Source organism: Phormidium sp. FACHB-592 (assembly GCF_014695795.1).
Classification (GTDB): domain Bacteria; phylum Cyanobacteriota; class Cyanobacteriia; order Leptolyngbyales; family Leptolyngbyaceae; genus Stenomitos.
In genome coordinates this window covers 57,672-163,338 of the sequence record NZ_JACJOZ010000052.1, presented here as the reverse complement: position 1 = coordinate 163,338, position 105,667 = coordinate 57,672, and the positions used below count along the sequence as shown (strand labels likewise).

General features: G+C 50.1%; 94 protein-coding genes and 1 pseudogene (1 of these 95 running past the window's edge). 50 read left to right on the top strand and 45 right to left on the bottom strand.

Annotation, left to right across the window (positions count from 1 at the left end; genetic code table 11):
- The coding region (locus H6F86_RS14835; RefSeq protein WP_190449374.1) for an ATP-binding protein at positions 1-860 on the top strand (860 nt) is incomplete at its 5' end.
- A 161-nt stretch (positions 861-1,021) separates the two neighbouring features.
- Entirely contained in the window at positions 1,022-1,576 is a 555-nt protein-coding gene (locus H6F86_RS14830) for an RNA 2'-phosphotransferase (RefSeq protein WP_190449373.1), read from the top strand.
- Between the two features lie 50 nt (positions 1,577-1,626).
- On the opposite strand, the gene H6F86_RS14825 is transcribed toward H6F86_RS14830, so the two are convergent.
- Positions 1,627-2,043, bottom strand: coding sequence for a response regulator (locus tag H6F86_RS14825; protein ID WP_190449372.1), 417 nt, complete (start codon positions 2,041-2,043; stop codon positions 1,627-1,629).
- Between the two features lie 488 nt (positions 2,044-2,531).
- Positions 2,532-3,245, bottom strand: coding sequence for a Crp/Fnr family transcriptional regulator (locus H6F86_RS14820; RefSeq protein ID WP_190449371.1), 714 nt, complete (start codon positions 3,243-3,245; stop codon positions 2,532-2,534).
- Between the two features lie 545 nt (positions 3,246-3,790).
- On the opposite strand from H6F86_RS14820, the gene H6F86_RS14815 reads away from it, so the two are divergent.
- Positions 3,791-4,027 (top strand): hypothetical protein, encoded by a 237-nt coding sequence (locus tag H6F86_RS14815; protein WP_190449370.1) that lies wholly within the window; start codon positions 3,791-3,793, stop codon positions 4,025-4,027.
- Positions 4,028-4,161: 134 nt separating this feature from the next.
- Here H6F86_RS14815 and H6F86_RS14805 read toward each other — a convergent pair whose 3' ends face one another.
- From H6F86_RS14805 to H6F86_RS14785, 5 genes are all read right to left on the bottom strand, one after another.
- Positions 4,162-6,600 carry an acyl-CoA dehydrogenase gene (locus tag H6F86_RS14805; RefSeq protein ID WP_190449368.1) on the bottom strand — a complete coding sequence of 813 codons (2,439 nt, stop codon included), beginning with the start codon at positions 6,598-6,600 and terminating at the stop codon, positions 4,162-4,164.
- A gap of 118 nt (positions 6,601-6,718) precedes the next feature.
- On the bottom strand, positions 6,719-7,900 hold the full coding sequence (locus H6F86_RS14800) for an acetyl-CoA C-acyltransferase (RefSeq protein WP_190449367.1): 1,182 nt from the start codon (positions 7,898-7,900) through the stop codon (positions 6,719-6,721).
- A gap of 103 nt (positions 7,901-8,003) precedes the next feature.
- The gene (locus tag H6F86_RS14795; protein ID WP_190449366.1) at positions 8,004-10,346 is read right to left on the bottom strand and encodes a 3-hydroxyacyl-CoA dehydrogenase/enoyl-CoA hydratase family protein; all 2,343 of its coding nucleotides are present in this window, start codon (positions 10,344-10,346) and stop codon (positions 8,004-8,006) included.
- Between the two features lie 20 nt (positions 10,347-10,366).
- Positions 10,367-12,544, bottom strand: coding sequence for an AMP-binding protein (locus H6F86_RS14790; RefSeq protein WP_190449365.1), 2,178 nt, complete (start codon positions 12,542-12,544; stop codon positions 10,367-10,369).
- 932 nt (positions 12,545-13,476) lie between these two features.
- Positions 13,477-16,068 (bottom strand): cache domain-containing protein, encoded by a 2,592-nt coding sequence (locus H6F86_RS14785; RefSeq protein WP_190449364.1) that lies wholly within the window; start codon positions 16,066-16,068, stop codon positions 13,477-13,479.
- A gap of 266 nt (positions 16,069-16,334) precedes the next feature.
- Between H6F86_RS14785 and H6F86_RS14780 the strand changes: the two genes are divergently transcribed.
- From H6F86_RS14780 to H6F86_RS14750, 7 genes are all read left to right on the top strand, one after another.
- Positions 16,335-17,129: a pentapeptide repeat-containing protein gene (locus tag H6F86_RS14780; protein WP_190449363.1), complete on the top strand. Its 795-nt coding sequence runs from the start codon at positions 16,335-16,337 to the stop codon at positions 17,127-17,129.
- A gap of 388 nt (positions 17,130-17,517) precedes the next feature.
- A complete protein-coding gene (locus H6F86_RS14775; RefSeq protein ID WP_190449362.1) occupies positions 17,518-18,012 on the top strand; it encodes a hypothetical protein in 495 nt (164 codons plus the stop codon).
- 1,038 nt (positions 18,013-19,050) lie between these two features.
- Complete coding sequence (locus H6F86_RS14770; protein WP_190449361.1) at positions 19,051-19,410, top strand: hypothetical protein; 360 nt, start codon at positions 19,051-19,053, stop codon at positions 19,408-19,410.
- Positions 19,407-20,315 carry an SPFH domain-containing protein gene (locus tag H6F86_RS14765; protein ID WP_190449360.1) on the top strand — a complete coding sequence of 303 codons (909 nt, stop codon included), beginning with the start codon at positions 19,407-19,409 and terminating at the stop codon, positions 20,313-20,315. Before H6F86_RS14770 ends, H6F86_RS14765 begins: the two co-directional genes overlap by 4 nt.
- Positions 20,316-21,212: 897 nt before the next feature.
- Positions 21,213-21,950 carry a hypothetical protein gene (locus H6F86_RS14760; RefSeq protein ID WP_190449359.1) on the top strand — a complete coding sequence of 246 codons (738 nt, stop codon included), beginning with the start codon at positions 21,213-21,215 and terminating at the stop codon, positions 21,948-21,950.
- Between the two features lie 41 nt (positions 21,951-21,991).
- Positions 21,992-22,549, top strand: a complete 558-nt coding sequence (locus H6F86_RS14755) for a YtxH domain-containing protein (RefSeq protein ID WP_190449358.1) — start codon at positions 21,992-21,994, stop codon at positions 22,547-22,549.
- Positions 22,550-22,770: 221 nt separating this feature from the next.
- A complete protein-coding gene (locus tag H6F86_RS14750) occupies positions 22,771-23,538 on the top strand; it encodes a hypothetical protein (RefSeq protein WP_190449357.1) in 768 nt (255 codons plus the stop codon).
- Between the two features lie 323 nt (positions 23,539-23,861).
- Here the strand turns inward: H6F86_RS14750 and H6F86_RS14745 are convergent, their stop codons facing one another.
- Positions 23,862-24,668, bottom strand: a complete 807-nt coding sequence (locus tag H6F86_RS14745) for an SDR family oxidoreductase (protein WP_190449356.1) — start codon at positions 24,666-24,668, stop codon at positions 23,862-23,864.
- Positions 24,669-25,087: 419 nt separating this feature from the next.
- On the opposite strand from H6F86_RS14745, the gene H6F86_RS14740 reads away from it, so the two are divergent.
- A complete protein-coding gene (locus tag H6F86_RS14740; protein ID WP_190449355.1) occupies positions 25,088-28,720 on the top strand; it encodes an NB-ARC domain-containing protein in 3,633 nt (1,210 codons plus the stop codon).
- 44 nt (positions 28,721-28,764) lie between these two features.
- Here the strand turns inward: H6F86_RS14740 and H6F86_RS14735 are convergent, their stop codons facing one another.
- Together H6F86_RS14735 and H6F86_RS14730 are read right to left on the bottom strand one after the other, a co-directional pair.
- Positions 28,765-29,820 (bottom strand): transaldolase family protein, encoded by a 1,056-nt coding sequence (locus tag H6F86_RS14735; protein WP_190449354.1) that lies wholly within the window; start codon positions 29,818-29,820, stop codon positions 28,765-28,767.
- A 387-nt stretch (positions 29,821-30,207) separates the two neighbouring features.
- A complete protein-coding gene (locus H6F86_RS14730) occupies positions 30,208-31,356 on the bottom strand; it encodes a hypothetical protein (protein ID WP_190449353.1) in 1,149 nt (382 codons plus the stop codon).
- Positions 31,357-31,674: 318 nt separating this feature from the next.
- Between H6F86_RS14730 and H6F86_RS14725 the strand changes: the two genes are divergently transcribed.
- From H6F86_RS14725 to msrA, 4 genes are all read left to right on the top strand, one after another.
- The gene (locus tag H6F86_RS14725) at positions 31,675-32,865 is read left to right on the top strand and encodes a GUN4 domain-containing protein (protein WP_190449352.1); all 1,191 of its coding nucleotides are present in this window, start codon (positions 31,675-31,677) and stop codon (positions 32,863-32,865) included.
- 18 nt (positions 32,866-32,883) lie between these two features.
- Entirely contained in the window at positions 32,884-33,384 is a 501-nt protein-coding gene (locus H6F86_RS31550) for a hypothetical protein (RefSeq protein WP_199305288.1), read from the top strand.
- 98 nt (positions 33,385-33,482) lie between these two features.
- Positions 33,483-34,106, top strand: coding sequence for an NUDIX hydrolase (locus H6F86_RS14715; protein ID WP_190449351.1), 624 nt, complete (start codon positions 33,483-33,485; stop codon positions 34,104-34,106).
- A 101-nt stretch (positions 34,107-34,207) separates the two neighbouring features.
- On the top strand, positions 34,208-34,663 hold the full coding sequence (gene msrA, locus H6F86_RS14710) for a peptide-methionine (S)-S-oxide reductase MsrA (RefSeq protein ID WP_190449350.1): 456 nt from the start codon (positions 34,208-34,210) through the stop codon (positions 34,661-34,663).
- A 3-nt stretch (positions 34,664-34,666) separates the two neighbouring features.
- Here msrA and H6F86_RS14705 read toward each other — a convergent pair whose 3' ends face one another.
- Together H6F86_RS14705 and gntT are read right to left on the bottom strand one after the other, a co-directional pair.
- Positions 34,667-35,062, bottom strand: coding sequence for a hypothetical protein (locus tag H6F86_RS14705; protein ID WP_190449349.1), 396 nt, complete (start codon positions 35,060-35,062; stop codon positions 34,667-34,669).
- A gap of 98 nt (positions 35,063-35,160) precedes the next feature.
- Positions 35,161-36,510, bottom strand: coding sequence for a guanitoxin biosynthesis MATE family efflux transporter GntT (gene gntT, locus H6F86_RS14700; RefSeq protein ID WP_347240389.1), 1,350 nt, complete (start codon positions 36,508-36,510; stop codon positions 35,161-35,163).
- An 84-nt stretch (positions 36,511-36,594) separates the two neighbouring features.
- On the opposite strand from gntT, the gene H6F86_RS32260 reads away from it, so the two are divergent.
- Genes H6F86_RS32260 through H6F86_RS32255 form a run of 3 tightly spaced genes read left to right on the top strand, consistent with a single transcriptional unit; the run spans position 36,595 to position 37,088 of the window.
- A complete protein-coding gene (locus tag H6F86_RS32260; RefSeq protein ID WP_242033530.1) occupies positions 36,595-36,801 on the top strand; it encodes a hypothetical protein in 207 nt (68 codons plus the stop codon).
- Between the two features lie 6 nt (positions 36,802-36,807).
- On the top strand, positions 36,808-36,930 hold the full coding sequence (locus H6F86_RS32825) for a hypothetical protein (protein WP_277881670.1): 123 nt from the start codon (positions 36,808-36,810) through the stop codon (positions 36,928-36,930).
- Positions 36,931-36,938: 8 nt separating this feature from the next.
- Entirely contained in the window at positions 36,939-37,088 is a 150-nt protein-coding gene (locus H6F86_RS32255; RefSeq protein WP_242033529.1) for a hypothetical protein, read from the top strand.
- 115 nt (positions 37,089-37,203) lie between these two features.
- Here H6F86_RS32255 and H6F86_RS32250 read toward each other — a convergent pair whose 3' ends face one another.
- The 8 genes from H6F86_RS32250 to H6F86_RS14660 form a co-directional block, all read right to left on the bottom strand.
- The gene (locus H6F86_RS32250; protein ID WP_242033528.1) at positions 37,204-37,341 is read right to left on the bottom strand and encodes a hypothetical protein; all 138 of its coding nucleotides are present in this window, start codon (positions 37,339-37,341) and stop codon (positions 37,204-37,206) included.
- Positions 37,342-37,470: 129 nt separating this feature from the next.
- A complete protein-coding gene (locus tag H6F86_RS32245; protein ID WP_242033527.1) occupies positions 37,471-37,581 on the bottom strand; it encodes a nuclear transport factor 2 family protein in 111 nt (36 codons plus the stop codon).
- 166 nt (positions 37,582-37,747) lie between these two features.
- On the bottom strand, positions 37,748-38,842 hold the full coding sequence (gene lepB, locus H6F86_RS33150) for a signal peptidase I (RefSeq protein ID WP_190449348.1): 1,095 nt from the start codon (positions 38,840-38,842) through the stop codon (positions 37,748-37,750).
- 205 nt (positions 38,843-39,047) lie between these two features.
- Positions 39,048-39,428 (bottom strand): hypothetical protein, encoded by a 381-nt coding sequence (locus H6F86_RS14680; RefSeq protein WP_190449347.1) that lies wholly within the window; start codon positions 39,426-39,428, stop codon positions 39,048-39,050.
- Between the two features lie 290 nt (positions 39,429-39,718).
- Positions 39,719-39,973 carry a PIN domain-containing protein gene (locus H6F86_RS14675; protein WP_242033526.1) on the bottom strand — a complete coding sequence of 85 codons (255 nt, stop codon included), beginning with the start codon at positions 39,971-39,973 and terminating at the stop codon, positions 39,719-39,721.
- Positions 39,967-40,125: a hypothetical protein gene (locus H6F86_RS14670; RefSeq protein WP_242033525.1), complete on the bottom strand. Its 159-nt coding sequence runs from the start codon at positions 40,123-40,125 to the stop codon at positions 39,967-39,969. Before H6F86_RS14670 ends, H6F86_RS14675 begins: the two co-directional genes overlap by 7 nt.
- Before the next feature lie 257 nt (positions 40,126-40,382).
- Positions 40,383-40,769, bottom strand: a complete 387-nt coding sequence (locus H6F86_RS14665) for a type II toxin-antitoxin system death-on-curing family toxin (RefSeq protein ID WP_190449346.1) — start codon at positions 40,767-40,769, stop codon at positions 40,383-40,385.
- Entirely contained in the window at positions 40,766-40,963 is a 198-nt protein-coding gene (locus H6F86_RS14660; protein WP_190449345.1) for a DNA-binding protein, read from the bottom strand. The genes H6F86_RS14665 and H6F86_RS14660 overlap by 4 nt, the downstream gene beginning before the upstream one ends.
- 235 nt (positions 40,964-41,198) lie before the next feature.
- On the opposite strand from H6F86_RS14660, the gene H6F86_RS14655 reads away from it, so the two are divergent.
- Positions 41,199-41,417 carry a hypothetical protein gene (locus tag H6F86_RS14655; RefSeq protein WP_190449344.1) on the top strand — a complete coding sequence of 73 codons (219 nt, stop codon included), beginning with the start codon at positions 41,199-41,201 and terminating at the stop codon, positions 41,415-41,417.
- Positions 41,410-41,802 (top strand): aspartyl protease family protein, encoded by a 393-nt coding sequence (locus H6F86_RS14650; protein ID WP_190449343.1) that lies wholly within the window; start codon positions 41,410-41,412, stop codon positions 41,800-41,802. The genes H6F86_RS14655 and H6F86_RS14650 overlap by 8 nt, the downstream gene beginning before the upstream one ends.
- Before the next feature lie 189 nt (positions 41,803-41,991).
- Here H6F86_RS14650 and H6F86_RS14645 read toward each other — a convergent pair whose 3' ends face one another.
- Positions 41,992-42,498 carry a hypothetical protein gene (locus H6F86_RS14645; protein WP_190449342.1) on the bottom strand — a complete coding sequence of 169 codons (507 nt, stop codon included), beginning with the start codon at positions 42,496-42,498 and terminating at the stop codon, positions 41,992-41,994.
- Positions 42,499-42,927: 429 nt separating this feature from the next.
- Here H6F86_RS14645 and H6F86_RS14640 point away from each other — a divergent pair, with 429 nt between their 5' ends.
- On the top strand, positions 42,928-44,436 hold the full coding sequence (locus tag H6F86_RS14640; RefSeq protein ID WP_190449341.1) for a thioredoxin-like domain-containing protein: 1,509 nt from the start codon (positions 42,928-42,930) through the stop codon (positions 44,434-44,436).
- A gap of 205 nt (positions 44,437-44,641) precedes the next feature.
- Here the strand turns inward: H6F86_RS14640 and H6F86_RS14635 are convergent, their stop codons facing one another.
- Positions 44,642-44,809, bottom strand: coding sequence for a hypothetical protein (locus H6F86_RS14635; protein WP_190449340.1), 168 nt, complete (start codon positions 44,807-44,809; stop codon positions 44,642-44,644).
- Positions 44,810-44,978: 169 nt separating this feature from the next.
- Between H6F86_RS14635 and H6F86_RS14630 the strand changes: the two genes are divergently transcribed.
- The 5 genes from H6F86_RS14630 to H6F86_RS14610 all read left to right on the top strand — a co-directional run bounded on the left by H6F86_RS14630 (position 44,979) and on the right by H6F86_RS14610 (position 47,468).
- Complete coding sequence (locus H6F86_RS14630) at positions 44,979-45,404, top strand: hypothetical protein (RefSeq protein WP_190449339.1); 426 nt, start codon at positions 44,979-44,981, stop codon at positions 45,402-45,404.
- 192 nt (positions 45,405-45,596) lie between these two features.
- Entirely contained in the window at positions 45,597-46,127 is a 531-nt protein-coding gene (locus H6F86_RS14625; protein ID WP_190449338.1) for an NUDIX hydrolase, read from the top strand.
- Between the two features lie 133 nt (positions 46,128-46,260).
- A complete protein-coding gene (locus H6F86_RS14620; RefSeq protein WP_190449337.1) occupies positions 46,261-46,659 on the top strand; it encodes a hypothetical protein in 399 nt (132 codons plus the stop codon).
- A gap of 199 nt (positions 46,660-46,858) precedes the next feature.
- The gene (locus H6F86_RS14615; protein WP_190449336.1) at positions 46,859-47,086 is read left to right on the top strand and encodes a hypothetical protein; all 228 of its coding nucleotides are present in this window, start codon (positions 46,859-46,861) and stop codon (positions 47,084-47,086) included.
- Positions 47,070-47,468, top strand: coding sequence for a type II toxin-antitoxin system VapC family toxin (locus H6F86_RS14610; RefSeq protein WP_190449335.1), 399 nt, complete (start codon positions 47,070-47,072; stop codon positions 47,466-47,468). Before H6F86_RS14615 ends, H6F86_RS14610 begins: the two co-directional genes overlap by 17 nt.
- A gap of 238 nt (positions 47,469-47,706) precedes the next feature.
- Here the strand turns inward: H6F86_RS14610 and H6F86_RS14605 are convergent, their stop codons facing one another.
- The gene (locus H6F86_RS14605) at positions 47,707-48,768 is read right to left on the bottom strand and encodes a GUN4 domain-containing protein (RefSeq protein WP_190449334.1); all 1,062 of its coding nucleotides are present in this window, start codon (positions 48,766-48,768) and stop codon (positions 47,707-47,709) included.
- A 225-nt stretch (positions 48,769-48,993) separates the two neighbouring features.
- On the opposite strand from H6F86_RS14605, the gene H6F86_RS14600 reads away from it, so the two are divergent.
- A complete protein-coding gene (locus H6F86_RS14600; protein WP_347240380.1) occupies positions 48,994-49,254 on the top strand; it encodes a hypothetical protein in 261 nt (86 codons plus the stop codon).
- 34 nt (positions 49,255-49,288) lie between these two features.
- Positions 49,289-49,621, top strand: a pseudogene (locus H6F86_RS14595) (type II toxin-antitoxin system RelE/ParE family toxin); the annotation flags it as partial.
- Positions 49,622-49,626: 5 nt separating this feature from the next.
- Here the strand turns inward: H6F86_RS14595 and H6F86_RS14590 are convergent.
- Entirely contained in the window at positions 49,627-50,292 is a 666-nt protein-coding gene (locus H6F86_RS14590; RefSeq protein ID WP_190449333.1) for an SDR family oxidoreductase, read from the bottom strand.
- Between the two features lie 132 nt (positions 50,293-50,424).
- Between H6F86_RS14590 and H6F86_RS14585 the strand changes: the two genes are divergently transcribed.
- Entirely contained in the window at positions 50,425-50,934 is a 510-nt protein-coding gene (locus tag H6F86_RS14585; protein WP_190449332.1) for a nucleoside deaminase, read from the top strand.
- A gap of 25 nt (positions 50,935-50,959) precedes the next feature.
- Here the strand turns inward: H6F86_RS14585 and H6F86_RS14580 are convergent, their stop codons facing one another.
- From H6F86_RS14580 to H6F86_RS14570, 3 genes are all read right to left on the bottom strand, one after another.
- The gene (locus tag H6F86_RS14580) at positions 50,960-53,449 is read right to left on the bottom strand and encodes a prolyl oligopeptidase family serine peptidase (protein WP_190449331.1); all 2,490 of its coding nucleotides are present in this window, start codon (positions 53,447-53,449) and stop codon (positions 50,960-50,962) included.
- Between the two features lie 141 nt (positions 53,450-53,590).
- The gene (locus H6F86_RS14575) at positions 53,591-53,860 is read right to left on the bottom strand and encodes a hypothetical protein (RefSeq protein ID WP_190449330.1); all 270 of its coding nucleotides are present in this window, start codon (positions 53,858-53,860) and stop codon (positions 53,591-53,593) included.
- Positions 53,842-54,861: a ParM/StbA family protein gene (locus tag H6F86_RS14570; RefSeq protein ID WP_190449329.1), complete on the bottom strand. Its 1,020-nt coding sequence runs from the start codon at positions 54,859-54,861 to the stop codon at positions 53,842-53,844. Before H6F86_RS14570 ends, H6F86_RS14575 begins: the two co-directional genes overlap by 19 nt.
- A 343-nt stretch (positions 54,862-55,204) precedes the next feature.
- On the opposite strand from H6F86_RS14570, the gene leuS reads away from it, so the two are divergent.
- The gene (gene leuS, locus H6F86_RS14565; protein WP_190449328.1) at positions 55,205-57,817 is read left to right on the top strand and encodes a leucine--tRNA ligase; all 2,613 of its coding nucleotides are present in this window, start codon (positions 55,205-55,207) and stop codon (positions 57,815-57,817) included.
- Positions 57,818-57,899: 82 nt separating this feature from the next.
- Here leuS and H6F86_RS14560 read toward each other — a convergent pair whose 3' ends face one another.
- The 5 genes from H6F86_RS14560 to H6F86_RS14540 all read right to left on the bottom strand — a co-directional run bounded on the left by H6F86_RS14560 (position 57,900) and on the right by H6F86_RS14540 (position 66,790).
- Entirely contained in the window at positions 57,900-59,426 is a 1,527-nt protein-coding gene (locus H6F86_RS14560; RefSeq protein WP_190449327.1) for a family 10 glycosylhydrolase, read from the bottom strand.
- 277 nt (positions 59,427-59,703) lie between these two features.
- On the bottom strand, positions 59,704-60,054 hold the full coding sequence (locus H6F86_RS14555) for a BMC domain-containing protein (RefSeq protein ID WP_190449326.1): 351 nt from the start codon (positions 60,052-60,054) through the stop codon (positions 59,704-59,706).
- Between the two features lie 251 nt (positions 60,055-60,305).
- The gene (locus H6F86_RS33145; RefSeq protein ID WP_190449325.1) at positions 60,306-63,707 is read right to left on the bottom strand and encodes a DUF4912 domain-containing protein; all 3,402 of its coding nucleotides are present in this window, start codon (positions 63,705-63,707) and stop codon (positions 60,306-60,308) included.
- Between the two features lie 634 nt (positions 63,708-64,341).
- Positions 64,342-65,685 carry a DUF58 domain-containing protein gene (locus tag H6F86_RS14545; protein WP_190449324.1) on the bottom strand — a complete coding sequence of 448 codons (1,344 nt, stop codon included), beginning with the start codon at positions 65,683-65,685 and terminating at the stop codon, positions 64,342-64,344.
- Positions 65,686-65,815: 130 nt separating this feature from the next.
- Positions 65,816-66,790 (bottom strand): hypothetical protein, encoded by a 975-nt coding sequence (locus H6F86_RS14540; protein ID WP_190449323.1) that lies wholly within the window; start codon positions 66,788-66,790, stop codon positions 65,816-65,818.
- Here H6F86_RS14540 and H6F86_RS32820 point away from each other — a divergent pair.
- The 7 genes from H6F86_RS32820 to H6F86_RS14510 all read left to right on the top strand — a co-directional run bounded on the left by H6F86_RS32820 (position 66,789) and on the right by H6F86_RS14510 (position 73,890).
- Positions 66,789-66,920: a hypothetical protein gene (locus H6F86_RS32820; RefSeq protein WP_277881668.1), complete on the top strand. Its 132-nt coding sequence runs from the start codon at positions 66,789-66,791 to the stop codon at positions 66,918-66,920. The two genes, H6F86_RS14540 and H6F86_RS32820, sit on opposite strands and share 2 nt — an antisense overlap.
- Before the next feature lie 302 nt (positions 66,921-67,222).
- On the top strand, positions 67,223-67,876 hold the full coding sequence (gene phoU / locus H6F86_RS14535; RefSeq protein WP_190449322.1) for a phosphate signaling complex protein PhoU: 654 nt from the start codon (positions 67,223-67,225) through the stop codon (positions 67,874-67,876).
- A 329-nt stretch (positions 67,877-68,205) separates the two neighbouring features.
- Positions 68,206-69,597, top strand: coding sequence for a cobyrinate a,c-diamide synthase (locus H6F86_RS14530; protein WP_190449321.1), 1,392 nt, complete (start codon positions 68,206-68,208; stop codon positions 69,595-69,597).
- 71 nt (positions 69,598-69,668) lie between these two features.
- Positions 69,669-70,553, top strand: coding sequence for a hypothetical protein (locus H6F86_RS14525; protein WP_190449320.1), 885 nt, complete (start codon positions 69,669-69,671; stop codon positions 70,551-70,553).
- Positions 70,554-70,598: 45 nt separating this feature from the next.
- Complete coding sequence (recG, locus tag H6F86_RS14520) at positions 70,599-73,157, top strand: ATP-dependent DNA helicase RecG (RefSeq protein WP_347240374.1); 2,559 nt, start codon at positions 70,599-70,601, stop codon at positions 73,155-73,157.
- A complete protein-coding gene (locus H6F86_RS14515) occupies positions 73,154-73,489 on the top strand; it encodes a DUF6883 domain-containing protein (protein ID WP_347240372.1) in 336 nt (111 codons plus the stop codon). The genes recG and H6F86_RS14515 overlap by 4 nt, the downstream gene beginning before the upstream one ends.
- A 2-nt stretch (positions 73,490-73,491) precedes the next feature.
- The gene (locus tag H6F86_RS14510; RefSeq protein WP_190449318.1) at positions 73,492-73,890 is read left to right on the top strand and encodes a DUF2281 domain-containing protein; all 399 of its coding nucleotides are present in this window, start codon (positions 73,492-73,494) and stop codon (positions 73,888-73,890) included.
- 128 nt (positions 73,891-74,018) lie between these two features.
- Here H6F86_RS14510 and H6F86_RS14505 read toward each other — a convergent pair whose 3' ends face one another.
- From H6F86_RS14505 to H6F86_RS14495, 3 genes are all read right to left on the bottom strand, one after another.
- Entirely contained in the window at positions 74,019-74,312 is a 294-nt protein-coding gene (locus tag H6F86_RS14505; RefSeq protein WP_190449317.1) for an XdhC family protein, read from the bottom strand.
- Positions 74,313-74,498: 186 nt separating this feature from the next.
- Entirely contained in the window at positions 74,499-75,395 is an 897-nt protein-coding gene (locus H6F86_RS14500) for a DUF2806 domain-containing protein (RefSeq protein ID WP_190449316.1), read from the bottom strand.
- Positions 75,396-75,527: 132 nt separating this feature from the next.
- A complete protein-coding gene (locus tag H6F86_RS14495; RefSeq protein WP_242033524.1) occupies positions 75,528-76,622 on the bottom strand; it encodes a TIGR04168 family protein in 1,095 nt (364 codons plus the stop codon).
- A 157-nt stretch (positions 76,623-76,779) separates the two neighbouring features.
- Between H6F86_RS14495 and xdhA the strand changes: the two genes are divergently transcribed.
- From xdhA to H6F86_RS14480, 3 genes are all read left to right on the top strand, one after another.
- Entirely contained in the window at positions 76,780-78,207 is a 1,428-nt protein-coding gene (gene xdhA / locus H6F86_RS14490) for a xanthine dehydrogenase small subunit (protein WP_190449315.1), read from the top strand.
- Positions 78,204-80,546, top strand: a complete 2,343-nt coding sequence (gene xdhB / locus H6F86_RS14485; RefSeq protein ID WP_190449314.1) for a xanthine dehydrogenase molybdopterin binding subunit — start codon at positions 78,204-78,206, stop codon at positions 80,544-80,546. The genes xdhA and xdhB overlap by 4 nt, the downstream gene beginning before the upstream one ends.
- A gap of 351 nt (positions 80,547-80,897) precedes the next feature.
- Positions 80,898-81,614 carry a hypothetical protein gene (locus tag H6F86_RS14480; protein WP_206756045.1) on the top strand — a complete coding sequence of 239 codons (717 nt, stop codon included), beginning with the start codon at positions 80,898-80,900 and terminating at the stop codon, positions 81,612-81,614.
- A gap of 92 nt (positions 81,615-81,706) precedes the next feature.
- On the opposite strand, the gene H6F86_RS14475 is transcribed toward H6F86_RS14480, so the two are convergent.
- Entirely contained in the window at positions 81,707-83,005 is a 1,299-nt protein-coding gene (locus H6F86_RS14475; RefSeq protein WP_190449312.1) for a URC4/urg3 family protein, read from the bottom strand.
- A 297-nt stretch (positions 83,006-83,302) separates the two neighbouring features.
- On the opposite strand from H6F86_RS14475, the gene H6F86_RS14470 reads away from it, so the two are divergent.
- The 3 genes from H6F86_RS14470 to H6F86_RS14460 all read left to right on the top strand — a co-directional run bounded on the left by H6F86_RS14470 (position 83,303) and on the right by H6F86_RS14460 (position 86,377).
- Positions 83,303-83,647 carry a DUF760 domain-containing protein gene (locus tag H6F86_RS14470; protein ID WP_190449311.1) on the top strand — a complete coding sequence of 115 codons (345 nt, stop codon included), beginning with the start codon at positions 83,303-83,305 and terminating at the stop codon, positions 83,645-83,647.
- A complete protein-coding gene (mutY, locus tag H6F86_RS14465) occupies positions 83,644-84,807 on the top strand; it encodes an A/G-specific adenine glycosylase (RefSeq protein ID WP_347240367.1) in 1,164 nt (387 codons plus the stop codon). Before H6F86_RS14470 ends, mutY begins: the two co-directional genes overlap by 4 nt.
- A 268-nt stretch (positions 84,808-85,075) precedes the next feature.
- Positions 85,076-86,377, top strand: a complete 1,302-nt coding sequence (locus H6F86_RS14460) for a GTP cyclohydrolase II (RefSeq protein ID WP_190449310.1) — start codon at positions 85,076-85,078, stop codon at positions 86,375-86,377.
- 416 nt (positions 86,378-86,793) lie between these two features.
- Here the strand turns inward: H6F86_RS14460 and H6F86_RS14455 are convergent, their stop codons facing one another.
- The gene (locus H6F86_RS14455; protein WP_190449309.1) at positions 86,794-87,534 is read right to left on the bottom strand and encodes a glutathione peroxidase; all 741 of its coding nucleotides are present in this window, start codon (positions 87,532-87,534) and stop codon (positions 86,794-86,796) included.
- Positions 87,535-87,893: 359 nt separating this feature from the next.
- Here H6F86_RS14455 and uvrB point away from each other — a divergent pair, with 359 nt between their 5' ends.
- The gene (uvrB, locus tag H6F86_RS14450) at positions 87,894-89,948 is read left to right on the top strand and encodes an excinuclease ABC subunit UvrB (RefSeq protein ID WP_190449308.1); all 2,055 of its coding nucleotides are present in this window, start codon (positions 87,894-87,896) and stop codon (positions 89,946-89,948) included.
- 78 nt (positions 89,949-90,026) lie between these two features.
- Entirely contained in the window at positions 90,027-92,294 is a 2,268-nt protein-coding gene (locus H6F86_RS14445; RefSeq protein WP_190449307.1) for a GUN4 domain-containing protein, read from the top strand.
- Between the two features lie 286 nt (positions 92,295-92,580).
- Here the strand turns inward: H6F86_RS14445 and H6F86_RS14440 are convergent, their stop codons facing one another.
- Positions 92,581-93,330 (bottom strand): DUF561 domain-containing protein, encoded by a 750-nt coding sequence (locus tag H6F86_RS14440; RefSeq protein ID WP_190449306.1) that lies wholly within the window; start codon positions 93,328-93,330, stop codon positions 92,581-92,583.
- A 274-nt stretch (positions 93,331-93,604) separates the two neighbouring features.
- Here H6F86_RS14440 and H6F86_RS14435 point away from each other — a divergent pair, with 274 nt between their 5' ends.
- Positions 93,605-94,147, top strand: a complete 543-nt coding sequence (locus tag H6F86_RS14435; RefSeq protein WP_242033523.1) for a DUF2231 domain-containing protein — start codon at positions 93,605-93,607, stop codon at positions 94,145-94,147.
- Positions 94,148-94,528: 381 nt separating this feature from the next.
- Here the strand turns inward: H6F86_RS14435 and H6F86_RS14430 are convergent, their stop codons facing one another.
- From H6F86_RS14430 to crtO, 3 genes are all read right to left on the bottom strand, one after another.
- A complete protein-coding gene (locus H6F86_RS14430; protein ID WP_190449305.1) occupies positions 94,529-94,732 on the bottom strand; it encodes a DUF4177 domain-containing protein in 204 nt (67 codons plus the stop codon).
- A 184-nt stretch (positions 94,733-94,916) separates the two neighbouring features.
- The gene (locus H6F86_RS14425) at positions 94,917-96,050 is read right to left on the bottom strand and encodes a saccharopine dehydrogenase NADP-binding domain-containing protein (RefSeq protein ID WP_190449304.1); all 1,134 of its coding nucleotides are present in this window, start codon (positions 96,048-96,050) and stop codon (positions 94,917-94,919) included.
- A gap of 71 nt (positions 96,051-96,121) precedes the next feature.
- Positions 96,122-97,813, bottom strand: a complete 1,692-nt coding sequence (crtO, locus tag H6F86_RS14420) for a beta-carotene ketolase CrtO (RefSeq protein ID WP_190449303.1) — start codon at positions 97,811-97,813, stop codon at positions 96,122-96,124.
- A 359-nt stretch (positions 97,814-98,172) separates the two neighbouring features.
- Between crtO and hflX the strand changes: the two genes are divergently transcribed.
- Complete coding sequence (gene hflX / locus H6F86_RS14415; RefSeq protein ID WP_199305287.1) at positions 98,173-99,804, top strand: GTPase HflX; 1,632 nt, start codon at positions 98,173-98,175, stop codon at positions 99,802-99,804.
- A gap of 153 nt (positions 99,805-99,957) precedes the next feature.
- Here the strand turns inward: hflX and H6F86_RS14410 are convergent, their stop codons facing one another.
- Together H6F86_RS14410 and H6F86_RS14405 are read right to left on the bottom strand one after the other, a co-directional pair.
- Positions 99,958-100,536 (bottom strand): type 1 glutamine amidotransferase domain-containing protein, encoded by a 579-nt coding sequence (locus tag H6F86_RS14410; protein ID WP_190449302.1) that lies wholly within the window; start codon positions 100,534-100,536, stop codon positions 99,958-99,960.
- A 467-nt stretch (positions 100,537-101,003) separates the two neighbouring features.
- Positions 101,004-101,603 (bottom strand): tetratricopeptide repeat protein, encoded by a 600-nt coding sequence (locus H6F86_RS14405; protein ID WP_190449301.1) that lies wholly within the window; start codon positions 101,601-101,603, stop codon positions 101,004-101,006.
- Positions 101,604-101,717: 114 nt separating this feature from the next.
- Here H6F86_RS14405 and H6F86_RS14400 point away from each other — a divergent pair, with 114 nt between their 5' ends.
- From H6F86_RS14400 to H6F86_RS14390, 3 genes are all read left to right on the top strand, one after another.
- Positions 101,718-102,764, top strand: coding sequence for a glucokinase (locus H6F86_RS14400; protein WP_190449300.1), 1,047 nt, complete (start codon positions 101,718-101,720; stop codon positions 102,762-102,764).
- A 167-nt stretch (positions 102,765-102,931) separates the two neighbouring features.
- Positions 102,932-104,185, top strand: coding sequence for a cation:proton antiporter (locus H6F86_RS14395; protein WP_190449299.1), 1,254 nt, complete (start codon positions 102,932-102,934; stop codon positions 104,183-104,185).
- A gap of 237 nt (positions 104,186-104,422) precedes the next feature.
- Complete coding sequence (locus tag H6F86_RS14390; RefSeq protein ID WP_199305286.1) at positions 104,423-105,304, top strand: fasciclin domain-containing protein; 882 nt, start codon at positions 104,423-104,425, stop codon at positions 105,302-105,304.
- A 54-nt stretch (positions 105,305-105,358) separates the two neighbouring features.
- Here the strand turns inward: H6F86_RS14390 and H6F86_RS14385 are convergent, their stop codons facing one another.
- Both H6F86_RS14385 and H6F86_RS14380 read right to left on the bottom strand, forming a co-directional pair.
- A complete protein-coding gene (locus H6F86_RS14385; RefSeq protein WP_190449298.1) occupies positions 105,359-105,508 on the bottom strand; it encodes a hypothetical protein in 150 nt (49 codons plus the stop codon).
- Positions 105,505-105,667 carry the 3' portion of a PTPA-CTERM sorting domain-containing protein gene (locus tag H6F86_RS14380; protein ID WP_190449297.1) on the bottom strand. It continues 536 nt past the right edge of the window, so only the last 163 of its 699 coding nucleotides appear in the window; its start codon lies off the right edge, out of view — the gene reads right to left on this strand; its stop codon occupies positions 105,505-105,507. The genes H6F86_RS14385 and H6F86_RS14380 overlap by 4 nt, the downstream gene beginning before the upstream one ends.

The window sequence follows — 105,667 nt, the reverse complement described above, 5'->3', positions numbered from 1 at the left end:
AGATGTCCGCTTTAGGACAAATGGTGGCTGGAGTCGCACACGAAATTAATAACCCCGTCAATTTCATTCATGGCAATTTGAACCATGTCGAGGCGTACACACAGGAGCTAGTTGGTCTGCTGCAACGCTATCAGAGCGCTTACCCGCAGCCACCGCAGGAGTTGCAGGCGGCCGTGGAGGACGCTGACTTAGCGTTTTTGCTCACGGATCTGGTCAAAATGCTGCAATCGATGAAGGTGGGGACGGAGCGAATTCGCGAAATTGTGCTGTCGCTACGCAACTTCTCACGGTTGGATGAAGCGGAGTTTAAGGCGGTGGATATTCACGAGGGCATTGAGAATACGCTGGTGATTCTGCGGCACCGCTTCAAGGCACGGGCCGAACGACCCGAGATTCAGGTGGTGAAAGACTACGGTCCCTTACCGCTAGTGGAGTGTTATGCCGGACAGCTCAATCAAGTCTTTATGAACATTCTCAGTAATGCGATCGATGCGTTTGAGGAAGCGAATCAGGGGCAGTCCTTTGAAGCGATCGCGACCAAGCCCAATACGCTGTGGCTGCATACCGCCGTGACCGGTCGGGGCACAGTCCAAATCACCATCGCTGACAATGGTCCAGGCATTGCCGAAACGGTGCGTACCCGCTTGTTCAATCCGTTTTTTACCACGAAGGCAGTCGGCAAGGGCACGGGCTTGGGGCTCTCGATCAGTTATCAAATTATTACAGAGAAGCATGGGGGGCAGTTGTCTTGCCACTCCACACCCGGACAGGGAGCGAAGTTCATTATTGAGATTCCCATCCAGCAAGTCGCTCCAGTACGGAGTCAGGTGCGCTCTCTCGAAGCAGTGCTCTGTGAATGAAAGACCGCAAACAGCTGATTGGCAGGGGCTTTGGTGATAAGGGTTATGTCTCTCAGACGTTGGTAAAGCAGTGGCTAGAAAATTGAGAACGCGCCATACCCTACAAGTGGGTCAATAGGAGAAACGTAATTGAGACGAAGGGCTGACGGAGGTTATGGCAAATGGAACAAACACGCCTGGTCAAAATTAGTAAATATTTGAGCAAGCATCTGCGGCATACGCCAGAACGTCTTGGACTTACGCTTGCTCCTGGTGGCTGGGTCAACGTTGATGAGTTGCTGTCTGCTTGTGCAGCGCATCAGTTCTTCTTCGCTCGTGCGGAGTTAGAGGAAGTTGTTGCCGCTAGCGATAAGCAGCGGTTCTCCTTTGATGACACAAAAACTCGCATCCGAGCGAATCAGGGACATAGCGTTGATGTGGATTTGCAGCTAGAACCACAAACACCTCCAGATGTGTTGTATCACGGTACAGGTAAACCATCGGTGTCAGCCATTTTGCGATCGGGCTTACTCAAAATGTCACGACACCACGTACATTTGTCTAGAGAGATGGAAACAGCTCGCAAGGTCGGTATGCGGCATGGTCGTCCTATAATTTTGGCGATCGACACCACGGCAATGCACCAGGCAGGCTTTACTTTTTACTGCTCAGACAACGGTGTTTGGCTGGTCGATGAGGTTCCACCACAGTATCTAAAAGTACTGGACGCTGAGTAGAGAGTGTTGCGTAACGAACAAGGTCTGACAACGGCAACAGTTTAAAGCAGTTAAACCTTTGCCTGTGCGGTAAGACCCGCCATCGTTGCCATTAACTCGTCGATGTCTAATGGTTTGGCTAAGTGCCGACAAAATCCTGCCGTGAGGGCGTGTATTTGATCATGCTCAGTCGTGCAGACGGTCAAGGCGATCGTTGGCAGTTGCACCTGATACATTGCTTCCAAAACTTTTACCTGGCTTATGAGCGCGTAGCCATCTTCACCTGGCAGCAGCAGCTCGCTAATCAGGAGGTCGGGAAACGCTTGGTGCAGGCTGGCGATCGCCTCATGGACGCAGGTAGCGGTAGTTGTTTCAACCCCATAAAGCTCAAATAAGTTTGTCAGTAAGACTCGAGAATCGGCATGCCCATCAACGACCAGCACGCGTAAGCCTGACCTTAAGGAGGCAGCATCAAACATAGCAGTCATCGCAAGCAGAGAAGGATGTAAGGCAATAGATAGCCAACCAGAGCTGCTTGCTTTATCCTCGGAGCCAGAGGCAAGGCGTTTCGTCCTAGCAAACTAAGCTCCAGCATAAGGGTTATGGTGCTGGCATTCAGTACGGTCTCGTACGATGACGATCCTATCTGGATTGTGAGCAAGGATTCCAGTGGAATCCTTGCTCACAAAGCCCCTCAATCTCATACCAACTTAAACAGACCCTACGACAGAACATACCTCCAACCGATCCCCCTCAGTTCCCCTTGATAAGGTGGAGCTGAAGGCAGGGGGGTCGCCTCTGTCGCATTCACAAATCAAATTGGTATCACAACTGATTTAGGACTGCTATATAGAAGTAACGTAGGTGCATTTAGGGTTGGTAGTGCTGCAAGCGCTCAAACTGAGCCACATTTGTGCTCAAGGGAAGTGCTTGATGGTGCTTCCCTGACTAGCTTTGGCTACCAACGTGAGTGAGGTTACGGGAGTGCTCCAGGCTTTGTGCCAAGCAAGCGATTGTATTCCGCCTTGATCGCTTGAAAACACTCACAGGCTGAGCTTTCTAACCCTGTTGCCTGCAAGATGTGAATGTGCCCACGACGGTAACGCAGCAAACCGTGCTCTTGAAACCTGTGGGCGGCTAGCGTGATGCTTGAACGCGGTGCCCCTAACATGGTCGCCAGGAAGGACTGCGTGAGGATGACTTCATCCCCTGCTACGCGGTCATGCACTTCCAAAAGCCAGCGAGCTAAGCGCCGTTCGAGCGCATGGCGGCTGTTACAGGCAGTGTTTTGAGCCATTTGCGCAATTAAGGCTTGCGTATAACGCAGCAGCACCGCACGCACGGCAGGATAGCGATCAAAGGCAGCTAGTAAGACCCGTGCCTCGAGCTTGATGGCGCTGCCTGTGACCTGCACCATGTAGGCAGTTTGTGTCATTGCGCTACGCCCCATTACGGCGTTTAGACCAATCATTTCACGGCTGCCAACAATCCCTATAGCGGCGCTAGCACCATCACTCATGGTCAGTGTGATCGCCAGCACACAATCTAAAGGAAAGTAGAGCGCAGCGATGACGTCCCCTGGCTCGTGCAGACGATCGCCTTTTGACAACACGACTGTTTCCATCGCAGGAGCCAACTTAGTCACGATCGCTGGTGGCAAAGCACTCAGCAGGTGGTTGGTCAAAGTCATGCTCAACTACTTCTTGGTCTTGCTTGGTATTGTAGGACTAACTAAGCACCTTGTCTACGAGAGACCTTCTGCACAAAGCATCGAGGTCTATTAACTGAAATCAGGGCTACATGAGCAAGATGTGCCTTGCACACTAAAGCGCTGCTATACCAATTCCCTTTTGGCACGCTATAGCAACAGGATGAGGGATGCATAGAAGCCATTGCTTAAAGGATGTTTCAAGGTTTATGTCTGTCCTAACGTTTCCTCCGACTGCTACAACTCTCGAAAAGATAGGTTTCGCATTCAGAGAAACAAGTCTGAGCGTAATTTGTAGCAAACTGACAACTATGCAAACGCTTTGATGTCCGGGTTGGTTGATGGGCTATGAGTGTGCCGGGCAGTCGAGACCCGAATACTGCTGTAGACAGCTACGAAGATCCACTGGTACTGCTGAAACAATACAATGAAGCGACAGCATCGCCGACCAGTCACGGCTAGCGTTAATGCTCAATGATCGTTGGGCTACACGCTTGATGCCGCGCGGTAAAGCCAGGTGAAGAGCCTTGACAAGCTCGCCTCATAACGGTTCGGCTGGCTGTCCTGTTGCCGTTTTGGTGCCGCTTGCGATCGCCCTTACATTAGGATGCAACGCGTTTTTGACTCATGACAAGCTCAAGCAGGTGACGCATTTTTTAGACCACTCGATCGCACAACGCCCAACGAGCCTCAAAACGTCGCTCACGCATTTGATTAGAACAGTTAACGTAAGGCACAACGGAGAGAACCGATGGAACCACTAAATAGCATGGACATGGTGTTGGGAGGCTTGGCGATCGCCATTTTTGCGGGTGGACTGGTGATGCTGGTGTCGGGGGCGTGGTCAGCACGGGATAAGTAAGCACTCTAGCTCGTTCCCGTTGCAGTCTCCTCACAACTAAACCAACGTCATTGTGGCAGGAATGGGTTGTGTACCCGTCTGGTAGTCCTCTAGCGAAAAGGCATCAACCTGAATGGCGTCATTGCGGGCTGTCTCTGCTTCACGCACCAACTGTGTCTCCGCCTCGGTAATCACACCCGCACTCAAGGCAGCATCCAGCAATGTTTCTGGTTTCCCTGGAGGCAACTGCCCCGTATGACTAGCTGCTTTGATGGTTTTGAGGATTGCTTCGGCTTGCAGTGATAGGCGCAAGGCTTGCTCTAACCGTCCTAATGGCTCATCAGGATGAGATGGGATGTAGATGTTTGCCGTCAGACGATCGCGCGTTTCTCCAGGAGTCTGCAACAGGTGGGCAATTTCATGCCCCAGGTCATCGGAGGGTGGAAGACCGATCGGATTGAGCCGCCACCATGCCATCACCAATCCTCGAAAGATACCGCCCAGTATAGGAATGGACAGGTTGGCAAAAATGCCTTCAAAGGCTTGTTGCATCTGAGCAAAGGCATACTGCATTGACCAATGCACCAGGGGCAAGTCGGCTGGGTTGCGACCCTCTGCCTCAAAACGGCGTAACGTTGCTATGCCCAAATACAGCCAGGACAAACTATCGGCAAAGCGCCCAGCCAGCTTTTCGCGCCGCTTTAAAGAACCACCAAAGGCAAGCAGAACGAGATCAGTGAGAAAGGCAAACGTTGCCGATGCCCATGCCAGCTTACGGTAGTAGGTCGCCGTTGCGCCTCTTATAGGAGAACGAATCAATGCTCCATGCGAGAGGCTGAGCAGCAGGGTGCGAAACCCATTGCGTACCATAAAACCAAGGTGATTCCACAAAGCCTGATCAAACGCGATCGTGTCTCCATTGTTTAACGCTTGCACTTCTTGATAGACATAGGGATGGCACCGAATGGAGCCTTGCCCAAAAATCATTAACGTGCGGGTGAGAATGTTAGAGCCTTCCACCGTAATGGGAATGGGCATGGCGGTGTAAATATTCGCCAGCAGGTTTCGGGGTCCTCGGCAAATACCCGACCCACCCAAAACATCCATTCCATCATTCGTGATTTTGCGGGCGAGTTCCGTAAACTGGTATTTGGCGATCGCCGATACCACTGATGGCTTTTCTCCCTGATCCACTGCTCCAACGGTGTAAAGACGAGCCGCTTCCATCAGGTAGGTCAGCCCACCAATCCGGGCGAGCGGTTCTTCAATACCTTCAAAGCGACCGATGGAAAGCCCAAATTGTCGTCGTACGGTGGCATGAGCGCCAGTCACTCGCGTCACTAATTTAGCTACGCCTGTACAGGTCGCCGGAAAGCTAATGCCTCGACCCGCCGCCAGTGCCTGCATCAGCATTTTCCAACCCTGACCCGCTTGCTCAATACCACCAATAATTTGGTCGATCGCAATAATCACATCACGCCCTTCGATCGGCGAATTGTAGAAAGGAACGCCCATCGGGTCATGCCGTTTCCCTAAAATAACACCGGGGGTTTTGGCTGGCACCAGAGCGCAGGTGATGCCAACATTTTCAGTGTCACCCAGAAGATGGTCTGGATCGCGCAGTTTAAAGGCAAGTCCAATTAAAGTGGCGATCGCGCCGAGCGTAATGTAGCGTTTGCTGAAATTCAAGCGCAGGTACAGCTTGCCATCGTCGCCGCGAAACACCACTCCGTTTGATGTAATACTGGCTGCATCGGAGCCAGCGTTGGGTTCTGTAAGGGCAAAGCACGGAATTTCGTCGCCACTGGCTAAGCGCGGCAGGTAGTAAGCTTTCTGTTGCGGCGTGCCGTAGCTGAGCAAGAGCTTGGCAGGACCCAGAGAATTGGTCACGCCAACGGTGGCTGTATGGGTAAACGATCGTGACGCTAGTTTTACCATCACGGCACTGTATGTCAAGTTAGAAAAACCTAACCCGCCATACTCTTTGGGAATCATCATGCCAAAGAAGCGTTCTTGTTTCAGGTACGCCCAGACTTCTGGTGGCAGATCTTTGCGACGCTGAATGTCCCAATCCGTTGCCATGCGGCAGACTTGCTCAACGGGACCATCTAGAAATGCCTGTATTTCGGGCGTTACTTGAGGGTAGGGTTCCTGGAGTAACCGCTGAAAGTTTGGTGCACCTGAGAAAAACTCACCTTCAATCCAAACGGTGCCAGCGTCGATCGCGGCTTTTTCCGTAGCAGAAATGTTTGGTAGAAGATGGAGTGTTTGAATGCCCTTCATGATGGGTGCCGTCAGCAGGCGACGACGGAGCATTGGCACGTTTAACATCAATGCCAAAACAGCAAAGATACCCCATCCCCAAAGGGGGCTATGAAAAGCCATGAGGGTTGCTGCACCGTACAACGTCCACACCCAAAGTGGAACCCCCACATACCCCAACAGGAGCAGCAAGAAAAATAGACCTGGAATTGCGATCGCCAATGGTAGAGACATGATCGTTCACCAAACCAATAACGGATTTATGGTCAAAGAGGCAACTTTGCGTAGAGATGGGTTTTAACCAAAAATTGAGCCTTTAAACAATGTCATAGTCATTAAACCCACCCCTGCGTCAAACCATCAAATTCTCGAACACACCAGCAGCACCCATGCCACCGCCCACACACATGGTAACCAGTCCATAGCGAATGCCCCGTCGCTTCATCTCATGCAGTAACGTAGCGGTGAGCTTTGCGCCGGTCATACCCAGTGGATGCCCTAGGGCGATCGCGCCACCATTGACATTAGTGATGTCTTCGTTCAAACCCAGCTTACGAATGACAGCAAGGCTCTGTGCCGCAAAGGCTTCGTTCAGTTCAATCAACCCAATGTCATCAAGCGTTAAGCCGACCTGCTGCAACACTTTTGGTATAGCGGCTACAGGACCAATGCCCATAATTTCGGGTGGTACACCAGCGACAGCAAACCCCAGCAGTCGCCCCATTGGCTCTGCACCTAGTTCATCCACCATTCGCCGATTCATCATGACAGTCGCGGCGGCTCCATCCGACATTTGAGAAGCGTTACCCGCTGTCACGGAGCCTCTGCTGTGGAAAACGGCAGGCAGTTTGGCAAGGGCTTCTAGACTGGTATCAGAGCGAGGACCCTCATCAACCCGCAGTACCGTTTCAATGGTTTGGGGTTTGCCATCAACATAAAGCGTTTCCTTTACCGCGATCGGAATCACTTCCTCATTAAAGCGCCCGGCTTGAATTGCTGCCAGTGCACGTTGATGCGATCGCAATGCAAAAGCATCTTGATCGGCACGAGAAATGTGATATTGCTGCGATACATTCTCCGCGGTGATGCCCATCGTGCAATAGACCTGGGGCGTTTCTGCCAACAGCTCTGGGTTTGGAGCCATCCCATGTCCCCCCATGGGAATCAAGCTCATGGATTCCGCTCCTCCTGCCACCATCACTTCCGCCTGCCCTGTTTCAATCGCCTGTGCTGCTAGGGCGATCGCTTGCAGCCCAGACGCACAGAAACGATTAACCGTTGCTCCAGCAACGCTGTCGGGTAGCCCAGCACGTTGGGCAATAACTCGTCCAAGATTGAAACCCTGTTCAGCTTCAGGGAAGGCACAACCCACCACGATGTCATCAATCAAGCCAGATTCTAGCCCTTTGACGCGATCGATGGCACTTTTCACGGCGATCGCACCCATATCATCGGGGCGCATAGTGTGAAGTGCCCCACGAGGGGCTTTACCAACTGCCGTCCGAACACTGCTAACAATATATGCATCTTTCATGACGCTCTCCTAATGTGTGTTGGGTAGAAAGGGCAATGAGAAGTTCTAAGTTGGTTGAGTGGTCAGCTTTTAGCCTTCATCCTTTATCCCCCTCCCCCATTTCCTAATTCCGCAATGGTTTTTTGGTCTTCAACATATGAGCGATCCGCTCCTGGGTTTTGGGCTGGCTGAGAAGGGGCAAGAAGTGTTCTCGCTCCAGTTGCAGCAGGTAGTCTTCATGAACCAACGCAGGAGCTGTGAGGTCTCCACCCGTCATCACATAAGCCAACTCAGTGGCGAGGTAGCGATCGTAAGCACTGGCAAACCCACCTTGTTCAAACACGTACGCCATGTGTTCTAAGACCGCTCTGGCAGGACGACCGAGCACCATAATGGCGGTCTGTTCGGGGGGTGGAGTATAGCCCAGACGATCGAGGTGAAGCACTTCGGCTTTCGCTGCAAAAAGACGGCGATCGCCATTCATTAAAATCCGGGTATCGCACGGCAGATAGCCCATTTCCTGTGCTTCATAGGCACTCGAAGAAACTTTCGCTGTGGCGATCGTTTCAAACGCTGATTGCAAAAATGGCTGAATTTGGCTAGATGAAAGGCTCGCAGTTCGTTCAGACACACGCGCAACCGTTCGCATGATGCCACCGGCACCTGGAATCAGACCCACGCCCAATTCCACCAAACCAATGTAGGTTTCTGCGGCTGCAACCACGTGTGGACACGCCATCACCAATTCACAGCCTCCGCCCAGCGCTCGCCCTTGAATGGCTGCCACGATCGGTTTAGGTGCATAGCGGATGCGCTGCAAAATGGCTTGAAACTGGACAATGAGATCTGCGATCGCATCGAAATTACCAGACTGCGCCATCATGCCGATCTCGGCGAGATTAGCCCCACCTGAAAAATGAGCGCTATCGTTTCCAATCACCAGCCCTTTGAAAGGTTGAGTTTCCAGCAGATCCAGGACTTCGGCTAAGCCTTCAACCACCTTTAAGCTGAGCGTATTTCCTTTAGAGCGAAACTCATACAAAACCACACCATCGCCCAAATCCAATAGCGCCGCTTCTGAGTTTTGCCAGAGTGTATGGGTTGGATTCGCTTTGAGGGCAAGCAAATCGATTTCATCCGTTGGCATTTCCATCGGCACATAGTGTTGTCCAGGCTCATACACATGATGCTCATGCCAATAAAAGCTTGTGGCACCGTTGTGATGCATCGTTTCTACCCGTGAGGGTACGCTCATATCTGCCGCTTTCATGTCAGCCAGCACCGTCTCAAAGCCTAAAGCATCCCATAGCTCAAAGGGTCCCAGTTCCCAGCCAAAGCCCCAACGCATGGCGCGATCGATTGCCACCGGGCTATCGGCAATTTCAGGTAAGCGGTGCGCACTATAACTCAACAAGTCCAGGGTCATCTGGCGGAAGAGGGTTCCGGCGCGACCAGTGTCCTGGTACAGGGCACAAAGGCGTTCCTTCAAAGGCAATTTGCTCAACGCCTCGATCGCGCCCAAAGCCATAGGTTTTGCGGGTTCATATGCCAGCGTCTCAAGATTCAAGGAAAGCAGTTCACCCGACTGTTTTTTGTAAAAGCCCTGTCCTGACTTAGCGCCCAGGGTTCCGGTTGTCACCAATTTTTCCAGCACAGGGGGAACACGAAATAGCTCTCGGCTTTCATCATGAGGAATCGCCGGATACAGGTTTTTGATGACATACAACAAAGTATCCAGACCCACTAAGTCGGCAGTACGGAAGGTTGCAGATTTTGGGCGACCCACAAGTGTGCCAGTGAGCGTATCAATTTCCTCAATCGTGTAGCCCATCTCAGTCCAGGCTTTTAGCCCCAGCAGGATGGCATAGGTGCCAATCCGGTTGCTAATAAAGTTGGGCGTATCCTTGGCAACCACTACACCCTTACCCAGATGCAACTGTCCAAACCACCGCAGGCGTTCCAAAACTTGTGGATCAGTGTCCGCCGTGGGAATGAGTTCCAGCAACCTAAGATAGCGTGGTGGATTGAAAAAATGCGTACCTAAAAAGCGTTGTCGGAATGATTCTGAGCGTCCCTGAACGATCGCGTGAATCGGCAAACCACTCGTATTAGTGGATACGATTGTGTCTTCACGGACTACTGCTTCCAGTCGTTCCATCAACTGTTGCTTGACATCAAGCTTTTCCACTACTGCCTCAATGACCCAATCAACCGTCGCTAAGCGATCGAAGTGGTCATCAAAGTTACCTAGAATAACGCGATGGGCAACCTTGGCAGTAAAGAAAATGGGCGGTGAAAGTTTGAGCGCTTTCTTAAACGACGCTTCTACCAGAGCATTTTTGTCGCCCGCTTGAGCAGGAAGATCCAACAAATGGACGGTAAGACCCGCATTCGCAAGGTGAGCGGCAATTTGGGTTCCCATCACTCCGGCACCCAGGACAGCGGCGGTTCGGAACGGTTTAAACATGGTTCTAAAACCCCTTTTTGTTAGGTGGTTAATCGTGGATTTAACGATTGGGCAAAGGCAGGGCAATCCGATGTGGAAACAGAAACGATCGCCACGGCTGCGGTATCGCGCTCGTTGACTCGTCGTTCCAAATCATCTTGATAGAGGGCAGCTATGTCGGTGACGAACATGGCGATCGCATGCGCCCGATCAATGTTTCCGTTTGATGTGAGCAGCCCATTTTCCACAGAGACTGTGGCGTTGATGAGCCGAAACCGTTTCACAGTAGCCCAATACGGCAAATGACAATTAGCAGCATCAACGACGGCTCGATACAGTGCCAGAATGGCTGGATGCTGCAACAATGTTTCCAGCGACCCATCAATACCGTTTTCCAGGGCCTGCACATGCAACGCCTCTAGATTCGGTACAAGCAGCACGGCACAGAATTTTTGCTCAGAGCCAACGACGACCGCGTGTGCCACCAGTGAGGATCGTTTCAAGCGCTCCTCGATCGGCTGTGGCACAATATACTTGCCTGTTGAAAGCTTGAACAATGCCTTCTTGAGACCTGTAAGCTTGAGCATTCCTTCATCGGTAAAGGTGCCCAAGTCACCCGTATGGAACCAGCCTTCAGTGTCAATGGCTTCCTGTGTCATAGCAGAATTCTTGTAGTAGCCCTGCATGACATACGGACTACGCACCAAAATCTCACTATCATTTGCGATCGCCACTTCCACTCCAGCAATGGGAACACCCACTGTTCCGGCCCGATTCCACTGCCCACGATTGCAGCAAACGACAGCACTTGTTTGCGTCAAACCATAGCCTTGAAAGATCATCATGCCTGCGGCTGCAAAGGCATTGACAATCTCCGCGCTAAGGAACGCCCCGCCACAGATGAGATATTTCAGACGATCGCCAAAGGTTGCCCGCCACTGGGAGAGCACAAACCGGTCGGCAACCTTTAACAAAAGCGCATATAGCCCGGTCGGTGCCTGTCCTAATTCATAGCGTTGAGCTAGTTTCAGCGCCCCCTGGAGTAACAACTGATTGCATCGCACTGGTACCAATTGCAGTAAGGACAGAGTAAGACGAAGGTACGCTTTGAGCGAAACAAGGAGCGGAAAAAGTAACGATGTGGTTCTGTCGTTAATAATCCCTTCGCTGTAAGTTTGCTCCTTCACTATGATTTGTGGCGATCGGTAGCTTCTTTCTAAAATCTTGTCGTAAATCTTCTCCAGAAAGAGTGGCACAGTGACTAAAACAGTGGGTCGAACATCTTTGAGATGTTTAAATACGCGCTTTGGATTTGAGAAATAGATGCAATGACCATAGTGAATGTGCCCATAGAGCATGACTCTGGCAAGCACATGATTCAGGGGCAAAAATGAAAGCACAACTTCCTGTTCGCCACGCTTTAAGTTCTCAATGCCTGAAAATGACGCGATCGCGTTAGCAGAAAGGTTTTCGTGACTGAGCATTACGCCCTGTATCTGCCCCCTTTCATCTGGAATATAAATGATGGTGGCAAGGTCATGGGGCTTTAATGCCGCACGCAGTTGTTGTAGACGATCGACTGAAACGTTAGCCTGTCCTTGCTGTTTGACAGTTTCAAGTACCAGCACTTGAATACACTGGGGCACCGTTGCTAACGGTTGATCAGCATAAACCGAATGAGACACTAACGGAATTTCTAGACAAGCAGATTCAGGAATCGCACTGCCGCTTGCCAAAGCGCGATCGTCCGTCGTTGTACCGACTGATGACATCACACAAGTCAACTGCGCTGGCAGCCAGCCGGATGGTGCTTCAGCCACAATCACCGTCTGTAAATGAGGTGTCTTGCCAAGATAGGGCGCAATTTGCGTCAGCAGATCCACATTCGAGACAATGAGTGCTTTCGCTTCACTGTGCTGTAGAACAAAAATAATGTGTTCCAGTGTTTGGGTTAAATCAATGGGCACGTCAACTAAACTTGCTAAAAGACATGCCATATCAAGCAGGCAAAAATTGAGATCACTGTGCATTAAAAACGCAACGCGATCGCCCTTCTCTAGCCCCAAATCTAACAATCCCACTGCCACCGCTTCAGCAAGCGAGCGGAAAGCCTGATTTGCTAAAGGTTGCCAGCCTGTTTCTGTCCATTGATGGAATGCATGTTCATTCGGAGTGTTATTACACGCTTCATCCAATAAAGAGGACAGTGTTCGACCCAAAACGACCGCCCCCGAGTGCGGAGGCGCTGCGTAAATTCTTTCAACGCATGACATTTCTTTAAAGTACTAAAGTGTATTGATGTCAATTTCGTGGAGATTAATTACTCCTCCACGCAACGCACTGGGCACAAAGCCCTTGCTATGAAAGATCAATCTTTAAGACAAAAACCTTCTCTGCGCTGTTTCTTGCACTGAGGGATGCTCAAATCTTCCAGGGTAGCGAGCGATTAAAGAGACATTCATGTAGGGAGAGAATGAGCAAACGAACGCCTGACTCGCTTCAGTTACTCTAGAAGCTAGACATCCAATTAAAGTTAGATCAGTATGGGCAATGAACAGTTCAACCTCTAGATGAAGCGCTAAAAAGAAGGTTGATAACTCTTTAGGAACAGAAATTAAATCAGTTGGAATTTGTTAGAACCACAGCACTTCGGCAAAGCTCGCTGGGATAATGTCAAGTTGGCTTGCCAAAGGTTACGCTCCTATAGCCAAATAGCCGATGTGATTTAGTTTTCGCTCCTCAAAACGCCAAATTTTCAGAGTAAAACCTTACTAATTTTTTGTGCCTCCTTTAATAGGAACACTAGCCTCACACATTGCAAGTCAACAGTCTTCGGGAAATAACCACCCCTGCAAGTACTAGCTGAATACTATTAAGTGTAGCCAACTGAAAATTGAGTTTGTTGATTTTTATACAATTCTTGAACAAACCAGGTGCAGGTGAGGTGTTAGCCTGCCCTAGGAAACTTTAGCCTGTAAGCGTTGTGATCGCACTACGGCACAAGTTTGTAAGTAGCTGGGCGTAAATCTATAAGACGCATTGAGCGAAGTCGGAATGCTCTCAGTCTTGTGTGACGGCAGGTTGAGCGCAGTCGAAACTCGGTCTCTCAGTAATGCTTAATTTAGCCCTCCTACTTAGCTAACATTAAGAATTACAGCAAGGCACTTCGGAGGCTTACTTTAAAGGTTGTCCAACCATCTTCGCTGTTGACTGTGATTTCGCCCTCCAGTTGCTCAACCAGCTTCTTTACTAAAGCCAGCCCCAAACCAGTGCCACCTTGATTCCACAAATCCGAATTGGGTATGCGGTAAAACTTCTCAAAAATGTGGGAGATTTCTGCTTGGGGAATCTCTGCCTGGTTACGAACTTCAAATTGTGTGAGCAGCGAAGGAGGTTCATTAGAATAAGAGGCATCGAGGTCTTGGTGAAGCGTGAAGCAAATTTCGCCGTGAGACGGAGTATATTTGCAAGCATTGTTGAGTAGTTCTGCTAAAAGCCGTCCCAAGTTGTCAGGGCTGGAGTGGAGGATGTGTGTTGTTGGAGGCAGATTTAACGTGAAGGCTTGCTGACGAGCGTGCAGTCGCGATTGAAACGATTGGATGATGGGAGGCAGCCACTCCTGTAAATCAATGGGTTGTAGAGCGATTGATTGATCGCTGGCTTCCAAGCGCTGTAGGTCGAGTAGATCGTTAATCAGGTCAACTTCTCGCTTACACTCTGTTTCTAAAATGTTGAGATATTTCTGTTGCCGCTCTAAATCGGGTGCCAATCGCAGCATATAGATAGCTAATTTCATATTAGAAACGGGGGTTCGCAGTTCGTGAGACACCGTACTCAAGAAGTCATCTTTAAGACGATGTAATTTCTGCAATTCTTCAACTTGGCTTTGGGCTGCCTGGTACAGTCGTGCCTGACGCATGGCGATCGCACATTGATTTGTGACCTGTTGCACCAGGCGAATTTCCAGATCGCTATAAATATGATCGGCTTGCTGGAATAACCAAATATCTGCCAAAATGCTTTGTTCGTCAAAAATAGGGCAGGCGAGGATGCTGGCGCGGGAGCGACCAAAATTGGGAAACAACTGACACAATTGGAGATCCTGTCCTCGCATAAGGGATTGATGGATGCCAAAAGGATCAGTATCTAGCGGGATCCGCTGCCCTCGACTAGCAGCCCAAGTGGGTTTCGCATATTCGTAAGTGATGTTTAAAACATTTTGCTCCAGGTCATAAATAGCTGTTGAGCAACATTCCACCCTAAGTACGGCGGTTAATTCCTGCATAACAGTTTGCAAAATTTGCGACTCGTCCAGGGTGTCACGCACACGATCGGTAATGCGTTTGAGCGTTGCCTCAAAATCAAATGCTTGCTTCAGTTGCAGCGATCGCTCCTGTAACTCTGCTGTTCGCTGTTCGACCCGCACTTCAAGCTCCTCATTAGCAGTTTCCAAAGCGGCAAACGAGGCTTGCAACTGCATGGACATCTGGTTAAAGGCTTGAGTGAGGCTATCCAATTCCTCAATGTTTCTAGCCGTGATGGTTTGATTTAACTTGCCATGTGAAATTTCTTGAGCTGCTGCAATTACACGGGCAATGGGACGGGCAATACATTGGGATGTGAGGATACCCATCAAGGTGGAGACCACTAATGCCATCAAACATAGCAAAATTGTAGTTCGGGTATTCGCCTCAATGTGTTCCATAAAGTCGGCTTCTGGAACACCTACTACAATCAGCCAATCTAATCCATAGCGATCGCTAAATGGAGCGACCTGAATCAAGTATTGTTGCTGATTAATAGTGTAGGCAAGTTGCTGGCTAGCCCGGATATTATTGAAGTTGTCGAAATAATGTTCAAGGTATTGGGCAGTTTGTCGGGTGACTGGATCTCGGCTGGCGATCGCGGGTATCCGTTCCCTCCTTTCCTCTCCACCCGCCCGCCGTGAGCGAAACGGTTGCTCAGAGGTAGAACTCGCGATCAGGTTACCCGATCGATCCACAATGAAGGTTTGCCCCGAACGTCCAATCTTCAAGTTGCTGAGAAAGTTGCCTAGTTCTACTAGAGATAGGGTGGCATTGGTCACTCCTAACAACCGCCCCCTTTCGTCATAAACAGGGCGGGTCGCACTGATTGCCAACCCCAACGATGAGAAGTAGGGATAAACGTTAGTCCATGTTGGCTGTTTGGCTTGAACAGCTTCGACATACCAAGGGCGGGTACGTGGATCAAAGGTAGTGTTGACCTTAAGCAGGCGATCGCGGTTGCCCTGTTGGTCGATACTATAGGTATGATATTTGCCATTCGTAGATGAATCAATCACCCGAATGACCAGCGAGCCATCACGCATACGATCGATCGAGTGGATGGTTCCCTGTTCACTGCCAAAGGCGATCGGTTGTGTGGCATTAAAGACGTGCATTTGCTGCCAGAAATGTCGTTCCAGGCTCGCTGCATTCTGCAAATCTAACGTGCCAAATCGAGCGGCATTTGCATTGATTTGGGTCACAAGTTGGGGCTTTGCGACATAATCTGCCAGGTGTTGAGAGATGTGTGCTGTTACTTCATTGCGTAACTGTGATGCAACATCATTGACTGCCTTCTGACCATTGCGTAACGAGAAGAAAGTGGTTAACCCAACTGCAATCGAAATTTGCAGAATAAAGGGGATAATCAGGACAGCACGAAGCGGCACTCTAAGGCGAGGCTGTGATGCTGGAGGTAATGGTTCTTGCAGCCGCATTAATGCTCTTCAGCAGATTAAGCTGGGAAGTACAACTATTCCCTAGCGTACTTCTTAAAACATAGCCAGTGATTTTGTTTGAATAATTTCTCAAATAAAGAATAGAAGCTAATAAGCATGAGTAAACTCTAGAAAGACAAATATAGACTTGTGGTGTTGCCTCTTAATAAGTAACCTATAACCCCTTTTGCTGTACGACGATTCCTTTCCCCCATTCTTGACCACTGCCTTGTAGCATAAGGAAGAACCCCACTTGTCTCGATCGCATGAGTGACTTTGATCGTTACTATCGAGTGCTAGGACTAAAACCTGGAGCGTCCCTTGAGGCAGTCAATCAGGCTTATCGCCAGTTGGCGTTTCAGTGGCATCCTGATCGCCTGCCTAAAGACGATCTAACGCTACAAGCGGAAGCGCAAGAAAAGCTCAAAGCACTTAATCAGGCACGGGATCAGTTGCGTTCGCGCCCGCTTCACCGCCAAGCGCAGACTGACCGCGATGCCGACAGAAAAGCAGACCGAAGCTATGCCGATCGGAGACAGGCTCGTGCTTACTATCACCAGCCACCACGCCCAGAGCCATCGCAAACTCAATCTTCTTCTCAAGCTGCTCCACCGCGATCGTCTGCTAAACAGCCCTCCAATTTTGCGTCTTGGCAGCAGCCGTCGCCTCGACCTGCCTCAGCAAGCCGTCGGGCTACAACCGATTTAAGCGGTACTGATTGGCAAGGAGCCGATTTGCGAGAGAAAGATTTCTCTGGTCGCAACTTGAGTCAAGCCAATCTGAGCCACGCGAATCTCAGCGATGCTTTTTTGCATAAAGTTAATCTTTCCAATGCCAACTTAGCGAGTGCCAATTTATTTCGCGCCAATTTGCTGCAAGCTGATCTCCGCCATGCCAATCTTCAGGGTGCCAATTTAATTGGGGCTGACTTAAGTGGCGCTGATTTAAGCGGCGCTGACCTTCGAGGAGCCAAAGTTGGCTTTGCTGAGCGCATCATGGTCAAATTCACGGGTGCCATCCTTACGGGGATGATTATGCCAGATGGCAGCATTCACACTTAGGCTGCTTCAAACACCAAAACCTGGTCTTGTGAGGTGCTGCCATCTGGCTCAGCTTGCTAAAAACTGTATGAAGGGGATAACACCGTTCCTGACCATGAAGGAACACAGCACTAAAACCTTGATGAGGCAATAGTTCTTGGGAGTGGGACGGCGTAATGGCTGATGTGCAAAGCTTTGAGAACTTGTGCCAGGCGAGAGTAAGTTTAGAAGGGAAAGGCGATCGCCTGGTTAGCCGTGCTGATCAAAGGGCACTTTAGAACAAACAGAGCTATCGCCGACCTGTCACTGTTTGCCGTTGCTTGCGTTGTCATTAAGTGCAGCGTGTGTGGCAGCTTTGTCTGGGTATGTTAGGCAGACAGCCTTTTAATCAAAGTAGCACCAACAGCTTATGACAGGCATGATCGACAAGCTTTACGAAGAAACCTACAACGGGCGGTTGCTTGAAATTTATCGTTTTACGCAGTCGATGCCGGGTGTCGTAACTGCTTCTTCCATCACTGCCAGGGTAGATGGTTACGAATTGCCCAGCCAATTCGCCTGTTGCACTTATGAGCCTTTTAGCGAGTCTACGGCACGCGGCGGACTGCCCACTCTAGAATATGCGTCGGCACTCGCAGCCGCCAAAGCTTATTGTGATTACGAGGCGGAAACCCTGGCACAACGTGGCGACGAACAACTGGCGCTCCCGCTCACCTACCGCGAAGCGAAAACCTTGCTGCATGCCCTGGATGCTGCGCCGTGGCAAGAGCGCCTAGCGACGCGCGAAGTGCACGATCGTCTGGACGCTTTGCTGCAAGCACCAGCGGCTGTCAGAGAGACACATTCAACCAATTTAATCGCGCGTGCCCTTACGAAACTACGGCGCTTGGTGGGTGGCGAGTGACGTTATACGGAATTGTAGAAGGCAAGCTTTAGTAGCTATCGATCGATTCTAAGTCTTTGCTGCAAGCCACAATTAGCAAGGCTTATATGTACACTCATCGCCGAACCATTCGCTTGCATACCGACCGTCTTAAGATGATTAGTTGATTCCCAAAAACCACTATCTGTGGGTGAAGTGGGTCGTCAGGTTGTCGTACGCAGTGTAATCCCATACCTTACTTTTGAGATGAGAAAGACACTAATCATTCTTTTCATATCTTCTCTCCACTTCGTAGTTACCGTAGTTGTCTTTTTTATCTCATTTGGTATAAGTTGGACGCGTCTCGCTGGCGCTCCACCTAGCGTCCTCGAGATTATCATTAATGCCGCAACAGCAATTCTGCACTTTCCACTTGTCATGTTGTTAGCTCCCATTTTTTCAAACTGGGAATCTAGCTTACTAATACAGTTTTTGCAATTTGTCCCCAATAGCATTTTGTGGGGTATTGGCTTGTCTTTCTTAACTGCATTTATCAAAAAAAGAAGCCGAAACCGCTAAATAGCAAGCTAACAAGTGTATTGCAGTGGAATATTGCTTAGCTCTATGAATCTATTTGACGCTTACATTTTGGATGAGTATGCTTCTCGTGCTCCTTTAATCAGGAGAGCCTTATATGGGTAGCTAAGAATGGCTTTCCCCAGCAAAGGTGGTGGTAGCGAGAGTATTTGTGAGTTGGCAATCGCCCTAACGCCTGCCAACTGCACTTTATGAGCGCCAAAGCCACCATTCTGTTGGTGCGGACGGAGCAGCGGTTATTGGTAGATGTTCGAGGTTAGCTGCAACCACTAACTTTTATCATTAGACCTTCAGTGGTAACGCTTTAGATCCGTAAGTAGCGTGCAAATTGTCCTTCGTAGCATGCTGTGATAGCGCTACGATCGCGCCACATTCTCAAGAAACTGGGTGTTAACAGTCGTGCTCATGTCATCGCGATCGAATTTTAGGTTGTGCTGTTAAAGCGAACCGGAATAGACCTACCGAATCTTGTAGTTCACTCTTATGCAGAAAACACTCAAAACCTGGATCATAACCGGATTGATTGGTGGTAGTTGTTCAATCGCTTTGTTGTGGAATGCGCCACAGGTGATCAACTCCAACTACTGGTGGGTCGGCTTTCTGATGGACGGTGCCGCGATCGTCTTTCCCATTGCTTTTGGTGCCAGAGTTTTCACTCGGTTGCAGCGAGCTACGAAAGTCGCCATGCTAATCCGTCGTGAGACGAAGGTACGGGTTTCAAGCTGGGAATGCTTAGATGTGCCCCCAATGTCTAGGGATGAGTGCTTAGAGCGGTTGGAAGTGTTTAAGTCCGATCGCCAATTGTTTGAATCACCACTAAATGTTCTTAAAGAGGAAAAATGAAATTGAATCTCGGTAACGTTGCGATCGGTGGTCTAGCTTTGGCTGCTACCGTTGGGCTATCAGGCTGCAACGTGATTCTCGGTGAGTTGGTCGATCCTGGCTATGTTGCTTTACTGGTCGATAGCTACGGGCAAGAGAAGGGCATTGAGAACGCTCAAATCTTTGAAGGTGGGCGTGTCCGTTACAACACCGCTACACAACAGTTCTATGAATACCCAGTTTTCTTCCGTACTTACTCCTTTGCCAAAGAAGATGATAAGGATCAATCAGTCAATTTCTCGATCGGTGGTTCTTCGGTCAGCATGGACTTAGGCGTGACTTACCGCTTCCGTTACAGTCCCGTTAGCGACGATAAACCGAAGTACACTCGTCTACATGAGTTTTTTCGCTTGTACCGAGTCGCTCCAGATGAGTTTAATAATGGTGCCTTGCGGAATGCTTTGCGAGATTGTGCAAACGAAGCAGCCAGCGGTCTTGACCCTGTAAAATTAGCAAGCAGTGCGGCAACATTTGCAAAGCCTGTGCAGACGTGTCTCGCTAACAAGTTTCCACAGCTAGACATTAAAGAAATCTCTTTGCTCAATCCGCCACGACTGCCAGAAAACATTCAGGCTTCCATCAACCGTGCTTTTCAGTCGCAGCAGGACGCACAAACGGCAGTAGCTAACAAAGCGAAGGCAGAAGCAGAAGCAGGCGCTAACAAGGCGAAAGCGGAAGGTGAGGCTGGCGTAAAACGGGTGCAGGCTGATGCTGATGCTTACGCTAATGAAAAGTTGGCGAAGTCAGTCACACCTGCATTAATCCAATACGAACAACTACAAGTGGAGAAAGCCAGAGTTGAGAAGTGGAATGGTCAATACGCTCCCACTGTGCAAACTCCCAACGTGCAGTTAGGCAACAAGTAAAAGCAGGGCAGCGCAAACCAATCGTCAGCTAGCCAACTCAACCGCTATATTCTCTGATTACCATTGACGGGCAATTCTAGATTAGAAGCGGTTGTATCACTTCAATGTTGGAATAACTTTACCCATCCGTTGCCTCAATTAAATTAGACCTAGTAGGACTTTTAAGCGGTTCCATCTTTGGAACCGCTTAAAAGTCCTACTTTAATAGATGGAATTGATTAGAAACACGTTTGAGTGAAAAGTTGCTCATCGTCAATTGTTGCAACTTGGCTCACACATTATTCATACTAATACTTCTTTTTAGGCAGTCAATGGCTTTCAATAGTTTACGATCGCTGCCAAACAAACTGGAGTAATCCCTAAGTAACGCATGAACACTGTGACTACGGGATTGCGGGTAGAAAGGAGTCTTCCCATTCTTGTTAATGTCGTCTGGGATACACTCTAAGTATAACAATTAAAGTTTCATAGTCTGCTGAATAACTTGCTCTTTTACCCTTATTGTTCTCTCTACCATTTGCAAAACGGCACTATTACCTTATCAACTTAAACGTGAGCTACTTGATGATGGTTCTATCAGTAACTCAAAGAGCCATTGCTTAAAGCTTGTACGTAAGCCCTATTAAATAACGCCTGCCGATGTGCCTTTATAGTATGAAGCCAAGTATACTACCCAACTACATTTGAAGCTGCAACTTTAGGTATACTCTTGCCTTAAGGATCTACATCCACAGATAAGGTAAGTAGCTAGTTATAAGTGCTTATATAGCGGGTATGCCACGCTTTGCTTCAGGTTAGGCTGAAGGCATTTTTAGCCTGAAGAAAGTAAGTTTTGATACCGAATTGATTTGCTTTCAAAACAACTAGTGAACCATCTTATATACAGGGGAAGCAACGATGATCAGTAACCAGCAGCCTGAAATGCAGGGTAGCGAAAAAATGCAGGATAGTACAAGTTTTGTACCTGATAGTACCAGCTCATCCTATGCTCCTTCAAGTACGACTGTAGAATCTGCAACCGTAACACCGTCGAAAGAGCCTGTTATGCCCAACAGCAAAACTGAAACTAAATCAGCGGGAAAAGGCTTTAATCCTACCCTTGCTAGAGCATTAGTGGGAGGACTGATTGGTGCAACCTTAGGAACATTAGCGGGTGCTTTAGCCAGTAAGAAAACGTCTAATGGTGTTAACCATGCCGTTGAAGGTGTAGGTAATGCGGCTAAAACGGTAGGTTCAGGGCTGAATCTCGCTGCTAGAGGTGTAGGAGATGCAGCTAAGAGTATTGGCGAAGGCGTCGGCTATGCAGTAGTTGGTAGCAGTGTAGACACCGCAAAGGGCATTGCTGATGGCGTTAAGCAAGTAGGAACTGTTACTGCTGAGGTAGCGCAGAGCGGTACAAAGAGCATTAACCAAGCGATAAAAGGTATGGCGAATTCAGTAGAAGCTTCCAGTGAAGCAGCCAATCAATCAATTGTTGAGGCAGCAGAAACAACTAAAGCTGTGGCTGATGATATCGAAGCGTCTATCAACCACGGGCTAGATGAAATGCAGGTCGAAGCTGATATCTCGACTCAAACTGAGTTTAGTGATCAAACTGAATTTAGCCCAACCCAAGGATACATCTCCAGTATGTAAGTTAGCTATTCCAAGGAGAAAAGAACGATAAGGAGATTAGGATGGCAAGTAGTAGCAAGCAGCGTTCTACAGGAGATGAAACCGTCCTTGATGAGCCTGCAAGAATCCCTTACGCTGACCCAGATTCTGAGATAACAGACAATGGCTTTGCTAGGGTTGCGCTCGGGGTGCTTATAGGAGCCACTTTGGGTGGAATTGCAGGTGCTTTAACAAACAAAAGGGTAGTCGATCGCATCAACCGCACTGTAAAAGACGTTGGCAATACCGTTAAAACGACGGCTGTAAGTGTCAATGATACTGTTCAGGAGGTTGGGGATGCCGTTTACAGTGTTGCTACAAGTGTTAACGACACGGTGAAGGATGCTGGTGGCACAGTTAAGGAGACAGCCGAAGGTGTTAGTGGCACGGTGCAACATGCGCTAGGTGCTATTAAAAACACAAGCAAGGATGTTAACGGTACTGTGCAAGAGACATTGGAAGCAGTCAAGAAAGTCTCTGAAGATATAAACACCTCAGCGCAACCGAAGGTTGAAAAATCAAGTGGTGAAACGCTCTACAAGCTAGTTCCTATCAACTCAGCTGATGAAGTAAACCTCTAAAAACTTTGAGAAGCCTAGAGTAATTTAGATGCTTCACGAGTTTTATCAATGTACAAAGGGGGTTTCATAATTATGCTACCTATTAACATTATGTTAATAGGTAGTTTCTATGAGTAAGCTTTCGATTAACCCACCTGAAGCCCTTAGCTTTACTCAAGGCTAGATCTGATGCAGACACTTACTAACAACCAACTTAATACTAAAAGAAGCAAAGAATAATTATGCATTGGCTCCAAGGACTACTGAATAAAAACAGATCTGAGCCTCCGCAGGTCACAAATATTCCAGAAGAACAAAGCTCTACAACTGTGCAACAAGTCATTGTTGAAGAAACAGTTATGGCTGTAGCGCAATGGTTAATTACTTTACTTAATCGGAGTATGAAATCAAAGCCCACTTCTGACAGCAAATCTGAGGAGAGCCCACCTACGGATCGCATTGCTCCGATCGAGGATTTGTTATCAAAGTTTGGTAATTTGATTGAACAATTACATAAACGTGACCAGGAAACAATTGCCTTGCAAAACCGCTTGGCTGCGATCGAAGCATCATTGCAACAGAAGAGTAATTTAGAACAGATCAAGGAACTTAATCAGCTGGTTGCAGGGTTAGATAGCCGTCTAACTCGTATTGAATCCTTTGTAGAGTCTATTAATATTAATGCGATCGAAGCGCTTCTAAGCAAAGATACGAGCTTGGAGCAGCAAGCTAAGGAAACTAGCCAATTAATTGCCAATTTGGATAGCCGTTTAGTTCAAACGGAAACTTTGATAGCACCTGTCAATTTTTTGGTAGAGAAAAAAGAGCAAGACAACCGAACCTTGATTACTTTGAAGGAGCGCATCATTCAGCTAGAAGGTTTCATAGCTCGCTTTCGAGCTGTTCCCAGAATTGTGGAAGGGAACTACCGAGCCATTGCTTCATTACAAAATTACCTTGGTACTTCAAAGGCTCATGAAAATGGAAACTACAAAACTCCTCATCTTTAGAAAGGATGCTTCTCTTCCATTGGGTAGCCAGATGGTTCGTACTAAGAATCAAAAGAAGTTAGCTAGCGATACCTGAAGTAGCCATTTTGTGAACATTAAGCCCGATCGTGAAAGTTAAAAGCAGGCTTTTAATCTGGGATTGGTGTCAAAGACTGAGTATTAGCTCATAGCAGCAGTTTCAACCGTCTCGCTCGCGTTGATAACTTCATTAGTATGAGAAAGACAAGACACATAGCTCTTCAATCTCGGTCGTTTCGGTAGCGATGTGTCTTACCATAAAGTCTCAAGTTCAAGATTGAATGTGGCGATCGCAACTGCAAGGATTACTCCTGGATGGACGTTACAAGGCGATAGCGATTTGCGGGATGTACTTGGTTGAGATTGGGCAGCATGACCTGCCGAGCCGCGTCAAAGGTATTCCACTGCTCCGCATCGGGAAGTGATGGAATGGTAACAGTTTCGCGGCGATCGAAGCCAACTAGGGCGGCATCTACTAGATCATCCACTTCCATCACAGGCGGTAGCGCATTCAAATCCCAACCTGAGCGCTCCCAGATTTCCGTCCGCGTTGATGCTGGTAGAACAGCCTGAACATAAATTCCTTTCGGTCCAAGTTCAGAGTGGAGACCTTGGCTGAGGAAGAGGACGAAGGCTTTGGTTGCGCCATAGATAGTCAGACCAAATTCCGGTACTAACGCAACTGCCGAACTGATGTTGATAATCGCGCCATCGCCTGCTTCGACGAACCGTGGAGCAACGGCACTGGAGAGCCGCGTCAATGCTGTGATGTTGAGGCTAATGATTTTAGCTATTTCGTCCGGGCTTTGCTGGACGAAACTGCTGGCAACGCTGGCACCTGCATTGTTAATCAGGACACTGATGCGTGTATCAGTGCGTAGCCGCTCTTCTACCTGGGCAAGTTCACCCATTTCGGTAAGATCTGCCTGAAGGATGTCAACTGCTACCCCAGTTTCCTGGCGCACCCGGTTGGCTAGAGCTTCCATTCGAGTGCGATCGCGTGCTACCAGCACAAGATTGTAACCACGCTTTGCAAAGCGATCGGCATAAACGGCACCGATGCCACTGGATGCTCCAGTAATGAGTACAGTCTGATTGGTTAGGCTGTCCATGATTGCTCCTGAGTAATGTGTGTAAGGGTTTATAAGGTTTGAATGGCTTAGAAATACCTGGTTGTTCTAACCGTTTTGTCACAGGCAGCAAACGTTTGATACCTAGGTATTGGTTTTGGGGTCTCTTTGATCTCTGTTCGGTTGGTGAGCTTAATGCCTGCTTTGGTTACACTTCATTCTTCAGCGATCGCTTAATCCAGAACAGTCAAGTTCTTTGAGTTAAAACGCGATTTAATTGTTCTGCATTGAAGAGCAAGCAGTAGGAAGTGAGCCAGGAGCCGTTAAACCTGATATGCTTCAGATAAAATAAAATCATTTGCTGATTGGGCAATGCTACCAAAATCCGTTAAGCTTTGATTGAAGAAATGCTTGGTATTTGAGGAAAGACTTACTCTGTCCTTTGCACCCTTAGCTGCTTTATGGATTCCAACCTATCAAAATCTGGACGGGGTCGATCGACTGGACGAGTGCGGGGAGTCATCCTCTCGCCTCAGGGGTGGCAGAAGTTTCAAACGGCAAAACAGCAGGTAGAAGCGAACGAAACCTGGGGTAAACACTTGACGCAGGAAGAACTGAGCGATCGCACCGGACTTTCGCTCAATACCCTGACTCGATTGTTCAAGCGCGAACAGGGGGTCGATCGCCAGTCGTTGGAGTATCTCTTTAAGACCTTTGGGCTGGAGTTAACAAAGGCAGACTTTACATCCCCGGTTGCAGCCAATGAAGCATCGGAAATTCGTCAAATAAATCCCCAACAGGACTGGGACACTGCGGTGGATGCCTCAGTGTTTTATGGGCACGAGGCAGATCTGGCGCAACTATGGCAGTGGATTGTGTCTGAGCGCTGTCGTGTCGTTGGGCTATTGGGCATGGGCGGTATTGGCAAAAGTACGCTCGCGGTCAAAGCTGCACTTCAGATGCAAGCAGAGTTTGAAATCGTCGTGTGGCGATCGCTTGCCAATGCGCCGCCGCTAGATGAACTCCTGTCGAGCCTTTTGAGGTTTCTCATGCCGCTCTATGGGGAAGATCCCATCATTCCTACCACGCTCGATCAGCAGCTTTCCAAATTGATGCAATATCTGCGATCGCGTCGGTGTTTATTGCTTCTGGATAATGTTGAAACCATTCTGCACCGTGAGCAAGCAGGACAATGGCGATCGGGCTACGAAGGTTACGGACAGTGGCTCAGAACCATGGGCGAAACATCTCACCTCAGTTGTTTGCTGCTGACCAGCCGAGAAAAGCCACGCGAAATGGCGTTGCTGGAAGATGAACGTGTGGTGCGAACGACTGGGCAACGCGCTTGTGCTTCGCTGCTTTTAGGTGGATTATCACCTGATGACGGACGCGCCATTATGCGGCAAAAAGGAGCGTTTACAGGCTCAGAAACCGAATGGCAGACCTTGATCCATCACTACGGTGGTAATCCTCTAGCGTTGAAACTGGTAGCAGCTGCCACGCAGGATTTGTTTAACGGCAGTATTACAGAGGTGTTGCCCTATCTTAGTCAGGGCGTTGCTGTTTTTGAAGATATCTGCGATTTGCTCGATCGTCAGTTCAATCGCCTCTCTGAAGCTGAACAGAAAACACTGTGCTGGTTTGCGATTTTGCGAGAGCCAGTCTCGATCTCAGATATTCGAGCGAACGTGGTTGATTCTGTGGCTCAACAAAGTGTCCCTAATTTGATCAACTCACTACTGAGGCGATCGCTCATTGAAAAGACTGATGGCTTATTCTTCTTGCAACCTGTGGTGATGGAATATGTCACAGAGCGCTTTGTACAGAAACTTTGCATCGAGTTTGAGACGCAGCAACTTAGTGTTTGGCAAACCCATCCCTTATTGCGAGTTCAGGCAAAAGATTATATTCGAGAGATTCAGACGCGCTTAGTTGTACAACCGGTGATGGAACGATTGCTGTCTCGCTTTGGCAGTGTGGCAGCGATCGAGGCACAAGCTAGGCACTTATTGATACAACAGGGAAAAAAGTCAGGATACGTAGCAGGCAATTTGATTAATCTGCTGGTGCAATTCCAAGTGGATTTACGCGGTTCTGACTTTTCTAATCTTGTAGTGCAGCAAGCCGATTTCCGACAGGTCGATTTAACCGGGGTCAATTTTCAGAATGCTGACTTAGCGAATTCTCTCTTTTCAGAAACCCTCAATGTTGCGAGGTCGATCGACCTAAGTCCGGATGGCAAGACCATTGCCGTTGGTGATTCTAATGGCAACATCTATCTCTGGAACATTAGCACAGCCCAACTTCTAGAGACCTTTTCAGGACACAAAGGCTGGGTTTGGTCGGTGAGTTTTAGTCCTGATGGCAAAACGTTAGTCAGCAGCAGTAGCGATGGTTCCATGCGCTTGTGGGATAGCCAGAGTGGACGCTGCTTGCAGGTGCTGACAGACCATAAAGGCTGTGTTTGGTCAGTGAGTTTTAGTCCTGATGGTCAGCAATTCGCGAGTTGCAGCGATGACAAAACGGTGCGCATATGGAATTTGCAAGGGCAGTGTCTCCGTGTCTTGAAAGGACACACCCAAAGCGTTTACGCTGTCCACTTCGCTCCGGATCAGCAAACCTTAGCTAGTGGCAGTAGTGATACAACCATTCGGATCTGGGATGTGAGCGATGGAAACTGTCTGAGTATCCTACAGGGGCATACCAGCGGTGTGCGGTGTGTGCGATACAGCCCAGATAGTCAACGGCTTGTCAGTGGATGCCGAGATGGGTCGATTCGATTGTGGAGTGGTTATTTTGCTAGCGATCGATCGTCAAAGCCCGCTTTCAAGTTGTTGCAGGGACATGCCGATTTTGTTTGGAACATCGCCTTTAGCCCGGATGGTCGTTTCTTAGTGAGCGGTGGTCGCGATAGCACTCTGCGCGTTTGGAATGTGCAAGACGGGCAATCTGTTCATGTACTTGAGGGGCATACCCACGATGTTTATGGGCTTGCTATTAGTGCCGATAGTCAGTTGTTGGTCAGTACAGGAGAAGACCAAACGGTACGGCTGTGGCATTTACAGAGTGGACGAAACCTAAAAACGCTGCGTGGATACACAGGTGGGGTTCACTCTCTAAGCCTCAGTGCCGATGGTCAACTGCTTGCCAGTAGCGGTCAGAATGAAATGATTCAGGTGTGGCGTTTGCAGTTAGATCGCAATCTGTCGCAACTTCACCCACACAAAACGTGTCCCAGTCCGTCGCGCCGGATTTCATCATTCAGCAACGTCTGCTTTAGTCCAGATAATCAAACTCTTGCGATCAATCGACATGATAAGTCGATCGCTCTATGGAATATTCAAACTGGGAAACTCACTCGATGGTCAGCGCATAATGCATCCATTTGGGCAGTGTTATTTAGTCCAGGAGGACAAATTTTAGCCAGCAGTAGTTATGATTGCACCGTGCGGCTATGGGATGTGCAAACGCATCACTGTTTGCAGGTATTAAGCGGACATGAGAGCGCTATTCGCGCGATCGCGTTTGACCCTAGTGGTCAACGGTTGGCAAGTGGCAGTTTTGATTTCACCATTCGCTTATGGGATGTGCAAACTGGAGCCTGTTTAAAAGTTTTGCAGAAACACACGGGAGCCGTTTTCGCACTAACATTTGATCCCAGCGGTCAACACTTGGTAAGCGGCAGTCATGACCAAACCATTCGCTTGTGGGACGTACAAACTGGAACCTGTTTAAAGGTTTTGCACGGGCATACCGGAGCTGTGTGGACGGTTGCCATAAGTCCAGATGGTCAAACTTTAGCAAGTGGCGGCGTTGATCAAACCATTCGGCTGTGGAATCTGCAAACAGGTCACTGCCTTCATGTCCTAGATGCACATAGCGGTTGGGTTCACTCAATTATCTTTAGCGCTGATGGTCAAATCTTGTTTAGTGGGAGTGACGATCGCACCACAAAGCTCTGGGACGTGCAAACAGGACGCTGTATCAACACGTTGACGGTCGATCGTCTCTATGAGGGCATGAAGATTCCAGGCACAACCGGATTGACAGTGGCTCAAAAGTCTACCCTTAAAGCCTTAGGAGCAACTGACTAAAGGTTCGCCCTTGACGGGCATTCCGTACCATTGGATGCCCAGACTCAACGCTTTCTCTTGTGCTCGATCGCGTCTAATAACTGATGGAAGTCTTTGAACGATCGCGCTATGTCCTCATTCGCAAAGTCAACTTGCTCATCCAAAGAAATTTTAGTCTGCGGTTCGTTTGCCGGAATTTGTTTAGCTCGTTTATTGCCAGTCAAACTTGTGGGCAGCAGAGAAACCTCACGATACATTTCTAGCATTGATGGCGATAGCATTACCACTGTTCCAGGAGCTACTAGCGTCTGAAGATAATGCCATGCGGATGCAGGTGGAATCTCTGTGTAATCCCACACTAGACGCAGTGGCTTTGCCCCTTTGGGAAGCGATCGCCAGCGTGCACTTTGACCGAGCTTGTGATAGCGCTCGTACAGCAGATTGGCTTGCATCATACCGAAAGATGTTTCTGAGTGAGCGATCGATCCATTGATTGCTGCGTCCAAATGAACCATTGGAACACTGGCAAAACAAGCAACCTCACCGACCGCACCTCGCTGAATCAGTTTCTCTATCCCCTTAAGATAACGATCGAATATCTGTTCATACACGATTGGGGAAGACACTACCGTTGCATTAACATTGATGCGATCGCTAATTAATTGTTCAATTACTGGCAGCATGATTTGAGTCGCTGGGATTCTCAGCAACAAATTACTCCACCCAACCGACCGCCAAATTTCTTGCGCTGCGGCGATCGCTGTTTCGGGCTGAAGCAGCGCATTAGGTGGCAGATCCATTTGCACATAGCCACCGCGTCCCTGCGTCTGAGAATGAACTTGTTTCAGCAAATCAGCCGCTAATTGCAGATCTCGTACAATCAAATAGTCATAATTCGATCGTGCAGTCCGACTCATTCCTTGCTGCGCTAATGCCGTGAAATCGCGATCGTACTCCTGCCCTTGAATAGCAAGGTTCAAACTTTCAAAGTTCGATCGAACACCCGTTAAACCATCCTTTTCAATGTACTGTTGTAACTCACCACGGCTAATCCAGCCGCGCTCAAACCCATCGAGCCAAACTGTTTGTCCATCTTGACAGAGTAATTGCAACAGATTCATCGCTGACATCTTTTACGAACGATGTTCAAACGTTCACTAAACCAGTCTGCGAAACTGCTTCAATTTTCGCCACTCAAGATCTAGTAGTTAAGTGCCAACTTAAGCAAAGGGTTAGCTACACCTTGATCAATCTCTCTAAACTCCTATAGCGAAAGGATAAAGGATCAAGGATAAATAGAAGCCCTCACTCAAAGGAAGATTCAAGGTTTGTGTCTGTCTTAGCATTCTCTTTAACTGCTACATTTGGTCACACGTTCTGTAAAGCTTCTCAAGCCTGCCCGTTGTTTCATAGATTGCCAGAGTTCATCTTGGATGAGAGTTTGATCCCCTGTGCATCACTTGAGCCGTGGTATCCTCTCTGGCAACCAGTCCCTTAACTCCACACATTTAGCGGGGGTTGGTAATACGGTTCCAGGCTTGAATAATCTGTTGGAGTTTAGGAGGCGTTTGATCCTGAACTATATCGACATACTGTGTGCTCTGTGTTGCTCCAGAAGCCGTAAGGGCGATCGTAAAGTAATCTGCCCCTCCGATCGGTGCATAGTTAAAGCCTAGAAAGTCTGAAAATTCATTCTGCTGCAAGGTTGCGACAAACGCTTGCACTTCCTGAGAAGTGAGTTGGCGGATTAACGTTGGTGCTGCCGGGGTCTGTTGCCGCAGATCAATTCGCATCACTTTTCCATCTTTCATGAGCAATGTTTTGTAAGCTAGCCCTGCAATGCCGCCACTTGTCATTGATTGAAAGATGACATCTCCGGTGTTTGACCCGTCCGTGCTTGGGTCGGGCTGCAAAAAGGTTGGTACCAACGTTCCTTTGCCGCTCGTAGTGGGATTTTGTTTGATTAACGTTGCTGTTTGATTCAGGTGATACACTCCATACTGCTGGGGTGCCGTGACAATGACCTGCCATCCAGGAATTAAAATCATCGTACACCCTGTTGTTGGATCGGCTACACCCAGGCAACCATCCCAGCCGCGTGCTCGTGCGGCTGCAAGCTTAAGTTGGTTAACGGGAACGCCCATATCTTTAGCAGCGATCGCCAATACTTTTTGCTCGATCGCCCGGGGAAGAGAACTAGCGTTATTGGTGTTTTCCATCTGTAGATTGCGCCCCGTACGATCGGTGCGATAGAACCAGCGCTTAGCACCGTTGCTAACTTCGACTCGCCACCCACTAACCAGCGCTAGTCCACAAGTTGCTTCTGGTCGACCCAAGCCCAAACAGCTGTCTGGCCAGGTTTCTTGGCTAAACGACACGACACGTAGCGTTTTAATTGACATCTGAAAGTCACGTGCATGAGCCCGCAAAACGGCAGTTTTTACTGAACCTGGTAAGCGAACTGCTGGCGCTGGGCGGGGTGGTGCTGTCCCCTTTTGTGTTGGCACAGGCTTTAGTGTTGGCACTGGTGGGCTGGCTTCAGTCTGAATTGGCTTTGCATTAAGACTTTGCATTCCGATCGTAAGGAGACTCAAAAGGGCGATCGTTGCGACACCAGGTTTGAGCCATTGAGCCATTTTTTGTGACGTGCTTTTCATACAAGCTCCAAAGAAGAAATAGATCAATCGTTTTAAGCTTTTCTTACCGTAACCAGGTCGAAGGGCTAACTCATTTGCGGTTGCAGAAATGCGAACAAGCTTTCAGACGATGGATTTCTCAGAACGGTTTCAAATTTAGGAACACTTCCCTGGCAAACCCGGCAGTGACGCTACTATCGGTTTACAGTCGGTCAGCCAAAAACCTTTAAGGAATTGCCCGATCGCCCGTTGAATTTAAGCCTGTCTGCTGCAAGTCTGTTTACTGCAAGTCTTTCTGCTGAACCGTCTTGCGATCGTCACTTTGTTTAAGTCAGCCCCATGAAACGCACTCTTACTCTTAGCTTTCTAGCCTGTTTGGTGGTTGGTAGCGCTGCTTCCTTGCTCTTCTTGCCGACACAAACACAAGTAGATAAGGTGGTTGCTGCCAGTCCGTCAATCACTTCTAAGCCTGTACCTAAGCCCAGATCAATTCGCGATGTTTTCTACCTGAGCGATCGCTTTGGCTTTCGTATTGTGGTTCCTAATGGTTACACCATTGAACCCTTCGGAACCAAGTCAGCAACACCAGTTCCGTTAGACGTGGTGGAACTGTGGCAAAAAGCCGATTTTGCGAACCGCACGTCTTTGCCGGAAACGCCTCCTATCATTAGCATTGCCGTTTACAACAATGCTAAACGGTTGTCGCTTACCCAGTGGAAAGGCGAACTTAGCCGTAACGACGATCGCCCCCTTACTGTCGCTGGACAGGCTGCGATCGCCTATACATCCACCGGGCTTTACGAGTCTGATAATGTGCTCTTCAGCAGCCCAGATGGGCGGTATGTTTTTCGCTTAAAGGCAGGGTATGCCGATGCCAAAGCGCCAATCAGACAAACGTTCCAGGACGTTCTTGCCAGTTTTACCTTTGATGTCAGTCCTGATTCCACTGCCTCAAAATGGCGGATCAACTACAGCCGTTTGCAACGTCTTTTAGCAGCAAAAGATTGGCAAGCAGCCGATATTGAGACGCGCGCAATTCTTCAACGGTTAGCCGGACCAAAAGGCGATTTATTGTACAGCAGCAAAGAAGTCTTGCCTCGCTTGCCGTTAGCAGACCTAAAAACTATTGATACGCTCTGGTCAAACTCCAGTGGTGGGCGCTTTGGCTTTAGTGCTCAACAACGGCTCTGGCAACAAGTGGCAAAAGGCTCCAAGAATGCCAAAGTACAAACAGAACGCTTTGCTCAAAGAGTGGGATGGCGCAGAACCCAGCCCTTGCCTCAAAACAATCCTGTTGGTATGGAGATCAGCGGCACCCTATGGCGCTTAGACACGGAACTGAATTACACAGCAGCCGCACCACCGGGGCATTTCCCCTGGGCGGGTGTCTCATCTTACGTGTTGACTAATTTGCTAAACGAGCGATCGCAGGGCTGTGGTAGCTGCACGATTGATGCCATGTACCTGTCTAACGATCGCTATGAAACTTATTTGCCTGCGCTCTTTGCCCGCTTCAAAGCCATTAAATAACACCAGGAGCCGTATGGAATGAGGGTGTTCCGATTTAGAGACTACATTACCTGCTTAGCAGAGTTTGAGGACGCGATTTGGGTGCTGTGTCCTCGATGCGATCGTCCGGTGCTGTCTCGTTGCCGGGATGAGCGCCTTACCTGGCGTATTGCCTGCCCTCACTGTAGCTACACCCGCACAGCATCACGAGCCAGCGCCCAACAAAAACCTATGCCCTGGTGGACTGGAACCTGGTGGACGGAGTATCGCAAATACAACAGTGCTGTCGATCCTCTCTTTGGTTTGCCGCTGTGGTTGCAGGTGCCGTGCTGTGGAGAAGTTTTGTGGGTATACAACGAAGCGCATCTGCATTGGCTTGAAACGTATATCAGTGCCACCATCCGAGAACGTCAGGGGAGCAAAGGAAACCATCACAGCCTTGCAGTCCGGCTACCTCGCTGGATGAAGTTAGCAAGTCATCGTACCCAAAGCCTTAAGCAGCTTCAGTTTTTACGGCATAAATTGCGGGAAGGGCAATGATCAGGCACCCTAAAGGCAGGTACTTGTTTCAGTTAATAATATCTAACTAAAAATAATAGTTGGATGCCATCAAAGAACATCCTGTAGGGAGAGTAACAATGGCTATGAAGTGGCTGGAGTGGGCACAGAAACTACAGGCGATCGCGCAGACGGGGCTAGCCTATAGTGAAAATCCGTTTGACATCGATCGCTTCCAACAGGTGCAGCAAGTGGCGGCTGAAATGATGGCAACAAGCTCTCACCTTAAAGCAGCCGAGATTCTCGACCTCTTTAAACAAGAGACTGGCTATGCAACCCCTAAAGTCGATGTCCGGGGTGCCGTGTTTCAGAATGACAAAATTCTACTTGTCAAAGAACGGTTTGATGGTCTATGGACGCTACCAGGCGGTTATGTGGATGTGGGAGAACCACCAAGCCAAGCCGTTGAACGAGAAGTTTATGAAGAATCAGGTTATCAAACACGGGCTGTAAAGTTGATAGCACTGTACGATCGCGACCATCCGCGTCATCAGCATCCACCCTTTGAGTACCACGTCTACAAGCTGTTTTTTCTGTGCGAGTTGCTCAGTGGCTCACCCGTGAATAGCATTGAAACAGAAGACGCAACCTTTTTTGCAGAAGCCGAAATTCCAGCTTTATCAGTATCGCGTGTGGTGCCAAGTCAGATTACTCGCTTATTTGAGCATTATCGTCATCCAGACTGGCAAACTGATTTTGATTAATTGCCAGGAAGGTCAACTGAGCGCTGTACCATTTGCAACACTACCCTGCAACAATGTACAAACTCATGGTCAAAATTTAAGGTGCAACTGAGGATAGCAAGATGAAAGCAACGTTTGGAGCTGGATGTTTTTGGGGAGTCGAAGCGGCTTTTCAAGCAGTGAAGGGTGTTGTCTCCACTTCTGTAGGCTATATGGGCGGACACTTTGAAAACCCCAGCTATCTAGATGTGCTGTCTCGCATTACGGGTCACGCTGAAGTGTGTCAGGTAATTTATGATCCTGCCCTTGTCAGTTATGAGGACTTGCTCAACACGTTCTGGCGTATTCACGACCCAACCAGTTTGAACCGGCAGGGTGCAGACCGGGGAGAACAATATCGCTCCGTGATTTTCTACCACACACCGGAACAAGCAGACATTGCCAGACGTTCTAAAGAGCAACTAGAACGCTCTGGTAAGTACAACCAATCGATCGTCACGCTCATTCAACCAGCATCCAACTATTGGTTAGCAACGGAAGATCACCAACAGTATTTCGAGAAGAAACAGTGCCGTTAAACGCTACGAAGCTGTCTGCTCGGCTTTGTGCTCGTAATAGTTAGAGATATGCTCGTACACGTGGTCGGGAAACTTCAACTCCCGGTAAACGTTGCAGGTATCAGGATCGTCTGGGTTTGGGCAAATGGGAAAATCTTGCTGCTGCTGCCACTCCAGAATGCGATCGCGTTTCGGTGGGTTATAGTCTTTCCCCTCCACCTGCAACACCAACGCTTTTGCCTCAGCTTCACTGATATCTTTGTCTTTCTGCAACCACTCAATTAATTCCGCTTCTTCAAGAAAATGGTGAGCCACCATTGCAAACGTGAGCCGTCCATAGTGCCCAATATCGGTTCCCTTCTCTAGAGCATCTAATAGATGTGCCATCATCTCGCTCTTTCGTAATTCTTGCAGCGCCATTGAGACTACTCCTGGTCTTACAACATCGTTCTTTTCTGTTGTAGAATCCGGTGCAAAAACTGCCCTCCATCGAAAGGCTTGTTATAGTTCTAATGTACTTAATCAGCTTCAGTTGCTTCAGTTTTATAGTGGTGATGCAACCAGCGCCATCCCAGAGCTAACGCTCGCACTGCCATGAAGAGCGTAAGTGCTAACCAGAGCCAATGATTGTTGTGGCCATACCAGGCAACAATCGCGCTCGGCATGAATCCAAGCAGCACGGCTTGCAGTGTCGCCTGCCGCAAAATCCGTCCTTCGGTCAGCCCTAGAAAATAGCCATCGAACATATACGCAAGGGAGCCAAAACCCAGCACCGGAAGGAGCCAAACCACGTATTGCTTCAGGTAATGTAGCACCTGGATGTGAGAGGTAAGCCGCCCAAACAAGGGATCTGGGTAGCTGACGACCGCGATCGCAAACAGCACACCAATGCAGAGGCTCAACCCGCCCGCGATGAGCACCAGTTGTTTCAGTTGGCGCACGTTGCCTTGACCCCAAAAGAGTCCTGCTAGGCTTTCAGTGGCAAAGGCAATGCCATCAATAAAGTAGGCTGCCAGCGTTACCACCTGCATCAAAAGCGCGTTGGCAGTGAGAGGTACGGTGCCAAAGGCAGAGCCAAGATTGGTGAAAACGGCAAAGGTAGAGATGAGTGCAAAGGTGCGGATCAGGATGTCTCGGTTGAGCACCCAGACCGTAGTTAAAGCTGATGCATCCCATAGTTGCTGAGTATTGACCCGCATCTGTTTGGGCTGCACTTCCTGGATGAGCATGACTAGACCCACCAATAGCATGAGGTATTGACTCAGTGCCGTGGCGAGCCCGGCTCCAGCACTTGCCCAATCGAGGCGCACAATGAACCAATAATCCAGCGCGACATTCGCACCACTGTTAACGGCAGCGAGGATAAGGACACGATCGCTCTGAGACCGTCCGAGCAGCCACCCGATGATGACAAAGTTGATCAGCGTAGCAGGCGCACCCCAAATCAGAGTGTTGTAGAATGCCTCGCCTGCGGTGGCTACCTCGGTCGTGGCACTGAGCATGGCAAAGCCGATCTGTCGCAGGGGCATTTGCAGGATGACGATCGCCACACCCAATAGCAACGCCAAAATGCCATGCCGCAGACCAATTAAAAGCGCTTCTTCCTCATCGCCGCGCCCGATTGCCTGTGCTGTCATGCCTGTTGTACTCATCCGCAGAAAGCCAAATGTCCAGTACAGGTAGTTGAACACGACTGTTGCCAAGGCGACACCTGCGAGATACCGGATGTCAGACAGGTGCCCCAGAAAGGCGACACTCAGTAGCCCCGCGATCGGCACCATTACATTTGAGAGAATGTTAATGGCGGTCAGTTTGAGGAACTGCCGTAGAAACGTAGGTGGTTGGAGGGTGAACAAGGGCTGACGCACGCTAATGTTTTTAACGCTAATGTTTTTAAGTCCGCTTCTGTTTGTTTCGCCGTATGGTTCGTGTAAGAGCGCCCGCTTTAGATCATGCTGCCCTGGTTGAACTGCGATCGCTACATTCCTCCTGCCCATGATCTTGAAACTCTCCTCACTTATCCTCCCGATTCTCTGGGGTACATTGACGCAACCCAGATGAAGAAAACGGGGTTTGATCCTAACCTCCATGTTGGAATGATGGCAGCATCTGATGCCCACTATGTCGAGCTGCGGCTGAGCCAGACCCATGACCTCTAGCACGTTGTGGCAGGCTTTGACACCTCTGAGATTGGTGAAATTGGTTTACAGGCATTCCATTTGCCGCAGTTTCCCTATCCGCTGGCAACCAGGTTAGCCGCTAATAGTTTGATCGCCAGCACACTGTGAAGCTAGAAATGTTGCCTGAATTGCTGGCAGCGATCGCACAGGGCTTTCAAATGGGCAAAACTGCCAAATCACTCTTTGCCCAGAAGTGGGAGGAGGGTTGGGAAAAAAATCTGACGCAATGGCAGGCAGAGTTAAAGATTCAGCCAGTTCGAGCCTAGGCAGACGAGTGGCTGAATGGGCGAATTACAACATCACACCCAGCCTTCTACCTTCTCCTAGCCGCACAGTGGAACGAATATTGTGCTTTCAACTTCAAGCACCTTATCAGTAATTTCAAAGTTCAGATGATGGAAGTGGACAGACTTCCATCGCTTGAATCAAGCCATGCTCAATAGTAAAACGGTGACCAACGTGCTCATCAGCAAGCACGGCTCCGACTAGATCGCGCACGACCTGATGCACCTCGACCAAGACTTGCCCAGCGTTCTCTGGGTAAAAGGCAAGCGGTTCGACGTGTGGATTAATCTCACTCCACTGCTCTGTCCAGTAAGCGCGGACTGCCTCAGACCCACGGATAAAACCGCCTTTGAATGCCCTTGACTAAGCTACATCGGGAGTCATAAGGGCAAGGGCGGCATCAATGTCACGCGCGTTGAAGGCAGCATACGCTGTGCGTAGCAGTTCGCTTTCTGGTACAGGATGATTTGGCATATTACTTCAAGATATAAGGTCGCGCGCAAGCTGCCGAACGACTTGATTCAACGGCTATAAGTAAGATTGAAACGAAGCGTAGAATATCTCATTCATCTGCTGCAACTGAATTGTTTGACTGCTGACTATAACAGTTAGCTACCCTACTCGATTGAGCTTTAGCATTTCATTTTCCTACAAGTGAACCAGCGCGATCAAAAGGATAAAACCGCTGAGTTGCTTTTCCAATGATATTCTCGCGCGGCACGAAGCCCCAGTAATGGCTATCATAACTGTTGTTTCGGTTGTCACCTAGAACAAAGTAAGAGTTTGGCGGAATTATTGCTGGTCCCCATCTGTACTGAGGCTTATCGCTGATATAAGTTTCAGTCATTGGCTGGTCATTGATATATACTTGTCCGCCCTTGACTTGGACTTTATCACCGGGAAGCCCAATGATGCGTTTAATAAAGGCATCGTGAAAGTTCTGCTTCTGTAAAGTCTGTGTTGGCGAAAAGACAATGATTTCACCTCGTTTTGGTCGACGAAATCGATAAGCCAGCTTGTCAATTACGAGTCGATCGTTTATTTGCAAAGTTGGCAGCATCGCACCCGATGGAATGTATCGTGTTTCCGCTACAAACTGTCGAGTTGCAGCCGCTAAAATCGTACTAAGGACAACTGAAATACCAACAAATCCTGCAATAAACAGCATAATTGTTCGTTGCGATTGCTCTCGGCGCACAGGCGCAGCATTATAAACATGGTAAAGAACAATCAAAATTAATACAATCTGCAACAAATTTGCAATTAGAGCAATTACCGAATTCTTTGATACTGCTACAATAGCAATTGCGATGAAAGTAATAAAAAAAAGAATACCAGGTAACCACTGCTTAAGATAAGCATGTCCCAATCCAGGGATGAAACTAGACAAAAATACAGCTAACCAAGCGTCTTTACTTTGCTTCCGAGTTGACTCAAATCTCAGAGAATTTGCACTTCTTGCTGATTGATGAGCATCAAACAGGTTCCAAATTGGCAAAACTAGCAATGCTGCCGTCAAAACTGCAATTCCGATTAGAGGATTATTAGTAGAACCAAGGATGAGCCAACCTCCAATGCCAATCAAGAGAAGATGACTCAACAAAATGATATATCCCTTGAGCCGTTTACCAGCATAAATCTGCCCAATACCTGGCAAAAGTCGAGATAGATTAACAGCAAGCCATGGTTCTTTACGACTTGTTTCTTGAGCTGAATGCTGCTCAGATGGATACATAGACTGACACAACCTTAAAACTGAATTAATAGTAGAGGGAAGAGGTAGCTTTACCCAAATTTGACACCTTAATTTAATGAAGCAGGCGAACGCTGTCCAACACTCGCTGTAGAATCTTCTCGATCTCAACAGATAAACCCTTGACGATCGCTGTACAAGGGCATTGTGAGGCAGCAATTTTACAAAGATGATTCATCCATCAGAGTTATTGGAGATTAGCTTTTCTTTGACAGGAGAAGTAACGATTGAGCTCTTTACTACTGACCATATAAACGGCAATAGCAGCACTGAGAATAGCCATAACCAAACTTCCAACAATCAGGGCAGTGGGAAGCTTTGAACTCAGTGCAAGAACGATTGTGATCAGACTAACGACTAGTAAACTACAGATACTTACCAGAAGCCATTTTGCCCATTTCTTTCCCTGGATGACAAAGTACATCACGACAACGGTTAGTAAGATCCGACCGATCGCCCAGCGATCTTGCGCTGCAATGACTAAGGCAACATCCAGAATGCAGAGCAGCAGAAACATCGCGAGTAATTTGTTCCGAGCTTTCAATGCAGATTGATCGGGTTGAATCATGGGTCTATCAATGAGGCAGAGATATTAATACTTACTGTATGACACTTGCGCTCAACGAGACAGCCTCACGTTCCGGTTGAGCGGCTGCCAACAATCTCTGCATTCACAGCGGGAACTTTCGGCAGTTCGCTCCGACCGGGTTGTGATGCAGCGCTTTACTCACCACGCTGCTGTTTTCAGACTCTCCACTTCTTGAAAATGAGCATCGCGTGTTACCAAGATTAGAGCGTGTTGCAGTGCAAGGGCTGCAATCCAAATATCATTCTCAGGTAACGGACGACCTTTGAGCCTTAACTTGTTTTTGACCTCACGTATTGCTGTGCGGCTTCAGCATCACATACCAATGTTGTGCTGCCAGCAACTAATTCATCAACTCTTGCTAAGTTTGCTTCAACTCGTCCTGACTTTCTAGCTCCATAACACAGTTCACTAATGACAATGCTTGGAATGAAAACTTCACTGGCTTGAGCAAGATGGTCTTTGACGATCGCCTCGTCTGAAAAAAAGCGCAATAACGATGTTGGTATCGAGCAAGAACCTACCACTCATTAATATCTACCCGTGCACAATCTTGCTCGATCGCCTCACGCATTAACTGAAGGTCGTCAGAGGGAATTGAACCAGCGAAACGCAACAATTGCTGCCCTGGTGTACCTCGAACTTCCGCTTTTACCAGCGATCGAACGAATTCAAGCACCTGCCTTTACAAAGGCTGAGGCATGACTTTCAACTGTTCAACAACTTCGTCGATGATAGGAATATCCATATTGCCCTCCTTGTTACCATCCTACACCGCTTACCTGGAGAGGCAGTAGGAGAACAGGCTCTAATGCTGACCGAGGGTTACAAGGATTGCCTTTACCAGGGACTTCAGCCGCATAACGATCAAGATAAGCGGCGACAAATGAACTAGAACGGATCGAAAAGCTTTCAAATGGTTGCTTCGTCGGCTTGTTAGCTGGTGATTGTGTTCCTTTGCAACCATTCCACAAATGCCTGGCGCCCTAGCTCACCTGCTGCGATCGCCAACACCACATGCTCTTGTTCATCCACAGAGGCATTAATTTCCATTCCATTCAGGACAAGAAAAGTTTCCACCGCAGCATGACCTGTACGTTTGTTTCCATCTAAAAATGGATGGTTCATAATGATGGAAAACCCTAATGCTGCTGCTTTCTCTAGCAAGCTTGGGTACAGATCTTCTCCGCCAAACGTCATGCGGGGCTGAGCGATCGCTGACTCTAACAAACTCATATCTCGGATACCTGACGCTCCACCAGATTGCTCAAGAATTCTGCGATGCAGTTCTAGTATCTCTATTAGCGTCAGATAGCGGATCATGCCAAACGTCGATACAGTTCAGCATTCTTCATCAGCACATAATCGGCTGTATTAACAAAATCGCCTTTTTGCAGATTTAGCCAATCATCCAGGCTCGCCCTCAAGAGCACTTCAATCGCAATGCCATGTACTTCTGCTAAATCCTGTAGCTTTTGATATTGGCTGTCTGAAAGATCAATTGTGATGGAAGTCACAGCGATCGCTCTCCTAGTGTTTCTGAGTCAAGTTTAACACCCATTCCTAACCGATAACCTCGCCGTACTGTCCCAGCCCAAAAACGAAGCCAGCTAACGCTCCCGTTCACCCGCCGCCGTAACCTTTTGGATTCACCAACAAAATTAATACGATCGGTGTGCAACGGACTTGTTAGACCGTACCTCACAGATCGCTTATGATCAATATATTCTCGTAGGTTCGGAGGGTTCAACCATGTCTCTCGCTGAGTTGCTTTCTTTAGTTAACAATCTGAGTCAGACAGACAAATTATCACTCTTCAAACTCCTAGCCGCACAAATCCCAGATGCTGAACTACAAGTCATCTTTTCTGCATCAGAGTATCCAATTGGGTCGCCCTACGACGCAACGGAAGCTGCAAGCATCTTGATGCAGATGATTCAGGATGACCAAGAGACCTCTACTCATGCTTAGTACAGTTGAGTTTCCTTTTGCTGACGACGAAGCATTACCCACAATTCCCATCATTCTAAGTCATGCAGGCTTTTCTGTCTCCACAAATGCATTGTTAGATACGGGGTCTACGGTCAACCTCCTACCTTATGACGTTGGGCTGCAATTGGGTGCAATTTGGGAGGAGCAAACTGTCCGCTTGCCATTAGCTGGAAATCTTGCAACAGTTGAAGCACGAGGTTTGTTTGTGCATGTTCAAATCGGGAGTCTGGAACCAGTTCGCCTAGCCTTTGCTTGGGCAAAAGTCTCTCAGGTGCCCTTACTCCTTGGGCAAACAAACTTCTTTCGAGCATTTGATGTCTGTTTTCAGCGATCGCGACGCACAATCGAAATTACTCGCTTTTAATAAGCGTCGATGGCGATCGCACCATTTTGTAGGTTAAGTTTCGTACCCTCTACCCAACAATCCTCGATTCTTCATCGATCGCCTTTAACTTCTAACGATCGTGGTTACCGGACGCAAATAACCTTTGCAATTCAACCAACTGTAGTGGGCGTTCCGGTGCAGTGCGGTTGTTAGCCTGCGCTGGTGAAGCTACTTACCTATCCAAGCACCCACACCCGTTCCGATCAGCGCTGTAAGCGCAGGAATGACTACTGGCACCCACCACTGCTTTTGTCTTTCATGTTCAATAGCCCGTGTATGCAAAGAAATGGCAGCGTCAATAAGTGTCTCAATCTGTGATGTTTCTAGTGGTGCTCTAGTTAATTCACTCCTTTTCTGCGACGATAGACGATTTATTTCTTCTTGTGATAGAGAACGCTTTTCATTGGGATCGTAATTTGGATCTAATGCCCATCTCCATCGCAAAGATACCCACTTTTGATGACCTCCGTTGGTTTCTTTCACTCTGAAAAATTCAGGGTGTTCATCACATAGTTCCGCCCAATTAGAGGCACTGGTAGGCTTATCAAGCTTTTTATCCCACTCCGAAACTACAAGACTGGCAAACTTCGGATGTGCGCCCATCACTTGAATAGCTGCAATTATGTCAGCAAGCCGCCCTTCACTAGCTAGATATGGAGATAGTTGCCTTTTCATATCGAAATCTTAATCCAAAATTTCTTAATCTCCTGAAAGCAAGCGACTGTGTTTTATAAACAAGTTCATGTGATTTTGAACGCTTATCGACAGCTTTCAGGTTGCTACCCCACTGATAACCCAGTAGGCTAACTATTACTAGACTGAAAGTTTCCGCCTAAGATTCCAAACTGGGTAAATAGACAGAAGGATTCAGCATAACACTCAAACTTTAGCGCTTAGGTAGAATCCTTCCGTATAATACGCTCCTGAAGATGGATAGACAAAATCTTTCTGTCTATTCTGAGGTGTACTGTGGTGATGAGCAAGCGTGCTATTAAATACATGCGGTCAGTTTGAGGAACTGCTGTAGAGATGTGGGCGCTCGGAAGGTAAACAAGGGCTGACGCACGCTAATCTTTTTAAGTCCGCTTTTGTTTGTTTCGTCTTATGGTTCGTGTGAGAGCGCCAGCCTTAGATCAAGCCTTGCCCTGGTTGAACTGCGATCGCCCCCTGTCGCTCAAAGCGTTGCGTGGGCAAATGGTGCTCCTGGATTTTTGGACGTATGGCTGCATCAACTGCCTGCACGTAATACCTGATTTGCAATATCTAGAGCAGAAGTATGCAGGACATCTCACCATTATCAGCATCCACACGGCTAAATTTGACCATGAGCAAAATCTAGAGAGCATTCAGCAGGCAATTTGGCGCTATGGCGTGACCCATCCCGTTGTCGTGGATCGCGATCGCACTCTCTGGGAGCAGTATGCAGTGCGTGCCTATCCCACCTTCGTTTTAATTGACCCGCAGGGCTACATTGTGACGACGCTGGCGGGTGAGGGACGGCGACAAGCACTGGATGACCTGATTCAACGTTTGCTTGAGGAACATACGGGTAAGGGAACGCTCAGTGAGCCTTTTTTACAGGCAATCACGCAGTCTCAAGCTTTGCTGATCACACCGTTAGCTTTTCCTGGCAAGGTGTTGGCAGATGCTGCTAGCGGCACGCTTTTCATTGCTGATACGGGGCACCATCGGCTAGTGCTGACGACGCTGGATGGAACGCTCAAAGCCACGATCGGCACTGGAGCCGCAGGGTTGCAGGATGGTGATTGGGAAACGGTGCAATTCTCTGCACCGCAAGGCATGGCATGGGATGCTGCCAGACAAAGCCTCTACGTTGCCGACTCGGGTAACCATTTGCTGCGTCGGCTTGATGTGTTGCAAAAAGAGGTGAGTACGCTGGCGGGAACGGGCAGCCAGAGCCGCTTCATCTTTCCACACGGTGGCAAAGCGCTGGACGTTGCCTTAAATTCACCCTGGGATTTAACGTTGCTTGGCAATGAACTCTACATTGCGATGGCAGGTTCCCATCAAATCTGGGTAATGAGTTTGGAGCAGCACACGATCCAAACCTTCATGGGCACAGGCGCAGAAGGGTGTGTGGATGGTTCACCAGACATCGCTGCCTTTGCTCAGCCCTATGGCATGACAACGGATGGCAAGCAACTGTTTGTAGCCGACAGCGAAACCAGTGCGATTCGTGCCCTTACGTTAGAGGCAACTCCCATCGCTCAAACCGTGTGTGGGCAGGGTCAACTGTTTGTCTTTGGCGATCGCGATGGTGTTGGCTTTGATGCTCAGCTTCAGCACTGTTCTGGTGTTGCGTTTGCCAACGGGTCTCTCTGGCTTGCCGATACCTATAACCACAAGCTGAAGCAGGTTGACCCAGCGACTCGAACCTGTCGGACTGTTGCAGGTGGGGTGGCAGGCTTTGAAGATGGTATGGGAATAGCTGCCCGTTTCTCAGAACCATCTGGAGTCGCCTATGCCAACGATCGACTATATATTGCTGATACCAATAATCACGCCATTCGCTGTCTGCACTTAGCGTCTCTGGAAGTCACCACGCTGCTGCTGCCTCAGCTTTGCTCTCCCTACGTGTGCGCTCCTACTTGATCCATCAATGCCTCTGTAATACTCTCGCCTTGTTTTAATTTGACGTTCTCCCTTACCTAAAGGCATTCAGCCTGTTGAAGAACGCAACGGCACTGTTTGAGAACGCAAAAACGATCGTTAGGAACCCAGACATTGTGTTGAAGTACCTTAATGCAACTTTTGGGTACTCAAACACAGTTTTTGGGAACCTCAACACAACCTTTGCCTACTTCAACACAATATTTGAGTACTTAAACACGATCATTAGAAACTCCAACACGATTGTTGGGTACTCAAACACAATATGAGGAAACCTGAATGCGATCGTTGAATACTGCAACATGGCTTTTGGGCACTCAAACGCGATCGCTGCAAACGTTTTTGTAGTCCACAAGGCGTTTCATACCGTGTTGCGCCACTGCCCTGAGTAAAATTAACCAAAATTGAATGGTTTGGGCAGTAAAAGGCTCAAATTTTTGCTGATTTTTGCTCAGAGTGGTACAGCGAACGGCTGGTTAAAGTGTGAACGTAAACGTGCTTAATCATATTTGTAGGGGGTATCTATGACACGTCTGAAACGCGGCTCTAGTGTGCTGGAAAAAGGAATGCGTCGGCTGGCAGGGATGCGATCGATCCACGATCCGCTAGAGTTTGGTTCTGGGTTAAGTTTGGCAGAGTACGATGTCCGCCTTCAGGCGTTGCAAGGGCAATTGGCTAGCTACAACACGATGCTTTCGACGCTAGATGAAATGGCAGGGACGGTGAAGCGGATGGAGCAAGAGTTACGCACCTATTCGGAAAAGATGTTGATGGGTGTGGTAACGCGCTACGGCAAGGATAGTTTGCAGTATGTACAGGCAGGCGGCAAACTACGCAAGCGCACGACGCGTCAATCGACGATCGTAATGCCAACTGCAACAACGATTGCCCCTGCCGCAGTACCCAGCGTGGAAACAAACGGAAATGGAGCTAGAGCGACGGTGGGTTAGCTCTATTAGTGCTTGGCTTGAAACGCGCGATCGTCTATTCTCCTCACTTGTAACCTCTGGCTATAAAGGTGCAAAGAATTTAAGAAATGGGCGATCGTGCTAACTTTTTGCCAACCAACAGCGCGATCGCCTACCTGCTTAACTATGCTGTCATTGTGCAGAACGACGTACATAAAGCATAGGACTCAAGCAATGGCTACGGATCGGATTATCTTCCAAACGCAGTGGATAGCTGTAAAGGAAAGCCTCAGGGGGTTTCAATACCTGGAACGTAAGGGTAAAGACTCTGTTGCCGTCTTTTTGTTGAGAAAATGCAGTGTGAACTTGCAGCAGTATGAAGTTCTGATTCGGCAGCAGCATCTCTGTGTTGACAATCGAGAAGTGGATGGAATGCTAACTCTCTTTCCTTGCCCGATTACTGGAGCGCTGGAAGAGGGAGAGTCGCCAGAAGCCGCTGCGCTGCGAGAAACCTGTGAGGAGACGGGGTATCGCGTGCAAGTGCAATCATTCGGCAAGTACATCGTAGGTACTCAAGTAAATGAAATTTGTTATCTCTACTATGCCGATGTTACGGGCATAAAGCCTGATGCCGCACAACAGGATGGCACCTATTTAGAGTCGATCGGGCGAAATGAATGGCACCCATTTGAGTACTTGAAGGATTGTGACTACGTAGCCTGCCAAATTGGCTACTTTAAGCTCCAAGCGCAACTCTTCCAGTAGAATAAGTGAGCTTCGATGATGAAGCGGTGAGCGCCGATCGCAAATAATATCAGACAATATACCAACCCCAAACGCAGAAAACCGGGACTTCTGGATCAAGCAAAGCGAGATGTTGCAAAGCGCAATTACTCGCATGGCAAACAATTCATTAGAAATCAAAAAGGTTGGCTTAACGGTCTGGGCGGCGATCGCGGGCTTTGGATTTACCACGACCAATCGTTATTTATTTCTGCTGGCGTTTGTCGCGTTTGCCTTATTCGGTGTTTTAGATCTTTACTACTTGTACCTGGAGCGAAAGTTTCGCGCTAACTCTAATCGGCTCACTCGAATGATTAGTGGTTATGGCACCAATGACGATGATGCATGGATCGAAAAGGTGCAAGGTAATTTTCTCAAGCCAGATGGATCAACTAAATTTTTGGGGCAGCTTCCCAGCACGCTTAAGTCTTGGTCAAATTTGCCGTACTTGATTACGTTCTTGCTTACAATTTTGCTGCTGGTTGTGCCACTGCCAGCGTTGCCAACGAAGTAGTCGGCTGTAATCCCAAGCTTCTTGAGGTTTGAATAAGTGGGCATTGCTAATTGCGCTACCACCTGCACCATCAAAGTCGCATGAGGCGGTGCGATCGTTTAAGAGGATGCCCTAAGAAGTGTTGGGCAATGCCCACCCTATTTACTAATTGCTGGCTTTGAGGCAGTAGACTAACATTAGAACGCTTTTATCATCAAAGATGGAAACTATTCGTCAAGTAATTGAGGTCAAGGGCGATCGCAAGGTGGAAATTACCTTGCCGGATAGCATTCAGCCTGGTTTAGTTGAGATGGTCGTTGTAGTGCAGTCGATGCCGCAGCCTGATTTTGAAACAGTACCTCCATCAAGCAGTTTCTTTGGCTTCTTGCCTCAACGCATTGACCCACTTCAGTTTCAGCAACAGGTAAGAGATGAGTGGAACCAGTAGACGGTATCTACTTGACACCAACATCTTCATCTACTATTTCAACGGCGATCCAGTTGTTCAACCGCTTGTAGAAGACATTTTGACTGAAACTGCGACAGGGTTCTATTGTCCTGTGAGTTGGGTCGAACTGCTGTGCTACCCAGCATTAACAGAAGCAGAAGCAGAGCAAATGCGTGCGTTTTTGCGATCGCTGACCTGTGTTGCCCTTACAGAAAGCATCTTGAATCAAACCGCTCAAATTCGTCGAGCTTATCGAACTGCTCTACCCGATGCTCTCATTGCGGCGTGTGCTTTGGAAACGACCAGCACTCTAATCACACGCAACACCCAAGATTTTCAGCAAATTAACGGATTAAGTGTTGTTAATCCCTTCAATTCATAAGAACTTGAATAGTAGCAGTATCAACAACTTCTAATTGAGGATGTGAATATGGGGGAGCGATCAAAGGGGTTGATATTGTGGGCACTGTCCACCCTACCGCTACTATTACTGTAGGAGAGAAAACACTTGAGCCTTGGTTTGTACAGCCATGATTATTTTTGCAGCTTGGGGTATCAAGATGAAGAGAAGGTTGGAATGGTGTAAACGCTGTGGGCAGTACCCACCTTACTCACTGAATCTACTGGATATTGCAACGTATAATCTTCTGCATCAATAGTGAAAGATGACTGGGGACCCACCCAATAGCCTCATCCCCTGATTCAACTGTGTACCAAAAGTCAAGATAGGCAAACACAGGAAACTGTCCAAAGGGAGCTTCGTTATCAAAAACCAGATCTGGATAAAAAAGCCAAGTTTTTTGGTTTTTCCAGCCCACTTTTTTGCCAAACTTTTCCTCAACTCTTTCATCTATTCTATAGTCAGGTTTGCCTCCACATTCTAAATAGATTTTTTTCTGCACACTAAATCCAAATCTATGATTGCTATACTTAGTCCAAAGATTGTTAATTGTTTGTAAATCAGTACAGGGAAAGCACGTAATATCTTCTGTTTCTAATGCTCCTTTCTTATTCCCTGTAGCAACAAACATTGATTCTAAAGTTTCTAAATCAGCTTCTCCCCATCTCTGACCTTTTAATAGACTTTGTAATTTGCGGTAGTCAACCCCCCGCTCTGAACTTAGGTCATCCTGTACAAAAAATGCGTGTCTACTCTGCTCTTCTTCTTGGAATTGCTTTTCATGAATCGGCATTTGTTGCATCTGTCGTGCTGCCTGCTTTTGGTCTCTTAATTGATCAACTGTTTCTCGAATCCGTTGAGCCACGATCGCAAATGCCTCATCCCGGTCTTCCCATTTTGTAATCGGCGTGGCATGGGTTGGCAAAACATTCAATTTGCTGAAGGGCACATAGTCATGGTTCCAGTCGCAGAAACGCAGAATGATGGGAATCACTCGCGCTGTGCCTGCATCATGCCGTGCGATCGCCCGCTTCAGTTCGGTGCCGTAGCAGTATTTCGAGGCAATAAAGCTACGGCTGATCAGCAACAGAATGATGTCTGCTGTGTCGAGCTTATGCAGAATTGCTGGCTCCCACTCTGTTCCCGCTTCCAGTTCAAGGTCGTGCCAGGTTTCAATCCTCTTTGCTTCTCTCAACGCTGAAAGGTGATCTTCTAACGTATTTCGCATGTCCAGATCTTTGCGCGAATACGAGTAAAAGATTTTGATCGCTTCTTCTGACACTGACTTCTCCGGCAAGAGTTGAGTAGGCTTGCTGAGTCGATTATAGTCTTCCTCTACGGGTTAACGGAAACGTTATCAGTGGGCACTCATAGTAGGAAAGTAGGACGATCACCCTGCGTGACAATGCAAATTTGTTGCAGTCGATCGTTTCCTGCTCTCATCTCCTGCGCGAGAATGAATCTTAAAGCAAGAGCAAAAGAGAAGTGCGATCGAACAACATCTCCAATGGATCAACACCCTATGAAAGCGATCGAAACCACTGCCACCATTAATGATCTTGGACAGCTCACTCTGGATACTCCTCTCGACTTAGCCAAATCTCAGCGTGTTCGGGTCATCGTCCTCATCTCTGAAGACGACGAAATCGACCCAGACGATACTCCCAACGAAGTTATCCTTGAAGGTATCCGCCAGGGCTTACACGAGGCTTTCACCGGACAAACCATTCCTTTAGCTCAACTGTGGGATGGCATTGATGCCGACTGACCCAGCCTCTATCTAAACTGATTTCACCCTTCGTTTCAAACGCGACCTCCGCGACCTTGCTAAACGCTACCGCCAGGTTCGCTCAGATCTCCAACCCCTGATCGAGCAGCTTCAAATGGGTGAGCTTCCGGGCGATCGCATCGCGGGAGTGAACTACACCGTGTTCAAAGTCCGTCTCAAAAACAGCAATATCCAGAAAGGCAAAAGTGGTGGCTATCGTGTCATTTACTACATCAAAACTGTTGACAGAATTATTCTTGCAACGATCTACTCCAAGTCTGATCTCGCTGATGTTGATACTCAAGTGATTGAAGACGCGATCGCGCAATACAAGCAGCAAATTAACCCATCCGATCCTTCTTCATAATCGTCTTACCACGGCAACACCTCACCATTGGCGTGCCAAAACGTACCCGAATTCTCTAGCGTCAACTCGTCAATGCGTTGCAACAACTCTTTCACAGACGCTTCTGGTGTAATGCCCCCCGCCGTAAAATTCGTCATCTGCGTTTGCACCAACCCAGGATGCAGTATTGCCACAGCAATCCCACGCGGTTTCAGGTCGTGCGCTAGAGATTTACCTGCCATCGACAACGCCACCTTCGACATCCGGTAGCCGTAAGAACTACCAGAGGTATTGTCTGCGATCGACCCCATGCGGCTCGTCATCAGCACCAGCTTGGAGCCTGTATTGAGTAAGGGCAGGAGTGCCTGCGTCACCCGTAACGGACCCAGCGCATTCACTTCAAACTGTTCTCGAATGCTGTCAAAATCCAGGTCTTCCAACGTCACACGCTTGGCAATACCAGCGTTGTTAATCAACCCATCGATCGCAGTAGCACCCAAACGAGTACGTAAAGCTGCCACCGAAGCATCTGAAGCAATATCAATGCCCTCCTCAACCTGCACCCCAAGCTGCTTCAACTCCTCAGAGGCAGTGCGACAGACCGCAATCACAGTCTCTCCCCGTGCTTGCAGTTGGCGGCAGTATTCATAACCAATGCCCCGATTCGCACCCGTAACCAAATAAGTTGCCATCAGAATTTCACCTTCTGCTAAAGCGGAATGAATGGATCGCTGCTAACTCTCTTCTGAAGTCTAAAGACACTTGCTGTCTCAGTGTATGGTTGAAGCAAAGGAAACTAGTGTCATTCAACGAACGGAAGCGACATGATCGATCGCGCGTTACCGCCTAGCTGCGACCCAACGCCCGCACAAAGGCTAAAGCATTTACAGCGGGCGAATGAACTTGCTATTCGTGCCCGTGACTTTGGGCATCATCCGTTTGGCGCGCTGCTGGTAGCACCTGATCGCGAAACCGTGCTGCTAGAGCAAGGCAATGTCGATACAGTAAACCATGCGGAAGCTGTGCTCATCCGTACTGCATGGCTCAATTTTTCAGCAGACTATCTGTGGGGCTGTACGCTTTATACAACGGCTGAACCTTGTGCGATGTGTGCTGGCACGCAGTATTGGGCAAACATCGGTCGCCTTGTCTATGGCATTGCCGAAACGCGCTTGTTAGAGCTGACAGGCAACCATGAGCAAAACCCAACGTTGAACCTGCCCTGCCGCGAAGTGTTCGATCGTGGTCAAAAAGCAATCCAGGTTTGGGGTCCTATCCCAGAAGTAGAGGAGGCGATCGCCAGCGTTCACCGTGACTTTTGGGATCATCACTGACGTGTGCTCTCAGAGAGTGATTTCTCTATCCTTTCAGATAGCGATCGCACCACTCCACCATTTCCCAAAGTACGTGCCCGACGGCTTCGCGAGACTGGTAGCCGTGGTCTTCTAGCGGCAGCATAACCTGGCGTACGGTTGCACCCTGCCCTTTAAGCGCATCATAAAAACGTTCCGTTTGCAGGGGATAAGTGCCCGCGTTGCTATCCTCAGCACCGTGAATCAGCAACAGCGGTGCTGTAATCTTGCCCACGTGCGTGAAAGGCGAGAGGTGCATATAGGTGTCGGCGGCATCCCAAAAATGGCGCTGTTCGCCCTGAAAGCCAAAGGGTGTCAACGTGCGGTTGTAAGCGCCGCTGCGAGCGATGCCAGCGCGAAAAAAGTTGCTGTGTGCCAGCACGTTGGCAGTGGTAAACGCACCATAGGAGTGTCCCCCGATTGCTAGCCGCTCACGGTCTGCCACACCCCGATCGACAACGTAGGCGATCGCCGCTTCAATGCCCGCTAAAAGCTGCTCAACATACGTATCGTTTGGTTCCGCCTCACCTTCACCAATAATCGGCAGGCTGGGACTACTCAAAACCGCATAGCCTTGCGTCAGCAAAAATAAGACAGAGGTGCCGTGCGGTCGGCTAAAGGTGTGTTCCGCCGTTGTCACCTGACCCGCCAACTCTCGATCTTTAAATTCTTCAGGATAAATCCAGAAGATAGTGGGCAAGGCTCCATCCCGCGCTGGGTCGTAACCTGCGGGTAGATAGAGTTTGGCAGAAAGCTGCACGCCATCTGCCCGCTGATACCGGACCACTTCTTTGTGAACGCCTGCAAACTGCGGAGCACGATCGATCTCATGCGTCAGTTGCAGTGACTGCCCGTTCGATCGCGTGTGTAGGAAAAGGTTAGGCGGTTCTGTCTGAGATTGCCGCCGGGTGAGAAACTCTTGCGCCTCCTGATCCAGCAGTTGCACCACCGATTCAAAGTAAGGGGGTTGGCATTGCCAGAGGCGCTCGATCACACCTGTTGCAAGGTTTAGGCGATCGAGGAACGGATAGACTCCTGCTGGTGATGCGCCGCGACCGCTGAAATAAAGGCTGCTGCCATCGGCTGAAAACTGCAACACGTGCCACCCAAACGCGCCTGGTACGGTTAGGGGTGTACCCGGATCACTGTACTGGTCTTCGTAGCTGCGCTCGACCAATAGTTGTGGCGGACTCTCTGGCTGAGATGGATTTAGCCGCCAAAGTTTAGTCTGACGGGTATTGTGCCACCGTTCCCAGACCAGCGCTACATCGTCTCGCCCCCAGCACACTCGCCGAAACCGATACTGCGATCGCCAGAGTGCCGTTGGTGGGTCAGTAAAGGGTGCGTTTAGCTCCCATAGAACATCGCGCTCAGGCACCTCCTTATCTGGATCACCACCATCCAGTGCTTCCACCCAGTAGAGCGTGGAGGGGCGATCGCACCGCCAACTAATCCGTCGTCGTCCTTCAATGACCGCATCAAATTGGGTCGAGAGGCTGTCTGCTAACGGCAGATCTGCCACGTCATACACAACTTGCCCCACTGCATCCAACACCTGAACCCGCAGAGGAAAGTGCGAACTGGGTAGCTGATATGAAAACGGACGCTGCAACGTTTTCAGCAGAATGTAGTTGCCATCTGGTGATGGCATGGCTTCATCCAGTAGGCACGGCTCAAGCAACCGCACGTGCGTTCCGTCTAGCCGCACTCGCTCTAAGGTGGAAGCGACGTAGTACTCAAAAAGCGCCTCGTCATGAGTGTTTTGCAGCAGATTGGTGTAGGTACGGCTAGCAGTTTTACGCCCCAGATTCTCTTGAATAATTGGTCCTGTCGGCACAGCAGCTTTTACCGGAGGGGCACCACGATCGGCTGGAATAAACTTGCACAGCAGCGCTTCATTGGGCAGCCAGCGATACGGAACGCCATAGGTTGCATTGAGTACAGGAGCCGTCAGCCGACGCGGCATACCATCTGCCAACGCAAGCACCCATAGCTCCAACCCGTCGGCTTGCGTCAGCACAAACGCTAGCTGCTGACCATCTGGCGACCAGCGGAGATAGCTAATACGAGAGTCGTCGGGTAGCGCGATCGTGTTGCTAATGCCTGACCGCAATGTTCTTAGCCGCATCCCGCGATACGTACGGTGACGCGCTGGGGCATTGGTTTTAGGGTTGAGGCGAAAACCAGCCACCGCGACTACAGGTTCTGCCAGCTCGGCGATCGTTGGTAGAGATGCTTGGGTAAGCTCAACCAACCATTGCTTGTCGGGCGAAATAAGGATTTCTGGCGTTGATGGCGCATCCAGAATTTGGTTGATTGGCTCTGGTGGCGAAGCCCATTGTGGCACTGACTGTGGCACTACCTGAGGCGACAACCACTGCGGCGATCGCGCTTCGGTAGGTAAGTCTACTATTGCCTCTTCTGGTCGTCCTAGGGTGGATTGACCAACTAAAGGGGATTCATTGCCATCAGGCTTGGCATTTGGAGAAGCAACCATAAAATGTTCAGCAATAGTCCGCAACGGCGGCAAATACGCCTATCCTAGCGGTACTTGCTGGCAGTGCAACCCAAAGGCGGTTTGCATTTTAATTAAGGCGTTCAGCAAAAAGCGGTTGGCTAATGGCTGAACGCTCAAGCACTACAGCCCTAACAAATCATCCAGTTCGTTCAGTGCTTCGCAGCGATCGGGCGGTGTGCGATCGGGCATTGTGGTAAAGGCATTCGTCATAGGCATTGCGTCGTGAGTTGCCCATTGAGGCGTGCGTCCAGTGCCATCCAGATACTCATCCGCATACTTACGAAAGACGGCTTCTACAGCAGCGCGGGCATTCTTCAAGCCCCACTCTGAGGCAATGAGGCTGGCTTTTTCCAGCACGTCCTGACTCAGTCTTACTTTGTTGTCATACATAGCTGTGCTCCATTCACAACAGGAAATAAACCACGCACATTGGCAAACTGTGGGTCAGTCATCACCGCAAAGAGCTTGCGCCCTGCCAACCGCTCTGAAATCAGGTGAGAACTGCCACCTGTGACTAAAAACCGAGTAACCCGCGCCATATAAGGTGTGTATTGAGCCTTGATGGTCTGAAAGATGCCTTTAAACCAGGAGTCAAGGTGCTCTTCCAGCCAGGGTTGCCAGGTTAGCTCTGTGTCGGCGTAGATGTGCCCTGTACGAAAGCCATCCATGATCAGGCTGGGGTCAGCAGTCGTGCCAAGCGCATTGGTAAGACGGCGATCGAAGCTAATGGAAGTGGCTAACTCATAAGCACCACCGCGATCCATCACGTTCTCGTCAATGACATCGCCCTCAGCATCTACCAGGCGTGTTAGCCAGGTGCCGCCACCAATGTCTACGACGATCGTATAACCAGTATCAGGAATCAAACCTAAGCGCTGGGCATAGTGGTAAGCACCCATGCCTTCTCGCTCGACTTCAACACGCTCGACGAGTACCCGGTACTCCAGACCGTTACGCTTGAACTCATGCATACCCAGCAATTGTTGCCGAATCGCGTCTTCGTTTTTAGCGGGTTCGGGAGTTGAGGCATAAATATCAAGCGCAAATTCGGTATTGCCTTCCCAGGGTTCCATACAGGCATAGAGATGCAGCCGTGAAAGTTCGACTTTATTCTCAATAACTGTTTGCTGCTGGCGGCGGTATTTGTACGCCTGTGCGCCAAAGTGATACCGAGTGCCATCGGGTAGCTCAATCAACGGTGAGGCTTCGGTGTAGCGTACGGCATCCCGACCTTGAGGAAGCTGAAACCGAACGGAACGGATGGCTTTTGGATGCGCTTCCCCATCCCAAAACTTGAGGTCATAGTTGCCCGCATCCAGTGCAAGGATGCGGGTTTCAGTGGTCACAGCAGCGGGCTTCCTAATTTTTGTTTGTCGAGTGGCGGATGTCATGGGTTCCTCTCTATACTGAATCCGGAGCGGTGAGTCACGGTTTGTTCTCGTTTGTCCCCATTGGTATCTTTGTACTATACGGCAAGCGAAAGTGAATAGCAACCCCTGAGACGATCGCAATTTGCAGTTGCTCAAGCCAGCAATGCGAGAGAGGCTTGACGATCGTTTTTAGTCCCTATCCGTCATCTGCTGCCATTAATGCTCGACGATGGCATTGCCCCCTTTTTTGGCTAGATCACAGGCGAGAGCAAAACTGTGCCGCTACAACCGTCTAGCTCAAAAGATTTGGCAGTCAATCAAGTAGGGTAGAGTAAAGCAAAAGGACTGAGTAGGAGCCGTTTTCGTGGAGTCCCGTTATAATCCCGCTTCAATTGAGCAACAGTGGCAGCAAACCTGGGCAGAGCAGGGGGTAGACCTGACACCAGAAGACAGCAGCAAGCCAAAGTATTACGCGCTGTCGATGTTTCCCTATCCGTCCGGTAGCCTGCACATGGGGCACGTCCGCAACTACACGATTACGGATGTACTGGCGCGGGTGCGGCGGATGCAGGGTTATCGGGTGCTGCACCCAATGGGGTGGGATGCGTTTGGGCTACCCGCAGAGAACGCAGCGATCGATCGAGGCATCCATCCTGCTAAATGGACGGAACAAAACATCGCGCAGATGCGAACCGAACTGAAGCGTCTGGGGCTGTCGTACGACTGGAACCGCGAGGTGGCTACCTGTTTGCCTGCATATTACAAATGGACGCAGTGGATCTTTTTGCAATTTTTTCAGGCGGGCTTGGCGTACCAAAAAGAGTCGGCAGTGAACTGGGACCCGATCGATCAAACCGTCCTGGCAAACGAACAGGTGGACAACGACGGTAAATCGTGGCGATCGGGTGCTAAAGTCGAGCGCAAACTGCTGCGCCAGTGGTTCTTTAAGATCACTGATTACGCCGAGCAGCTTTTGAATGACCTGGATAAACTGCCAGGCTGGCCCGAGCGCGTCAAGCTGATGCAGGCAAACTGGATTGGCAAATCGACTGGAGCCTACCTGGAGTTTCCGATCGTCGCCTCAGACGAAAAAATTGCCGTTTTCACCACCCGCCCCGATACGGTGCATGGCGTGACTTACATCGTGCTGGCTCCAGAGCATCCGCTTACGCAAGTGGTGACAACACCTGCTCGCAAAGCCGCTGTGGAAGCGTTCGTCAAAGAAATTGCCAGCCAAAGTGAGCTAGAGCGTACGGCAGAAGACAAGCCCAAGCGCGGCATTCCCACCGGTGGCAAGGCGATCAATCCTTTTACCGGTGACGAAATTCCTATTTGGATTGCGGACTATGTGCTGTATGAGTACGGCACAGGTGCAGTGATGGGTGTACCCGCCCATGATGTGCGCGATTTTAAGTTTGCGAAAGAACAGGGGTTGGCGATTGTCCAGGTCATTGCGCCAGCAGGGGCGGTAGAAGGCAGGAGTCAGGAGTCAGAAGGCAGAGGGGTAGAGGCAGAAGGAACACCACTCACTCAGGCATATACTGAACCGGGAGTGCTGATCAATTCAGGGACATTTGATGGGTTGCCGTCTGTAGAGGCGAAAACCGCGATCGTTCATCATGCAGAACAAAACAGCTTTGGCAAGGCGCGAATTCAATATCGCCTGCGCGATTGGCTGATCTCACGGCAGCGGTATTGGGGTGCGCCGATTCCGATTATTCATTGTCCTAGCTGCGGAGCGGTTGCCGTTCCGGACGCTGATCTACCTGTGCAATTGCCGGAGAACATTGAGCTTTCGGGGCGTGGAGCCTCTCCCTTAGCAAAGCTAGAATCTTGGATTAACGTGCCCTGTCCTACCTGTGGCACGCCTGCCAAGCGCGAGACAGATACGATGGATACGTTCATTGATTCATCCTGGTACTTCCTGCGCTACCCCGATGCGACGGATGACCAGCAGGTTTTTGATCCGGCAAAAACGAACGACTGGATGCCAGTGGATCAATACGTGGGCGGTATTGAGCACGCTATTTTGCACTTGCTGTATTCGCGGTTCTTTACGAAGGTGCTGCGCGATCGGGGCTTGCTCAACTTCGACGAACCCTTTCAGCGCTTGCTGACGCAGGGCATGGTGCAGGGCAAAACCTACAAAAATCCCCGCACGGGCAAGTATGTCATTGCCACGGAGATTGCCGATCTAACCAATCCCACTGACCCCGAAACGGGCGATGCATTGGAGTTAGTCTACGAAAAGATGTCTAAATCTAAGTACAACGGCGTGGCTCCTGGTGATGTCATTGGCAAGTATGGAGCCGATACCGCACGGATGTTCATTCTGTTTAAAGCGCCGCCAGAGAAGGATCTGGAGTGGGATGAAGCGGATGTGGAAGGACAGTTCCGGTTTTTGAATCGCGTCTGGCGGTTAGTGACTGAGTTTGGAGAGCGGTCAGCAGCCAGCGGTCAGCAGTCAAATCCAAGCTCAGACCTGAGCAAAATTGAGAAGGAGTTGCGACGATCGATTCATACGGCGATCGCTGCCATTACCGATGATTTGGAAGGTGAGTATCAGTTCAACACAGCCGTTTCAGAGCTGATGAAGCTGAGTAATGCGTTGACAGAGGCAGCGTGCAAAGACTCCCCCGTTTACGCCGATGGCATACGTGCGTTGCTCATTCTGCTGGCTCCGTTTGCGCCACATATTGCCGAAGACCTGTGGCATGGGTTAGGCAATACCGACTCAATTCATACCCAGTCCTGGCTGACGGCTGATCCGGCAGCGCTCGTAGCGGATGAGATTACGCTGGTGATTCAGATCCTGGGCAAAACGCGAGGTATGCTGCAAGTGCCGTCGCAATCAAGCAAAGAGGATTTGGAACGATACGCACGCGAATCAGATGTTGCGCGTAAGTACATTGGCGAGAAGGAAATCAAAAAGGTGATTGTAGTGCCAGGAAAACTGGTTAATTTCGTGGTGGTATAAAAAGGGGGTTTTGAGTTTCGCCTTACGAGGAACTCAAAACCCCCTTTGGCTTGAGCTTAGGTCGAAAGCAAAACTTAAAATCTTACGGTTGGCAATATTTGCGATTGCGATCGGACCCTGGCTCTTGCCAGGAATACGCAAAATGGCTGACCCCTTTAACCTGGGGTGCCATCCTTTGGAGTGCCTGCATTTGTACTTCGAGCGGGGGGCGATTGCTAACCGATTGCTGCCAAACGCCAGCTAGGACAGGCTTGACTTTAGTGCCACGAGGAGCCGCTTGCAGCACTCGTTGGATCTGTGCCGTAATACACTTGGCACTGCCACAGTTCGCGTATGCCATTGGGTGCCATTCTAAGGAACCGGAAAAACGATCCCACGGTTGCAAACGAGAATCAAAGCCACTCCGTCCGACGCTGCTATTGCCATCAGAGAAGAACACAACTCCAGCCGGGATGCCTTGACGCTGCACAGGTGCAACGGCTGCACTGACAAAATCCAGCACTCCCTGAGAGGCATGGGCAACCGAGAGCTGCCAGAGATCCGCTTGCAAGCGCGCTACACGCCGAGCGAGCGGTAAGGACGCTGTGGTGCGCTTGGGGTCGAGACCTTGCCAGAGCGGTTCGCGCTCTTGAGGGTAAAGCTGATTGACTGCTTTTAAGTCGTCGCCTGTAATGTAACCCTGCTCTAAGAAGCGTCGAATCAACTCCATACCCCGGTAGTTTAAGGCGCGTTGAAATAACGTTTGCTGCGAGGCTTCACCATAAACCCATAAATCCTGTATTTTGCTGGCGACCGAGGCACTGCCATACCCACGGGGATAGCGGATGTAATCAAACAACACACCATCAGGTTTGCGCTGGACGATCGCCTGCACCATCTGAGCATAGTCTTGTCGCGCCTGAGGGCTATAGGGGTCAATAAAGGCTTCCTCTGGGTTGGTCAGACCGATATCAACGCTTAACCCAGCGACTGTGCTTGCTGTCAGGCTGGTTTGCCCCAGACCATTACGGGCAAGCGTCTGCTGTTTGTCTGGGCGGCTAACATAGCTGGCACCCATATTCATGCCAAACAGCCATGCGTATACTTTTAAGCCGCGAGCGCGCCCTTTGCGAATGATTTCTGCCAATAGATCTGCCTGCTGGGCTTTAGAGCCTCCCAGCACCGATGCCCAGGCTGTCGGATTGTCCGTTGTGGGCAGCAGTACCCTCCCGTTATAAAACGTCTCGACGTTGACCTGGGAATAGCCTCGATTCACAATTTGGTCTAGAACCGACTCTAAGGCTCCTGGCTTGGCATCGCAGGGATAGAGCCGTAACCAGATTGCCTGCGTTTGCAGTTGGGTCTGCTTGCGACACTTCTGTAACCTTTCTCCATGCTGTTTCACCAGGCTGGCATAGCGTTTTTGGGCATCCTGATTGCCGCCTCTAGCAGCAAGCCGCCGCAGCGCTTCTTTTTGGTCGATCGCGGCTTGCGATTGCTGGCAGTAAGGTGCTGCTTGCGCCTGCGCTTGGGGCGATAGTAACAAGGTACTTAGCAAGCTTGTGAGCAACGTGGCAACGATTAGCCGAACGGGCGGACGATCGCTAGCGGGTGGAAGGAAAAAGAACATAGACAGGACGGTTAAGACGTGACGGTTATAGCGTGTCTAGAGTGCAACAAAAAACAAAGAAAGCAACACTCAGGCGGCAATCTTGACAAAACAATTTGTTATAGCAGCTAAAAGCAGGGATGCAACACATCCTTTCCGGAATGCAACACATCCTTTTAAAGCAAGCAAGTTTCGCACGAATGTCTTTGAAATGAGGCAGCGCAAGCCGCTATTAAGCCTACCGAAGCGAAGAAAGCCAATTCTACTAGGGTGAAGGATTTTGCTTGTGCTCCCTCAACTAACTGACTAAGGGGGGCCGATCGCTGGGTACAGGATCCAGATAGCTAGCAAGTCTCGCATTGGGTCGCATTGACTTCAACACCGACTCTAAGTTCTCGCTGAGGCGAGCAATCACGTGAGAAGACAGGTAAAGCTGCTTGTCGCCAAGAATGGACTTTGCCGCTTCAACGCCAGCTTCAACTGCAACGGTTGCTTCAGAAATATCTCCCCGCACAATGACTGTATAGCGTGCACCGCTGACTTTCTCCATCCCTACCAGCGTTACATTCGCTGCCTTGCACATTGCATCGGCTGCTGCCAAGGCGGGCGGCAAACCCAACACTTCAACCATTCCAACCGCATTCGCCATTGTGCTCTCCAAACTCGCTTTCTAAACACTAATTCAGCACTGACGCAACATCGATCTCGATCTTCAGAACTCCTTAGAAGAGTTTTGCAGAATCCCCGCCTTTCTCTAAAGGAGGCGGAAAAACCTAGCTTTCAAACGCTCAGTGCGTCAGTTTTGATCATCCTTGACTGTTCCAGTAAAACACACAGACTAGAGCTTCTAATGAATCACTTCGATTGTTAAGGCAGCAGAGCGAAAGCTCTGAGGCGCTTTTAGAACAACTCATCCACAGCTTCATCTTTCGTGTTTGTCTTTCGATGGGGCGTTTGACGCTCAAACGTCATATGCACCGAGCGGGTCTGCTCACCATCCGCTGCAACAGCAATAATCGGGAAGTTGATCACACCGTCCTGGAAGGACAGATGGAACCGGAACGTGCCATCCGGTTCAAGTTGAATCGGACGACCGTCGATCGTCACGATGGCATCGGGTTCGGTCGCACCATAAACAATGAGTTCCGCATCCGCAACGAGCCAAAAGTTACGTGCCCGCAGTGGTATCGAAGCACCAAACCCAACGCCCGACATCCCGATACCGGACATCGTTAAGCCTGAGACGTTTGGAGCACCAGGAAACCCAGGAACACCAAAAGCACCCGGTACTGCACCCATACCGACACCTGACGGGAAGACATAAGAGCTAATTGCTTGTGATGGGATTTGCTGCCCCGATCCGGTAACGTGCTGCATGGAGCCGAAGAGGGAACCAGCAACCCGCAGTGCTTCGGTTGATTGCGCCATGCCAAAAATTTGCTCGTAAAGAGGTTTGTCTGAGGCGACGGTACGTTCACGTTGGGTCGGAGATAGTAGCTCCAGAAGTGTGTTGCCGCGCAGATCATCATCCCAACCGACAGAGATAAAGTGGTCTTCCAGCCATTCAGAAGGATAGACAGGCGGAATGCGAACCGGGTTCGATCGCGCCAGCAAAAGCCAACGCCCATCGCCTGTAAGGTAGCCGATTTCGGCAATGTAGTCGCGATCGCTCACTGGAATAGGTACATACCAGTCGCGCGCCATTTCTTCACAGTCGTACTGCTGCAAACTGTGTGCACTTTGATGGTTAAATTCCACACCAGTAACATCGTAGAGTCGCAAGGCAAACCGCTGTCCACCCTGTCGGCGTAGTTCTTCTTTCTGTTCGTTGGGTGCATCCCAATAGGCATAACCCCACTGCGGATCACGGGGCATTAAGACAATGCGGCTTTCACCGTAGCCATCTGGCAAATCGGGCAGACCTTCATCCACCGAAGCCAATGACTCGCTGCTGAGGTCAGATTGTCCGACATCATGTTTCGCTGCTTCGACGGTGACCTGTTCCTGGTTGTCCGGTACAGCCGCCAGTCCAGCCTCGATCGCTGCCCCTCCTGCCCCCACAGAGGCACCTGTTGCTACAGAGGGAATGCGAATCGCGTTAGAACGCGCCAACGATAGCCAGTAACGATCAGCCGTAACGTAGCCAATTTCTGCAACGTAATCACGATCGGGTTGAACGTCTGCCGTATAGGTCGATGCCGTCTCTGCAACCGAAAAATCCTGAAAATTTTGAGAGTGGCTCTGGCTTAGATTAAGGTCTGTGACATCGTACAGCCGCAGGGCAAGATTGCGACCACCCTGTTGCCGTAACTCGACTTTGTGATCATCAGGCGTTTGCCATCTTGCGTATGCTTTGTAATCAGGGCGTGCTGTAAGCGTGATTTGGCTTCTGGCAGCAGCCGTAGCAGGTATAGTTTGTGCCGTTACCCGTGTTTGGTTAGAACGTGCCAGCGCTAGCCAACGACGATCGCCCGTTAGATAGCCAATCTCTACCAGGTAATCGCGGTTTGGTCGCATGGGCGCTGTATAGTTCAGCGTCTCTTCAGCAATAGCAAATTCTTGAAAGCTTTGGGGACGTTTTGTCGTCAGGTCAACATCTGTGACATCGTACAGCCGTAGCCGCAAGTCACGCCCGCCTTGCTGCCGTAGCGCTGCTTTCTCCACCTCTAGGGCATCCCATTCGGCATAGGCTAGCGGGCTGTTAGCATCGGTTGCATTGCTTGCTGTCTGCTCAAGGGAGGTAAGGGTAATTTTGCTCTGAGCCATTGGCTCACCATTAGCTCCAGCAAGGGCTGCTGCTCCGGCTCCGGCTGCCAGTACGCCACCGGCTAAGATTGCTGCACCTGGAATATCTGCACCTGGAGTGTCTGAACTTGAAGTATCGCCACTAGTAGGCAAGTCAGCCGATACAGTGGTTTCTGAAGGTGTATCTGTCGAAGGAACGGCTCCAAGAGACGGGTCTGTAGTGGGTGGCTTAATGACTGTCGGAGGATCGATCGCAGCACTCTGGTCAATGGTTGCTTCGTCTGCCAGTCCTGTGGTTCCTGCTCCAGCGGCTAAATCGGCTCCACCAGCGATCGCAGCATCACCAGCAGACAGTCCGTTCGCTGGCGCTTCTGGAGGTAGAGTGCCTGTAGCAGGTAGCGAGGTGGGAAAATCAACAGTCGTTGGCGGCTCACCAGATGTAGTTTCGGTGCGACGACCTTTGAACCAGAACCACAGCAATGCGCCTACAAGTGGAATCAACAGTAGCCACCAAGGAAACCCACCGCCCGTTTCCGTTGTAGCCCCTGGCTGAGTGGCAGCTACCTCTGGCGCAGCCGTAGCGCTTGCTGCTGGGCTAGGATCTATGGGACTAGCGATTGCCGTTACGGAGGGGTTTACAGCGGCAGGACTTGCGGCTGTTGCGACTGTGCCCAGTGTTAGTGCCGTTTCAATAACTGATAGGTTCTCTGGTGCCGTGGCAACGGCAAGGAAAGAGGCGACGGCAGGACTGGGAGTCCCTTTGTAAACGTATGCCAATGGCTGTGAAAAGGGATAGCGTAGGTCAGCGGGAAAGGTGCCGTGCATCGGGATGATGCGAACATCCTTCCGGTCAAACACTTGATTAGCCATCGCATAGCCAATGCCATCGGTTCCTAATGCCTGAACCACTTCATCTGTGCTGTCTTGAGCAGTTTTCTGCGTCTTCGCGCCTGCTTTAAAGGGTGCTTTCTGAAAAACTGGGTAAGAACGAAATGCCTGTCGTGTGTCACTTAAAACAGGGCGATCGATAAACCGAATCACTCCTGGAGATCCCCCAAGCTCAGACCAATTCTTGATCTCACCTCGAAAGATCTTGGCGAACTTATCAAACGTAATCTCCCCTGTAAAGGGATTACCAGGACTAACAATGAGGGCAATCTTTTGCCGTGCGATCGGGGTGGCAACTAGCCCTTGCTCTTTCTCTTCTTCTGTCAACGGACGACCGATCGCTGCCAGGTCAACTTTGCCTTCTTGTAAGGCTTTGAGTGCTGCATCGCTGCCTTCCTCCGCCAACGTCACACTGCTGCCAGCATACTTTTCTTCATAAACTTTTTTGAGTGCCTGGTTGATCGTCGCCATGCTGCTGGAGCCATTAACCGTAACCGTCGTACCGCTAGGAGCCACATTGGGCGGTGAGAAGGACGGTGTAGGGGTCTGAGCAAAGGCTGGTTGCATCACCATCAGCCCCATCAGCGGCTCAAAAGCGGTAAGCATTGCGAGCAGGAATGCCAGACTTAGACCTGGAGTGTTATTTTTAGGCGACGTTCGTTGCGGCATTGGTAATAAAAGCTTTTGGAACACTCTAATAAAAAGTTCTTGATGAAAAGCAGCCTAAGGTTAAAAGCAGCCTGAACAGCCCTAACTGAGGTTAACTTTTGCAACGGTCGAGCCAATTATACCGCCCCAATGTCTGAGGTGAAGAGCAGCAAGGATACGAATTTTTATTAGAGGCAGCAATTCAACGCTGCTGCACTATGCCAACGAAGAGAGAACGTGTTGCTTGACAGCAGTAGAACGTAGCAGATGAGGATGCAAGCAATCCTAATAGCATGCAAAAGGAACAAGAGGCTAGATGGATGACGATCGCACCCTGCAATTGCAGTTTCGTTAAGAAATCCGGTTTCTGCACCTGTAGCGGTTGTCACCAGGGTTAAGACATTGGCATCAAAGGGTTGATGGGGTATTGTCTCTAGCCAGCAGTTCTACCCTTACACCCCGCCCTAGCTACTTTAACGATTGCTATGGCTAGAAGCTGCTCAAGCTTTACCAATTTTTCATTCTTTCTTGATGGGAAATTAGCCTAAGGCACAAAGGAATGGCTTAGAGTTGAATAGTCTCAAGGCAAGTTATCAGTACTTCTATACGTAAGCCCCTCCAGCTTTTAACGAAGTTGGAGGGTATTTTAATAGCTTTAAAGTTGACTACGGGCTTTGAGTTGGAGATAGCGATCGACCAGTTGGTCACTAACTTGATCGGCAGGCGCATCCAATACCAACACACCTTTTTGCTTAAGTTTTGCCAGCGCTAACTGACGTTGCGACAGCAGATCGAGCGCTACGGCACGAGCGTATGTGTCGGGAATTGCAGTGGTAAACGTATTTGCCTGGCGATCGACCTGAGGATCGCGCAGCGTCACGCAGAAGGGCAGATGACGTGGGGCAAGTCGTCCCATTGCTGCCAGCAGTTCCATGGAAGCCGTTGCATCAATGACTTCAGTAATGAGTACAACCAGCGCTCGACGGGTTTGGCGAGTAGCAACGGTTGTAACGGCATCCATATAGTCTGGCTCCAACAAAACGGGATGAATTGGGGTTAGCCGCTCAATTAGCTTGGGGAGTTGGGTTTGCCCTCGTTCCGGCGGCATCCAGAGGTGCATCTGGCGATCGAACACGCCGATGCCAACCCGATCGCCTCGATTCAACCCCGCTAGCGCCAGCGCTAGTGCTGCATTTAAACCCCAGTCAAACCGTTCCAAGCCTTTGACCTGAGCCGTCATCAGCCGTCCGCGATCGAGCAACACCAGCAGCGTTTGCTCTTGCTCTGGTTCCAGCACCCGTACCAACACGCGGCTGCGACGAGCCGTTGCCTTCCAATCAATTAAGCGAGGATCATCGCCTGACGCATACTCGCGTAGTTCTGAGAACTCGGTGCCGCTACCCTGACGACGGGCACGACGAATATTGCCACTGGTTTGCAGCGTCAGACGAATGGAGAGCGATCGCAGCCCAATCAAGTCAGGATACACCGCTACCGTTTCACTTTTGGGCAGTTTCCAGTCGTGCCACGCCAAGCCCCAGGTTCCCAACTGCCGCACCTGAATATCGCCCCAGGTATACGTGCCTCGCTTAGATGGTAGGACGCTATAAGTCAGATCCTCGCGGCTATGAGCAGGCAACGAGAGCGTCAGGGTATCGGTGCTGATAGAGCCTGTCTTCGCAGAGAATGCTTGTGGATAGAAATCTCGTATTTGCAGCGTAGCAGGCTGGTAGCCTGTCTTCACCGTTAGCTGCACAGGGTTCTCGCGTCCAATGGACAGACGATCGACATGATGGCGTTCCACGATCGCGCGGTTAGCGCTGACCCGTCGCGCATCCAGTACTGCCAGCAGCAACACACCCGCATCAAAGCCCAGCGTTAGCAGAATGGAAACACTCAAAAACTGTGGGTTGATGACATCAGACCCGATCGTGGCAACGCCCAACCCGATCGCGGTACCTAGCAGTAAGAGTTGATAGACGCGACGAGAGGGGATCATGAGTGAAGGGGTGGGAGGGTGAAGGGGTGAAGAGGTGGAAAGGTGAAAAAGAAACGGCGGCTGTGAAGCAGAGAGAGCTTTGCAGTGGAGCTTTTAGCCATCATCCTTTATCTTTTGCGGTCTCCTCCTCCTACGAACTGACTGTTGCTGAGGGTTGGGTATTGAGATACGTCAGAAAGTCTTCTAATTCGTCATCGGTCAGTTCGCTGCGGGTTTTCTTGCCATAGGTTTTTTGCAGGTATGTGCTGCCCTGGCGCTTGCTCCAGCCAATGCGATCGATCTCTACGCCAATCTGTGATATCAGAGAAGATAAGTCTCTTGACGCACTGCTAGATGTATCGCTCTCAGCCATTGGTGCTTTCTCTGCACTAGACTTGCGGGGCTTGCTTTTAGCGGCTAGCTCCTCGGCAACAGGACTAGAATCAGCGCTGGCACGATCATCGCTTGCTGCTTCCTCAACGATCGGCTCATCCTCCTCAAATGGCTCCTCGTCATATGGTGCCTTGTCATAAGGCTCCTCCTCATACGTTGCATCGTTGTAAGACGCATCATCAAGATCAGGGGGTGCATCAAATAGCTCTGGCTCCCTTTCCGCCATAGTCAAATCTGCGACGTATGGCTCAAAGGCGGGGAGCGGAGTGGTAGCACTGATCGCTGTCGGCTCGAAGGCTAAGGTCGAAAAGGACATGGGAGGGGCGATCGGCTCCACAGTTGCCAAGGGTGCAGCAGTGGAGGAATGGTTCAACGTTGTGCTATCAAACCGATCGACCAGTGGCGTTGTCTCCTGCGATGCACTCGTCAGTGGGTGTGTTGGCGTGCTGTAGCCAAACGATCCCGCGGGGACATTAGACAACGGGGTGTGAATGCCCAATAGTGCCAATACACGTAGCCGTGCTTGATCTTCCGCCTGTTCAACGGTTGTAGCGGTTGCCATGCTCGTTGCCAGCGTCATGCTGCCCAACTGCACCAGCGCCCGCACCACATAGCGATCGGCATCCATTTGCACTAACTCCGTCAGCAAACCACTGGTAGGATAGCGAACTTGCAGTTGAGTAAACAGCGAAGGTAAAGCAAGTGATTCAGACAAAGCAGGTAACTCAGACATGAATTTGGCAGAACTGGTGAAGGTAAGACGACACGATCAGGCTTTACACGATCGGGCACAAGTGAACCGGGCACAAGCTGATCGGGCACAAATCGATCAGGCACAAGTGAACCGAGTGCAAATTAGCTGACCACAAGTTAATCGGGCGTAACTAACGATGGTAAGCGACTTAAGGGCGACTGAACAGATTAACCCTTTCTCCAATCTTGTCGGTGGGTTACACATCCACCCCTTCACCCCGTTACTCCTTCACTCCCCCACCTCTTCACTCCCTCACCCCCTCCATCAGTCCAATGTTATCCGCAGACAGTCAGGATCGTTTATCTGAGGTAAGCTGATTGGCTATACTTGGACAGCAAGGACAGCAAGGCGATGACGAATCCTTCGCTATCAATCTGAGTTCGGTGCCTGCTCTGTTACGCGAGTACTTGATTGGAAACACCACGACTCATCCGCGCCCACTTTGACCGCCAGCTCAAACGCATCCAACGTGACGTTCTGCGTATGGGCGCGCTGGTGGAAAACTCTTTTTGGCTGGCGCGTCAGGCATTGTTCGATCGCGACTTAGATGCGCCAGGGAAAATTGCGCTTCAAGATAAGCAGATTGACAAACTCTACCGCCAGATTGAGCAAGACTGCGTTAGCCTCATTGCACTTCAGGCTCCTGTTGCCCAAGACCTGCGCCTCCTGAGCGCCATGATGCAACTCATCCGTGATCTGGAGCGCATTGGCGACTATGCCGAAGACCTAGGCGAAATTGCGATTCTTCTCTTTCCCTATCCGCCACCAAGCTATATGGGACGGGTACAAATGATGTGCGATCGCTGTCGGGCAATGCTGGCAATGAGCCTGGCGGCGCTGTCTGACCTTGATGCTGAATCAGGGTTGCAAATCAAAATCAAAGATGATGCGGTTGATCTCGATTACGAAACGCTTTACGACCTGCTGGCACATCAGCGTGATGTACCTGGCATTGTGGAACCGATCGTCCTAATGATCCTCGTGATCCGTCATATGGAGCGTATGGCAGACCACGCTACCAATATTGGCAAGCGCGTTGCTTATATCGTCACCGGACAGCGATAGTCACCTCAAACACGCGATCGCTTTGAAGTTGGCAGGGCAACTTGAACTACGCCCTAAAAGCAACCACTGATCCCAACTTTAAGCGGGTACATTTTCAACATGCAGACGTTGCGTCTGTAGTAAATACTGCCTTTACCTCTGTGCTAAGGGCACGTTGTCGCCACGTTCAACAAGGCTAAATGCCGTTGGTTTCTACTCTAGAGCAGTCAAAGAGAACGTTAGGGCAGATATCAAACCTTGAAACTTCCTTTGAGCAAAGGCTCTATTCATCCCTCATCCTTCATCCTTTTGCTATAGACTCTAACAACTAATACCTCATCACTATTGAGATGGCGCTAATTGTTGCTGGAGAACGTAGTGGCGTTGGTAAAACGACGGTCACATTGGCCTTGCTTTCTGCTTTAAAGCGGCGGAATGTGTCGGTGCAATCGTTTAAAGTTGGTCCTGACTACATCGACCCAATGTTTCATCGCTATGTGACGGGGCGTGCTTGCCGCAATCTTGATCCGATGCTGACTTCAGAAGCGTATGTGCAGCAATGTTTTGATCACCATGCTCAAACTGCTACTCATGCTCTTGTGGAAGGTGTGATGGGGCTTTTTGACGGTGCCGCAGGGCAAGAAGGGTTTGCGAGTACGGCTCACGTTGCCCGTTTGCTAGACTTGCCGATTCTGCTGGTGCTGAACTGTGGGGGGCTATCGCACTCGATCGCCGCGATCGTCCACGGCTACCGTTCCTTTGATCCTCGCCTTCAAGTTGCGGGCATTGTGCTGAATCGCGTTGGCAGCGATCGTCACCTGGAAATCCTCAAAGCTGCTTTGGAACCGCTCAACATACCGATTCTCGGAGTCCTGCGCCGTGAAGATGGTATTACGATTCCCGATCGTCATTTGGGACTTGTGCCCACAGCTGAACTAGAAAACCTGAATACTGTGGTTGAGCAGCTGGCACATCTGGGAGACACCTGTTTTGACTGGGCACAATTGATGCCGTTGTTGGAACAGCGGTCAGCGATCAGTGGTCAGCGGTTAGAACTTACTCCCCCTCTCCCCCCTTACTCCTCACTCCCCCCTCCTCCCCCCTCACCCCGCATCGCGATCGCCCATGACTCTGCCTTCAGCTTCTACTACGCCGATAACCTGGATTTGCTCAAGGCACTAGGAGCCGAGCTAGTGTTCTGGAGTCCTATGCGCGATCGCGTTTTACCAGACAACATTCAAGGACTTTACTTCGGTGGTGGTTTCCCTGAAGTGTTCGCCGAACAATTAGCTGAAAACGAGTCAGCTTGTGCGGCTGTACGATCCGCTATCCGAGACGGAATGCCAACCTACGCCGAATGTGGTGGGTTGATGTATTTATGCGAAAAAATCACCAATTTTGAGGGACAAGCGTTTCCAATGGTGGGAGTATTGCCGACAACAGCCATGATGGGCAAGCGTTTAACGCTGGGTTATCGAGACGCGATCGCCCTCCAAGACGGTTTGCTTCTAGACAAAGGCTCCACTATTCGAGGGCACGAATTCCATCGATCTCACCTCACTTTAGAATCGCACTCGCCCCTCTTCGCCCTACACTCTCCCCACTCCTCACTGCCCAATGAAGGCTGGCATTACCCTAATCTCCATGCCTCTTACCTCCATCTTCACTGGGGCGCAAGACCCGAAATCCCTCAGCGCTTTTTAGAACGCTGTGCCGCTAGTGCTGTGTTGTCTAGCGCTTGAATAACACTAAGGTTTAGCGACCCGCTATCCTGGGGTATAGTGGCTTGTCTAGGGCAAGGTTAAACGGGCATATGGTCGGATCGGTAGAGCGAATTGAACAGGAACTTGCAGCATTAGACAAAGCAACTGGTGCGATCGCAGATGAGTTCTACAATGCTTACTCAAGCTACCTTACGGTCTTGGGGCAGGCAGTGCGTCAGCAGTTGATTCTTGCCAGTTACCACGTTTGCACACAAGGCTATCCAGAATCGTTCTTAAAGTTGTCCTATAGTCAAAGACAGCAGTTGCAGCAGCGCTTGCGGACGCTCTCGCAGCAGGTGCAGGAAGAGGTCTTAGCCCAACTACACGTTCCTGTTGTCATTGATGATCCAGACGTAGAGCCAGTTGCCTCCTTGCCTGTTGTAGATGAGCTAACGGCTTTAGATTCATTGCCCTCTACGCCACCGCCTGCTCCGGTTGTAGCGCCTGTATCCTCCCCAACAGAACCACGATCGCTGACTCCGGTTGACCTGGCACGATGGCACGAAGAATTGGAACACGCGATCGTGGCTGAACTAAAAACAGCCTCCCACGCGGCAAATCGGCTGTTGCAACAAGCCAATATCCTCCCCCCAAAGCTGCCCGAACCCGTTTTGGAAGCCGCCGCAAAGGCAGATCTCTCAGACGCTAGAGCCGGAACGCCCAATCTGCTCAATTTATTAGTTGAAACGAGTGGCAAAACGGCTGAAAACGACGACGATGAATCTCCCAAACATTCGGTCATGCACATCGTTGCTATCTCTCTACGACTTGCCGAAATTGAGTTCGCTGCGCCAGCAGTGACGGCAGCCCGCAGCAAAATCCGTAGCCTCTTCGCTCAACTTAAGACTTTAGGGCGTGAGTATCGAAAAAAGCAGCGTGAACGATCGATTGCAGAAGCGCAAGCCGCATGGCGATCAACGTGGACAGAAGACTAGAGGAAGGGGGAGTCGGGACTTGGGAGTAGGGAGTAGAAAATGAGTATGAGTCACTCAGAACAAGAGCCAATGGCTCCCGAATCGCCAACACCCGCTACCCCTCACCCCTCCCTCCTCTCTCCTCACCCTGCACCCGACTGGATTCGCCTTCAAAAAGCGCTCTCTGTCGAAGCAGAACGTGGTTTCAATGATTTAGAAGGCAAACAGCATCGCTTTAGTGAGTTCATTAGCCTGACATTAAGCCAGTTGCCTGCTCTGTTGCCTGCGATCGACCAACATCGCTGGCAAGAACTGGGCAAACAATTCACCACCTACTCAGAACTATCCTTCTCCCAACGGCAGCATTTAGTCGCAGATACGCGACGGTTTTTGCATCATGTACGTCAAGTCTGTGAGGACGCAGGGAAAGGAGAGAAAGGAGAGGAGCGAGGCGTTGGGGCATCATCGACAGGGGCGGTGAAGGCTCCTAAAACGACTCCGTTGGTCGAGGCGGGTCGTGCTGCCACTCTTGATCAAGCGGTAACGTATCTATCCGGTATTGGACCGAAGAACGCCGAGAAATTAGCAAAACTGGGGCTGATCACGGTGCGGGATGTGCTTTTTTACTACCCGCGTGACCACCTCGACTATGCGCGTCAGGTCAACATTCGGGACTTAAAAGAAGGCGAAACGGTGACGCTGATGGGCACTGTGAAGCGCTGTACGTGCTTTTCTAGCCCACGCAATACCAAGCTGACAATTTTAGAACTGCTCGTTCGTGATCACACAGGGCAGATCAAGCTGGGTCGATTTTTTGCGGGTAGTCGCTATAGCAATCGCGGCTGGCAAGAGCAGCAGAAGCGGCTGTATCCACCGGGAGCCACGATCGCCGCCTCTGGGCTAGTCAAAAAAAGCAAATTTGGCATGACGCTAGATAACCCCGACATTGAGGTTTTGCAGCATTCTGGTGAGGCGATCGACTCCCTTACGGTGGGACGGGTCGTACCCATTTACCCATTGACGGAAGGCGTCGATGCCGCACTGGTTCGACGAGCGGTGATTGCAGCACTGCCGGCTGTGAAGCAACTTCAGGAAGCGTTGCCAGAAAACTTGCGAGAGCAGTACGGGTTGGTGGGCATTCAGGAGGCGATCGCCCACATCCACTTTCCGCCCGATGGTGCGGCTTTGGATAATGCACGTCGTCGTCTGGTGTTTGACGAATTCTTTTACCTGCAACTGGGCTTGCTCAAGCGTCGTCAGAGCCAACGTCAGATTCAGGCAAGCGCTGTCATGGCTCCCACAGGTCAATTGATCGATCAGTTCTACGAAAACCTGCCCTTTCAAATGACCAATGCCCAGGAGCGGGTGATTAACGACATTCTTAACGATTTGCAAAAGCCAACGCCCATGAATCGTCTGGTACAAGGCGATGTTGGCTCTGGAAAGACGGTTGTGGCAGTCGTTGCCCTACTGGCTGCGATTCAGTCGGGCTATCAAACGGCGATGATGGCTCCCACTGAAGTGCTGGCAGAACAACACTATCGCAAGCTAGTCGGCTGGTTTAACCTGCTGCACCTGCCTGTCGAGTTGCTGACAGGTTCCACAAAAGCTGCCAAGCGACGCGAAATTCACGCCCAGCTTCAAACAGGTGAATTGCCCTTATTGGTAGGCACGCACGCGCTGATTCAAGACACAGTGAACTTTCAGCGCTTGGGTTTGGTGGCGATCGACGAACAGCATCGTTTTGGCGTACAGCAACGGGCACGCCTCCAGCAAAAGGGCGAACATCCCCATGTGCTGACCATGACGGCAACTCCCATTCCCCGCACGCTGGCGCTCACCCTGCACGGCGACCTGGATGTGAGCCAAATTGACGAACTGCCGCCTGGACGCAAGGCAATTCAAACCACTGTGCTAGCAGGCAAAGAGCGGATGCAGGCGTATGACCTAATTCGTCGTGAGATTGCTCAGGGACGGCAGGTATATGTGGTGCTGCCGCTGGTGGAAGAGTCGGAAAAGCTGGATTTGAAGTCGGCGATCGATGAACATCACACACTGCAAGAAAGTGTCTTTCCCGAATTTACGGTGGGTTTGCTGCATGGGCGCATGACTTCTGCTGAAAAAGATGATGCCATCACCCGCTTCCGCGACAACGAAACGCAAATCCTTGTCTCTACAACGGTGGTAGAAGTGGGTGTCGATGTTCCCAATGCAACGGTAATGCTGATCGAACACGCCGATCGCTTTGGGCTTTCTCAACTGCACCAGCTACGGGGACGGGTGGGGCGTGGTGGCTCCCAGTCATTCTGTTTGCTGATGAGCAGCTCCAAAACCGAAACGGCACGCCAACGGCTGAAAGTGCTGGAACAATCGCAAGATGGCTTCTTTATCTCTGAGATGGATATGCGCTTTCGCGGTCCTGGTGAGGTGCTGGGCACTCGTCAATCTGGCTTACCCGACTTTGCGCTAGCAAGTTTGGTAGAGGATCAAGATGTGCTGGAACTGGCACGACAGGCAGCCGAAAAAGTAATGGCAAAAGACGAAACCCTGAGCCGCTGGACACTCATGCAGCAAGAGCTAGACTACCGCTATTGCCGCCTGATGGGAGGCGCAATTCTAACGTGATACCGACTCAGCTAGAATTTCCAATGCGAAAAGCCGAGTACCTTTTTAGCTATGCCACAGAAGCGGGCACTGGCGGTGACAAACAGAAGTTCTGGCGATCGATTATGAGGTTTGAGTCACCCGAAGAGATTCGAGCTGCAATTTTGGCAGCGGTGTCAGTAGACTTGTTGCAGTTTCAAGGACAGAATGAATATGGCGATCGCTATCAAATGACAATTACAATCAAAGACTCATCCGGTGTAGCGCGACGCATTCGTACAGGTTGGATTGTGCTCACTGGCGAAGATGTAGCAAGGTTCGTTACCGCCGTTCCAGAACGATTAGGGAGGTAGGGATGGCTCAGTTTCAACTCTTTGATTCCGTAAAGTTGACAGAAGCGATCACGCTGTCTGACGGAGAGCTTGCACCTGAAGGTACATCAGGTGCTATTGTTGAAGTACTAAAAGATGGCGAAGCCTACTTAGTAGAACTCTTTGGTGGCTGGGTGAAAAGTAATGAAGAGGGAAATTTCATTCCAGTGGCCTCAGACGAACCAGATGCATTTGTAGAAACGTTGGGCGTAGAACTGGTATATCCGCAACAGTTGCAGTTAGTAAAAGCAGCACAAGAAACTACAGGGATACGAGGACAATTAACCGCTGCTTTGAATGAGTTACCAGAAGATTTAATAGCAGAAGTCCGTGATTTCGCTGAATTTTTGCGACAGAAGCAGCAAAAGAAAGTTGTTTCGTGAATGGGCGATCGCATTCTCACCCTGCTAGCGTTCTAGCCAGACCTGCATAATGCCGCCGCAAATACCCTGCTTGACCTGCTCCAAATTGCCCGATAGATTAATATCGACCTGTTGCTTTTCGCCTGTCATTAACACTTGCTTGGCTTGCTCAACCACATGGGCTTTGCCTGCACCACCGCCGATCGTGCCAACAAGACCGTCATCAGCGCAAAGCTCATAATCGCGCCAACTTTTCTAGGAACCGAGTCTTTCACACTGACGACCGTTGCCAACGCAACAGCTCCCTGCTGAAGTACGGCGACAAGCTGCTGGTAGAAGCTGAACATGAGTCGTGTGATGTAGGGGCGACCAGCCGTATTGTACGAGATGGGCGATCGAGTTTTGGTATCGATTGTAGCCAGGGGCGTGAGAAACGCTTGCATACAAGGATTTCACTCAAACGTACGCACCAGATTAAACAACACGCTACCCGTCCAATTACTCATCTCACTTCTTGGCAGTTTAACCAAACCTACTCGTTCATCCAGTCTTACAAAGTCCAATGTGGTAAACGTACGTTTTTATATTCTGTGCCACTTTATCTAGCTATCTCAACTTACTGCATCACCTCAACTTGCTGCTCTTTCTCTCACTGAAATTGTCCTTGGATATGGAGACGAAACAATAAGTCCCTTTTTCTTCCAAATATCTAAAACATAATCAAGAAAATCCGGAACAGGTTCAGAGATGCAAATTTGAGCAAGCTCTTGACCAGCTTTCGTAAATATAACTCTACCTATTTCCAGCTGATTATTTTGATCAGTTGGAAAGTCAATAGTTATTGAAGATGCTTGACAGACAACACTAATTGTCTTTGAAAGCTCCGCGTAAGTATAGCTCGATCCTGCACCATGATTAAAGCTGATCAATCCAATATCATCTAAATGGTTTAAGGCATTGAAGTTAACTCCAGAATTAACATAGATTGGATCTCCCTCGTTATAAATTAATAGAAATATTTCATCCAATAAACAGCAAAATCCACATAAAGTGTTGAAAAGTAATGCGTCTGCTTTATCAAGCGAACTTAGCAAATCGATTGTACGTTTCGAATAACTTCCAGGATTATTAGCCTCTCCAGCTAACAATTTCGCCCAAATTTCTTGCATCTGTTCGTCTGAAATCAAACGACTCTTATCAAAAAAATTAGTAATCCAATCATCTTCAACATTATTAGGATTAGCATCCTCTTTAAGATAAGGTAGAGCTTTAGTCGCTATAGCCTCAATATTAGCTTGCTTCTTGGCTTCTTCAAAGACAAACCGCTGTAAAGCTCGCTGTTGTAATTCAGTTATCTCAATTTGAGCAACGGATTTTATCCTGTCAGCATCAGCTTCTGCGCGAGCAATTTGTCTTATATAATAGGGCTTGAAAAGCCCTCCAATCGCATCGGATATTTTCTCAATCAATACAACCGCAGGTTTTGAAACATCTCCAAGATTGATGAGAGAGTTACCATCACTCATAGTCACAAGAACTCAAGTTGAAGCTCAGTAGTACGTTTGCTCACCATACTATAGCAAGTCTGTCTAAACCCAGCAGCATTTGAGTGGTATTGGGATATTTAAACTGAGCCATACATACTTGGAAGAAGTAAGCTACAGGATTGCTTCCCGCCATTGATGAGGCTTACTAGAGAACGTTTCATCCTGATAAAGCAACGTTTCTGAAACCAACGTTAAATTCTGGTCAAGCCAAACGATCGAGGCTTGAGCCACAGAGCCACCTTGGAGCGATACCAGCGAGAAGTTACGCAGGCAGCTCGTTTCCGTCCTGACGATGCGAGGTACGCTGGCGGCATTGAGATAGGTCGTTCCGTTTGTCGTCACGAGCGGCACTCGTTGGTGCTGTTTAGTGTGACGTAGCTGGTGGTGCATGTGCCCAAAGGCAACCAGGGGAATCGTTTTGCCAAGCTTGCGAGTCACCTCGATCGCCTCGGCAAAGTCTGGATCGCCATGATCGCCACCAGGAGGGTGCCAATCTTTACCACAGGTATCTTCGGCACGATCGCCTAAACCTTTCGGTCCACAGTGCCCCAGAAAGATCACCGTATCGAAAGTACTGCTGCTGGCGGCTTGCACAATCCGTTCAGTGGATTCGGCAAAGCTGGTGATGCCATAGCGCGATCGGTAGAAGGCGTTCGTGTTCTTCCACTCTGACCCGCCCCAGCTAAAGGGACGGCTGCCCACTACGGTCAGGTTCAAGGCAGGAAAGTCGAGTTTGCCGTAGCCAACGTGCGCGTCTCCCAGCAAATCTAGCTGTTGCTGTACCCGGTCTTCTTGGGTGCGATCGTAGGGACATTTCCTGATGCCCCATTCGGTCGCGCTGTACCAGGCATCGTGGTTGCCCAAAACGGCAGCTTTGGGAAGCTCAAGTGCGGCGATCGACCGCACAACCTCAACAGATTCGTTACCAAAATCTCCTACAAACAGCACCAGATCGACACCTAGATGCTTGAGCGCGATCGCGTCGTCTTCATCCCAGCAATTATGGATATCGCCAATAACAGCAATTTTGATATCTGATGGTGCTGGTTGTGGCGATGGCTGCGCGATCGTCGACTGTTTCTCTGGTTGCGCGATCGACTGCATGGAACGATTGTTTGTTTGGTAATCGTTCGTTTGGTGATCGTTCGTTTGGTGATCGTTTGTCTGACGATCGTTCGTTTGGCGATCGTGTAGCGGCTGATTCATGCGTATCCCTTTTCCCGTCTCTTCCAGCATAATCAGGTTTGGAGGCGAACGGAATTGCAAGGGTTAATCACAACGTCTTTAAATTAACAGCAAAGTCTTTTAGTACCTGGCACAGTAGAACCATAGACGACGTTGAAGCCGCCGCAATAAGAGATGTATGTCAGACGTGAATCTGGATTTGACCATCAATGGCGCGAATGTCCGCCTTAAAGACATTTCTCCAACTGTGACGCTGCTGGAATATTTGCGCGCCAGTGGCAGAGTGGGAACAAAAGAAGGCTGTGGCGATGGCGATTGTGGCGCGTGTACGGTAGCGATCGTCGCTGAAGGTGCAGACGGCAAACCCCATTATCAGGCGATGAACAGTTGCTTGATTCCCTTAGCGTCTGTTGCAGGACGAGAGATTATTACGGTTGAAGGGGTAGCCAACGGTGAACTACATCCCGTTCAGGCGGCAATGGTGGAGACGTTGGGTTCCCAGTGTGGCTACTGCACGCCAGGATTCATCATGAGCCTGTTTGCAGCGTATTACGATCGCACCGTGGATGACCTTTCTGTAGAAGGCAATCTGTGTCGCTGCACGGGCTATCTCTCCATTCGTCGTGCGGCTGCGTTAGTGAACAATGCTGTGCCTGAAGATACGTTTGCAGAACAGCTGAGTCATGCCACTACTGCATTTACACCATTGGATTACAGTGGCAACGAGCAGCACTTCTACCGTCCCACCCAGTTAAGTGAAGTCCTGACCTTGCTCCAGCAGCAGCCAGACGCAACACTGGTCGCAGGTGGGACTGATCTGGGGTTGGAACTGAGCCATCACCGTCAGCACTTTCCCGTCATGGTGTCTCTCGAAGCAGTGGCAGAATTGAAGCGCGTTGAACAAACCCCAGAGACCGTTGTGATTGGTGCCGCTGTGCCTTTGAGCCATGTTGAAACCAATCTGCACGGCATTTTCCCCAGCTTAGATGAGATGCTGCACTGGTTTGCAGCGCGACAAATACGCAATCGGGCAACGCTGGGCGGCAATCTGGGCACCGCTTCCCCGATCGGCGATCTTCCCCCCGTTCTCCTCTCGTTAGATGCTGAGTTGACGATCGCCAGCGCTACCGGAACTCGCACAGTTCTCTTAGCTGATTTCTTCAAAGGCTACCGTCAAACGGAGCTCCAACGAGGAGAGGTAATCGTCTCGGTGAGCATTCCAAAGACGATCGCATCCGGAGCCGTTCGTCGTCTCAGCCAGTCGTACAAAATTGGGAAACGCGGTACGGATGATATCAGCATTGTTGCAGCGGCGTTTACGATCGATCTGGATGCTAGCGATCGCATTGTTCATGCACGGCTTGCTTATGGTGGCGTGGCGGCAACTCCTGTACGGGCGATCGCCATTGAAACGCTGCTGATTGGGCAACCCTGGACATTAGCAACAATCCAGCGGATCAAGCCCACTCTGAGAGCAACCTTTACGCCCCTAACGGATTTTCGCGGCAGTGCTGACTATCGCAAACAGCTAATCGCCAATCTCTTTGAGAAGTTTTTCGTAGAATTTAGCAACGTCAACGCTGACCTATTAAAGGTGACGAGATGAATGCAGTCGGTAAACCCTCGAAACACGAAAGCGCGGTTCACCATGTCAGCGGCAAAGCGGTGTATACCGACGATCAGCGCCAGCCTGTAGGAATGTTGTCTGTTTATCCCGTTGTTGCGCCCTATGCCCATGCACGGATTACGGGCATTGATATTTCTGCTGCAGCAACCGTGGAGGGTGTTGTCACTGTACTGACTGCCGCTGACGTACCGGGCAAAAACGATACAGGCGTAATTGTGCAGGATGAGGTGCTGTTTCCCACTGAAACAGTGAGCTATTACGGGCAGGCGATCGTCTGGGTAGTCGGTGAAACAGACGAAGCCGCTCGATTGGGAGCCGCAAAGGTTATTGTGACCTACGAAGCACTAGAACCACTGCTGAGTATCAAAGCGGCGATCGCTGCGGAGAGCTTTCACAACCAAGCACAGGTGGTCTGTCAGGGTGATGCGATCACCGCCCTTGCTGAAGCCGATCGCTGTCTTGAAGGCGAGATCGAAATGAACGGTCAGGATCACTTTTACCTGGAGACCCAAGCAAGTTGGGTGATTCCCGATGGTGAAGGACATTATCAGGTTTACGCCTCAACCCAGCATCCTGCTGAAACGCAGGTGATAGTGGCGCGGGTGTTAGGTGTAACCAGCAATCAGGTAACGGTCACCTGTTTACGTATGGGTGGCGGGTTTGGCGGGAAGGAATCGCAGGCAAATCCCTATGCGTCGGTGGCGGCGATCGCTGCCAAGAAAACGGGTCGTCCTGTCCGCGTGAAGCTGAAGCGGAGCCACGATATGACCTTAACAGGCAAGCGTCACGGCTTTTTAGGACAGTACAAGGTCGGCTTTACCAGTGAAGGCAAAATCACTGCGCTGGATGTCGTACTCTATGCCGATGGTGGTTGGAGTTTAGACCTATCCCCGCCTGTGCTGCTACGCGCCATGCTGCACGTAGACAACGCCTACTACATTCCCCACATCAAAGTGACAGGACGCATTGCTAAAACCAACAAGGTATCGAATACGGCATTCCGAGGGTTTGGTGGTCCCCAGGGCATGATTGTGATCGAAGAGGTGATCGATCGCCTTGCCCGTGCTCTCAACCTGCCACCCGATGTCGTACGCGAACGCAATTTTTATCATGGCACTGGTGAAACTAACACGACTCACTACGGACAAGAAATCTATGACAACCGCCTTGATCGCGTCTGGCAGGAAGCGAAGACCAACGCCAACTTTGGGTCACGGCAGGCGGCGATCGCTGACTTCAACCGTACCCATCCGTATAACAAACGTGGGTTAGCCATCACGCCTGTTAAGTTCGGCATCTCGTTCAACAAAACGCACTACAACCAGGCAGGTGCGCTCCTGCTCATCTACACCGACGGCAGCATTCAGCTCAATCATGGTGGCACCGAGATGGGGCAGGGGCTTCACACCAAAATGCTGCAAGTGGCAGCGAACGCGCTTGGTGTCGGTATGAACCGCTTTCGGATGATGCCCACCAGCACGGATAAAGTGCCCAATACCTCCGCAACGGCTGCCTCTAGTGGGTCAGATTTGAACGGGCAAGCAGTCAAAGATGCGTGCGAAACCATCAAAGCACGACTGTCTCCAGTCGCAGCGAGAATGCTAAACCTGGATGCAGCAGAAGATTTAGTGTTTGAAGACGACTGGATCTTTTGCAAAACCTATCCCAAAACTCGCATCCCCTTTTTAGACGTGGTGAGACAGGCATACGACGATCGCATCAGTCTTTCTGCCACGGGCTATTACCGCACACCGCACATCTACTGGGATGAAGCAACAGGTAAGGGAAGACCCTTCTACTATTTTGCCTATGGTGCAGCGGTCAGCGAAGTTGAGGTGGATGGCTTTACAGGCACCTTTAAGCTACGGCAAGTCGATGTGGTACATGATGTAGGCGAATCGTTGAATCCCCTGGTCGATCGCGGACAAATTGAAGGCGCGTTTGTGCAGGGGATGGGCTGGCTGACGATGGAAGAGTTGGTGTGGGATGATCAAGGACGACTTCGCACCGATGCACCCAGCACGTACAAGATTCCCACTATTTGCGAAATCCCTGAACACTTCAGCGTTCATCTACTGACACGAGCCGCGCAGGATGGCGTGATCTACGGCAGCAAGGCAGTAGGCGAACCGCCCTTCATGCTGGCAATGTCGGTACGAGAGGCAATTCGGGAAGCCGTAGCGGCATTTGGCAATGCTTCAGCAGTTTTCCTTGCGGCTCCCGCAACACCAGAGGCAACATTATGGGCGATCGAACAGGTGCGATCGTCCTCCACTCAGCCTGCCGCCGCTCCAAATCCCCAGCTTTCAACCATCTAGCTACTAAAGAGTACACCTGACTTTGGCTCTCCAACCTTTGCTTTTGCGAAGCTGTTGGTCATTTGTCGTGACAACCGTGTATCTGCATAGAAATGTACTTCTCTGATGCATACAGAGAAAAATAGGGCAGTCTTAGCTTAAGCAAATCGGTAAGCACGCTTAACGCACAAGGAAAGACACTTTACTTGGGTTGCCAACCATGTGTCAGAAGCTTTGCGGTGCAAGTGAGTCAGTGTTTGCAGCGATCAGTCTTGGTTTGGTTCCTGTTGGCTGTCTGGCTGCGTCCTGGCTTACCCCTGCTCTATCTTCTCTTAACTTCCCCCTCGGTCTACTATGGTTACCAGCACCAAAATGAACCTTGTTCGCTGTCCTGCGATCGTCGGTTTGCTCTTCCTCCTGTCTGCTTGCAATACCAGCCCATCACCGACAGCAACGCTTACGCCAGCACCCGTAGCCTCTGCTCAACCCCAACCAAAGCCAAGTGTAGCCAGCACGCCTGTTGTAACTGCCAACGCTGATCCGTTCCCGAAAGCGGATGATAAAGCCATCAGTGCAGCCAATCTCGCTCGCAATGCTTCTACTGTTGAAGACTGGGCTTTGGTCAGCGGCAAACTTCAGCAGGCGATCGCCCTCATGAAAACCGTACCTGCTGGCAGCCCAAAACGCGCGATCGCCCAAAAGAAATTAGCCCTTTACCAGCAGCAGTTGAAAACGGCTCAACAGCAAGGGAAAAAGTTAGCAACAAATAATACTGCTGAGAAAGCGAGGGCGTCGCAGCAGAGTCAGCCTGCTGCCGCTGTGGTTACAACGGCGGCTCCAGTAATTACGGGTATCGGTAGTTTAAACTCAGAAAACTATAGCCGCATTGAGTTTGGTATGAGTCCTGATGAGGTGCGATCGCTGTTGGGTACACCCACACGTGAACAAGGACAAGCACCAACCTTTTCCCTAACTTGGGAAAGTGCAGACAAAAAGACAACGGTTGGCATTAGCTTCTATAAGAATAGAGTCGCAGGGAAAAGCTGCGTCACCTCTAGTTCGACCATGAAGTGCGTCACTAAAACGTAGATAACATGAGTTCGAGTTAGGTCTATTCGTCGAACTTACGCCAAGACAATAGCTGTCAGCGTTTAGCAATAAACGCTAGTAAAGATGAAGCTTTAAAAAACAGTGCCGTCACTCTCGATCTGGATCGGTGGGCTGCCGTTGGGTCGTAAGGTGGCAGCAATACGTCGTCCAGCAGTCCAGGTGCCGCCTTGCAAAATCTTGACTAACGGTAGGTCAGTTGCAGACAGATTGAGTGTCTGCCGGATGGTCTCTGCAAGGCGATCGAGCAAAATGACTGTCAGCGCACGCCACTCGATGATCGCCTCTGAACCGGGTAAATGCGTCTGTTGTAAGACGATCGGATCTTTGATTTGCAGCAAGCCCAAGTCTACACATAAGCCACCATTGCGATATTCTGGCAAGCCTGTGAGTGCATCTAGCCCAGTAATGGTCAACCCAAGCTCTTGAAGGGGTTCCAATAGGGAGTAGGTGAGCCATTGAGAGAGCTTGTGGAAGGGAACAAGGGTAGAAAGTGGAGAGTGGGGATCCGGGAGTTGGGAGTCGGGAGTGGGGGCTAGAGCGGAGTGAACCCAAACATCACCTAGATTCACCTCTGCCAGCGTGATTCGTCCCGCCCAGATAGCGCCAAAGCCTTCTAAAACAGCACTCAGGACGGTACTTGCCTCTAGTTGTCCCTTGTGAATCTGTCCAGTATGGGCGCGATCGCCAGCATGAGCACGATCGCACAGATAGGCAACGAGTTCTCCAGGACGTGCAGGCTGAGAACCAAACAACGTGGGCTGCTGCTGGATGACGGTTCCCAGGCGTTGCAGCAATGCCAACCGTCCTGATAGCCCGACAAGGGGATTGTCCTGGCTTACCTGAAAGGCTTGACTCAAAGCTTCCTCAGTCAGGTTTTGCAGCCCGATCGCGTCTGCCTGCAACGGCAGTTGCGGATCACTTGAAAAAATGCCCTGAAAAAACGCGTGCAAACTGGCGATCGCCAAACCTTCCGATCGTCGCCAAACCGTCCCTGTGCCTGGTTCCGTATACTGCCAGCGATCGCCTGCGCCCGCATCAAGCAACACGCTGACGATCGCCAGATCAAATTTTGCCTTCGCTTTTGCCAACGGTGCTAGAGCGTCCAGAGCAGTGAGGCGATCCTGATTACCGACTTCAAAATGTCGCCAACGGCTGTGAAACGGAATATTCAGGTCGGGGTAGCTCTCGCGAGTCACCTGAAGCACATAATCAGCTACTTTCTCAAGCTGGCTCAGGTCGCAACGAAAGTATTGCAGCTTGTCAGCACACGCCAGATCGAATAGTTGCCCACACCGCTCCCGAATAGCAGTAGGAGAACGAAGGTAAGCGATCGTAGCAGCATCCTCCGGGCTAAGTGGTTTAGCAGTCATGATCAATTCCTCCGATTCCCCTTGATGATTTTTTGCAACCTTCACCTACTGCCATCTCCACAGTGTCGTGCTGCTACGCTGGAACTAAGAGAGACTACTGGAGTCATCTTTAACCATGTACATTGGTTGTTCTACCCTCTCTCTTCTTCACCCCTTTAAAGCTCGCTTAAGTTTAATGCACTTGCCTACCCACGTGCGTTCATTACCCAACACCAGGTTCGGTTCTACACACTGCAACTTTGCATGGAGCATTGATACATTTATTTATACAAGCCGACAGTAGATCGAGGTTTATCAGTGAATAACACATCTAATCGATTGCCAGAATTTTTGGGCGGTGAGTCTGAGTCAGCCAACCAGTTTCTGAACTATGTGCAGTCGTTAAGCCCAGAAACGATCGCCCGCCTTTCTCGTCCCGCTTCCTCTGATGTCTTTCATGTGATGGAACGGAACATCATTGGGCTTTTGGGCGCACTGCCACCAGAAGGCTTTGACGTTACAGTGACAACGAGTCGTGAAGACTTGGGTCGTTTGCTTGCATCTGCCATGATGAGTGGCTATTTTCTCCATAACGCCGAGCAGCGGATGGCGTTTGAGACTTCCCTTGTTGCAACGGAAACTGATGCTGCCATTACAGAGTGACACGCACGAAGTTGATCGCCTCTCATCAATTAAACCAGGATATATCAGGCTCGACGGATGATTACGATCGTCTGTCGAGTGCTGCAATTATTAGCTTACGGCAGGCACTTCTGACTTGGTATAGGCAGTCTGGGCGTACGTTGCCGTGGCGACAGACTCGTGATCCCTACGCCATTTGGGTGTCAGAGATCATGCTTCAGCAAACGCAGGTCAAGACAGTGCTGCCCTATTACGAGCGTTGGCTCACGCTTTTTTCAACCGTGCAGGCGTTGGCGATCGCAGAGCAACAGCAGGTGCTTAAAGCCTGGGAAGGATTGGGTTACTACGCCCGCGCCCGTAACCTGCATCGTGCCGCTCAGGCGGTTGTGCTGAAGCATAATGGCGTTTTCCCTAGTGATTTTGCCACCGTCATGCAGTTGCCTGGCATTGGGCGTACGACTGCTGGTGGCATTTTGAGTGCAGCGTTCAATCAGCCGATCGCCATTCTGGACGGTAATGTGAAACGGGTGCTGGCGCGACTCCTGGCATTACCCGTTCCACCAAAGCGGGCGATCACGCAACTCTGGCATTGTTCCGAAGCGCTGATTGATCCGACTTTTCCCCGTGACTTCAACCAGGCAATCATGGACTTGGGCGCAACGGTTTGTACACCGCAGCAGCCATTGTGTGCAAACTGTCCGTGGAAGGAGCACTGTCGGGCTTACAATCAAGGCATTCAAGCGGAACTGCCTATGTCTGAAACGCGTGTGCCCATACCGCACAAAGTGATTGGTGTTGCGGTGATCTGGAATGATCAGGGACAAATTCTAATCGATCGTCGTCGCCAGGAAGGTTTGCTTGGTGGCTTATGGGAATTTCCGGGTGGTAAAGTTGAACCAGGTGAAACCATTGAAGCCTGCATCCAGCGTGAGATTCGCGAGGAATTAGGGATTGAAATAGCCGTGGGCGATCGCCTGATCGTTGTTGATCACGCTTACAGCCATTTTCGAGTGACGCTGAATGTCCACCATTGCCGCCATGTCAGTGGTAAGCCACAGGCGATCGAGTGTGACGAAGTGCGTTGGGTAGCGCTAGCAGAGCTTGACCAATATCCCTTCCCCAAGGCAAACCTCCAAATTATTGAGGCACTGAGGAAGGGGAGTGCAAAGGATGAAGGCTAACGGCTTAAAGATAGCGTTTCACCGTTTAACCTCTAGCCTTTAACTTTTCTACCCGCTTCTGCCGCCTAGGGTACTCTCTCAGGAAGGTCCTGTTGGTAGAATCAGAGGCTCTACTCGTTATAAAGATTACATTCCAAACAGGTGTAGTTGTTTGGTTTTGGGCTTTATACCAGTAGTGTTAAATGACGCGATCGGTAGACTCCAAGCGTAATGGACTGCTAGATGTGCGTCAGTGTTGCTTCTACTCCATTTCCTTACTGGGTGCCCTATGTCGAGCGAAAAAGCAGCGTCAAGTGAAAAAGCAGGGTCAAGCGAAAAAAACGGCTCTCAAGCAAAGCATATTGTACTGACTTCCCATCCTGCCAGTTTTGGTCCTAAACCGATCGCGATTCGATGGGGTGAAGCCAATCCCCTGGTACGTGGAGCCATTGTCGGCACCCTGACAAATTTAGCCCAGCGTAACGTCATTGGCAGCCACTCTGGAGCGTATGGCATTTATCGAGCGCTGGCAGTGGCTAGCGGGCGATTGCAATCTGACCATCGAGCAGACCTGACCAATACAGCTCCAGCAGCCCTCCTGGGACCGCATCCCGCTTGGGCTGACCCAGAGAAGATTGTGGCGCTTGACCCGTTTGGTGCGTTAGTTGGAGAAGTCTACAAGCCGCTATACGAGCAGGGCTATGACATTCGTCCGACGATCGCCATTACCAAAGCACACATTAATATGCCTGAGCTTCAGGAAGCGGCAGCAAAGGGTCGCCTCAAAGTCGATGGCACCATCATGAAAGCGAATGGTGATCTGGTCGTGACGAAGGCAGCGATCGAACCTGTCTGGTATCTGCCAGGCTTAGCAAAACGACTGGGTGTAGGAGAAGCAGTTCTGCGACGAGCGCTTTTTGAGCAGACAGGTGGGATGTTTCCTGAGTTGGTGACACGCCCCGATTTGCGCGTTTTTCTACCGCCGATCGGGGGGATGACTGTTTATATCGTTGGCGATGTGGCGGCAATTGCTGATCCCAATCGTCAGCTTGCAGTTCGCATCCATGACGAGTGCAACGGATCGGATGTCTTTGGGTCAGATATTTGCACCTGTCGCCCCTATTTAGTCCATGGCATTGAAGCGTGTGTACAAACCGCACAAGCAGGTGGCGCAGGCGTTATTGTCTATTTCCGCAAAGAAGGTCGAGCGTTAGGCGAGGTAACTAAGTTCTTAGTCTATAACGCTCGTAAACGTCAGGAAGGCGGCGATCGCGCCGATGCCTACTTTGCCCGTACAGAGTGCGTTGCAGGCGTTCAGGATATGCGCTTTCAGGAACTCATGCCCGATGTGCTGCATTGGCTTGGCATTACCCGGATCGATCGCCTGATTTCTATGAGCAACATGAAGTACAACGCCATTACCCAATCTGGGATTACAGTCGTCGAGCGCGTCCCGATTCCAGATGACTTGATTCCTGCAGATGCCCAGGTTGAAATGGAAGCAAAGAAAGCTGCTGGCTACTATACCGATGGTGAGGTGCCAACAGAGGCGATTCTAGCCGCAGTCAAAGGTCGTAGTTTGAGCGATTAGTCTGTTGCTGGAAAGCTATCTAATCTAGCCAGAATCTAGTTAAAAGTAACTTGCCTTGATTCTAACGAGACACGTTTCAAGGCGATCGACTCTGTAACAGGTGAAGAGAACGTTAGGACAGACCTAAACCTTGAAACGTCCTTTGAGCAAGGGCTTACTTTTAGTTGGTGATTAAGGGTGGACTTGGGCGAAACGTGATCAACTGTACAATTGCTTCAGAGCAAAACCTACCTTCACAGGCAGCGACCACGATCGACATTGGTATTAATTAGCATAAGCAACACGATTGCTCCTCTGGCAAGGAGCCTCTCGCTGAAAAGCTGGCACGAGCGCTTTTGATCGTCAGCACTGACTATGCCAAATACTGACGATCGCGGTGAGGCGTGAATGCTCTACAGGCGTGAATGCTCTACACGCTATACAGCTGCCGTTGCAAAGTACGCTTCTAGTGCTTCTGAGCCACCAACGAGCCTGCCATCAATAAAGACTTGGGGCACGGTCGTTGCACCTGCCACTGCCAGGAGCGATCGCACTGTGTAATCCTTACCTAGCACCATTTCTTCGTAGGGCAGTTTATGCTCTTGCAGCATTGCCTTGGCTTTAGCGCAGAACGGACAACCGACTTTGGTAAAGATAGAGACGCATTTGGGTTTAGCCGCTTCGGGATTGATGTAGCGCAGCATCGTGTCAGCATCCGACACCTTGAAGGGGTCGCCGGGTTCCTCTGGTTCGATGAACATCTTGTCGATCACGCCATCTTTAACCAGCATGGAATAGCGCCACGAGCGCTTACCAAAACCCAGGTCAGTCTTATCGACCAGTAGCCCCATACCATCGGTGAACTCACCATTGCCATCGGGAATCAGCTTGATATGAGCGGCATCCTGGTCTTTTGCCCATTCATTCATGACAAACGTATCGTTTACAGACATACAGATAATGTCATCAACGCCATTGTCTTTAAATGTTTGCGCCAAGTTGTTGTAGCCCGGCAAATGTGTAGAAGAACAGGTCGGCGTAAATGCGCCTGGCAAGGAAAAAACGATGACATTTTTCCCAGCAAACAGTTCATCAGTCGTTACATTAACCCACTCATCGTTCTGACGAGTCCGAAACGTAACATTAGGAACTTTTTGTCCTTCTCGGTTTGGCAACATAAGTTTAGCTCTCTAGATTTGACGCTTGAATGATACTTGAAGTTTGGCGCTTAGAATTTAACGCTGAGAGTTAGGCGCTTAGACGTGAGGAAAGACTGAGAGGAGGCATTGATCGCTGACTCAGAGAATGCGGTCATCCTCATGGTCAAGCCTCTGCCCCTTGCTGCCACCTTACGAAAACATTACACCTTTCTACACAACTTACGACTGCTATGCAGGCAATCAGCAAGCCGTAGTCGTTATGATTATGATACGACACATGCTGCAACATTGTGGCGTTAAGTACCGTCAACTCAGGCAAAAATCCGTCATCATGGAAGAGAATTTGCCCCTATCTTGAGTGGATAGCAGCGACCTGTATGGCACAATTTCAGATTCAAGCGCCCTTTGAACCCGCTGGCGACCAACCCCGCGCGATCGCTGGTTTGATTACCAGCATTGAGGCAGGCAACCACTATCAGACGCTGCTGGGCGCAACAGGTACAGGAAAAACACACACGATCGCCCGTGTCATCAATGAGCTAGGCAGACCAGCGCTTGTGCTGGCACATAACAAAACGTTGGCAGCCCAGCTTTGCAACGAGTTGCGCGAATTTTTCCCAAACAATGCGGTTGAATATTTCATCAGCTATTACGACTATTACCAGCCTGAGGCATACATTCCTGTAACGGATACCTACATCGAAAAAACAGCGTCAATCAACGAAGAGATTGATATGCTGCGGCACTCCGCTACGCGATCGCTGTTTGAGCGGCGGGATGTCATTGTGGTCGCTTCTATTAGCTGCATTTATGGCTTGGGAATTCCGTCTGAATACCTGAAAGCCTCGATTCCTTTGCGTGTGGGCACTGAAATGAATCCACGCCAGATCATTCGCGATTTGGTGTCGGTACAGTATACCCGTAATGATTTAGACCTCGGTCGGGGTAAGTTCCGCGTCAAAGGCGACGTGCTGGAAATCGGTCCGGCTTACGAAGACCGCATTATCCGCGTTGAGTTCTTTGGCGACGAAATTGATGCGATTCGCTACATTGATCCGGTAACAGGTGCCACGATGCAAAGCATGGATGGGGTCAACATCTACCCTGCCCGTCACTTTGTTACACCCGAAGAGCGGTTGCAAGTTGCATGCGAGGCGATCGAGCAAGAACTCAAAGCCCGTTTAATCGAACTGGAAAGAGACGGTAAACTGCTGGAAGCACAGCGACTAGAGCAACGCACTCGCTACGATCTAGAAGTGCTGCGCGAAGTGGGCTTCTGCAACGGCGTAGAAAACTACTCGCGTCATCTGGCAGGGCGTGAAGCAGGTTCCCCGTCTGAATGTCTGCTTGACTACTTTCCTAAAGACTGGCTGTTGGTAATTGACGAGTCGCACGTCTCGATTCCTCAATTGCGCGGGATGTACAACGGTGACCAGGCGCGCAAAAAAGTGCTGATTGACCACGGCTTCCGGTTGCCTAGTGCAGCAGATAACCGACCCCTCAAAGCTGAGGAGTTTTGGAGCAAGGTGAACCAATGCGTTTTTGTTTCTGCGACTCCTGGCGAATGGGAACTAGACCAGTCAGGCGGCAAGTTTGAGAGCGAAACGGAAGCAGGCAAAAAAGGCTACATTCAGGGTACAGGGAATGTTGTGGAGCAGGTCATTCGTCCTACAGGTGTGCTTGATCCTGAAATCTTCGTTCGCCCTACAACAGGTCAGGTGGATGATCTGCTGCACGAAATTCAAGAGCGCATCCCACTACAAGAACGAGTGCTCGTCACAACGCTAACGAAGCGGATGGCGGAGGATTTGACCGAATATTTTCAGGAACGCGGCGTGAGGGTGCGCTATCTGCATTCTGAGATTAATTCGATCGAGCGGATTGAGATCCTGCAAGACCTCCGTAATGGCGAGTTTGATGTGCTGATTGGGGTCAACTTGCTGCGAGAAGGCTTGGATCTTCCTGAAGTCTCGCTGGTAGCCATTTTGGACGCAGACAAAGAAGGGTTTTTGCGGGCAGAGCGATCGCTCATCCAGACGATCGGACGGGCAGCTCGTCACGTGGAAGGTAAAGCGATCCTTTACGGCGATAATCTGACCGATAGCATGGCAAAAGCTATCAGCGAAACGGAGCGTCGTCGCGCAATTCAAAACGCCTACAACAAAGAACATGGCATCACGCCTGCCTCCATTATCAAACGCACCAACAACTCGATTCTGACTTTTCTGGATGTGTCTCGTCGCCTCAATGCCCAAGAGCTAGAGCAAGTCTACGAACACTCGCAGGATTTACCCCTTGAAAACATCCCCGACTTGATCGCACAACTCGAAACGCAGATGAAAGAAGCAGCGAAAAAGATGGAGTTTGAAGAAGCAGCGAAGTATCGCGATCGCATTAAACACCTCCGCGATAAACTCCTCGGTCGGCATTGACGGTTGCTGATCGGCTAACACAGCGTCAACAGTCCTTTTCTAGGTTAGAAAGGAAAGACTGATCGCTGATGCAAACTGATGCCGGAAGAACCATCTAAGCAACCGTCCATTCCTGACCAACTGGCAGAATTGGCAGTCAAGGTACTCAAACCCGGTGGTGTGGGGGTTGGTAGCGCTTATGGACTCTGGCTACTCTTTATTGAACACAAAGCGGCTGAAGCGATCGCCTCTGCTGTGATTGGGATGTGTCTGTCCTATGGTGGAAACCTGTGGGGAGAAATTCACAAGGGCAACGAGCGGCGCTTCAAAGCGACAGGAGCCGCGATCGATGGCACGATCGACCACACCATTGAACAACTCTTTGCCAAGGCAACCCGCGCTGAAGATGCCTATTTGCTTTGTCAGGCGCTCGATTGCCGCGACTATAAACCAGAAGGCATGGGTGCCCGCGATCGCATCTCTATTCCCCAGCTACAAGAAATCTTTGTACCCCTGGAGTTAGATTCCAGCGCCATTGCACCAGGGTTGCAGCCACGCGATCGGCGAACGATAGAACCCTTTCAAGAGCTTGACATTTGGGCGTTTCTGAGGGAGTCGAAACGGCAACCTGCCTATCGGCAACTGGCGATCGTTGCCTGGGGTGGTTTTGGCAAAACGACCTTGCTCAAGCACCTTGCTTTTATTTATGGGACAAAGCAGCACCGTCAGTTTAAGGTGCCATTTCTCATTCCAGTGTTGCTCCCGTTACGCAGCTATCGATCGCTCTTCGCGCAAGAGAAACCGCCCGATTTGCCTGCACTGGTCATGCAGCACCATATTACTCAGTTAGCAGAGCTAAACCCACGGCTCAAAAAGCTCCCCGCCAAATGGTTTGAGGACGTGCTGACCAACGGCGATGCCCTGGTTATGATGGATGGGTTTGATGAGATCCCCGAAAGCGAACGCCCTGCCTTGGGTCGGTGGATTACAGCGCAAATGAGACGGTTCGATCGCTCGGTGTTTATTCTTACGTCGCGTCCCACTGCTTACAAAGATGACTTTGCAGAACCGCTGCGAACCAAACTCTGGGTGCGACCGCTGAAGCCTAGTCAGCAAGAAGCCTTTGTGCGCCAGTGGTATCGGTGTCAGGAACAGCTCGATCGTGGCGGACGCAATACTCCAGAGGTGCAGCGCGAAGCAACCCGCAACGCCGATAATTTGCTCAACCAGATCCACAATCCCGATCGTCCTGAACTCGCAGACTTAGCCAAAAACCCGCTGCTGCTGAACCTGTTAGCCACCTACCACCGCAGCGATCCGGGTGTTGAGTTACCGCGCCAACGAGCAGAACTGTATCAAGATATTTGCACACTGCAACTCCGCAAGCGACCTGCCGCCCGTGGTATTGAACTCTCGTTGTCCTGGGAAGACCGTCAAAAAGTGCTGCAAGCCGTCGCCCTCAAGATGATGCAGCGAACCCTTAAGCTCATTCCAGAAGCGGAGTTGGTGCAGTTGGTGGCTCAAGCGCTTCAGATGCAAGGAAAGTCTGTGGCACCAGAGGCATTGCTCAAGCAAATCATTGATGTAAGTGAATTGATTGTAAGACAGGGTTTGGAAGGCTGTGAGTTTGCCCACCTGAGTTTTCAGGAGTTTCTCGCGGCAAAGCAGATCAAAGACTTGCAGCAGGAAGGTTTACTCTACCCCTGTCTACACGCCGCCAGTATTATTAGCGATGACCGATCATGGTGGCGACAAACCATTTTGCTCTATGCCGCTCAGACCAACCCCACGCGCCTGATTCAGGAAGCCATTCGTCAAGGGGCAACCGACCTTGCCTATGCATGCTGGCAAGAGACGCAGCGCACCCTCGATCCTGCCATCGAAGCGTCACTTCAGGCACTCAAACCCGCCCTTCAGACCTCGCGCTATGCCACCTTAGAAGACCTGCTGAAGACCCAGCAATGGCGTGAAGCAGACGAAGAAACCTATTGGCTGATGCTTACCACAGTGGGTAAAGAAGAGGGGCAATGGTTTGATCTTGAAGACCTCGAAAACTTTCCCTGTGAAGACTTACGAACCTTAGATCAACTCTGGGTGAAGTACAGCCACGGTAAATGGGGCTTTAGCATCCAGAGACGCATCTGGCAGGAATACGATAGCCCAATGTTTGACGATGACAGTCGGGTAGAAGATTGGATAATGTTTTGCGAATGTGTCGGTTGGAGTAAAAGCGGCGACTGGTTATATCACTCTGACTTAACTTTTGACTTAAAGGAATCTCAAAAGGGAGAACTTCCAGGATGGTTTGAGTCGCCACAACAGGGAGGCGGAGTTCTCTTGTCTCGCATACGCGCTTGTGGGCTGTAGCACACAGTAGTTCTAGAGCTTTTTTAAGGTTTGTAAACGTTCGATTTTTACATGATTGATCGTCCTTTCAGCGTTTCAGGTAACGGTGGCTCAAACTTAAGGCTGGCAATTCTAGGACGAGGCACTTAATCGGCTCCATGCCCTACTAACGTACCAGGAGTTTTCTATTGCTTTGGTGTGTTGGGCTTCTCTGCCTCAACCAAACCTGCGTGATCGCTCTATGTCTCTGTCTATCATTCCAAATTGGAGTGATAGACAGGAAGTTTCATGTCGCAAATCGATCTCTCTAAACGTACAGAGGTTTCCGGCTGACTGTTGCTAACGCTTCAACCAAACTACGCACAGCCGCAATCATGGCGACTTCGCTATTGAGTTGGTTGATGGCAGAGCCAACGCCAATGCCGGATGCACCAGCCGCGATCGCTAGTGGAGCCGTCACATTTGACAATCCAGACGCGCACAACACAGGCACATTGACAGCGCGGGAGATTTCGTAGGCAGCCGCTAGAGTGGGAGCCGCTTTTTCGATCAGTCCCAGGGTGCCAGCATGGATAGGTTGGCTGCTGGTGCCGCCTTCAGTTTGGATGATGTCGGCTCCGGCTTGGACTAAGGCTTCTGCTAGCTGTACCTGCTTGTCGAGCGTCAGAATGTGAGGCACAGTGACAGAGAGGGTAATGGTTGGCAGCAGTGTACGAGTCGCACGAGTTAGCGCCAGAACTTCATCAGCTTCAAAGCGACGACCTTGCGCATAGAAGCTGTCAAAGTTACCGATTTCAATCAGATCGGCTCCGGCATCGACCGCAATCACAAATTTCTCTGGTTCCACAGCCGAGACGCAAACAGGCAAATGGGTTAGTTGTTTAGCTAACCGCACCAGATTTGGATCGGCAGCAATGTCTACAAACGTTGCACCACCGCGATCGGCAGCGTTGACCGTTGCAGCCACACGATCGGCATCAAAGTTGTGCAGACCGCTAATAATTTTTAGCGCGTGTCCATTATCTAGAGCATTCTGTAGCGTGGGAAGAATCGTCATGGTGTTTCTAGTGAAATTCGTACCGTCCATTCTGCCACTCAATGCCAAGAGATTCTAGAGGGGCATACAGTCTGCATGGAGTATCTCTACAGATAAGCGTTCGTTTAGCTAAAAATAGCAGTATAGAAAAGTCGCTACAGCTACTTTCAGATCAGCTTAAGCAAACCGCTAGTTCAGTAAGGGTTTGTACTTTTTGATGCCCATTTGTAGGGTGATTCACTCTATGGGAAGAGTAAGCATCGGCTCTGGTATTGCTACTTTTGACAGTAATGTCATGGAGTTAACAACTGGTCGTATGACTCAAACACCAAATATTCCACCAGTGATTGAGAGTGATGAGCGTGAGTACCGCGATAGCGGTGTTCCTAGCACTGTAGCGATCGCGGGTCATCCGTTGCATCCGTTGCTTGTGACGTTTCCGATCGCCTTTTTAACGGGTGTTTTGGGTACAGATGTAGGCTACTGGCTGACGGGTGATGTTTTTTGGGCGCGTGCCTCATTCTGGCTGCTTGGTGCAGGTATTGTCTCGGGGCTTGTAGCAGCAGCAACGGGGATGATGGATTTCGTAAAGATCGATCGTGTACGCGAACACCAGGCTGGATGGGTACACATGGTAGGCAACGTTGCCGCTTTGAGCTTATCGTTGGTTAGCTTTATCCTAAGATGGGGCAATCAAACCGGAGCCGTACTGCCAACGGGGTTAATTTTGTCGCTGTTTGTGGCAACACTCATTGGCATTACGGGTTGGTATGGTGCCGAGCTAGTCTACCGTCACAAGGTTGCGGTAATTGGCTATGGTCCCAAGCATAGACCTTAAGAATAGTAGCAGCCTGAGGTAAATCGCTGTTAAGCCTCGGCTTGTCAGCAGATCCCTTAATCCCCCTCGACCTCTTAAAAGGAGGGACTTCAAACCTTGGTTTGTTGCCCCGTTTTTTAGGAGTTAAGGGGGATTGCCTTTAAAGGCATTTCACGGTTTCAGTCTTTCTGTATAGCAATTCAAATCAGCGGCGACGGGAAGGCTTAAATTCAGCACCAGCGCGTTCGACGACCGTCTGCCTGCATTGAAGTGGTTAGACTGTGCCTGTGAACTAAAACTAGAGCGCCTTCAAAGTCTTGGCAATTGCACTCTCCCCCAATAACCTTTGCACTCAATCGCTCACTGCAACCGCTGATAGCTTGCGGGCGATCGCACCACTAGCTACCGAATAACCTCCCGCTTGAGTACTGCCACAAAATCCCACAGTTCACCGTCAGCACCAGTACCAGGAAGAATTGACACTAACTCCCAGCCTCTCGCTCCAGCTTCATTCAATACCGCCTCAAGTTCTCTTTCGTCAATCTTGCCTGCATCAAATGTTCCTTGAGTAAAGAACTTAATTGTTTTATATTCCCACTCACACATAGTCTTCTCTAAAGAGTTTCAAGGTTACCCTAAGAATTTCCTTTACCCATTTTCTCACTACGCAACCTAAGCTTGGAGGCGATCGCCCCAGTCCAAAGCTCTGAAAACTCAGCCCCTCTGCTTTTAATATCCTAAGCTTTGTGCAACAACTCTATAAATTGACGCTCAAAATCAACGTTTAAATTCAAGCTGTCATCTGTAGAGACTGTTTAATTTCAACGCTACGGCTGTGCATTGCCTGTGTAAAGAGAGCAGTTGGTAATGCTTCCTCGATCGCCCAAACCCCTGGTTTATCGAGTTTGCCTGACAGCAACATTTGGGTCACGCTACCCGTACCAGCACCAGCAGCGATCGCTGTATTTTCGTGCACCAGCGTGGCGTAGCTTTTGGCAGAGTTGCCGTCTTTCTGTCCACTGACTTCCACCCGAATGGCAACACCGATACCGCTGAAGCGATCAGTCACATCCGTCATAAAATGGCTCACATGCGACAAAAACTCGATTACAGCACGGGTTTGCAAGAGCCGCGGATGCCACCAGCGCGCCACGCTCCAGGTAAGAAAATTGTAGAAATCGGGCACAGTGCCAAATTTGGTAATGACTGTTTTGACAGGAAAGGCGCTAGGAATGGTGAATGCCTCTGGCACATCAAACCAATACACGCCAAGACGACCATAAGGGGCAGGAAACTCCACCACTTCGCGATCGCTATAAGGCTTCACAGCCTGCCACTGACCATTCAACCAGGCTTGAAACGGACGCTGCAAGCCCAAAAACGTCGTTCGCATCACCGTTACACCCGCGCCGCCTGATCCAGCCACTACATAGCTGAGATGCACAGTATCAGCGGTATCCAATTGCTCAATGCTCTGCCGCACCATGCTGTTGGAAATACCAGGAAAGATGCCTGTATTGACGATCGCCGTGACTCCTGCTGCTTCTGCTGCCTCTCGATAGGCGATCGCCTTGCGGGTAAAGGACGGATGGTCGCTCACATCCACATAGTTCACGCCTTCGTTGATGCACGTTTCGAGTACCCGTCCATCACGATAGTGAAAGGGTCCTGCACAGTGAATCACGACATTGCGACTGTCGCCACTGTCGGTCTGCAAACCGCGAATCACGGCTGTTAGCTTGTCCCGATCCTCTAAATCCAATTCGATAAATTTAACGTGCGAACCCAAATCAGGAATCTGCTTGGAATGCTGGTGACTCCGACCTGTAATCGTAATTTCAGCATCGGTATGAGCAGCGAGGTCAGCAGCAACATGGCTACCCACTCGTCCCCGTCCACCTAAGATTAAAACTCGCTTTGACATCACTAAACTTTAAAAAGGATCATTGCCTAAATCGATGACTTCTTTAAGAAGCCGCAGAGCGATTAATGGCACTAATTGGGGCGAAAAACGGATTGTACAGTTGATTTAATTGACTCTCTCGCATCGCGTAGGGTTTGCACAAAAGGCTGCTGCGTTTGCAAGAACACACGAGCACAGTTGCGTCCTGGCATTCCTGAAATCGAGCCACCGGGATGGGTTCCAGCTCCAGTGAGAAACAGTCCATCGATCGGCGTTTTATAGTTGGCAATTTCCGGCAGCGGACGGAAAAAGATCATTTGATCGAGGGTCATGTCGATATGGTAGTAGTTACCATTAACACTACCCAACCGTTCGCCTAATTCAGCGGGGCTTTCGACCCGACGACCGATCGTAGCTGTTTTCACATTCGGTGCATAATCCGCCAGCTTATCAATGACGCGATCAGCAACCTTATTCTTCAGTTCGTCTGTCCAGCCTGTGCCATGCTGCCCAGTACCTTCGAGTCCCGCAATTTTGTAAGGCGCAAAAAACTCAATCCAAACCGTATGTTTGCCATCAGGAGCCATTGATGGGTCAAGTACCGTTGGCTGCACTAAGTAGAACGATGGATCAGCATCAGGAATGTTGCCGATCGCCGGCTCAGTGTGCGCGATTTCGACGTGTCGCACAGAATCCGCAATTAGCACCGAGCCGATGAGGTAGTCATCCCGATGGTTGTGATGCTCAAACCGCAGTGGTTCATCCATTGCCAGGTCAATTTTGAGAATGGTTTCGTTATTGTTGACAATGCGCCGCTGTAACCGCTCCCGCAGCTCAGGATCCGCTGCATCCAGATCAGCAGGGTCAACCATGTGAACCATCAGCCGTTGCGCGTCGATGTTAGAAATTACCCCTTTGGTCGCACGATATTCGTTACCGTTCGCCACGCGTACGCCTACAGCTTTGCCATCGTCTACCAAAATTTTAGCGACGTGCTGCTCTGTCAGAATGTCGCCGCCCAAATCCTTAATTAACCGTACTAACGAATCCACCAGCGCACCCGTGCCGCCCTTTGGTCTTGCCATGCCAGGGTTATGCCGCATTGCCATCATGATGGAGCCAATACTCAGCATTTTTTGCGATGGTGGGGCACCGAGTTCAGCCGAGAGGCGAGCAAGGGGCGCTTTGACAAACTCTGAGTCAAACCATTCATTGAGAATATCCTCGGCGCTGGTCAGCATGGTGCGAATGAAATCCAGCGTTTTGTCCGTCGAACCAATCACCGCGAACAAATCCTTAATCTTGGCAATGTCGTAGTTGCCTGCAATATCAATTAGAGACTTGGGCGGTGCATTGAACATCGGAATCATTGCCCCGATCGCCCGCTGCCAATAGTTTACAAACTCAGCATATTTCCTTGCATCCCGCGGGCTGAACTGCTCAATTTCGGCACAGGTTTTCTCGACCGATCGGTGCCCCAGAAAATACTTGCCATCAGGATGGGGACAAAAAGCGACTGGATCGCAGAAGAGATATTCCAGCCCGTACTTGGTTAACTCCAGTTCTTCCACGACGGGACCAAGATGAATGAATTCGTGGTCGATCGCGCACAGATTAAATTTAAAGTCAGGCAACTCTGGAATCACTGCTTCGGTTGTTGCGGCTCCACCCGGTACCGATCGCTTCTCCAGCAACAGTACTTTATAGCCCGCTTTCAGCAAATACGCAGCACAGACCAGCCCATTGTGCCCTGCACCAATCACAATTACATCGTATTCCTGCATCCAAACGACTCCAGAGTTTTTACAGTCATAAACTAGGGTAGCGGACTAGATAGTTGGCTTCATCAATCCAAATGTCGATTTCTAAAGTCGAAGCTGGGGAGTCGAATCCGTGCTTACAAGAACGAAGTTTGTTCCACAGACTCTATTGATGAATAGTTTGGACAATCTACAGCGCGGCTTTTGTCGCTGCCGGTTCAACCACTCAGCAACTTAAATAGCTATAAACTATAGGGTCGTTCGATGTAACGTTCTTACGGTTCCACAATTGACTAAAATAAAGTAGTTGCGTTTGGCTAGTTGCCTCTATCGAAACGGTTTATGGAAATCTCCAGGGTCTAAAGACCAGTCAAGTTAAGCAGTTGCAACGGTTGTACCATCAGCGGTTACCGGGCGATCGCATTACTACACCTGAGTTTGCTCAACGGTTAGCAGCGGTCAGCACCGAGTTGAATCAACCTGTCTGTGCGTATGTCAATCGGCGTGGTCAGGTCATGCGCGTTGGGGTTGGCACACCGCGACAAACGCAGATTCCCGCACTGGAACTGCCCCGTTATGGTGCCGAGCGGCTTTGCGGTATCCGCTGCCTTTCGACTCAGTTGAAGTTTGAGCCGCCGAGTGATTCTGCCCTCACAGCGATGGCAATGCAGCGGTTGGATGCGCTAGTGACGCTAACACTAACAGGCGGCGGCTTTGAGCGTCGTGGTGGTGGTGCAACGGGCTACGTTAAGGAAGCCTATTTGTCGCATCTTGTCCCTCATCCTGAAACAGCCTGGACAGTTTCGCCACCGCTCAGCCTGGATCTACTGACCAATCAAGACTTTCTCAATCTCGTTGAAGGGCTTGAAGAAGAATTCCGGCGAGATTATACGGCGCGACAGGTTGATCGTGACCATGATCAGGTGCTGCTCGTCGGGTTGATCACTGACAATCGAGCCACGCAGCGCTTTAAAGATGGGCTGACAGAGCTAGAGCGGTTGGTGCAAACAGCCGGTGGCACAGTGCTGCAGACGTTGAAGCAAAAGCGATCGCATCCTCACCATCAAACGGTTGTTGGTGAAGGAAAGGTACAAGAAATTGCGCTAGCAGCACAGTCGGTTGGCGCAAATTTGGTTGTGTTTGATCGCGATCTTTCCCCAGCTCAAGTGCGGAATTTGGAAACCCAGATTGGTATTCGGGTGGTCGATCGCACCGAAGTTATTCTGGATATTTTTGCCCAACGAGCGCGATCGGGTGCTGGGAAGCTTCAGGTCGAACTTGCCCAACTGGAATATATGCTGCCGCGCCTTACGGGACGAGGGCAAGCAATGTCTCGACTGGGTGGTGGTATTGGCACACGAGGACCAGGGGAAACCAAGCTAGAAACGGAGCGACGAGCGATCCAACGGCGGATCACTCGTTTGCAACAGGAAGTTGACCAGCTACAGGCGCACCGGGCACGGATGAGACAACGGCGACAACATGAGGAAGTGCCCTCAGTAGCAGTAGTAGGCTACACAAATGCGGGTAAATCTACCTTGCTGAACGTGCTGACCAACGCCGAGGTGTATGCTGCTGACCAACTGTTTGCAACGCTAGACCCGACCACACGACGGCTGGTAGTAACCGATACTACGACTGAGGAATCGCTTGCCCTTCTTCTTACCGATACAGTAGGGTTTATCCACGATCTGCCGCCCTCTTTGCTGGATGCCTTTCGCGCCACGCTAGAGGAAGTGACTGAAGCAGACGCCCTGTTGCATGTCGTCGATCTATCGCATCCGGCATGGCAAAGCCAGATTCGCGCAGTGATGAAGATTTTGTCAGAGATGCCGATCGCACCGGGTCCGGCATTGGTGGCGTTCAATAAGATCGATCAGGTGGACGGTGACACTTTGGAGCTGGCACGAGAAGAGTACCCTCAGGCAATCTTCATTTCAGCCAGTGAACGTCTGGGTTTAGAAACCCTGCGCCGAAAGCTGGCTCAATTGGTGCACTACGCAGTTTCGTCTTAGCAGCAACAAGCAAGATCTTCGTTAGCTATGAAGCTATTTGTGGATAATAGCGGGGTTTGTGGAGTGGAGGATATGGGATGTAGGCAAGAGCTAGACCCTGTATCCTAGACAGCCCCGCTATAAGCTACTGATGTTTAAGAAGGACCAACTTCACTAACTGACGCTTGCAAGCGGTTGGTCTTCCTGAAGACCGGTTGCAAAGGCTTCGACGATCGCGCGGTTAAACGCTGGAATGTCGTGCGGTCGACGGCTTGTGATCAGCCCATTATCAACAACAACCTCTTGATCAACCCACTGAGCGCCTGCATTTTTTAGATCTGTTTTCAGTGATGGCCAAGATGTTACTTTGCGTCCTTTCACCACATCTGCTTCAATGAGCGTCCAGGGTGCGTGGCAGATGGCAGCAACAGGCTTACTCGCTGCAAAGAAAGCCTGAATAAACTGAACCGCTTTTTCGTTCATGCGGAGTTGGTCTGGATTCGCAACGCCACCTGGCAACAACAGAGCATCATAGTCATCTGGGTTTGCGCTGTCCAGCGTCACATCCACAGGGAAGTTGTCGCCCTTATCGTAATGTTGCCAACCCTGAACCGCGTCGCTGTTCGGGGAAACAATATGGGTTTGTGCCCCTGCTTCATCCAGTGCTTGTTTAGGCTCGGTCAATTCTGCTTGCTCGAACCCATCTGCTACAAGAATGGCTACTTTCTTTTGGCTCAGTGTTTGAGTCGCCATATTAATGCTCCTTCAGAATGCTTTTACGCTTGCTCTCCTCTTTAACGATGCCGTTCCATATAACAAGACTTAAGGGCGATCGCGAGAGCAGCTAATGCTTAATCCTCTGTAGCCTAGACAATCCATACGGCTGCTATCTCTGTTAGAAGAGCGATTGTGTAGCGGTTCAAGGTCTAACTGTAGAAAGACAAGCTACCTTGTTTTATACAGTTTCTATCCCCTACGCCACTTTCATCACCGTCTTGCTAACGTGAGGACGTTATTACGCAAGGGCGATCGAACTCTGCTGGCAGATGACAGATACCACATTCTTCACCCAAAAAGTTAGATTCATCTTTCATTGCACTCCAGGTAACGTTGCTTTACCCTTCATGCCTTGGTTAAGCAGTGAGCATACAAAACGCATCGGACGATCGCTGTAACGAGTGTGGGAAGCTGTACGTTACTAATCGATCGAAACCAGCACCTTATACAGGCTGAAGCTGCTTGATGTAGTCCTGAGCTTTTTGATAAAAGACAGTGTTGCCTTCCTGCTTAAAGAGAGCGGCAGCCTGCTGAAAATCTATAAGCGCCCCTGGTCGATCGCCTGTATTGGCACGAAGCAAACCACGGCTGTAGCGCACAGCAGCATTGTTTGGCTTAAGTGCAATGACTTGCGTATAGTCAGCTAATGCCGCACGCACATTACCCGTGCTGGCATAGACAGTGCCCCGGTTGTAGTATGCCGTTGCATAGTCACGCTTCAACCGCACTGCCTGACTAAAATCTGCGATCGCCGCATCCAAGTCACCGTTTTGCACTCTACTGGTACCACGTTGATTAAACTCCTTAGCCGTCTTAGGATCAGGTAACGCCGCTGATGATGTCGGTTGAGGCGATGCCAGTTGAGGTTTAACAGCCGACGGTAGACCCGTAGGGCGGGCATTTGCAGCAGAGGATAACGCGACCAACAGCGCTAACGCGATCGCGGTGCTGCCAGAGGTTTTCGTTGGCGATCGCAGAAAGTGACTGGTCAAGATGTCGAAAGTAGACCACTGAAGGCGTAGTACTGGCAGTCTTAAAAGCATGACTTAAGTTAGAGGGATTAACCCTTGAAGATCGTAGGTTTACAGGTATCTTAGACAGGTATTTTGCAAACAAAGTTGACGAAACGACGTTGCATCAGAGCGTGGAGTAAGCACATGACCGTATTACTAGCTGGCGATATTGGCGGGACAAAAACAATTCTGCGCCTGGTTGAGACAGTGCCATCGACATCAGGGGTAACGCTTAAACCACTGCATGAGCAACGCTATCCTAGCGCCAGCTTTCCTGATTTGGTGCCAATGGTGCGACAGTTTTTTGCAGAGGCAGAGCAAGCGTCAAGCATCCTTGCTGCGCCACAAAAGGCGTGTTTTGCGATCGCGGGTCCTGTTGTAGACAATACCTCTCAGCTCACTAATCTATGCTGGACGCTTTCAGCACAGCGCTTGAGCCAGGAGTTAAACATTCCTCAGACATCGCTTATTAACGATTTTGCAGCCGTTGGTTATGGGGTTGTGGGTTTAGAGAGTGACGACTTGCTGACCTTGCAAGCAGGCAAACCTAACCCGCAAGCGCCGATCGGCGTGATTGGAGCAGGAACGGGCTTAGGACAGGGCTTTTTAATCCATCAGGAGGGTGACTACCGCGTTTATAGCACCGAGGGCGGACATTCTGACTTTGCACCGCGATCAGAAATGGAATTTCAGCTTTCGCGCTATTTACTTGAGAAACATCACATTCAGCGCATCTCAGTCGAGCGTGTGGTCTCTGGACAGGGCATCGTCTCGATCTATCAGTTTTTGCGCGATCGTCAAGTAGCAGCAGAAGCACCCGAAGTAGGCGCGATCGTCCAAACCTGGGAACGCGAGATCGGACGTGAGAAAAGCGTTGACCCTGCTGCTGCGATCGCTCAGGCTGCCTTAGAAAAGCGCGATCGACTTTCAGAGCAAACGATGCAAATATTTGTAGATGCCTATGGTGCTGAAGCTGGCAACTTGGCACTAAAACTGCTGCCCTATGGCGGACTTTATATTGCGGGTGGCATTGCACCCAAGATTTTGCCGCTTATGCAAGAAGGCAACTTTCTTAACTCTCTCATCGATAAGGGACGGATGCTGCCGTTGCTAGAAATGGTGCCTGTTCATGTAGTGCTCAATCCCCAGGTCGGGCTGTTAGGAGCCGCTCTTTATGCCTCGAAGCTCTAAGGAAGTGGTCAGCAGTCAGGCATCAGCGGTCAGCTTTGGTAGTCCTTTAGCCTTCATCACTCATCCCTCATCCCAGCCGCAAAATCCCCCCGAGGTTGAGGTACAGTCATGCCACTGCTGCGTACAGTGAGTAGGCACGGTTACCTAGTTCTTGTGGCACAAATTTTGTGGATATTTACATTCTTGACTTATTAGTCATTGGGTTGCTATTGCTGCTCATCACGTTAGGGTCAGGATGGATTGCTCGTTTGCCGGTCTCCTACGCCTTGATCTATTTAGTGGTTGGCATTGTACTTAGCCCCTATGGGTTTAATTTGGTGCAACTGCGACCAGATGCCAAGTTTCTAGAGCGGCTGACAGAGTTTGCAGTGCTGATTTCTCTGTTTGGCTGTGGTTTGAAGATGAACCGTCCACTAACGGCGTGGGCGTGGAACTCTACCATTCGGCTGATCGGCTTTTTGATGCCGCTTTCCATCTTTGCGATCGCAGCGATCGCCCATTGGGTTTTGCAGCTCGACTGGGGGCCTGCTGTCCTTCTTGGGGGGATTCTCGCACCTACTGATCCAGTGCTTGCTTCAGAAGTGCAGCTTGATAATCCGTCCGATCGTGATGAGTTACGCTTTGGCTTAACTTCCGAGGGTGGTTTGAATGACGCGCTGGCGTTTCCGTTCGTTTATTTTGGGCTGCACTGGTTGGAAAACGACAACTGGCAAACGTGGTTTGGGAAGTGGGTTGCAGTGGATGTCCTTTGGGCAATAACTGTTGGCATTGTCATGGGCATTGTTGTTGCTAGAGCCGTACAGTGGCTTGATCACCGCCTGCAAGCGCACCGACAAGCTGATGAACTCCTTGAAGACTTTCTGTCTCTTGCAGCCATTTTGATTACCTATGCCCTGACCGAGCTAGCCAATGGCTATGGCTTTGCGGCTGTGTTTGTGGCGGGTGTAGTGATGCAACGTCGCATTCCTGAGCGCGATAAATCTCTGTCTCAACTGCGCTTTATTGAGCGTGTGGAAAAACTGGTTGAAATCGCCGCGATTCTGCTTTTAGGTGCTCTCTTGCGTGTTGAGCCGCTGGTACGCTTTGCTGGACCTGCACTTCTAGTTTCCGTGCTTCTTCTATTCCTCATTCGTCCACTAGGTGGTTGGTTAAGCATGATTGGGTCACCCGTACCCAGTGCAACCCGCTGGTTATTCGGCTGGTTTGGCATTCGTGGCGTTGGCTCTCTCTACTATCTGACCTATGCCTTTGGGCATGGGCTTGAGGGTGACACAGGAGAATTAATTGCCTGGATTACATTCACTACAATCGTGCTTTCAGTAGTGGTACATGGCATAACTGCAACGCCACTAATGCGCTGGTATGAGCACAATATTGAGATCAAGCCTAGAAGTAAGCAGGAGCTTAAAAAACCTTCCTAACTAAGGAGAAGAATCCAAAACACCCTAAGGCAAGGGTTACAGCGGTTAGCTTTCAAGTTGAACTAGCATGACCTATAGCTAAAAAATAGTGTTGTGTAGCTATGCAATGAATTTTATAGCGCTTGTGCAATAGCTTGCTTCCGCATATATCAGAATCTACCGGAAGGTAGAGCGTTTGTTTTTGCAACATCGGTACATTGAACCTTTGTTCATATTTGTTAACGGTAAAGAAAGAAGATGCAAAAACGCTATCGTTTAACGATGTCTCAAACGCTGTCTATTCTGGCAGGCGTTGCTGGTTTAGGAGTTGCAGTTGTGGCTCCTACGATCGCCCAGACGCAGACAACTCCTGGTGCAGGGACCGCGCCTGCTGGGGTGACGCAACCATCACCAACACCAACAGCGCCAGGACAAACAGTACCCGGACAAACATCACCAGGGCAACCATCACTAGGGCAGCCATCGCCAGCACCAACAGTACCCGGGCAAACAGTACCGGGACAGCCATCACCAACACCAACAGCGCCAGGACAACCATCACCAGGGCAACCATCGCCCAGACCAACGCCCACTGGCACTCGGCCTGGCAGCCCTAGCCAAGTGCCTGCTGGAACAACGCAGCCCACTCCCCGGCAGTCGCCTGCAAGTGGAAACCCTGCACCGCGATCGACACGCAACCTCACGCTTTCTACACTATTGCAACAAGGGGCGAAGGCAGGTTCCTTTAAAACGCTGGCTAGAGCAGTAGAAGCGGCTGGACTAACACAGACTGTCCAACAGGGGGGTAACTTTACTGTGTTTGCTCCTACAGATGCAGCGTTTACAGCTCTACCTGCGGGCACGCTTGCAAAGCTGTTGAAACCAGAGAACAAGGCACTTTTGAGACAAGTATTGGCATACCATGTTGTTCCTGGCACAGTCCCGTCTAGCGCTTTGAAGACTGGCTTAGTGAAAACGCTGGGTGGCGGTCTAGCTGTGCGCGTAGATGGAGATAAAGTGGTTGTTAACAATGCCAGCGTCATTCAAGCCGACATTGCCGCTTCTAATGGGGTTGTTCACGCTATCAACCGCGTTTTAATCTCATCAGCTACAAAGCAACGCCTGACGACGCTTAAATAGTACGAGATCCAACGAACGAGCCTTATCTATAACCAATGTATTGAGGTAGAGTCATCACAGGGCAGAAGTTAAGTTTTTGCCCTTATGTGTGTTGACTTGAGCTTGCCAAACGCCCAGACCATCTTTCTGACTGATAGACCGCAGGAGTTCAGGGAAGACGATCGCACTTCCCTGGAACGAATGACTTAGCCAACGATCAGTCATTTACCGCTACGATCCTTTGCTGCCAATTGCCGTTTTCGCCAAATGCCCATGCCTAGACCAATTAATCCTGGCAGTAAGGCAGGGGTTGGTACAGATTTAGAGTTGCCTTCAATAGCAAACGAGAGTTCGGCAGTATTGACATCAACAAACCATTGATCA

Bases quoted from the DNA above. Each gene is read 5' to 3' on its own strand.
- H6F86_RS31550 (WP_199305288.1), top strand. From the start codon at position 32,884: ATGAGGGTGTTCCGATTTAGAGACTACATTACCTGCTTAGCAGAGTTT.
- H6F86_RS14545 (WP_190449324.1), bottom strand. From the start codon at position 65,685: ATGATCCCCTCTCGTCGCGTCTATCAACTCTTACTGCTAGGTACCGCG.
- H6F86_RS14740 (WP_190449355.1), top strand. From the start codon at position 25,088: ATGGATTCCAACCTATCAAAATCTGGACGGGGTCGATCGACTGGACGA.
- H6F86_RS14510 (WP_190449318.1), top strand. From the start codon at position 73,492: ATGGCTCAGTTTCAACTCTTTGATTCCGTAAAGTTGACAGAAGCGATC.
- H6F86_RS14780 (WP_190449363.1), top strand. From the start codon at position 16,335: ATGAGTGACTTTGATCGTTACTATCGAGTGCTAGGACTAAAACCTGGA.
- H6F86_RS14785 (WP_190449364.1), bottom strand. From the start codon at position 16,068: ATGCGGCTGCAAGAACCATTACCTCCAGCATCACAGCCTCGCCTTAGA.
- H6F86_RS14655 (WP_190449344.1), top strand. From the start codon at position 41,199: ATGTCTCTCGCTGAGTTGCTTTCTTTAGTTAACAATCTGAGTCAGACA.
- H6F86_RS14645 (WP_190449342.1), bottom strand. From the start codon at position 42,498: ATGAAAAGGCAACTATCTCCATATCTAGCTAGTGAAGGGCGGCTTGCT.
- H6F86_RS14760 (WP_190449359.1), top strand. From the start codon at position 21,213: ATGATCAGTAACCAGCAGCCTGAAATGCAGGGTAGCGAAAAAATGCAG.
- H6F86_RS32255 (WP_242033529.1), top strand. From the start codon at position 36,939: ATGTTGCCTGAATTGCTGGCAGCGATCGCACAGGGCTTTCAAATGGGC.
- msrA (WP_190449350.1), top strand. From the start codon at position 34,208: ATGAAAGCAACGTTTGGAGCTGGATGTTTTTGGGGAGTCGAAGCGGCT.
- H6F86_RS14630 (WP_190449339.1), top strand. From the start codon at position 44,979: ATGACACGTCTGAAACGCGGCTCTAGTGTGCTGGAAAAAGGAATGCGT.
- H6F86_RS14610 (WP_190449335.1), top strand. From the start codon at position 47,070: ATGAGTGGAACCAGTAGACGGTATCTACTTGACACCAACATCTTCATC.
- H6F86_RS14735 (WP_190449354.1), bottom strand. From the start codon at position 29,820: ATGAATCTGTTGCAATTACTCTGTCAAGATGGACAAACAGTTTGGCTC.
- H6F86_RS14480 (WP_206756045.1), top strand. From the start codon at position 80,898: ATGAACCTTGTTCGCTGTCCTGCGATCGTCGGTTTGCTCTTCCTCCTG.
- H6F86_RS14475 (WP_190449312.1), bottom strand. From the start codon at position 83,005: ATGACTGCTAAACCACTTAGCCCGGAGGATGCTGCTACGATCGCTTAC.
- H6F86_RS14705 (WP_190449349.1), bottom strand. From the start codon at position 35,062: ATGGCGCTGCAAGAATTACGAAAGAGCGAGATGATGGCACATCTATTA.
- H6F86_RS14755 (WP_190449358.1), top strand. From the start codon at position 21,992: ATGGCAAGTAGTAGCAAGCAGCGTTCTACAGGAGATGAAACCGTCCTT.
- H6F86_RS14405 (WP_190449301.1), bottom strand. From the start codon at position 101,603: ATGCTTTTAAGACTGCCAGTACTACGCCTTCAGTGGTCTACTTTCGAC.
- H6F86_RS14500 (WP_190449316.1), bottom strand. From the start codon at position 75,395: ATGAGTGATGGTAACTCTCTCATCAATCTTGGAGATGTTTCAAAACCT.
- H6F86_RS14805 (WP_190449368.1), bottom strand. From the start codon at position 6,600: ATGTCTCTACCATTGGCGATCGCAATTCCAGGTCTATTTTTCTTGCTG.
- H6F86_RS14385 (WP_190449298.1), bottom strand. From the start codon at position 105,508: ATGACTGATCGTTGGCTAAGTCATTCGTTCCAGGGAAGTGCGATCGTC.
- H6F86_RS14665 (WP_190449346.1), bottom strand. From the start codon at position 40,769: ATGATCCGCTATCTGACGCTAATAGAGATACTAGAACTGCATCGCAGA.
- H6F86_RS14410 (WP_190449302.1), bottom strand. From the start codon at position 100,536: ATGGCGACTCAAACACTGAGCCAAAAGAAAGTAGCCATTCTTGTAGCA.
- H6F86_RS14570 (WP_190449329.1), bottom strand. From the start codon at position 54,861: ATGACATCCGCCACTCGACAAACAAAAATTAGGAAGCCCGCTGCTGTG.
- H6F86_RS14615 (WP_190449336.1), top strand. From the start codon at position 46,859: ATGGAAACTATTCGTCAAGTAATTGAGGTCAAGGGCGATCGCAAGGTG.
- H6F86_RS32820 (WP_277881668.1), top strand. From the start codon at position 66,789: ATGAATTTGGCAGAACTGGTGAAGGTAAGACGACACGATCAGGCTTTA.
- H6F86_RS14390 (WP_199305286.1), top strand. From the start codon at position 104,423: ATGCAAAAACGCTATCGTTTAACGATGTCTCAAACGCTGTCTATTCTG.
- H6F86_RS14440 (WP_190449306.1), bottom strand. From the start codon at position 93,330: ATGACGATTCTTCCCACGCTACAGAATGCTCTAGATAATGGACACGCG.
- H6F86_RS14590 (WP_190449333.1), bottom strand. From the start codon at position 50,292: ATGGCAACTTATTTGGTTACGGGTGCGAATCGGGGCATTGGTTATGAA.
- H6F86_RS14525 (WP_190449320.1), top strand. From the start codon at position 69,669: ATGGTCGGATCGGTAGAGCGAATTGAACAGGAACTTGCAGCATTAGAC.
- H6F86_RS14445 (WP_190449307.1), top strand. From the start codon at position 90,027: ATGCCGGAAGAACCATCTAAGCAACCGTCCATTCCTGACCAACTGGCA.
- H6F86_RS14640 (WP_190449341.1), top strand. From the start codon at position 42,928: ATGGTTCGTGTGAGAGCGCCAGCCTTAGATCAAGCCTTGCCCTGGTTG.
- H6F86_RS14460 (WP_190449310.1), top strand. From the start codon at position 85,076: ATGTCGAGCGAAAAAGCAGCGTCAAGTGAAAAAGCAGGGTCAAGCGAA.
- H6F86_RS14825 (WP_190449372.1), bottom strand. From the start codon at position 2,043: ATGACTGCTATGTTTGATGCTGCCTCCTTAAGGTCAGGCTTACGCGTG.
- H6F86_RS14625 (WP_190449338.1), top strand. From the start codon at position 45,597: ATGGCTACGGATCGGATTATCTTCCAAACGCAGTGGATAGCTGTAAAG.
- H6F86_RS14540 (WP_190449323.1), bottom strand. From the start codon at position 66,790: ATGTCTGAGTTACCTGCTTTGTCTGAATCACTTGCTTTACCTTCGCTG.
- H6F86_RS14585 (WP_190449332.1), top strand. From the start codon at position 50,425: ATGATCGATCGCGCGTTACCGCCTAGCTGCGACCCAACGCCCGCACAA.
- H6F86_RS14620 (WP_190449337.1), top strand. From the start codon at position 46,261: ATGGCAAACAATTCATTAGAAATCAAAAAGGTTGGCTTAACGGTCTGG.
- H6F86_RS14530 (WP_190449321.1), top strand. From the start codon at position 68,206: ATGGCGCTAATTGTTGCTGGAGAACGTAGTGGCGTTGGTAAAACGACG.
- H6F86_RS14765 (WP_190449360.1), top strand. From the start codon at position 19,407: ATGAAATTGAATCTCGGTAACGTTGCGATCGGTGGTCTAGCTTTGGCT.
- H6F86_RS14430 (WP_190449305.1), bottom strand. From the start codon at position 94,732: ATGTGTGAGTGGGAATATAAAACAATTAAGTTCTTTACTCAAGGAACA.
- H6F86_RS14730 (WP_190449353.1), bottom strand. From the start codon at position 31,356: ATGAAAAGCACGTCACAAAAAATGGCTCAATGGCTCAAACCTGGTGTC.
- H6F86_RS14575 (WP_190449330.1), bottom strand. From the start codon at position 53,860: ATGTATGACAACAAAGTAAGACTGAGTCAGGACGTGCTGGAAAAAGCC.
- xdhA (WP_190449315.1), top strand. From the start codon at position 76,780: ATGTCAGACGTGAATCTGGATTTGACCATCAATGGCGCGAATGTCCGC.
- crtO (WP_190449303.1), bottom strand. From the start codon at position 97,813: ATGCAGGAATACGATGTAATTGTGATTGGTGCAGGGCACAATGGGCTG.
- H6F86_RS14715 (WP_190449351.1), top strand. From the start codon at position 33,483: ATGGCTATGAAGTGGCTGGAGTGGGCACAGAAACTACAGGCGATCGCG.
- H6F86_RS14600 (WP_347240380.1), top strand. From the start codon at position 48,994: ATGGATCAACACCCTATGAAAGCGATCGAAACCACTGCCACCATTAAT.
- H6F86_RS14455 (WP_190449309.1), bottom strand. From the start codon at position 87,534: ATGTTGCCAAACCGAGAAGGACAAAAAGTTCCTAATGTTACGTTTCGG.
- lepB (WP_190449348.1), bottom strand. From the start codon at position 38,842: ATGTATCCATCTGAGCAGCATTCAGCTCAAGAAACAAGTCGTAAAGAA.
- xdhB (WP_190449314.1), top strand. From the start codon at position 78,204: ATGAATGCAGTCGGTAAACCCTCGAAACACGAAAGCGCGGTTCACCAT.
- H6F86_RS14745 (WP_190449356.1), bottom strand. From the start codon at position 24,668: ATGGACAGCCTAACCAATCAGACTGTACTCATTACTGGAGCATCCAGT.
- H6F86_RS14680 (WP_190449347.1), bottom strand. From the start codon at position 39,428: ATGATTCAACCCGATCAATCTGCATTGAAAGCTCGGAACAAATTACTC.
- H6F86_RS14750 (WP_190449357.1), top strand. From the start codon at position 22,771: ATGCATTGGCTCCAAGGACTACTGAATAAAAACAGATCTGAGCCTCCG.
- H6F86_RS14800 (WP_190449367.1), bottom strand. From the start codon at position 7,900: ATGAAAGATGCATATATTGTTAGCAGTGTTCGGACGGCAGTTGGTAAA.
- H6F86_RS14650 (WP_190449343.1), top strand. From the start codon at position 41,410: ATGCTTAGTACAGTTGAGTTTCCTTTTGCTGACGACGAAGCATTACCC.
- H6F86_RS14725 (WP_190449352.1), top strand. From the start codon at position 31,675: ATGAAACGCACTCTTACTCTTAGCTTTCTAGCCTGTTTGGTGGTTGGT.
- H6F86_RS14795 (WP_190449366.1), bottom strand. From the start codon at position 10,346: ATGTTTAAACCGTTCCGAACCGCCGCTGTCCTGGGTGCCGGAGTGATG.
- recG (WP_347240374.1), top strand. From the start codon at position 70,599: ATGAGTCACTCAGAACAAGAGCCAATGGCTCCCGAATCGCCAACACCC.
- H6F86_RS32245 (WP_242033527.1), bottom strand. From the start codon at position 37,581: ATGCCAAATCATCCTGTACCAGAAAGCGAACTGCTACGCACAGCGTAT.
- H6F86_RS14560 (WP_190449327.1), bottom strand. From the start codon at position 59,426: ATGTTCTTTTTCCTTCCACCCGCTAGCGATCGTCCGCCCGTTCGGCTA.
- H6F86_RS14435 (WP_242033523.1), top strand. From the start codon at position 93,605: ATGGAGTTAACAACTGGTCGTATGACTCAAACACCAAATATTCCACCA.
- H6F86_RS33145 (WP_190449325.1), bottom strand. From the start codon at position 63,707: ATGCCGCAACGAACGTCGCCTAAAAATAACACTCCAGGTCTAAGTCTG.
- H6F86_RS14820 (WP_190449371.1), bottom strand. From the start codon at position 3,245: ATGACTTTGACCAACCACCTGCTGAGTGCTTTGCCACCAGCGATCGTG.
- H6F86_RS14580 (WP_190449331.1), bottom strand. From the start codon at position 53,449: ATGGTTGCTTCTCCAAATGCCAAGCCTGATGGCAATGAATCCCCTTTA.
- H6F86_RS32260 (WP_242033530.1), top strand. From the start codon at position 36,595: ATGCTGCCCTGGTTGAACTGCGATCGCTACATTCCTCCTGCCCATGAT.
- H6F86_RS14770 (WP_190449361.1), top strand. From the start codon at position 19,051: ATGCAGAAAACACTCAAAACCTGGATCATAACCGGATTGATTGGTGGT.
- H6F86_RS14400 (WP_190449300.1), top strand. From the start codon at position 101,718: ATGACCGTATTACTAGCTGGCGATATTGGCGGGACAAAAACAATTCTG.
- H6F86_RS14425 (WP_190449304.1), bottom strand. From the start codon at position 96,050: ATGTCAAAGCGAGTTTTAATCTTAGGTGGACGGGGACGAGTGGGTAGC.
- H6F86_RS14495 (WP_242033524.1), bottom strand. From the start codon at position 76,622: ATGAATCAGCCGCTACACGATCGCCAAACGAACGATCGTCAGACAAAC.
- H6F86_RS14505 (WP_190449317.1), bottom strand. From the start codon at position 74,312: ATGCAAGCGTTTCTCACGCCCCTGGCTACAATCGATACCAAAACTCGA.
- H6F86_RS14830 (WP_190449373.1), top strand. From the start codon at position 1,022: ATGGAACAAACACGCCTGGTCAAAATTAGTAAATATTTGAGCAAGCAT.
- uvrB (WP_190449308.1), top strand. From the start codon at position 87,894: ATGGCACAATTTCAGATTCAAGCGCCCTTTGAACCCGCTGGCGACCAA.
- H6F86_RS14555 (WP_190449326.1), bottom strand. From the start codon at position 60,054: ATGGCGAATGCGGTTGGAATGGTTGAAGTGTTGGGTTTGCCGCCCGCC.
- H6F86_RS14775 (WP_190449362.1), top strand. From the start codon at position 17,518: ATGACAGGCATGATCGACAAGCTTTACGAAGAAACCTACAACGGGCGG.